Origin of the sequence: Aquabacterium sp. CECT 9606, assembly GCF_918741295.1 — a bacterium.
In the GTDB taxonomy this organism is placed as follows: domain Bacteria; phylum Pseudomonadota; class Gammaproteobacteria; order Burkholderiales; family Burkholderiaceae_C; genus Aquabacterium.
Genome location: NZ_CAKKNB010000001.1, coordinates 962,372 through 1,077,714, shown reverse-complemented (window position 1 = coordinate 1,077,714; position 115,343 = coordinate 962,372). Strand labels below are relative to the sequence as shown.

Annotated in this window: 105 protein-coding genes, 1 tRNA gene and 1 pseudogene (2 of these 107 running past the window's edge); 52 read left to right on the top strand and 55 right to left on the bottom strand. The window is 63.7% G+C overall.

Translation table 11 applies throughout. The features are described from left to right. Positions 1-254, bottom strand: partial view of an acetate--CoA ligase gene (acs, locus tag LQ232_RS05040; protein ID WP_230179270.1) — the beginning only. Its footprint begins 1,732 nt before the window's first position; only the first 254 of its 1,986 coding nucleotides appear in the window; its start codon is at positions 252-254; its stop codon lies beyond the left edge, outside the window. A 105-nt stretch (positions 255-359) separates the two neighbouring features. On the opposite strand from acs, the gene LQ232_RS05035 reads away from it, so the two are divergent. From LQ232_RS05035 to LQ232_RS05000, 8 genes are all read left to right on the top strand, one after another. Beyond that, complete coding sequence (locus tag LQ232_RS05035) at positions 360-962, top strand: TIGR00645 family protein (protein ID WP_230179269.1); 603 nt, start codon at positions 360-362, stop codon at positions 960-962. 177 nt (positions 963-1,139) lie between these two features. After that, positions 1,140-1,754, top strand: coding sequence for a PEP-CTERM sorting domain-containing protein (locus LQ232_RS05030; RefSeq protein WP_230179268.1), 615 nt, complete (start codon positions 1,140-1,142; stop codon positions 1,752-1,754). A 154-nt stretch (positions 1,755-1,908) separates the two neighbouring features. Then, positions 1,909-3,435, top strand: coding sequence for a fumarate hydratase (locus LQ232_RS05025; RefSeq protein WP_230179267.1), 1,527 nt, complete (start codon positions 1,909-1,911; stop codon positions 3,433-3,435). Positions 3,436-3,533: 98 nt separating this feature from the next. Beyond that, a complete protein-coding gene (locus LQ232_RS05020) occupies positions 3,534-6,227 on the top strand; it encodes a LuxR C-terminal-related transcriptional regulator (RefSeq protein ID WP_230179266.1) in 2,694 nt (897 codons plus the stop codon). 154 nt (positions 6,228-6,381) lie between these two features. Then, complete coding sequence (locus tag LQ232_RS05015; RefSeq protein WP_230179265.1) at positions 6,382-7,146, top strand: hypothetical protein; 765 nt, start codon at positions 6,382-6,384, stop codon at positions 7,144-7,146. Continuing rightward, positions 7,143-8,048: a c-type cytochrome gene (locus LQ232_RS05010; RefSeq protein ID WP_230179264.1), complete on the top strand. Its 906-nt coding sequence runs from the start codon at positions 7,143-7,145 to the stop codon at positions 8,046-8,048. The genes LQ232_RS05015 and LQ232_RS05010 overlap by 4 nt, the downstream gene beginning before the upstream one ends. A gap of 38 nt (positions 8,049-8,086) precedes the next feature. Continuing rightward, entirely contained in the window at positions 8,087-9,178 is a 1,092-nt protein-coding gene (locus tag LQ232_RS05005; RefSeq protein ID WP_230179263.1) for an MBL fold metallo-hydrolase, read from the top strand. A gap of 113 nt (positions 9,179-9,291) precedes the next feature. Next, the gene (locus tag LQ232_RS05000) at positions 9,292-10,419 is read left to right on the top strand and encodes a hypothetical protein (RefSeq protein WP_230179262.1); all 1,128 of its coding nucleotides are present in this window, start codon (positions 9,292-9,294) and stop codon (positions 10,417-10,419) included. Positions 10,420-10,508: 89 nt separating this feature from the next. On the opposite strand, the gene clpB is transcribed toward LQ232_RS05000, so the two are convergent. From clpB to LQ232_RS04955, 9 genes are all read right to left on the bottom strand, one after another. Further along, on the bottom strand, positions 10,509-13,103 hold the full coding sequence (clpB, locus tag LQ232_RS04995; RefSeq protein WP_230179261.1) for an ATP-dependent chaperone ClpB: 2,595 nt from the start codon (positions 13,101-13,103) through the stop codon (positions 10,509-10,511). Between the two features lie 104 nt (positions 13,104-13,207). Beyond that, on the bottom strand, positions 13,208-14,380 hold the full coding sequence (locus LQ232_RS04990; RefSeq protein WP_230179260.1) for a GGDEF domain-containing protein: 1,173 nt from the start codon (positions 14,378-14,380) through the stop codon (positions 13,208-13,210). Between the two features lie 111 nt (positions 14,381-14,491). Next, positions 14,492-14,860 carry a fluoride efflux transporter CrcB gene (gene crcB, locus LQ232_RS04985; protein WP_230179735.1) on the bottom strand — a complete coding sequence of 123 codons (369 nt, stop codon included), beginning with the start codon at positions 14,858-14,860 and terminating at the stop codon, positions 14,492-14,494. 8 nt (positions 14,861-14,868) lie between these two features. Further along, positions 14,869-15,360, bottom strand: coding sequence for a molybdenum cofactor biosynthesis protein MoaE (locus LQ232_RS04980; RefSeq protein WP_230179259.1), 492 nt, complete (start codon positions 15,358-15,360; stop codon positions 14,869-14,871). Continuing rightward, complete coding sequence (locus LQ232_RS04975) at positions 15,360-15,626, bottom strand: MoaD/ThiS family protein (RefSeq protein ID WP_230179258.1); 267 nt, start codon at positions 15,624-15,626, stop codon at positions 15,360-15,362. The genes LQ232_RS04980 and LQ232_RS04975 overlap by 1 nt, the downstream gene beginning before the upstream one ends. Before the next feature lie 10 nt (positions 15,627-15,636). Beyond that, on the bottom strand, positions 15,637-16,899 hold the full coding sequence (gene glp, locus LQ232_RS04970) for a gephyrin-like molybdotransferase Glp (protein WP_230179257.1): 1,263 nt from the start codon (positions 16,897-16,899) through the stop codon (positions 15,637-15,639). A gap of 9 nt (positions 16,900-16,908) precedes the next feature. After that, positions 16,909-18,330: a threonine synthase gene (gene thrC, locus LQ232_RS04965; protein WP_230179256.1), complete on the bottom strand. Its 1,422-nt coding sequence runs from the start codon at positions 18,328-18,330 to the stop codon at positions 16,909-16,911. Continuing rightward, a complete protein-coding gene (locus tag LQ232_RS04960) occupies positions 18,327-19,667 on the bottom strand; it encodes a homoserine dehydrogenase (RefSeq protein WP_230179255.1) in 1,341 nt (446 codons plus the stop codon). Before LQ232_RS04960 ends, thrC begins: the two co-directional genes overlap by 4 nt. A 50-nt stretch (positions 19,668-19,717) precedes the next feature. Then, positions 19,718-20,941, bottom strand: a complete 1,224-nt coding sequence (locus LQ232_RS04955) for a pyridoxal phosphate-dependent aminotransferase (RefSeq protein WP_230179254.1) — start codon at positions 20,939-20,941, stop codon at positions 19,718-19,720. An 83-nt stretch (positions 20,942-21,024) separates the two neighbouring features. On the opposite strand from LQ232_RS04955, the gene LQ232_RS04950 reads away from it, so the two are divergent. The 5 genes from LQ232_RS04950 (at position 21,025) to LQ232_RS04930 (ending at position 26,168) form a co-directional block, all read left to right on the top strand. Beyond that, positions 21,025-21,399 (top strand): Mth938-like domain-containing protein, encoded by a 375-nt coding sequence (locus tag LQ232_RS04950; RefSeq protein WP_230179253.1) that lies wholly within the window; start codon positions 21,025-21,027, stop codon positions 21,397-21,399. Between the two features lie 122 nt (positions 21,400-21,521). Next, positions 21,522-22,001 carry a peroxiredoxin gene (locus tag LQ232_RS04945; RefSeq protein WP_230179252.1) on the top strand — a complete coding sequence of 160 codons (480 nt, stop codon included), beginning with the start codon at positions 21,522-21,524 and terminating at the stop codon, positions 21,999-22,001. Positions 22,002-22,220: 219 nt separating this feature from the next. Continuing rightward, positions 22,221-23,987 carry a PhoH family protein gene (locus tag LQ232_RS04940; protein ID WP_230179251.1) on the top strand — a complete coding sequence of 589 codons (1,767 nt, stop codon included), beginning with the start codon at positions 22,221-22,223 and terminating at the stop codon, positions 23,985-23,987. 122 nt (positions 23,988-24,109) lie between these two features. Continuing rightward, the gene (gene yfcF, locus LQ232_RS04935; protein WP_230179250.1) at positions 24,110-24,739 is read left to right on the top strand and encodes a glutathione transferase; all 630 of its coding nucleotides are present in this window, start codon (positions 24,110-24,112) and stop codon (positions 24,737-24,739) included. 154 nt (positions 24,740-24,893) lie between these two features. Continuing rightward, entirely contained in the window at positions 24,894-26,168 is a 1,275-nt protein-coding gene (locus LQ232_RS04930; RefSeq protein WP_230179249.1) for a diguanylate cyclase, read from the top strand. 6 nt (positions 26,169-26,174) lie between these two features. On the opposite strand, the gene rlmD is transcribed toward LQ232_RS04930, so the two are convergent. The 4 genes from rlmD to surE are packed head-to-tail and all read right to left on the bottom strand — an operon-like array spanning position 26,175 to position 30,155. Then, entirely contained in the window at positions 26,175-27,569 is a 1,395-nt protein-coding gene (gene rlmD / locus LQ232_RS04925) for a 23S rRNA (uracil(1939)-C(5))-methyltransferase RlmD (RefSeq protein WP_230179248.1), read from the bottom strand. A gap of 12 nt (positions 27,570-27,581) precedes the next feature. After that, entirely contained in the window at positions 27,582-28,508 is a 927-nt protein-coding gene (locus LQ232_RS04920; RefSeq protein ID WP_230179247.1) for a peptidoglycan DD-metalloendopeptidase family protein, read from the bottom strand. Between the two features lie 46 nt (positions 28,509-28,554). Further along, positions 28,555-29,349: a protein-L-isoaspartate O-methyltransferase gene (pcm, locus tag LQ232_RS04915; RefSeq protein ID WP_230179734.1), complete on the bottom strand. Its 795-nt coding sequence runs from the start codon at positions 29,347-29,349 to the stop codon at positions 28,555-28,557. Between the two features lie 53 nt (positions 29,350-29,402). Next, positions 29,403-30,155 (bottom strand): 5'/3'-nucleotidase SurE, encoded by a 753-nt coding sequence (gene surE, locus LQ232_RS04910; protein WP_230179246.1) that lies wholly within the window; start codon positions 30,153-30,155, stop codon positions 29,403-29,405. 170 nt (positions 30,156-30,325) lie between these two features. Between surE and LQ232_RS04905 the strand changes: the two genes are divergently transcribed. After that, on the top strand, positions 30,326-31,051 hold the full coding sequence (locus LQ232_RS04905; protein ID WP_230179245.1) for a response regulator transcription factor: 726 nt from the start codon (positions 30,326-30,328) through the stop codon (positions 31,049-31,051). Positions 31,052-31,061: 10 nt separating this feature from the next. Then, the gene (locus LQ232_RS04900; RefSeq protein ID WP_230179244.1) at positions 31,062-33,389 is read left to right on the top strand and encodes a sensor histidine kinase; all 2,328 of its coding nucleotides are present in this window, start codon (positions 31,062-31,064) and stop codon (positions 33,387-33,389) included. A gap of 27 nt (positions 33,390-33,416) precedes the next feature. On the opposite strand, the gene LQ232_RS04895 is transcribed toward LQ232_RS04900, so the two are convergent. From LQ232_RS04895 to LQ232_RS04885, 3 genes are read right to left on the bottom strand one after another with little or no spacing between them, the layout of a single operon-like run. Further along, on the bottom strand, positions 33,417-34,607 hold the full coding sequence (locus tag LQ232_RS04895; protein ID WP_230179243.1) for an NnrS family protein: 1,191 nt from the start codon (positions 34,605-34,607) through the stop codon (positions 33,417-33,419). 11 nt (positions 34,608-34,618) lie between these two features. Further along, positions 34,619-36,427 (bottom strand): GspE/PulE family protein, encoded by a 1,809-nt coding sequence (locus LQ232_RS04890; protein WP_230179242.1) that lies wholly within the window; start codon positions 36,425-36,427, stop codon positions 34,619-34,621. Beyond that, the gene (locus LQ232_RS04885; RefSeq protein WP_230179241.1) at positions 36,424-37,098 is read right to left on the bottom strand and encodes a spermidine synthase; all 675 of its coding nucleotides are present in this window, start codon (positions 37,096-37,098) and stop codon (positions 36,424-36,426) included. The genes LQ232_RS04890 and LQ232_RS04885 overlap by 4 nt, the downstream gene beginning before the upstream one ends. Positions 37,099-37,324: 226 nt before the next feature. Between LQ232_RS04885 and LQ232_RS04880 the strand changes: the two genes are divergently transcribed. The 5 genes and pseudogenes from LQ232_RS04880 to LQ232_RS04860 all read left to right on the top strand — a co-directional run bounded on the left by LQ232_RS04880 (position 37,325) and on the right by LQ232_RS04860 (position 42,243). Next, positions 37,325-38,929: a carboxylesterase/lipase family protein gene (locus tag LQ232_RS04880; protein ID WP_230179240.1), complete on the top strand. Its 1,605-nt coding sequence runs from the start codon at positions 37,325-37,327 to the stop codon at positions 38,927-38,929. A gap of 7 nt (positions 38,930-38,936) precedes the next feature. Next, a complete protein-coding gene (locus LQ232_RS04875) occupies positions 38,937-39,467 on the top strand; it encodes a DNA-deoxyinosine glycosylase (RefSeq protein ID WP_230179239.1) in 531 nt (176 codons plus the stop codon). Between the two features lie 148 nt (positions 39,468-39,615). Further along, positions 39,616-40,599, top strand: a pseudogene (locus LQ232_RS04870) (purine nucleoside permease); the annotation flags it as partial. Further along, positions 40,576-41,616: a purine nucleoside permease gene (locus LQ232_RS04865; RefSeq protein WP_371820136.1), complete on the top strand. Its 1,041-nt coding sequence runs from the start codon at positions 40,576-40,578 to the stop codon at positions 41,614-41,616. The pseudogene LQ232_RS04870 and the gene LQ232_RS04865, both read left to right, overlap by 24 nt. 51 nt (positions 41,617-41,667) lie before the next feature. Then, a complete protein-coding gene (locus LQ232_RS04860) occupies positions 41,668-42,243 on the top strand; it encodes an MOSC domain-containing protein (protein WP_230179238.1) in 576 nt (191 codons plus the stop codon). Here the strand turns inward: LQ232_RS04860 and LQ232_RS04855 are convergent. Beyond that, a complete protein-coding gene (locus LQ232_RS04855; protein WP_230179237.1) occupies positions 42,230-42,973 on the bottom strand; it encodes an SDR family NAD(P)-dependent oxidoreductase in 744 nt (247 codons plus the stop codon). The two genes, LQ232_RS04860 and LQ232_RS04855, sit on opposite strands and share 14 nt — an antisense overlap. A gap of 77 nt (positions 42,974-43,050) precedes the next feature. Beyond that, positions 43,051-43,743: a hypothetical protein gene (locus LQ232_RS04850; protein ID WP_230179236.1), complete on the bottom strand. Its 693-nt coding sequence runs from the start codon at positions 43,741-43,743 to the stop codon at positions 43,051-43,053. Positions 43,744-43,936: 193 nt separating this feature from the next. On the opposite strand from LQ232_RS04850, the gene gshA reads away from it, so the two are divergent. Next, the gene (gshA, locus tag LQ232_RS04845; RefSeq protein ID WP_230179235.1) at positions 43,937-45,475 is read left to right on the top strand and encodes a glutamate--cysteine ligase; all 1,539 of its coding nucleotides are present in this window, start codon (positions 43,937-43,939) and stop codon (positions 45,473-45,475) included. Between the two features lie 13 nt (positions 45,476-45,488). Here the strand turns inward: gshA and LQ232_RS04840 are convergent, their stop codons facing one another. Together LQ232_RS04840 and LQ232_RS04835 are read right to left on the bottom strand one after the other, a co-directional pair. Next, positions 45,489-46,736, bottom strand: coding sequence for a DEAD/DEAH box helicase (locus LQ232_RS04840; RefSeq protein ID WP_230179234.1), 1,248 nt, complete (start codon positions 46,734-46,736; stop codon positions 45,489-45,491). 73 nt (positions 46,737-46,809) lie between these two features. Beyond that, entirely contained in the window at positions 46,810-47,130 is a 321-nt protein-coding gene (locus LQ232_RS04835) for a hypothetical protein (protein WP_230179233.1), read from the bottom strand. A 234-nt stretch (positions 47,131-47,364) separates the two neighbouring features. Here LQ232_RS04835 and LQ232_RS04830 point away from each other — a divergent pair, with 234 nt between their 5' ends. Further along, positions 47,365-48,318 carry a triacylglycerol lipase gene (locus tag LQ232_RS04830; protein WP_230179232.1) on the top strand — a complete coding sequence of 318 codons (954 nt, stop codon included), beginning with the start codon at positions 47,365-47,367 and terminating at the stop codon, positions 48,316-48,318. Positions 48,319-48,388: 70 nt separating this feature from the next. Then, positions 48,389-49,324: a lipase secretion chaperone gene (locus tag LQ232_RS04825; RefSeq protein WP_230179231.1), complete on the top strand. Its 936-nt coding sequence runs from the start codon at positions 48,389-48,391 to the stop codon at positions 49,322-49,324. Between the two features lie 9 nt (positions 49,325-49,333). On the opposite strand, the gene LQ232_RS04820 is transcribed toward LQ232_RS04825, so the two are convergent. From LQ232_RS04820 to LQ232_RS04800, 5 genes are all read right to left on the bottom strand, one after another. Then, positions 49,334-51,559, bottom strand: coding sequence for a helicase-related protein (locus tag LQ232_RS04820; RefSeq protein ID WP_230179230.1), 2,226 nt, complete (start codon positions 51,557-51,559; stop codon positions 49,334-49,336). A 72-nt stretch (positions 51,560-51,631) separates the two neighbouring features. Further along, positions 51,632-52,477, bottom strand: a complete 846-nt coding sequence (locus LQ232_RS04815) for a TatD family hydrolase (protein WP_230179229.1) — start codon at positions 52,475-52,477, stop codon at positions 51,632-51,634. Between the two features lie 4 nt (positions 52,478-52,481). Further along, entirely contained in the window at positions 52,482-54,425 is a 1,944-nt protein-coding gene (locus LQ232_RS04810; protein WP_230179228.1) for an LTA synthase family protein, read from the bottom strand. Between the two features lie 51 nt (positions 54,426-54,476). Continuing rightward, the gene (gene lolD, locus LQ232_RS04805; protein ID WP_371820101.1) at positions 54,477-55,160 is read right to left on the bottom strand and encodes a lipoprotein-releasing ABC transporter ATP-binding protein LolD; all 684 of its coding nucleotides are present in this window, start codon (positions 55,158-55,160) and stop codon (positions 54,477-54,479) included. A 4-nt stretch (positions 55,161-55,164) separates the two neighbouring features. Further along, positions 55,165-56,418, bottom strand: coding sequence for a lipoprotein-releasing ABC transporter permease subunit (locus tag LQ232_RS04800; RefSeq protein WP_230179226.1), 1,254 nt, complete (start codon positions 56,416-56,418; stop codon positions 55,165-55,167). A 34-nt stretch (positions 56,419-56,452) separates the two neighbouring features. Between LQ232_RS04800 and LQ232_RS04795 the strand changes: the two genes are divergently transcribed. Both LQ232_RS04795 and recJ read left to right on the top strand, forming a co-directional pair. Beyond that, positions 56,453-57,451: a hypothetical protein gene (locus tag LQ232_RS04795; RefSeq protein WP_230179225.1), complete on the top strand. Its 999-nt coding sequence runs from the start codon at positions 56,453-56,455 to the stop codon at positions 57,449-57,451. Positions 57,452-57,470: 19 nt separating this feature from the next. Next, positions 57,471-59,192 (top strand): single-stranded-DNA-specific exonuclease RecJ, encoded by a 1,722-nt coding sequence (recJ, locus tag LQ232_RS04790; RefSeq protein ID WP_230179224.1) that lies wholly within the window; start codon positions 57,471-57,473, stop codon positions 59,190-59,192. A gap of 17 nt (positions 59,193-59,209) precedes the next feature. On the opposite strand, the gene LQ232_RS04785 is transcribed toward recJ, so the two are convergent. The 3 genes from LQ232_RS04785 to flgA form a co-directional block, all read right to left on the bottom strand. After that, a complete protein-coding gene (locus LQ232_RS04785; RefSeq protein WP_230179223.1) occupies positions 59,210-59,587 on the bottom strand; it encodes a hypothetical protein in 378 nt (125 codons plus the stop codon). Positions 59,588-59,603: 16 nt separating this feature from the next. Then, positions 59,604-59,906, bottom strand: coding sequence for a flagellar biosynthesis anti-sigma factor FlgM (flgM, locus tag LQ232_RS04780; protein ID WP_230179222.1), 303 nt, complete (start codon positions 59,904-59,906; stop codon positions 59,604-59,606). A gap of 130 nt (positions 59,907-60,036) precedes the next feature. Beyond that, complete coding sequence (flgA, locus tag LQ232_RS04775; protein ID WP_230179221.1) at positions 60,037-60,870, bottom strand: flagellar basal body P-ring formation chaperone FlgA; 834 nt, start codon at positions 60,868-60,870, stop codon at positions 60,037-60,039. Positions 60,871-61,033: 163 nt separating this feature from the next. Between flgA and flgB the strand changes: the two genes are divergently transcribed. The 13 genes from flgB to LQ232_RS04710 are packed head-to-tail and all read left to right on the top strand — an operon-like array spanning position 61,034 to position 73,901. Beyond that, positions 61,034-61,471, top strand: coding sequence for a flagellar basal body rod protein FlgB (gene flgB / locus LQ232_RS04770; RefSeq protein WP_230179220.1), 438 nt, complete (start codon positions 61,034-61,036; stop codon positions 61,469-61,471). A gap of 17 nt (positions 61,472-61,488) precedes the next feature. Further along, the gene (gene flgC, locus LQ232_RS04765; RefSeq protein ID WP_230179219.1) at positions 61,489-61,902 is read left to right on the top strand and encodes a flagellar basal body rod protein FlgC; all 414 of its coding nucleotides are present in this window, start codon (positions 61,489-61,491) and stop codon (positions 61,900-61,902) included. An 18-nt stretch (positions 61,903-61,920) separates the two neighbouring features. Beyond that, complete coding sequence (locus tag LQ232_RS04760) at positions 61,921-62,601, top strand: flagellar hook assembly protein FlgD (RefSeq protein ID WP_230179218.1); 681 nt, start codon at positions 61,921-61,923, stop codon at positions 62,599-62,601. 33 nt (positions 62,602-62,634) lie between these two features. Further along, complete coding sequence (flgE, locus tag LQ232_RS04755; RefSeq protein ID WP_230179217.1) at positions 62,635-63,993, top strand: flagellar hook protein FlgE; 1,359 nt, start codon at positions 62,635-62,637, stop codon at positions 63,991-63,993. A 34-nt stretch (positions 63,994-64,027) separates the two neighbouring features. Beyond that, positions 64,028-64,759, top strand: coding sequence for a flagellar basal-body rod protein FlgF (gene flgF / locus LQ232_RS04750; protein WP_230179216.1), 732 nt, complete (start codon positions 64,028-64,030; stop codon positions 64,757-64,759). 36 nt (positions 64,760-64,795) lie between these two features. Beyond that, a complete protein-coding gene (gene flgG / locus LQ232_RS04745) occupies positions 64,796-65,578 on the top strand; it encodes a flagellar basal-body rod protein FlgG (RefSeq protein ID WP_230179215.1) in 783 nt (260 codons plus the stop codon). Further along, positions 65,578-66,273: a flagellar basal body L-ring protein FlgH gene (locus LQ232_RS04740; RefSeq protein ID WP_230179214.1), complete on the top strand. Its 696-nt coding sequence runs from the start codon at positions 65,578-65,580 to the stop codon at positions 66,271-66,273. Before flgG ends, LQ232_RS04740 begins: the two co-directional genes overlap by 1 nt. Before the next feature lie 42 nt (positions 66,274-66,315). Next, the gene (locus LQ232_RS04735; protein ID WP_230179213.1) at positions 66,316-67,446 is read left to right on the top strand and encodes a flagellar basal body P-ring protein FlgI; all 1,131 of its coding nucleotides are present in this window, start codon (positions 66,316-66,318) and stop codon (positions 67,444-67,446) included. After that, entirely contained in the window at positions 67,446-68,402 is a 957-nt protein-coding gene (gene flgJ / locus LQ232_RS04730; RefSeq protein ID WP_230179212.1) for a flagellar assembly peptidoglycan hydrolase FlgJ, read from the top strand. The genes LQ232_RS04735 and flgJ overlap by 1 nt, the downstream gene beginning before the upstream one ends. Before the next feature lie 23 nt (positions 68,403-68,425). Then, positions 68,426-70,375 carry a flagellar hook-associated protein FlgK gene (flgK, locus tag LQ232_RS04725; protein WP_230179211.1) on the top strand — a complete coding sequence of 650 codons (1,950 nt, stop codon included), beginning with the start codon at positions 68,426-68,428 and terminating at the stop codon, positions 70,373-70,375. Between the two features lie 11 nt (positions 70,376-70,386). Continuing rightward, a complete protein-coding gene (gene flgL / locus LQ232_RS04720) occupies positions 70,387-71,610 on the top strand; it encodes a flagellar hook-associated protein FlgL (RefSeq protein WP_230179210.1) in 1,224 nt (407 codons plus the stop codon). Between the two features lie 21 nt (positions 71,611-71,631). After that, complete coding sequence (locus LQ232_RS04715) at positions 71,632-72,840, top strand: EAL and HDOD domain-containing protein (protein WP_230179209.1); 1,209 nt, start codon at positions 71,632-71,634, stop codon at positions 72,838-72,840. Between the two features lie 11 nt (positions 72,841-72,851). After that, positions 72,852-73,901, top strand: coding sequence for a serine/threonine protein kinase (locus LQ232_RS04710; RefSeq protein WP_230179208.1), 1,050 nt, complete (start codon positions 72,852-72,854; stop codon positions 73,899-73,901). Positions 73,902-73,911: 10 nt separating this feature from the next. Here LQ232_RS04710 and LQ232_RS04705 read toward each other — a convergent pair whose 3' ends face one another. After that, positions 73,912-75,639, bottom strand: coding sequence for a diguanylate cyclase (locus tag LQ232_RS04705; RefSeq protein ID WP_230179207.1), 1,728 nt, complete (start codon positions 75,637-75,639; stop codon positions 73,912-73,914). 96 nt (positions 75,640-75,735) lie between these two features. On the opposite strand from LQ232_RS04705, the gene LQ232_RS04700 reads away from it, so the two are divergent. Beyond that, positions 75,736-76,653 carry a DHH family phosphoesterase gene (locus LQ232_RS04700; RefSeq protein ID WP_230179206.1) on the top strand — a complete coding sequence of 306 codons (918 nt, stop codon included), beginning with the start codon at positions 75,736-75,738 and terminating at the stop codon, positions 76,651-76,653. Between the two features lie 21 nt (positions 76,654-76,674). Here LQ232_RS04700 and LQ232_RS04695 read toward each other — a convergent pair whose 3' ends face one another. Both LQ232_RS04695 and LQ232_RS04690 read right to left on the bottom strand, forming a co-directional pair. Continuing rightward, on the bottom strand, positions 76,675-78,627 hold the full coding sequence (locus LQ232_RS04695) for a DUF2125 domain-containing protein (protein ID WP_230179205.1): 1,953 nt from the start codon (positions 78,625-78,627) through the stop codon (positions 76,675-76,677). A gap of 199 nt (positions 78,628-78,826) precedes the next feature. Then, the gene (locus LQ232_RS04690) at positions 78,827-80,158 is read right to left on the bottom strand and encodes an MFS transporter (protein WP_230179733.1); all 1,332 of its coding nucleotides are present in this window, start codon (positions 80,156-80,158) and stop codon (positions 78,827-78,829) included. Positions 80,159-80,318: 160 nt separating this feature from the next. Between LQ232_RS04690 and cyoA the strand changes: the two genes are divergently transcribed. From cyoA to LQ232_RS04650, 8 genes are all read left to right on the top strand, one after another. Beyond that, a complete protein-coding gene (gene cyoA, locus LQ232_RS04685) occupies positions 80,319-81,356 on the top strand; it encodes a ubiquinol oxidase subunit II (RefSeq protein ID WP_230179204.1) in 1,038 nt (345 codons plus the stop codon). A gap of 49 nt (positions 81,357-81,405) precedes the next feature. Then, entirely contained in the window at positions 81,406-83,409 is a 2,004-nt protein-coding gene (gene cyoB / locus LQ232_RS04680; RefSeq protein WP_230179203.1) for a cytochrome o ubiquinol oxidase subunit I, read from the top strand. Then, a complete protein-coding gene (cyoC, locus tag LQ232_RS04675; RefSeq protein WP_230179202.1) occupies positions 83,402-84,031 on the top strand; it encodes a cytochrome o ubiquinol oxidase subunit III in 630 nt (209 codons plus the stop codon). The genes cyoB and cyoC overlap by 8 nt, the downstream gene beginning before the upstream one ends. Next, positions 84,028-84,429: a cytochrome o ubiquinol oxidase subunit IV gene (gene cyoD, locus LQ232_RS04670; RefSeq protein ID WP_230179201.1), complete on the top strand. Its 402-nt coding sequence runs from the start codon at positions 84,028-84,030 to the stop codon at positions 84,427-84,429. Before cyoC ends, cyoD begins: the two co-directional genes overlap by 4 nt. Positions 84,430-84,449: 20 nt before the next feature. Then, positions 84,450-85,220, top strand: a complete 771-nt coding sequence (locus LQ232_RS04665; RefSeq protein ID WP_230179200.1) for an SURF1 family protein — start codon at positions 84,450-84,452, stop codon at positions 85,218-85,220. A gap of 19 nt (positions 85,221-85,239) precedes the next feature. Continuing rightward, entirely contained in the window at positions 85,240-86,592 is a 1,353-nt protein-coding gene (locus LQ232_RS04660; RefSeq protein ID WP_230179199.1) for an ATP-binding protein, read from the top strand. Beyond that, positions 86,576-87,118 (top strand): response regulator transcription factor, encoded by a 543-nt coding sequence (locus LQ232_RS04655; protein ID WP_230179198.1) that lies wholly within the window; start codon positions 86,576-86,578, stop codon positions 87,116-87,118. The genes LQ232_RS04660 and LQ232_RS04655 overlap by 17 nt, the downstream gene beginning before the upstream one ends. 75 nt (positions 87,119-87,193) lie before the next feature. Further along, positions 87,194-88,780 carry a glucan biosynthesis protein gene (locus LQ232_RS04650; protein ID WP_230179197.1) on the top strand — a complete coding sequence of 529 codons (1,587 nt, stop codon included), beginning with the start codon at positions 87,194-87,196 and terminating at the stop codon, positions 88,778-88,780. Here LQ232_RS04650 and LQ232_RS04645 read toward each other — a convergent pair. From LQ232_RS04645 to LQ232_RS04615, 7 genes are all read right to left on the bottom strand, one after another. Further along, a complete protein-coding gene (locus LQ232_RS04645; RefSeq protein ID WP_230179196.1) occupies positions 88,765-89,403 on the bottom strand; it encodes a PEP-CTERM sorting domain-containing protein in 639 nt (212 codons plus the stop codon). The genes LQ232_RS04650 and LQ232_RS04645 overlap by 16 nt on opposite strands. Positions 89,404-89,502: 99 nt before the next feature. After that, positions 89,503-90,246 carry an anti-sigma factor domain-containing protein gene (locus LQ232_RS04640; RefSeq protein ID WP_230179195.1) on the bottom strand — a complete coding sequence of 248 codons (744 nt, stop codon included), beginning with the start codon at positions 90,244-90,246 and terminating at the stop codon, positions 89,503-89,505. After that, the gene (locus LQ232_RS04635) at positions 90,243-90,815 is read right to left on the bottom strand and encodes a sigma-70 family RNA polymerase sigma factor (protein WP_230179194.1); all 573 of its coding nucleotides are present in this window, start codon (positions 90,813-90,815) and stop codon (positions 90,243-90,245) included. The genes LQ232_RS04640 and LQ232_RS04635 overlap by 4 nt, the downstream gene beginning before the upstream one ends. Before the next feature lie 31 nt (positions 90,816-90,846). Further along, positions 90,847-91,404, bottom strand: coding sequence for a DUF3455 domain-containing protein (locus LQ232_RS04630; RefSeq protein WP_230179732.1), 558 nt, complete (start codon positions 91,402-91,404; stop codon positions 90,847-90,849). Positions 91,405-91,543: 139 nt separating this feature from the next. Then, positions 91,544-92,797 (bottom strand): type II toxin-antitoxin system HipA family toxin, encoded by a 1,254-nt coding sequence (locus tag LQ232_RS04625; protein ID WP_230179193.1) that lies wholly within the window; start codon positions 92,795-92,797, stop codon positions 91,544-91,546. Further along, the gene (locus LQ232_RS04620) at positions 92,797-93,018 is read right to left on the bottom strand and encodes a transcriptional regulator (protein WP_371820100.1); all 222 of its coding nucleotides are present in this window, start codon (positions 93,016-93,018) and stop codon (positions 92,797-92,799) included. The genes LQ232_RS04625 and LQ232_RS04620 overlap by 1 nt, the downstream gene beginning before the upstream one ends. 138 nt (positions 93,019-93,156) lie before the next feature. Continuing rightward, a tRNA-Ile gene (locus LQ232_RS04615) sits at positions 93,157-93,233 on the bottom strand. A 92-nt stretch (positions 93,234-93,325) separates the two neighbouring features. Between LQ232_RS04615 and LQ232_RS04610 the strand changes: the two genes are divergently transcribed. Further along, positions 93,326-93,784, top strand: a complete 459-nt coding sequence (locus LQ232_RS04610) for a hypothetical protein (protein WP_230179191.1) — start codon at positions 93,326-93,328, stop codon at positions 93,782-93,784. Here LQ232_RS04610 and hrcA read toward each other — a convergent pair. Beyond that, entirely contained in the window at positions 93,762-94,775 is a 1,014-nt protein-coding gene (gene hrcA, locus LQ232_RS04605; protein WP_230179190.1) for a heat-inducible transcriptional repressor HrcA, read from the bottom strand. The genes LQ232_RS04610 and hrcA overlap by 23 nt on opposite strands. 104 nt (positions 94,776-94,879) lie before the next feature. On the opposite strand from hrcA, the gene LQ232_RS04600 reads away from it, so the two are divergent. The 3 genes from LQ232_RS04600 to rapZ are packed head-to-tail and all read left to right on the top strand — an operon-like array spanning position 94,880 to position 98,438. After that, positions 94,880-95,782: an NAD kinase gene (locus LQ232_RS04600; RefSeq protein ID WP_230179189.1), complete on the top strand. Its 903-nt coding sequence runs from the start codon at positions 94,880-94,882 to the stop codon at positions 95,780-95,782. Continuing rightward, positions 95,782-97,509: a DNA repair protein RecN gene (gene recN, locus LQ232_RS04595; protein WP_230179188.1), complete on the top strand. Its 1,728-nt coding sequence runs from the start codon at positions 95,782-95,784 to the stop codon at positions 97,507-97,509. The genes LQ232_RS04600 and recN overlap by 1 nt, the downstream gene beginning before the upstream one ends. Further along, entirely contained in the window at positions 97,506-98,438 is a 933-nt protein-coding gene (gene rapZ / locus LQ232_RS04590; protein ID WP_230179187.1) for an RNase adapter RapZ, read from the top strand. The genes recN and rapZ overlap by 4 nt, the downstream gene beginning before the upstream one ends. A gap of 25 nt (positions 98,439-98,463) precedes the next feature. On the opposite strand, the gene LQ232_RS04585 is transcribed toward rapZ, so the two are convergent. The 15 genes from LQ232_RS04585 to LQ232_RS04515 all read right to left on the bottom strand — a co-directional run bounded on the left by LQ232_RS04585 (position 98,464) and on the right by LQ232_RS04515 (position 114,695). Then, positions 98,464-99,387 (bottom strand): SDR family oxidoreductase, encoded by a 924-nt coding sequence (locus LQ232_RS04585; protein WP_371820099.1) that lies wholly within the window; start codon positions 99,385-99,387, stop codon positions 98,464-98,466. Positions 99,388-99,413: 26 nt separating this feature from the next. After that, complete coding sequence (locus LQ232_RS04580) at positions 99,414-100,442, bottom strand: NADP-dependent oxidoreductase (protein ID WP_230179186.1); 1,029 nt, start codon at positions 100,440-100,442, stop codon at positions 99,414-99,416. 21 nt (positions 100,443-100,463) lie between these two features. Next, positions 100,464-100,898, bottom strand: coding sequence for a PaaI family thioesterase (locus tag LQ232_RS04575; RefSeq protein WP_230179185.1), 435 nt, complete (start codon positions 100,896-100,898; stop codon positions 100,464-100,466). Between the two features lie 27 nt (positions 100,899-100,925). Then, a complete protein-coding gene (locus LQ232_RS04570) occupies positions 100,926-101,723 on the bottom strand; it encodes an SDR family oxidoreductase (protein ID WP_230179184.1) in 798 nt (265 codons plus the stop codon). Positions 101,724-101,749: 26 nt separating this feature from the next. Next, positions 101,750-102,031, bottom strand: coding sequence for a Dabb family protein (locus LQ232_RS04565; RefSeq protein ID WP_230179183.1), 282 nt, complete (start codon positions 102,029-102,031; stop codon positions 101,750-101,752). A 31-nt stretch (positions 102,032-102,062) separates the two neighbouring features. Next, positions 102,063-103,925 carry an acyl-CoA dehydrogenase gene (locus tag LQ232_RS04560; RefSeq protein ID WP_230179182.1) on the bottom strand — a complete coding sequence of 621 codons (1,863 nt, stop codon included), beginning with the start codon at positions 103,923-103,925 and terminating at the stop codon, positions 102,063-102,065. A gap of 32 nt (positions 103,926-103,957) precedes the next feature. Next, positions 103,958-104,740, bottom strand: a complete 783-nt coding sequence (locus LQ232_RS04555) for a crotonase/enoyl-CoA hydratase family protein (protein WP_230179181.1) — start codon at positions 104,738-104,740, stop codon at positions 103,958-103,960. A 113-nt stretch (positions 104,741-104,853) separates the two neighbouring features. Continuing rightward, the gene (locus LQ232_RS04550) at positions 104,854-106,959 is read right to left on the bottom strand and encodes a 3-hydroxyacyl-CoA dehydrogenase NAD-binding domain-containing protein (protein WP_230179180.1); all 2,106 of its coding nucleotides are present in this window, start codon (positions 106,957-106,959) and stop codon (positions 104,854-104,856) included. 113 nt (positions 106,960-107,072) lie between these two features. Beyond that, positions 107,073-107,777 (bottom strand): ABC transporter ATP-binding protein, encoded by a 705-nt coding sequence (locus LQ232_RS04545; protein ID WP_230179179.1) that lies wholly within the window; start codon positions 107,775-107,777, stop codon positions 107,073-107,075. 2 nt (positions 107,778-107,779) lie between these two features. Further along, positions 107,780-108,592 carry an ABC transporter ATP-binding protein gene (locus LQ232_RS04540; protein ID WP_230179178.1) on the bottom strand — a complete coding sequence of 271 codons (813 nt, stop codon included), beginning with the start codon at positions 108,590-108,592 and terminating at the stop codon, positions 107,780-107,782. 27 nt (positions 108,593-108,619) lie between these two features. Next, positions 108,620-109,915: a branched-chain amino acid ABC transporter permease gene (locus LQ232_RS04535; RefSeq protein WP_230179177.1), complete on the bottom strand. Its 1,296-nt coding sequence runs from the start codon at positions 109,913-109,915 to the stop codon at positions 108,620-108,622. Between the two features lie 6 nt (positions 109,916-109,921). After that, positions 109,922-110,947, bottom strand: a complete 1,026-nt coding sequence (locus LQ232_RS04530; RefSeq protein ID WP_230179176.1) for a branched-chain amino acid ABC transporter permease — start codon at positions 110,945-110,947, stop codon at positions 109,922-109,924. Positions 110,948-111,121: 174 nt separating this feature from the next. After that, on the bottom strand, positions 111,122-112,357 hold the full coding sequence (locus tag LQ232_RS04525; protein WP_230179175.1) for a branched-chain amino acid ABC transporter substrate-binding protein: 1,236 nt from the start codon (positions 112,355-112,357) through the stop codon (positions 111,122-111,124). Positions 112,358-112,523: 166 nt separating this feature from the next. Then, positions 112,524-114,155, bottom strand: a complete 1,632-nt coding sequence (locus LQ232_RS04520) for a 3-(methylthio)propionyl-CoA ligase (protein WP_230179174.1) — start codon at positions 114,153-114,155, stop codon at positions 112,524-112,526. 96 nt (positions 114,156-114,251) lie between these two features. Continuing rightward, entirely contained in the window at positions 114,252-114,695 is a 444-nt protein-coding gene (locus LQ232_RS04515; protein ID WP_230179173.1) for a thioesterase family protein, read from the bottom strand. Positions 114,696-114,779: 84 nt separating this feature from the next. Between LQ232_RS04515 and LQ232_RS04510 the strand changes: the two genes are divergently transcribed. Next, on the top strand, positions 114,780-115,343 hold the 5' portion of the coding sequence (locus LQ232_RS04510; protein ID WP_230179172.1) for a TetR/AcrR family transcriptional regulator. 78 nt of this gene lie beyond the right edge of the window; 564 of the gene's 642 nt are visible here — the first part of the coding sequence; it begins with the start codon at positions 114,780-114,782; the stop codon falls past the right edge of the window.

Sequence of the window (115,343 nt, the reverse complement as noted above, 5' to 3'; positions counted from 1 at the left end):
GAGACATTCAGCAGGCCGTCGTCAAACCATTTGTAGAACGGGGCCTGGCTGTCATCCAACGCCTGGGTGAAGGGTTTTTTCCAGGAGAGGAACTCGCGGGCCAATCGGGCCCAATAGCCGGCGTGGTCGGCATTGGCCTCGGCACACAGCTGGTCATAGGCCTGACGGCTACCAATGTGCGCGTTTTGGGCAAATGCGGGCGGCACCGGGTAGGGCGTGGGGATGGTGGAGGTGTTGTTGGATGCTGTCGTCATGGCATTGCTCCGAGGTGTCCACATTTATACGTGGAGACCTTACCAGAACAAAACCCTGCTTGGACCTCTAGAATTTGAGCCTCCGGACTATCCCTTAAGGCCTTCATGAGTCAGCCGCCAGATCAGAACAAAATGCGCCACCTGCCCAATTGGATCTTTGCCAGCCGCTGGCTGCAACTGCCGCTGTACCTGGGCTTGATTCTGGCGCAAGGCGTGTACGTGGTGCATTTCTGGGTGGAGCTGGTGCACCTGGTGCAGGCCGCTTTTGGCAACCAGGAGGCCCTGCAGATCATCTTTGCGGCCACTGGCCAGCATGCCGGCGCCGCGCCCACGCACCTGACCGAGACCACCATCATGCTGGTGGTGCTGGGCTTGATCGACGTGGTGATGATTTCCAACCTGTTGATCATGGTGATCATTGGCGGGTACGAGACTTTTGTGTCGCGCATGAACCTGGAAAACCACCCCGACCAGCCGGAATGGCTGAGCCACGTGAATGCATCGGTGCTGAAGGTGAAACTGGCCACGGCCATCATCGGGATTTCGTCCATCCACTTGCTCAAAACCTTCATCAATGCTGAAAACTATTCAGAAAAGGTTTTGATATCGCAAACGGTGATTCACATTGTGTTTTTGTTGTCGGCGCTGGCCATTGCTTACACCGACAGGTTGCTGAGTCATACCAATGGTGGCGACAAAACCCATTGACATCGGTTAACGCCAAGCGTATCGACATGTGAAACCCGAAACCAACAGTCCCCCGAGTGGGGGATTAGGCATGACCTAATTCATTGGTACAACGACGTCAGCGTGTCTAACGGGTGATAACCCTGCATGGACACCGGTTCTCCTCTTGACTAAAACCAACGTCGAAAGAAATCTGTCATGAAAAAAATGATTCAGGGTGTCGCCACCGCGACCTTCTTGCTGGCCAGCACCGGTTCCGCACTGGCTGCCACCTTCACACCCAGCTTTGCAGACTACGCATTCCCCGGCACCCAATTCACGGTTGACGCCCCCGCCAACACTTACTTCAACGCCCATTACGGCATCACGATCAGCAACGCCTACTTGTACAAGGACAGCCGCGACACGTTCGACGGCATTGGCATCGCCAACGGCACCGTGGCTGAAATTGGTTCGCCGCAAACCGGTCGCATCGATTTCTCGGAAAAAACCGACTACGTGACGTTTGACTACCTGGCCATCCAATCGACCACGTACCACGCCTACGCCACGGACAACACCGAAGTGGCCAGCTTTGCTGCCGCGCCCGGCACCGGCACGCAGACCCTGACGGCTGGCAGCAAATTGATTGCTTACCTGACCTTTGAGTCGACTGGCGGCTATGGCACGGTCAGCAGCCTGACTTACAACTTTGACGGCAAGACCGACGGCGTCAACAACGGCATCCCCACGGTGCCCGAGCCAGAAACCTACGCACTGCTGTTGGCTGGCCTGGCCACCGCAGGCATGTTGGTTCGCCGCCGCAAGGCCTGATTTTTCTGAGTCTGACGTTTCTCCAAGCGTCTGCCCAGCCCAAACACCCGCCGAGTGCGGGTGTTTTGCATTCGAGCGCCCACGCTTGCGGACCGGCGAGTCCTTGGCACAATGGCGGCCTGTCTCCCATCACCGTCCCCACCAGAGTCCCACCATGACGACCATTCACCACGACGATCTCGTTGAAAGCGTCGCAGCCGCCCTGCAGTACATCAGCTACTACCACCCGGCCGACTACATTGCCCACCTGGCCCGCGCCTATGAGCGCGAACAAAGCGCCGCCGCCAAGGATGCGATCGCCCAGATCCTGACCAACAGCCGCATGTGCGCCGAGGGCAAGCGCCCCATCTGCCAGGACACCGGCATCATCAACGTCTTCCTGAAGATCGGGATGGATGTGAAGTGGGAAGGCTTCGGCAAGGGCAGCATCGCCGACGCGGTCAACGCGGGCGTGCGCAAGGGCTACCTGAACCCTGACAACGTGCTGCGCGCCTCGGTGCTGGACGACCCCATCTTTGCCCGCAAGAACACCAAGGACAACACCCCCGCCGTGATCTTCATGGAGGTGGTGCCCGGCAACACGGTGGATGTGACCGTGGCCGCCAAGGGCGGTGGCTCCGAAAACAAAAGCAAGATGATCATGATGAACCCTGGCGACAACATCGTCGACTGGGTGCTCAAGACGGTGCCCACCATGGGCGCGGGCTGGTGCCCGCCAGGCATGCTGGGCCTGGGCGTGGGCGGCACGGCCGAGAAAGCCGTGTTGCTGGCCAAGGAATCGTTGATGGACGACATCGACATGCACGACCTGCTGGAGCGCGGCCCTAAGGACAAGCTGGAAGAGATGCGCATCGAGCTGTATGAAAAGGTCAACGCCCTGGGCATTGGCGCGCAAGGCCTGGGTGGCCTGACCACCGTGCTCGACGTCAAGATCAAGACCTACCCCACGCATGCGGCTTCCAAGCCTGTGGCCATGATCCCCAACTGCGCGGCCACGCGCCACGCGCACTTCGTGCTGGATGGCAGCGGCCCGTCATACCTGACGCCGCCCAGCCTGGACCTGTGGCCCAACGTGCACTGGGCGCCCGACTACAACAAGAGCAAGCGCGTTGACCTGAACACGCTGACCAAGGCAGAAGTGGCCTCCTGGAAGCCCGGCGACACCTTGCTGTTGAACGGCAAGATGCTGACTGGCCGCGATGCCGCGCACAAGCGCATCCAGGACATGCTGGCCAAGGGCGAATCGCTGCCAGTTGATTTCACCAACCGCGTGATCTATTACGTGGGCCCGGTTGATCCGGTGCGCGACGAGGCCGTGGGCCCCGCCGGCCCCACCACCGCCACACGCATGGACGGCTTCACCGACATGATGCTGGCCAAGACCGGCCTGATCGCCATGATCGGTAAGGCCGAACGGGGGCCCGTCGCCATCGAGTCGATCAAGAACCACAAGTCGGCTTACCTGATGGCCGTGGGCGGTGCTGCTTACCTCGTGTCCAAGGCCATCAAGACCGCCAAGGTCGTGGGCTTTGCCGACCTGGGCATGGAAGCCATCTACGAGTTCGACGTGACCGACATGCCGGTGACCGTGGCGGTGGATGCGGGCGGCACCAGCGCCCACATCACCGGCCCCAAGGAATGGCAGGCCAAGATCGCGAACATCCCGGTCAACGTGGCCTGAACAGGCCTTCAGACCGAGATACGCCAGGCGCCGTACAGCGTCCTGGCGCGATCTTTGCAGCATTCCCATGGTGATCCCTGACCTTGCCTTTTGTCAGCATGACCAGCCCCTCCACCACCGCCGGCTTGTTCGCTCAGACCAAGATCAGCCCGCCCCGTCCGCGGGCGGGACAAGTACCCCGCCACGCGATCGTATCGGCCTTGAGCGATGGCATTGGTCACCATCGGCTGGCCTTGCTGACCGCACCGGCCGGTTTTGGCAAGACGGCCGTGCTGACGCAGCTGCTGCAGAAACTACCCCCCGGCACTGGTTGGTGCTGGATCTCGGCCGATGCCGACGACGACCTGCCCCGCCTGCTGGCCTGCCTGACCGCCGCCCTTGACCCCTGGGACCTGCCTTGGCGGGTGGCTCCCGACACCTTGGCCGAGCAAGCGCGGCAAGGCCCACAAGGCTTGAGGCAAGTCGCCCGTGAAGTCGCGCAAGCCCTGATCAGCAGCGGCTTGGCACAGGGCTTGATCGTGATCGACGACACCCACCGCGTTCAGCAGGCAGCCGTGTTCGAATGGCTGGACGCCCTGTTGGAGTGCCTGCCACCCAACTGGACCCTGCTGCTGAGCAGCCGCGTCGAAGCGCCCGTGGCCATCGCGCGCTGGCGCGCCCAGGGCGATGTGCTGGAACTGCGCCAAAGCCACCTGCAATTCACCCCTGACGAGACCTCGCACCTGCTGCACAAGCTGGGGCGCAGCATGACGCCCGAGCAATTGCAGGCTTTGAGCCAACGAACCCAGGGCTGGGCCGCCGGCCTGAGCCTGTTGCTGCGTGGCGGCCCGCTTGGCATCAGCACGGCCAAGCCGGTGCAAGACCGGCACATGTTCGACTTCCTGGCCAGCGAAGTGTTGGAGGGGCTGGAGGCAGGCCTGCGCCAGTTCCTGCTGCGCTGCTCGGTCCTGCCCGAGCTGACAGTCGAACGTTGTGCCGTGGTGTCTGGTCAAGCCCACGCCCTGCAGCGGCTGGACGACATCGAACGCATGGGCCTGTTCGTCAATGTGCTGGACGAGGCCGAGCTGACCTTGCAACTGCACGATCTGTTCAGGGATTTCCTGGAAGACCGACTGCGCAAGGAAGCCGCCGACGAGTGGCCCCACCTGCTGCAAAAGGCCGCCGACACCGAACCCGATCCCGTGCGCAAGATGGGCTTCCTGATCAAGGCAGGAAACTGGGAAATGGCCGAGCGCACCTTGTTCGAGCTGGCCCCCACGGTTCTGGCCCGAGGGCACGCAGCGCAGGTGCAACGGCTGGTCGAGCAGTTCCCCGCCGCATGGCGCGAACACTCAGGCCCGCTCACGCATTTGCTGGGCCTGTGCGCCTGGGCCCGCTGGGACTTGGTGAACATGATCCAGGCCTTGACCCGCGCAGGCGAGCTGTACGACCAGCGGGGCAACGTACCCGCCGCCCAAGAAGCGCGCATGCTGCAGGTGCTGGGCCTGGCGGCCGGAGGGTCGGTGCTGCCCTCCTATGCCCTTTTGGAACAACTCAAGGCCCAGCCCTTGAGCCATGACGCCCAGGTGATCGCCGCCCAGGCCAGCAGTTGGCACGCGGTGGCCGCCAGCCGGTTTGACCACGTCCACATGCCCTTCACGCAGATGGTGGACCTGCTGCTGTCCGGCGCCAGCCCCATGCTGTGGCTGCAAAGCGTGCCGCTGACCACCTTCCTGGGTTTGCCCGGAACACGAGCACCGATGCAGCGCTACATCAATGGCGCCCTGCAGCATTGCCAGGGTGAAGACCCCACGCCATTGAGCGTGATGGCCCGCATCCTGCAGGCCGCGCTTGACCTGTGGGCGGGCGATCTGGCCTCGGCCACCCAGCGCCTGCAAACCGCCGAAGAAGACTGCCGCTGGCTGAACCAGCCGCCCAACCTCATGGGCTACTGGTCCCTCGTGCAGGCTTTGACCCAGGCGGTGCGGGGCCATGGTCCCGCCGCCTTGTCGGCCACCCAGACCCGACTGGCCTCGCTGGATGACGACCGCACCAGCGGGCGCAAGGCCACCTGGTTGAACCACTTTTACTTCACGCAAGTGCGGGTGGCCTGCATCCTGGAAGACCCAGCTGCTTTCGAGGCGGCGGTCGCGCTGATCCAGGCCAATCCCAAGGCCGATGAGCACGCGATCTTTTTGCGCGAGCGCGCCACCCTGCCCGCCCGCACGGCCGAGATGGCCCAACGCTGGGATGAAGCCGCTGCCCTGTACCAACAAGCGCTGACCGATGCCTTGGGCATCGACCTGTACGGCCAGGCCCTGGAAGCCCGGGTGCGCCTGGCGCATGCTTTGCTCATGAGCGGCCAAACCGCGGCCGCAGCCCAGGCCGCCCAACTGGGCATGGAGCAGGCCGCATCGCTGGGCCAGATGGGTGGCGCCTTGTTCGCTGGCCCCAAGGCGTTGCACGCCCTGGCCAATCACCCCTGGCACGACCATTTGACTTCGCCGCAGCAGCAAACCCTGCGGGATTGGGCACAACGGGTGCCGCAGCCCGCCCGGCCCGGCGCGATTGTCCTGGGCGAAGCCGTGGCGCAGCACCTTCAAGCCAACCTGCGTACCACCTGGCATGGCGTGCTAACCGCCCGAGAACTGGAAGTGCTGCACTACATGAGCGCGGGCCACAGCAACAAGCTGATCGCCCGCTCGCTGGACCTGAGCCCCCACACCATCAAGCGGCACGTCGCCAATATCCTGGACAAGCTGGGTGTCAGCTCCCGGGGCCAGGCCGTGGCTCGCCTGGGCGCCACACACTGACACCCCCCAAAGCGGGCACCCAAAGGTGTTGGCCCGTTTTTGAGCGGTCCATTGGCTCTTTTGGCCGATGTGCCTGCACCACGCAATTCGGACACTGGTGCCCTGCGATGACCACACCGGTTCATCCCTCGGCACACACACCAGGAGTCCACCCATGTCCGCCACCGTTCTCAACGCCACCATCCGGCCGATCACCTCGCGCCCCGCTGCCGCCAAAGCGCCTCGCTTCGACATCTACGCCGGCATCCACAAAGCCCTGCGCACGCTGATGACCGACACGCTTGGCCGACTCGGCCGCTGCGACCTCGATCACGAAACCGACTTGCACGACACACTCGACCGCACCTCACTGATGCTCACCTTGCTGGCCGGCCACATCGACAGCGAAAACCAGGTCATCCATGCCGCCATCGAGGCTCGCCGCCCTCAGGGCGCCCGCAAGACCAGCGACGACCACAACGATCACTTGCAAAGCATGGCCGACCTGGCCGACGACATCCAGGCCTTGCGCCAGGCGCACCCTGCCCAGCGCGCACCGCTGGCGCAAGCGCTGTACCGACACGTGGCCCTGTTCGTGGCCGAGAACCTGGAACACATGCACGTGGAAGAAACCACCAACAACGCCACGCTGTGGTCGCTGTTCACCGACGCGGAGATCGTCCAGCTGGAAGGCCAGATCGTGGGCCGGCTCAGCCCCGAGAAGCTGTCGGCCTACCTGCGTTGGATGGCGGTCAGCCTGTCCACGGCAGAGCTCACCGGCTTCCTGCAAGCCATGCGCCTGGGGGCTCCCGCCGAAGCCTTCGACGCCACCGTGTCGCTCATCCATGGCGAACTCGATGCCGTGCGCTGGCGCCGCCTGTCCACGGCCCTGGGCCTGGACTGCCCTGCCCCCCGCCAAAGTGTTGGAGGCGGGGCATGAAGCGCTGGATCAAACGCACCATGATCACGGCCGGTGTGTTGAGCACGCTGGCCGGAGCCACCCTGATGGCCGCCACCCACCAGGCCGACTTGACCATGCGCCGCCAACTCGATGTACCCGCCCGCGGCGTTGACTTGCGCAGTGACGCCACCAGCATCGAGCGTGGGCGCTACTTGTTCAACTCCCGCGGTTGTACCGATTGCCATGGCGCCAAGGGTGAAGGGCGCACCTTCATCAACGACGGCAAGGGCATGCTGGTGGCCGGGCCCAACATCAGCCCGGGCCCCGGCAGCGTGGTCCGCCATTACCAGCCGGAAGACTGGGACCGCACCATCCGCCACGGTGTCAAGCCCGACGGCCGCCCTTTGCTGATCATGCCGGCCGAAGACTACAGCCGACTCACCGACGACGACCTGGCCTCGCTGGTGGCCTACGTGCGCCAACTGGCCCCCGTCAGTGGCACGGAGGCCGTGATCCAGCTGCCACTGCCTGTCAAGGCCCTGTATGGCCTGGGCATGATCAAGGACGCCGCGGCCAACATCGACCACACCTTGCCGCCGCAACAACCGGTGCCTGAAGGCGTGACGGTGGAGCATGGCCGCTACGTGGCCAACATGTGCATCGGCTGCCATGGTGCCCACCTGTCGGGCGGCAAGATTCCCGGCACCCCGCCAGAATGGCCTGCCGCAGCCAACCTCACGCCAGGCGAAAGCAGCGCCATGCCCCGCTACCTGAGCGCCGACACCTTCGTGGCCATGCTGCGGACTGGCCAGCGCCCGGATGGCAGCGCGGTCAGCAAGGTCATGCCTTTCGAAGCACTCAAGCACCTGAGCGACACCGATGCCAAGGCGCTCTACACCTACCTGAAAACCATGCCAGCGCGACCTGCTGGAGAACGATGAGCATGGCACCTGCCTGAGATGGCGGCATGATGGCGGGCATGAAGAAGAACCCCCACTTCAACCCCGCCAAGAAGCACCACCGGCCGGACGGCTTCCAGAACAACTACATGTCGTTTCGGGGCAAGCGCTGGCATGAGCTGCTGCGCTGGAAATGGCGGGCCTGGCGGGCCGGCCACCCCCGCCCGCCCACCGAGCCCATTGCCATCGTGGCCCCCGACCTGGCTTTCATCCGGGCCAATGCGCAAGCGGGCCTGGCCATGCAGCCGGCAGCGACCTGGATCGGCCACATCACGGTGCTCGCGCAGATCGGTGGGCTGAACATCCTCACCGACCCGGTGTTTTCAGAGCGCTGCTCACCCGTGCAATGGTCCGGCCCCAAGCGCCACACACCGCCCGGCATGTCATTGGCCCAGTTGCCCCACATCGACGTGGTGCTGCTGTCGCACAACCACTATGACCACATGGACGAGGCCTCGCTGCTGTCCCTGTCGCGCCAAGCCGGTGGCAGCCCCTTGTTCATCACGCCGCTGGGCCACCAGCAATGGTTTGCCAGGCGCGGCATCCACCGCGTGCTCGAACTGGACTGGTGGGACACGCACGTGCTGGAGGCCACCGCCCAGTCCGCGCGCATGCCCGTGACCTTGACCCCTGCGCAGCATTGGTCGGCCCGCACCGCCACCGATGCCCTGCGCAGCCTGTGGGGCGGGTTCGCGGTGCTGTCGCCCGACTGCCACCTGTTCTTCGCTGGCGACACGGCTTATTCAAAGGATTTCGTCGACATCCGCCAGCACTTTGCGCGCGAGCACGCGCCTGATTGCGGCGGTGGTTTCGACCTAGCGCTGTTGCCCATCGGCGCTTACGAGCCGCGCTGGTTCATGAAGGACCAGCATGTCAACCCGGCCGAGTCGGTGCAGATCTTCCAGGATTTGGGCTGCAAGCGGGCCATGGCGGTGCATTGGGGCACGTTTCAATTGACGGATGAAGCGCTGGATGAGCCTCCGCGGGCTTTGCAGCAGGCCTTGAAGGCCCAAAACATCAATGGCCAGGATTTTCAGGTCCTGGCCATTGGTCAGACTTGGCGCCTGCCCAAACGGGCCTCCAAAAGGCTGCATGACAGCAAGGGCGAATAGGCTGGCAAGCTGCAGCAGGCTACTCATGGAAACGTCGATTGGCGTTGTGGATGTCCACTAGACTGCCAGCCGGGGGCTCGACTCCCGACTCATCATTCAAACAGGAAACCACCATGAACTTCTTGAAAGCAGGCTGCCTCGCGATAGCCATGTCCGTCTCTTCTGTTTCGGTGACACAGGCCTGGGCCCAGACCACCTGTCCGAGCAATACGATCAAATGGGGCGTGAACGCCAAGCCCACCAACATTGCCGCGATTGGCGACCTGTTGCAGACCCGGCATTTCTCCCAGGCCCGCATCGGCCTGTGGGGTTGGGACCCCACGAACGTCGCGCTGGTCCGCAACACCGTGAGTGCCTGGGCGGCCAAGGGCGTGAAGCCTCAAGTCATTCTCTACACGGGGTACTCGAGGGGCTATGCCAAGTCCGCGATCTGCAACGCCAACCTGAGCACCGTGGAGCAAGAGGCCTACAACACGACCAAGCAGGCGGTATCGCAGGTGCAAGACCTGGTCGAAGACTTCGAGTTGCAAAATGAAGTACCGCTGTACCCCAACATGCTGGTCTCTGGCACCACGGTGTACGGCACCCAGGTCAGTGACTGGAACACGCCTTGCAGCTACCTGCAGGCTGCGGTATTGCGCGGCATGACACATGCCATCGCCGACGAGAAAGCCCGCACAGGCCGCCCGCTGCGCGTCATCCTCGGCACGGTCAACCGCTTTTGGGGCTTCCTGAATTTCATGACGCAACAAGGCGTCAACTGGGATGTGACCGGCTACCACATCTACCCGCATGAAAATCATGCTTCGCTGACCCAGGATCCATGGTTTGGCCCGGGCGGCCCCATTGGCCAACTGGCACTGTTCAACAAGCCCATCACCATCAACGAGTTCAATTGTGGCGAGACCTACATTGCAGGCTTCGAGAACCAGGCAGGCCAGCCATTGACGGAAGCCTGCTTCAGAAGCGTGGCAAAGCATGCCCAGGAAATCGTCAACCACACCCAGGGCAACATCGAATCAGTGCTGTTTTATTCCTTGCAGGACGATCCATCCCAGGCGGTCTTGCATGAGCGTATGTTCGGACTGACATACGACCTCGACAACCCCAAGGTGAACCTGTTCATTGCGACGGCTTTCGCGGGGGGCACGCTGTCCCTGGCAGAGATGTACCAGGTGACGGGCCGCGATCTTTTGACCGGCGCACAAGTTACTGCCTGGCGCAATTGCGGCGCGTTCTGAGTTGCGTGTGGCCAGGCATCCCATGCCTGGCCTGCGCGGAGCGCGCATGACGGCCGGCTTCCGTAAGGGAGCCTTGACCATCAGGCCACTCAATGCACCACGCGCCCGAAGTGAAACCCACCCTCTTCGCTCACGTCCACCGGGATCACATCCTTCGGGCCAAACCTGCCTTGCAGGATCAGCTTGGCCACCGGGTTCTCGATCTGCTGCTGGATGGCCCGCTTCAAAGGCCGGGCACCAAAGGCCGGATCGAACCCCACCTTGGCCAACTCGGCCAGCGCCGCCTCCGACACGTCCAGCTTCATGTCCATCTTCTCCAGGCGTGACTCCAGGCCTTTGAGTTGGATCCGCGCGATGGACGCGATGTTGGCCCGGTCCAGTGCATGGAACACCACCACCTCGTCAATGCGGTTCAAGAACTCAGGACGGAAGTGCTGCTTGACCTCAACCCACACCGCATCCTTGATGTCGCTGGAGGGCTGACCGGCCATCTGCATGATCTGGTGCGACCCCAGGTTGGACGTCATCACGATCACCGTGTTCTTGAAGTCGACAGTGCGGCCTTGCCCATCGGTCAGGCGGCCATCGTCCAGCACTTGCAGCAGCACGTTGAACACATCGGGATGGGCCTTCTCGACCTCGTCCAGCAGCACCACGCTGTAGGGCTTGCGGCGCACGGCCTCGGTCAACGTGCCGCCTTCTTCGTAGCCCACGTAGCCGGGGGGCGCGCCGATCAAACGGCTCACCGAATGCTTCTCCATGAACTCGCTCATGTCGATGCGGATCAGGTGGTCCTCGCTGTCAAACAGGAAGCCGGCCAAGGCCTTGCACAACTCGGTCTTGCCCACGCCCGTGGGGCCCAGGAACAGGAAGGAACCATAAGGCCGATTCGGGTCGGACAGCCCCGCACGAGAGCGGCGGATGGCGTCGGACACCGCCACGATGGCCTCCTCCTGACCGACCACGCGGTCGTGCAACTTGTCTTCCATCGCCAGCAGCTTGTCGCGCTCGCCTTGCATCAGCTTGGACACGGGGATGCCGGTGGCGCGTGCCACGACCTCAGCGATCTCCTCAGCGCCCACCTGCGTGCGCAGCAAAGTCGGGCGTGTGCCGTCCTTGCCTTTGGCCGTCTCTTTGTCCTGTGCTTCCTTCAGGCGCTTTTCCAGCTCGGGCAGCTTGCCGTATTGCAGCTCGGCCACCTTGTTGAAATCGCCCTTGCGCTTGAACTCCTCGATCTGGAAGCGGATCTTGTCGATCTCTTCCTTGACGTTGGCCGAGCCCTGGGCCTGGGCCTTCTCGGCCTGCCAGATCTCTTCCATGTCCGCGACTTCACGCTCCAGTCTGACGATCTCTTCCTCGATCAGGCCCATGCGGCGCACAGAGGCCTCGTCCTTCTCACGACGCACGGCTTCACGCTCGATCTTGAGCTGGATGACGCGGCGGTCCAGCCGGTCCAAGGCCTCGGGCTTGGAGTCGATCTCGATCTTGATCTTGGCCGCGGCCTCGTCGATCAGGTCAATGGCCTTGTCAGGCAGGAAGCGGTCGGTGATGTAGCGGTTGGACAGCTCGGCCGCGGCCACGATGGCCGGGTCGGTGATCTCGACGCCATGGTGCACTTCGTACTTTTCTTGCAGGCCACGCAGGATGGCGATGGTGGCTTCCACGGTGGGCTCGCCCACGAGGATTTTCTGAAAGCGGCGTTCCAGCGCGGCGTCTTTCTCGATGTACTTGCGGTATTCGTCGAGTGTGGTCGCGCCAATGCAATGCAACTCGCCGCGCGCCAGGGCGGGCTTGAGCATGTTGCCTGCGTCCATGGCGCCTTCGGTCTTGCCCGCGCCCACCATGGTGTGCAACTCGTCGATGAAGATGATGGTTTGGCCTTCGTCCTTGGCGACCTCCTTCAGCACACCCTTCAGGCGCTCTTCGAAGTCGCCACGGTACTTGGCCCCGGCCAGCAGCAAGGCCATGTCCAGCACCAGCACGCGCTTGTTGCGCAGTGAATCGGGCACTTCGCCCGCCACAATGCGCTGCGCCAGACCTTCGACGATCGCCGTCTTGCCCACGCCGGGCTCGCCAATCAGCACAGGGTTGTTCTTGGATCGGCGTTGCAGCACCTGGATGGTTCGGCGGATTTCTTCGTCACGGCCGATGACCGGGTCGAGCTTGCCCTGGCGGGCGCGCTCGGTCAGGTCCAGAGTGTATTTCTTGAGTGACTCGCGCTGGCCTTCGGCTTCGGGGTTGTCCACCTTCTGGTCGCCGCGCACGGCCTGCACGGCCGCGTCCAGCGTCTTGCGGTTCAGGCCAAAGTCGCGCGCCACGGAGGCGGTGTCGCCCTTGTGGTCGGCCAGGGCCAGCAAGAACATCTCGCTGGCGATGTAGGGATCGCCGCGTTTGTGGGCTTCCTTCTCGGCGCCTTGGAGCAAGCTGACGGTTTCGCGGCCGGCCTGCACCTGTTCGCCACCTTGCACTTGGGGCAGTTTGGCCAGTTGCTTTTCAAGGGCTGTGGTCAGGCCGGGCACGTTGACGCTGGCGCGTTCGAGCAGCGCGCGCGGGCCATCGTCTTGCTGGATCATGGCCAGCAGCAAGTGCGCTGGCTCGATGTAGGGATTCTCGCGTGTGACGGCCAGGCTCTGGGCGTCCGTCAGCGCTTCCTGGAATTTGGTAGTGAGTTTGTCAAGTCGCATGGGGCAATCCTTTGGGGCCCGTCATGGCTGGGCCGATTGCTCATGCAGATGGGGCGCCCTGACCCCATTTCAAGGTCTGAACGCCAAGCCTACCTTGATGCACATCAACAATCGTTGTCGCCAAAGACCACGCGGTTGCGGCCATTTTGTTTGGCCTCGTACAGGCGCACATCGGCGCGCGACAGGTCTTCTTCCAGCGAGCTGTTGGGGCAGTGAAAACTCACCCCGATGCTGATCGTGACCCGGATCGGGCCGACGCGGGTTTCGCACGGGGTGGATTCGATGGCGTGGCGCAGGCGCTCGGCCACGCCATGGGCCTCCTGCATGGTGTGAACCGGTAGCAAGATGGTGAATTCTTCGCCGCCATAGCGGGCCAGCAAGGCGTCCTCACGCAGGCGCTCACGCACCACGTGGGTGATGTGCTTGAGCACATCGTCGCCGATCAAGTGGCCATAACGGTCGTTCACCGCCTTAAAGTAGTCAACATCCAGCATCAGCACCGCCACCAGGCTGGGTTGGTGCTCTTGCATGGCCAGCATGCGTTCGCCCAATTCACGCAGACCCCGGCGCGACAGTGCCCCAGTCAACTCATCGGACAAGGCGCGCGCGCGCAATTGCTGGTTCAAGCGGTCGTTGATGATGGCGAACACCACCGACGCCACCGCCAAGGGCAGCAAAGCGAAGCTGATGCCGCTGATGGGCAGCAACCACGCGGGGCTGTGCAGCCAGTGCGGCGGGTATGGCCCGGGCACGGTGAGCACATTGGTCAGGAAGAAAACCCAGTGCAGGGCAAAGCCACCGGCCACCACCAGCAAAGTCAATTCGCTGCCATTGACCCGCGCGCTGCGCAAGATCAACCAGCCTTGGTCGATCGCCATGCCCAGGCTCACCAGGGTGAAGCTCACAGCCAGCGCCAGTTCATAAGCCTCATCGCTGCCAAAGGCAAAGCCCCACAGGCCCGCCCCCACCGCCACGGTGGTGAAGGTGCCCAGCCAGGGCGGCGTGCGCCGCCCGTTCAATTGCCGGAAAGCCCAGGCCAGCAGGGTGACGCCCATCCCCGCAAAGCCAATGGCCGCTTTTGTGACCCAAGGGATCAAATCGATCGGGGCAAAGATGACTCCGCCCAATGCGGCCAGGCAAATGAAGGCACAGCGGTACAAGAACAGCGCATAGGAAACACGCGGCTGCTCGGTCTGGATGAGCGAGATGAGCCCCAGTCCCACCAAGGAACCGACACCCGCCACCGCGTAGCAACTGAAGATATCGACAGAGAACATTCGCCCAGCTTGAAAGCGTCAGATCAGACCATATCGGCAGTTTGAGCGCCGAGCTTCAATGCCAAATGGTGAAAAGCGGGCGAAATACCGGCCAGGACTTTCTGGGGCGCGTTAAGCGAGGAACCAGCGCATGGCACGCGCGCCCACCGCCGCGCACGCCAAGGCGCCCAGCACGTGGGCGGTGGTGTGGAATGCCGCCAGGTCAAAGCGCCCTTTTTCAAGCAACGAAAGCGATTCGGCTGAAAAAGTGGAAAACGTCGTCAAACCACCGAGGAATCCTGTCACCAGCAGCAAGCGCAAGGGCTCATTGGGGTAGCGTGCAAAGGCGACGAACGCCATCCCGGCCAGCAGGCCACCGATGGCATTCACCGCCAGCGTACCCAGCGGAAAACCCGCCCACACCGCGTTGAGCAGCAAGCCGGCGCCCCAGCGCAGCAAAGCCCCGAACACGGCACCCACCGCCACAGCAGCACCCAACATCCAGTTGCTCACGGCTGAATCCTCCAGCGCGCCAGCGCCTCGTCGTCACTGACCTTGGCCTCCACCCAGCGCGAACCCGTGGCGGAAATCTCTTTCTTCCAGAATGGGGCTTGGGTCTTGAGCCAGTCCATCAGGAACTCGCAGGCCAAAAACGCCTGCCCCCGGTGGCTGGAGGCCGTGACGACCAGGACGATCTGCTCGCCGACTGCCAGGCGCCCAACACGGTGGATGACGCGCACGCCACGCAGCTCAAAGCGGCGCTGCGCTTCGTCGATCATGGCCTCGATGGCCGATTCGGTCATGCCGGGGTAGTGCTCCAGCTCCAGACAGGCATCCGGGCCGGGGGCGGCATGGCGGTCGGCCGGCAACCACTCGCGCACGGTGCCCACGAAGCTCACCACGGCGCCAATTTGGGCATCCTGGCGGCGCAACCGGGCCACTTCATCGGTCAGGTTGAAGTCCGCGGTTTGCACCGAGACGCGCGCCACGGCCGTGCTCATCAGCCCCCCGTGACTGGCGGAAAGAACGCGACCTCGGCGCCCTCGGGCAGGGGCTCCTGAGGCGAGCACATGAGCTGGTTGCAAGCGGCCCGCAGCGGCAAGGAGGCGTCCAGTGCGAGGGCATGTTGGGCTGATCGGCCCATCAGCCACTGGCGCAACTCGCCCACGGTGGCTGGCACATCCACGGCGCCCGACGGCCACTGCAGATCTTCTCCTGGGCCCAGCAGCTCACGAACCTGGGCGAAGTAACGTACGGTGATCTTCATGGTCGCAGCCTCAGGCCTGGCATTGCACCGCAGGCGGGGCAAGCCAATCGGACAAGGACACGAAAGGCACCACATCGCCGCGCTGCACGGTTTGCCCCGGCGCCAGGTCCACCAGACCATCAGCCCACACGGCCGAGGTCAGCACGCCCGAGCCCTGGTGTGGGTACAGGCTGACGCCGCCGGCCGCATTGCGCCGCACCCGCACGAACTCGCGGCGCTTGTCCGCGCGGGGCCAATCAAAATCAGCGCGCAGCAAGGTGGGCGCAGGCCAACTCCAGGGCTCGCCGGCCAGCACGCCCAACACCGGCCGCACCAACAGCAAAAAGGTGACGAAACTGGCCGCTGGGTTGCCCGGCAGGCCCATGTACAGCGCGTGCGAGCCGTCCGAGCGGCGCAAGCGGCCAAACACGAAAGGTTTGCCGGGCTTGATGGCCAATTGCCAGAAATGGAGCTCGCCTTCGGCCTGCACGGCGGCCTTGAGGTGATCCTCCTCGCCCACCGACACGCCGCCGCTGGTCAGGATCAGGTCATGATCCTGCGCGGCCTGGCGCAGCTTGGCACGCGTGGTGGCCAGGTCATCGGGGATGATGCCCAAGTCGCTGCCCAGCGCTCCCGTGGCTTGAATCAAGCCGCGCAGCATGTGGCGGTTGGAGTTGTAAATGGCGCCGGGCGGCAGGGGCTGCCCCGGCATCACCAGCTCATTGCCCGTGGTCAGCACCGCCACGCGGGCTTGCTTGAACACTGTCAGGCTGGCCGCGCCCACTGAAGCGGCCACCCCCAAAGCGGCTGGCGACAACCGCAAACCGCGCGACAGCACCATGGCACCCTGGCCGATGTCTTCGCCCTGGCGGCGGATGTTCTGCCCGGGCTTGGGCGCGGTCAGGAAGCGCACCGCGCCAGCGTCGAGCTCGCATTGCTCCTGCATGACCACGGCATCGGCTCCCACTGGCACCGGGGCGCCCGTGAAAATGCGGGCGCAGGTGCCCGGGGCCAGTTCGGCCCCCAACTGCCCTGCCGCCACACGTTGCGACTGCGGCAAAGCCACGCCATCGCTGGCCACGTCCGCGCAACGCACGGCATAGCCGTCCATCGCGCTGTTGTCCAGCGGCGGCACGTTGACAGGAGACACCAGATCGCTGGCCAGCACACGGCCCAAGGCCTCGAAGCTGTCGATCACCTCGGTGGCCGGCCCTTCATGCGTCTGCAGGGCTTCGCGCAGCCCCCGCAACGCATCGTCCAGCGGCATCAGTGGTTTGGGCACGTGGGCGGCCATGGCGCAACCTCAGTCCTGGCAGTGGCGGGTGATGTAGTCCTTGACCATGTCCACGTCGGCCGGCACCACGGTGAAGCGCTTGGGGCGGTCTTCCAGGCCATCCAGCCCGGCGATCCAGTGCGGGCGCTCAGGTTGGCGGCCCGTGGCTTCAAAAATGGTCTCGGCGAACTTGGCGGGCAAGGCGGTTTCCAGCACCAGCATGGGCACGCCGGGTGTCAGATGCTCGCGCGCCACCTTCAGGCCGTCGGCCGTGTGGGTGTCGACCATCAGGCCAAAACGATCAAAGGTGTCCTTGATGGTGCGCAGGCGGTCGGCGTGCGTGCTCTTGCCTGACAAGAACCCGTATTGCGGCACGTGCTTGAATTCATCGGCGCTGACCTGGAAAGAGCCCTTCACTTCGACCTCGTCCTTGAACAAAGTCTTCACGCGCGAGCCATCGCGGTCCAGCAGGTCGAACACGAAGCGCTCGAAGTTGGACGCCTTGGAGATGTCCATCGATGGGCTGGACGTTTCATAAGTTTCCGCACCCTTGCGCACGCGGTAAGTGCCGGTCCGGAAGAACTCGTCGAGCACGTCGTTCTCATTGGTGGCCGCCACCAACTGGTGAACCGGCAGGCCCATCATGCGGGCCACGTGGCCCGCGCAGATGTTGCCAAAGTTGCCCGAAGGCACCGTGAAGCTGACCTTCTCGGTGTTCGATTTGGTAGCCTGGAAGTAGCCGGCAAAGTAGTACACCACCTGGGCCAGCAAGCGTGCCCAGTTGATGGAGTTAACCGTGCCGATCTTGTACTTGCGCTTGAACTCCAGGTCGTTGGACACCGCCTTGACGATGTCCTGGCAATCGTCGAACACGCCCTCCACAGCCAGGTTGTGGATGTTGGGGTCTTGCAGGCTGAACATCTGTGCCTGCTGGAAGGGGCTCATGCGGCCATGCGGTGACAGCATGAACACCCGCACGCCGTGCTTGCCACGCATGGCGTATTCGGCCGCGCTGCCCGTGTCGCCCGAGGTGGCGCCCAGGATGTTGAGTTGCTCGCCGCGGCGGCCCAGCTCGTATTCGAACAGGTTGCCCAGCAACTGCATGGCCATGTCCTTGAAGGCCAGCGTGGGGCCGTTGGACAGGGCCTCCAGATAGACACCGTCTTCCAGCTTCTTCAAGGGCACGATGGCGTCAAAGCCGTACACCGCCTTGGTGTAGGTCTTGGCGGCGATGGCCTTCAGATCGGAGGCCGGGATGTCATCGATGTACAGCGACAGGATCTCGAACGCCAGCTCGGCATAACTCAGTCCTCGCCACTTGCTCAGCGTGGCATCGTCGATCTTGGGGTAGGACGTGGGCAGGTAAAGGCCGCCATCGGGCGCCAGGCCCTCCAGCAAGATCTCTGAGAAGCCGCGCTGCGTCTGGTCGCCACGGGTGCTGATGTACTTCATGCCAACTCTTCCTTGCGCAGGCGCACGATGGGGGCCAGCACGGTGGGCAGGGCCTGCACCTGGGCCAGAGCCTGGTTCATGCGGCCTTCCTTGGTGTCGTGCGTCAGGATGATCAGGTCGGTCTGGTTGCCGCCTTCACCGCTCACCTCATCGGCCTCGCGCTGGATGACGGCGTCGATCGACACATCCTGCTCGGCCAGGATGCCGGTGATCTTGGCCAGCACGCCGGTCTGGTCGGCCACGCGCAGGCGCAGGTAGAAGGCCGTGACCACTTCTTCGATCGGCAGGATCGGCATGGCCGACAACTCGTCGGGCTGGAAAGCCAACGAAGGCACGCGCGCGGCGGGCGCGGCGTCCAGCAGGCGGGCGATGTCGACCAGGTCGGCCACCACGGCCGATGCCGTCGGCTCGGCACCGGCGCCCTTGCCGTAATACAGCGTGGTGCCCACGGCGTCGCCCTGCACCATCACGGCGTTCATGGCGCCTTCCACATTGGCGATCAGAGAGCGCATCGGCACCAGGGTGGGGTGCACGCGCAACTCGATGCCATTGGCCTGGCGGCGCGCGATGCCCAGCAGCTTGATGCGGTAGCCCATCTGCTCGGCGTACTTGATGTCGGTGGCCGACAGCTTGGTGATGCCTTCCACGTGGGCTTTGTCGAACTGCACGGGCACGCCAAAGGCGATGGCGCTCATCAGCGTGACCTTGTGTGCGGCATCCACGCCCTCGATGTCGAAAGTGGGATCGGCCTCGGCATAGCCCAGGCGTTGCGCTTCCTTCAGCACCACGTCAAAGTCCAGGCCCTTGTCGCGCATCTCGGAGAGGATGAAGTTGGTGGTGCCATTGATGATGCCGGCCACCCACTGGATCTGGTTGGCGGTCAGGCCTTCGCGCAGCGACTTGATGATGGGGATGCCACCGGCCACAGCCGCTTCAAAGGCCACGATCACGCCCTTGGCACGCGCGGCGGCAAAGATCTCGGTACCGTGCACAGCCAGCAAAGCCTTGTTGGCCGTGACCACGTGCTTGCCAGCGGCAATCGCTTCCAGCACCAGCGCCTTGGCCACGCCATAGCCACCGATCAGCTCTACCACCACGTCAATGTCCGGGTTGGCGATGATCTGGCGCGCGTCGCTCACCACCGTCACGCCATCACCCGCCACTTCACGGGCGCGCTCAATGTTCAGGTCGGCCACCATCGAAATCTCGATGCCACGGCCGGCGCGGCGGCGGATCTCGGCCTGGTTGCGGCGCAGCACGGCAAAAGTGCCGCCGCCCACGGTGCCGATGCCCAGCAGGCCAACTTGAACGGGTTTTTGCGAAGTGGAGGAGCTCATGGAATCTTTAGGGGTCTTGGTCGTCATTCGGATCGGAAAAGCGCCTCAGCTCAGGCGTGGCGCTTGCGGTAGTTCTCGAGGAAGCGTGCAATGCGCCCAATGGCTTCGGCCAGGTCATCGCTGTTGGGCAAGAACACGAGGCGGAAGTGGTCAGGGTGTTCCCAGTTGAAGCCGGTGCCCTGAACGATCAGCACTTTCTCTTCGGCCAGCAGCTCGTAGGCGAATTGCTGGTCATCGGCGATGGGGTAGATCTTGGCGTCCAGGCGCACGAACATGTACAGCGCCGCCTTGGGCTTGACCACGCTCACGCCAGGGATCTTGGACAGCAGCTCGTAAGCCAGGTCGCGTTGGCGGCACAAGCGGCCACCGGGGGCCACCAGTTCCTTGATGCTCTGGTGGCCACCCAGTGCGGTCTGGATCGCCAACTGGCCCGGCGTGTTGGCGCACAGACGCATCGAGGCCAGCATGTTCAGGCCCTCGATGTAGTCGGCAGCATGCTTCTTCTCGCCCGACACCACCATCCAGCCGGCGCGGTAGCCGCAGGAGCGGTAGTTCTTGCTCAAACCATTGAAGGTCAGGAAGAACACGTCGTCGGCCAGCGAGGCGATGCTGGTGTGGGTGTGGCCATCGAACAGCGTCTTGTCGTAGATCTCGTCGGCAAACACCATCAACTGGTGCTCACGGGCGATGTCGACGATACCCTGCAGGATGCTGTCGGGGTAGAGCGCGCCGGTCGGGTTGTTCGGGTTGATGACGACGATGGCTTTCGTGCGCGGCGTGATCTTGGCCCTGATGTCGTCCAGATCGGGGTACCACTCGTTGGCCTCGTCGCACAGGTAATGCACGGGCTTGCCGCTGGACAGCGCTACAGCCGCCGTGTACAGCGGGTAGTCGGGCGCGGGGATCAGCACCTCGTCGCCATCGTTCAGCAAGGCATTGAAGGCCATCACGATCAGCTCGGAGGCGCCATTGCCCAGGTACACGTCGTCCACCGCCACGCCCGAGATATTTTTCTCCTGGCAGTAGTGCACGATGGCCTTGCGCGGCGCGAACAGGCCCTTGGAATCGGTGTACCCGGCCGCGTTGGGCAGGTTGCGGATCATGTCCTGCACGATCTCGTCGGGCGGCTCCAGCCCGAATACAGCCAGGTTGCCGATGTTCAGCTTGATGATCTTGTGCCCATCCTCTTCCATCTGCCGGGCTTTTTCCAGGACCGGCCCACGGATGTCATAACAGACGCTGGCGAGCTTGCTGGACTTGGTGATCGGCTTCAAAACGAGGGTCTCCGGAACGGGAATGCGCGGTCGCAGGGGCAAAGAAATAGAATTTAACCACACCCCCCTCACTTTGCGCCCCCATGAAACTCCAAGCCGACCGCCCTGAAGGCGTCAATGTCATCAATGCCTACACCCGCCAGTCGGTGTCCATCAATGGCCAGGAGCACCTGAGCAGCGTGTTGGTGCCGCCCAGCGGCGCGCCGGTTTCCTGGCAGGCAAACAGTGTGGGGGAGCTGACCGAGGCGGATTTCGAGCAAATCCTGCAGATGGACCCCGAATTGGTGGTGCTGGGCAGCGGCCCCACCCTGAAATTCGCCTCGCCAGCCCTGATGAAGGCCCTGATGAGAAAGCGCATCGGGGTGGAGACCATGGACACCCCGGCGGCGTGCCGCACTTACAACATCCTGGTGGGCGAAGGGCGTCGCGTGGTCGCCGCCCTGCTGGTTCACCCCTGAAAACGCCCTTGAAAAGCGCATTGGGGGCCCAAATTTTGGGGAGATCCCCCCGCGCCTTGGGGGTCGACCCATAAGCACTTTATAATCTCGGGTTATTCACGCAGGCTGATCAATAGTAGAACATGACACCCGCCCTCAACAAACCTTTGCCAGAATTCGAAGCTGTCGCCACGGGTGGAGTCAAATTCACCCCCCAGGCCTTCGTCGGTCAAACCGTGGTGCTGTACTTCTATCCCAAGGATCACACCCCCGGTTGCACCACCGAAGCCATGCAATTCCGCGACAAGCACAAGGAATTCATCAAGGCTGGCGCCATCGTGTTTGGTGTCTCCCGGGACAACCTCGCTTCGCACGACAAGTTCAAGGAAAACCTTGAATTGCCCTACGAACTCATTGCCGACACTGAAGAAAAGCTTTGCCACATGTTTGGTGTGGTCAAGAACAAGATCATGTACGGCAAGAAGGTCAAGGGCATCGAGCGCAGCACCTTCCTGATCGATGCCAGCGGCATCCTTCGCGAAGAATGGCGCGGCATCAAGGTGGCCGACCACGTCGACGCCGTGCTCAAGGCCGTCAAGGACCTGAACAAAGAAGCGGCCTGATTCACAAAGCGTGACAAAGAGGCGTGTTGCACGCCTCCGACACGACCACGTGCCGGGCATGGAGTGTGCATAATCAAGCCATGCTTCTGAGCTTGTACCGACTCAGCCCCCTTTGTGAACCCCGAATGGCAAGCCCTGCTTGCCTGCAAGATCAGCGTGAGGCCGCACAGTGTTCTGTGCGGCCTTTTTGTTTGTGCCCACCCGAGGAACGGAAACACCATGCCCCTGCCCAAGCCGCCTGCCAAACGAGCTGACATGCTGAGCACTGACGACTACACGTCACAGCCCAAACCTGCCAAAACCAGTGCCCGCAGCAGCACTCGCGCCACCCCTGCCAAACCAGCCCGCGCGCCGGTGCTGGAACTGGTCGGCAAAGAGCCTTTGAACACGCCGGCTTTCCAGCAAACGGTCAATGACCTGAACCCGCCTGCCCGCACGGTGCCGACCATGCCCAAACGCACGGCCCCCGAGCCGGTCGTCGCCGAGAAGATCAGCGATGGCAGCCCTTCCTTCCCGATGCGAAGCACCCCGGCCTCCGCCTCCAACCCTTCGCTGAGCGGCACGCGCCGTCGCAAGGGCGCCGCCGGCCCCGCCAAGCTCTTCGTGCTGGACACCAACGTGCTGCTGCACGATCCGATGTCGCTGTTCCGCTTTGACGAGCACGATGTCTACCTGCCGATGATCACGCTCGAAGAGCTGGATGGGCACAAGAAGGGCATGACCGAAGTGGCGCGCAACGCCCGCCAGGTCAGCCGCGACCTGGACGCACTGGCCGCCGACATGGGCCGGGCCCAGTCCGATCCATCCGTCGGCATCGAGCTGTCCAAGACCGGCCACAAGGATGCGCGCGGCAAGCTGTACTTCCAGACCATGAACCTGGACGCGCAACTGCCCATCGGCCTGCCCCAAGGCAAGGCCGACAACCAGATCCTTGGTGTGGTGCAAGCCTTGCGCACGCAGCAGCCTGATCGCGATGTGGCGCTGGTGTCCAAGGACATCAACATGCGCATCAAGGCGCGCGCGCTGGGCTTGCCGGCCGAGGACTACTTCAACGACAAGACGCTGGAAGACGGCGACCTGCTGTACACCGGCGTGCTGCCCCTGCCCACCGATTTCTGGGAGCGCCACGCCAAGGGCATTGAAAGCTGGCAGCAAGGCGGCATCACCTTCTACCGCATCAGCGGCCCAATGGTGCCGGTGCTGTTGATCAACCAGTTCGTCTACCTGGAAACCCCCGGCGCCACCCCCTGGTACGGCAAGGTCACCGAGATCACGGGCAAATCGGCCGTGCTCAAAACGGTGAAGGACTTCAGCCACCAGAAGCACTCGATCTGGGGCGTGGCCGCGCGCAACCGCGAGCAGAACTTCGCGCTGAACCTGCTGATGGACCCCGAATGCGACTTCGTGACGCTGACGGGTTCGGCCGGCACCGGCAAGACCCTGATGACTCTGGCCGCCGCCCTGAGCCAGGTGTTGGACGACCGCCGCTACACCGAGATCATCGTGACCCGCGTGACGGTGCCGGTGGGCGAGGACATCGGCTTCCTGCCTGGCACGGAAGAAGAAAAGATGTCGCCCTGGATGGGCGCGCTGGACGACAACCTGGAAGTGCTGGCCAGAGGCGGCGACAACACCGCTGGCGAGTGGGGCCGGGCGGCCGCCAATGATCTGGTGCGCAGCAAGATCAAGATCAAGAGCATGAACTTCATGCGGGGCCGCACCTTCCTGAACAAGATCGTCATCATCGACGAGGCGCAAAACCTCACGCCCAAGCAGATGAAGACCTTGATCACGCGGGCGGGCCCCGGCACCAAGATTGTCTGCCTGGGCAACCTGGCGCAGATCGACACGCCCTACCTGACCGAAGGCAGTTCGGGCCTGACCTACGCCGTGGACAAGTTCAAGGGCTGGCCTCACAGTGGCCATGTCACCCTGGCACGCGGCGAGCGCTCGCGCCTGGCAGACTTTGCCTCCGAGGTGCTCTGAGACCCAGCTCCAATGGCTGAGTGATCCATGAAAAAAGGCCGGGCGGCAACGTCCGGCCTTTTGCTTTGCAGGCGTCAAAACTTGGGGGTATGCTTTTTCTGACATCAACCCGGGAGGCTTTCATGAGTTCCAACCTCACGCTGTTCGTGGACAGCCGATTCTTCAGCCCCTACGCCCTGTTTGCCTTCGTGGCATTGAGCGAGAAAAAGCTCTCGTTCGACATCGAGAAGATCGACCTCGTCAATAACGCCCACCACAGCAGCGGCTACCAGCAGCTGTCGCTCACAGGCCGTGTGCCAACCCTGCGCCATGGCGATTTTTCGGTGTCCGAATCGTCGGCCATCATCGAATACCTGGAGGATGCCTTCCCGGCGCCGCACCACCTGGCCGTGCTGCCAGCCTCCCTGCGAGACCGGGCCAGGGCGCGTCAGCTGCAGGCCTGGCTGCGCAGCGACCTGGCGCCGCTGCGCGAGGACCGCCCCACCACCGTCATCTTCCAGCAACCCAGTGCCCTGCCCTTGTCCCCATCGGGGCAGGCAGCCGCGCAGCAATTGATCGCCGCGGCCTCGTCGCTGGTCAATGAGAAAGCCGATGACCTGTTCGGGGCCTGGTCCATCGCGGACACCGAATTGGCCTTGATGCTGAACAGGCTGGTGGTCAACCAGGACCCGGTGCCCCCCAAACTCAAAGCCTATGTGGCAAGGCAGTGGCAACGCCCCTCGGTGCAGGCCTGGCTCCAGCAACAGGGGTGATGAGGGCGCCCCCTCCCCATGAACAAGGGGCTCCCACCCTGCAATAGTGCTCATTTCGCAGGTGCAACCCTGACAGAACCGCTGTAAAGGTATTTCAAAATGGAAAACATGGGGCCTCGGACAAGCAGAGGCCCTTGTTGACCAAGCCCTTGCCTTGAAATACCTGCCCGAATTCACCCTCGCCGATCTGCACAGCGCCCAGGCTCATTATCTGATTGCGTGGGCAGTACTCATCTCGGCCGTCGTGGTCTGTGTGACCGCCATGATCCGCTGCAACTCCCTGTGGTTGCACCGCTGGCTGAGCCTGGGCTGGCTGAGCGATTTCCTGTTCACCCAAGACCCCAAGCAAAAGACCATCGGGCTTCGCTATCTGGTGGGCGTGGTCAATTGCACGACAGGCTTGGTGGCCTTGAACTACGGGGTCAGCATCGGTGTGATCGACGCCGATGGCTGCCGACAACTGACCGCCGCGGCCGTGCTGGTCATGGCGGTGTTTTACGGCCTGCTGCGCACGGGGTGGAACCAGAAGCTGGCCAATCCGTCCATGTCAGAAGCGCAGATGGCCTCGGCCATTGCCTTTCTGGGTTGGGGCTACTTGATCGGTGGCCCGGGCGCCCCTGTCGCCTTGATGCTGCTGTTCATCATCCTGATGTTCGGCATGTTCACCGCCACCTCCCGCCAACTCATCCGCTCCAGCGTGCTGGCCGGGGTCGTGTTTGGTGCCGCCTTCATCATGACCGGGGTTCGCGAATCGGGCTCGCCCACACTTGTGCGGATGCAGATGGTGTATTTCGGCGTGTTGGTGATCATGCTGGTGAGCGTGTGCCTGCTGGTCAACGAAATGGCCCGCCTGCGCGCGCGCCTGACCCAACGCAAAACGGACCTGACCGCCGCGCTGGCACAAATCAAGGAACTGGCCATTCGCGATGAGCTGACCGGCTTGTTCAACCGGCGCCACATGGTGAGCGTGCTGAATGCCGAAGGGCAGCGCACCGACCGCAGCCAGGGGCGTTTTTGCCTTTGCCTGATCGATGTGGACCACTTCAAAGCCATCAATGACGAATGGGGCCATGGCACCGGCGACGAGGTGCTGCGCTCCCTGTCCAATGTGATCGCCGCGGGCTTGCGCGAAACCGACGTGGTGGCACGTTGGGGCGGCGAAGAGTTCCTGGTGCTGTTCACCGAAACCGATTGCGAAGACGCCACTGTGGTGATCGAGCGCATCAGGTTGATGCTGAGCGACACGATGGTGTGCCCGGCATTGCCGGACCTGCGGGTGACATTCTCGGCAGGATTGACCACCTACCAGGTGGACGAATCCATCGTGGCCACCATCGAACGGGCCGACCAGGCCCTGTACCAGGCCAAGGCCACCGGCCGCAACCGCACGGAGCGGCACACCTTCTGCGGCGGCGATTACCTGGCCTGAGGCCGGTCAGCCTTCGTCTTTTTCAAAGACCGCCATGCTTTCGACGTGCGCGGTGTGCGGGAACATGTTCACCGCCCCCGCAGACACGCAGCGGTAACCGCCCAGGTGCACCAGCAAGCCAGCATCTCGTGCCAGGGTGGCCGGGTTGCAACTGACGTAGACGATGCGCTTGGGCGCCACCCAGCCAGGCGCGAGGCTCGGATCCTGGTGCAGATCAGCCACCGCCTTGGCCAAGGCAAAAGCACCTTCGCGCGGCGGGTCGACCAGCCACTTGTCGGCGTGGCCATAGCTGGCCAGCTCGGCCGGCGTCAGCTCGAAAAGATTGCGGGCGACAAAGCTGGTGCGCTCGGCATGGCCGTTGAGCAGGGCGTTCTCGCGTGAGCGGGCCACCAGTTGCTCGCTGCCTTCGATGCCCAACACTTCACGCGCCTGCGTGGCCAAGGGCAAGGTGAAATTGCCCAGCCCGCAGAACCAGTCGATCACACGCTCATCAGGCTGCACCTGCAACAGGCGCAGCGCCCGGCCCACCAGCACCTGGTTGATGGCGTGGTTGACCTGGGTGAAATCGGTGGGCTTGAACGGCATCGTGACGCCGAACTCGGGCAGCGCGTAATCCAGGCCAGGCTGGCTGTCGTCCAGCGGCTTGACGGTCTCAGGCCCTTTGGATTGCAGCCACCAGGCGATCGGAAAACGCCCGCCATCGTGCGCACTTTGCGTGACGGCGAAGTCGCGCAACAGCTTGATGTCCTTGGGGCTCAAGGCTTCCAGGTGGCGCAGCACCAGGGCCGTGACATGCGAGCCCACGGCCACCTCGATCTGCGGCACGCGGTCGCAGTGGTCCATCGCACCGATCAGCTCGCGCAAGGGCAGTAACAAGCGGGACACGTGCGGTGGCAGGATCTCGCAGGATTTGATGTCGGCCACATAGCGCGACTTGCGCTCGTGGAAGCCCACCAGCACCGTGCCTTTCTTCACCACATGGCGCACGGACAGGCGTGCACGGTAGCGGTAGCCCCAGGCCGGGCCTTCAATGGGGCGAAGCAAGGTTTCAGGTTTGACCTTGCCCAGGTGCCAGAGGTTGTCCTCCAGCACGCGCTGCTTGACGGCCACTTGCGCGCCCGCGTGGAAGTGCTGCATCTTGCAGCCGCCGCACATGCCGAAGTGAACGCATTGGGGCACCACGCGCTGCGAGCTCTCGTGGCGCATGTCGGTCATCGACCCCTGCTCCCAATTGTTCTTGCGGCGCGAGACATTGGCCCGCACTTCTTCGCCCGGCAAGGCGCCTTCGATGAACACCACCTTGCCATCGGCGCGGTGGGCCACGCCCTGGGCTTCCAGGTCCAGGGATTCGACCTTCAGCCATTCATCAGAAGGGCGAAGGGACACTTGAGCTTCAGACATCAAACAGAACGATCAACGGGTGGGCAACTGACGCGCCGGGTCAACGGGCTTGCCTTGTTTGCGGATTTCAAAGTGCAGTTGCACGCGATCGGCATCGGTCGAGCCCATCTCGGCGATCTTCTGGCCCTTGCGCACCGCCTGGTCTTCCTTGACCAGCAAGGTCTGGTTGTGCGCATAGGCGGTCAGGTATTCGGCGTTGTGCTTGATGATGACCAGGTTGCCATAGCCACGCAGGCCGGAGCCGGCATAGACCACGCGGCCATCGGCCGAGGCGAACACCGGATCGCCGGCCTTGCCACCGATGACCAACCCTTTGCGCTTGCCTTCTTCAAAGCCACCCAGCAGGGGGCCATTGGCGGGCCACTGCCAATTGGGCTCATCCGCCTCACGGGGGTCTTTGGCGACCGGATCCTTGGGCGGCTCAGTGCTTGAGGCGGCCTGGCTGGCCGGGGCCGTGGCACCGGAAGCCGACGACGCACCAGGCTTGACACCCGAGGCGGCGGCCGACGCAGGCGCCTTCGGATCAATGGCCCGCGCCTGGATGTTGGGCGAGGCAATGGGTTTGGTGGACGACGCCCCGCTGGCGTTTGCATTGGCGCTGGCGGTCGCGTCGGGCGGCACCACGCGCAAGACTTGGCCCACTTCGATCAAATTGGGGTTGTCCAGGTTGTTCCAGGCGGCCAGATCGCGCCAATTTTGGCCCGTTTCCAGGCTGACCCGGATCAGGGTGTCGTTGGGTTTGACTGTGTAGTAACCCGGCTTGCCGGCGTTTTCGGCACCGGGCAGCACGCGGGCGGGCGCATTGCTGCCAGAAGCTGCATTGCCGTTGGATCGGCTGCGGTCTTCGACCGGCGCGCGCTGGTGGTGCGTGGCGCAACCCACCAGGGACAACACGACAGCAGCGCTGGCCAACAAGCGGTGATTAAAAATGATTTGCATGTGAGGAAGACTCAAAGCGGGCCGCGTGTCAGCCACGGGCAAGGCATCAGGTGATGCCGGATTTTAAGGGGACGAACAGAACCGCCCCGGAAGAAGTCTGCTGAAGCCGACCATCCAGGTGGCGATCGACCACGGTCAGCACTTGCCCTAGGCCTCGGCCGTCGTCCATGGGCGCCACCAGGCGGCCTCCTGGGGCCAACTGGTCCAGCCAGGCCTGCGGGAGGCTGCGCCCGCCTGCCGCCGCGATGATCGTGTCATAGGGCGCGGAGGGGGCATGGCCCAGCATGCCGTCACCATACACCAGTCTGACATCAGGAGAACCGGGCAATTGGCGCCGCACGGCGTCCAGGTTGTGGCGGGCCTTAAGGTGCAGATCGCGCAGTCGTTCGATGGAAATCACCTGGCGGGCCAGATCGGCCAGCAAAGCGGCCTGGTAGCCGCAACCTGTGCCGATTTCAAGGCACATGCCCAAGGGGCGCGTGGCATCCGCCCCCAGTCCGGGCCGGGCGCACAGCAAGGCGATCATGGCGCCCACCACCGAGGGTTTGGAGATGGTCTGGCCCAACCCGATGGGCAGACTGGTGTCTTCATAGGCCTGGTTGACCAGGGCCGTGTCGACGAACAGGTGGCGCGGCACGCGGGCAAAAGCCGCCAGCACACGCGGGTTCTGCAAGCCATCGGCTTTCAGGCGGTCCACCATGCGCATGCGCACATGGACCGAATCCAGGCCCAGGCCTTGAGGGGCCATGATGGCCTTGCGATCACGCTCGGCAGCCTGCAAAGGCGCCTGCGGCCGCAGCAACAGGTTGTCGCGGCTGGCCGCGGGGCGCCCGGAGCCCATCTGGTCCAGACGCAATGGGAACCGGCTGGCTTTGCGATCAGGCGCTTTGTTGCTCACTGCTGCTGGCCCACCCAGGTCTGCCATTGCGGCAGGGCGGCATGGTGCGTCATGTCCACCTGCAGAGGGGTGATCGACACGAAACCCTGCCGGGTGGCTTCAAAATCAGTGCCCTCGCCCACATCGCGGGCCTCGCCCGCCGGCCCGATCCAGTAGATGGGCTCGCCCCGGGGATTGGTCTGCGCAATGGCGGGGAAACTGGCGTGGCGGCGGCCCAGGCGCGTGGTGCGCCAAGGGGCGGACTCGGCCTTGGCATCGGCAGGAATGTTCACATTCAGCAGGAAATGGCCCTGGGCTGGTGGCTTGGCCAGCACGGCTTCCACCACACGGCGGGCCACGCGGGCGGCCACATCCAGGTGAGCCCAGCCCTTGTCGGTCAGTGAAAACGCGATGGACGGGATGCCGAACAGGTAGCCCTCAGTGGCCGCCGCGACGGTGCCCGAATACAGCGTGTCGTCGCCCATGTTGGCGCCGTTGTTGATGCCCGACAGGACCAGGTCGGGCTTGGCGATCAGGCCCGAGGTCAAGGCCAGGTGGACGCTGTCGGAAGGGGTGCCGGTGACAAAGCGAAAGCCGTTGGCAGCCGTGTGGACGGTCAGAGGCTGGTGCAAAGTCAGGGAATTGGAGGTGCCACTGGCGTTGCGCTCAGGGGCGAATACGTCAATGGTGCCCAGACCCTGGCAGGCATCGACCAGCGCCTGGAGGCCGGGGGCCAGGTAGCCGTCGTCGTTGGCGATCAATATGTGCATGTTGCCAATTGTAGGAGTGAGGACCACCCATCTCAGTGTTGGAACGATGCGATTTCGAATGACGGCATGTGAAGACATGCGGATAATCGAAGATTGTTCGCCCCGAGTGGTCTGGGGTGCAGATCAACCCCGGCTTGTCGCCTTTGGCAGCAAGCTTCGGGAGGGGCTCCATGGCTGTCAAGGTTCTGATTCTCGAAGACAACCCGGTCGCCCGGGGCTTTTTGTGCCGCGTGGTGCGCGAAAGCTTCAGCGACATCAGCAGCATCGCCGAGGCGGGTGATCTGGAAGCCGCCCGGCGCCTGCTGGGCCACAAGGCCGGCGGCCGCGCTGCCGCCTGTGACGACCCTTATCAATTGATCATGGTCGACCTGGAGTTGCCCGATGGCAGCGGACTGGAGCTGCTGACCGAGCTGGCCAATTACCCGGCCACCCGCATCGTGACCACGCTGTACTCCGACGACGAGCACTTGTTTCCTGCCTTGCAATGCGGTGCCGATGGCTACCTGCTGAAGGAAGACCGCTTCGAAGTCCTGGTGGAAGAGTTGCAAAAGATCGTGCGGGGGCAACCGCCCCTGTCACCGGCCATTGCCCGCCGCCTGCTGACGCATTTCCGCACGGGCGATGGCCTGCTGTCTGCCCATGCGCCGGCCGCCCCCGCCGCCGCGCCAGTGAGTGCCCCGGCCCCCTTGGCACCACTTGACCACGAAAGGCTGACGCCGCGCGAAAGCGAAGTGCTTACCTACCTCAGCAAGGGCTTCACCATCAAGGAAATTGCCGCCTTGATGGGCATCAAGTGGTTCACGGTGAATGACCACATCAAATCCATCTACAAAAAACTGAACGTGTCCAGCCGCGCCGAGGCGGCGGTGCTGGCCAGCAAGCAAGGCCTGGTCTGAGTGTCGCGCCATGTCGGCCATGGACACTTCGCCGCCGCGCACCGCGCCTGATCTGCTGATCGGGGACTCGGGCTACATCCCCACGCTGGACGAGGTGCTGCAAGGCTCGCACGACCTGCCGCGCTGGATTGGCTGGCGTCTGCGCATGCTGGTGGGCGCGGTGGTGATGGGCTTTGTGCTGGTGCTGCTGGTGGGCCAATGGCTGTCCAGCCAACCCCGGCTGCCCGTGAGCTTGCGGGCCACCGCGGAAGGCACGGTCCGCTTGCATTCGGTGGACAACCCGGCCATGCAGCGGCTGGAAGGGCACATCCTGGAAGGCTTGCGCAGCGAGGTGGTGCAGCCGCATGGCAGCACGCAGGTGCTGGAAACACCCATCGAGATGCTGGCCTTGCAACGGTCGGGGCGCTGGATCAGTGATGCCGAGCAACGCCAGCACTTCGTCGATCTGCACCTGGGCGTGGCGCGACTGCTCGCGGCCTTGCCGCCGGACAACAAGGTGATGCTCTTGCAGCTGGCCAACGCGCCAGACGAGCCCGTGCTGATCACCCCACGCGGCTGGTCAGGCTTGAGCCCCCTGTTCTGGCTGCTGTCGGCGCTGGCCCTGACGCTTTTCGCCGTGGGCGCGGTGGTGGTGCTGGCCGGACCACAACTGCGCAACCTGGCCTACTTCGCCCTCGCCTTGAGCCAGGCGGGGCAGTTGATGTTCATCGCGGTGGAGACCAACCTGGACCTGTTCCTGCCGGAATGGTTCATGACTCTGGACATGCGCGCCCGCGGTGGCCTGGACCTGATCACGGCGGCCGCCATGATCCAGGTGGCCGTGCTGCATCCCCGTCGTCTGAAAGGCTGGCCCTACTTCATGGCCCTGGGTTGGGCCGCCGCCGCGGGCCTGGGCCTGACGGCGATGACCCTGGACCACCCGAGCAGCTGGTTGTGGCTGCACACCGGTTGCGTGGTCATGATCGCGGCCGCGATCATGCTGATGGGAGCCGCTTACCGCGCCTCGCCACACCCATTCACGCTGGTCTTGCAGCGCTTTTCGATCATCACGCTGGCCACCTGGGTGTTGCTGAGCGTGGCCGTGGCCCGGGGTGGTGCGCGGCCCGACATGTTGCTCAACATCACCACCTTTGGCGTGATGACCTGGCACGTCTTCTTCGCCTCCGAATTGTTGCTAGCGCCCTACCTGTCGCGCTCCAAACAAATCTTGCAAGAGTTCTCGCTGCTGGCCGCCTCCAGCACCGTCGCGGCATCATTGGATTTGCTGTTCGTGGCGGTGTTTTCGCTGGGCCAGTTCACGTCGATGACCTTGTCGCTGTTCCTGTCCTTCGGGGTGTACATGTCGGTGCGGCGTTGGTTGATGACCCGGCTGCCCGGCCGCGATCCGATCACCATGGAGCGGCTGTTCGAGCGGCTGTACCGCATGGCGCGCGAGCTGGAGCGCCGGCCGGCCAAGACGGACGATTTGCTGGCCCGCCTGATGCGCGAGCTGTTCGACCCGCTGGAAGTCACCGTGGCGCGCGGCGAGGTGTTCGCGTCTGAATTGCGCGGCAATGGCTCGGTGATGCTGGTGCGGCTGCCCTCTTTGCGCCTCAACCGCGAAACGCCCTCGAAGCACGCCCTGGTGCTGAAGCATTCGAACAAGGGCCGGCGGCTGTTCACCTCGGAGGACGCCCGCCTGGCCGACCGGATCATTGACCAGCTGCACCGCGTGCTGAGCTTTGACCAGGCCGTGGAGCAAGGCCGCAGTGAAGAGCGCGTGCGCATTGCGCAAGACTTGCACGATGACATCGGCGCCCGCTTGCTGACCCTGATGTACCAGGCGCCCAATGCCCACATCGAGGAATACATCCGCCACACGCTGCAGGATTTGAAGACGCTGACGCGCGGGCTGGCCGCCCAAAGCCATGGCCTGAGTGAAGCGGCGGGCGAATGGAAACGCGATCTGCACCAACGCTTGGGCTTTGCGCAGTGCGAGCTGACCTGGCAGATGACACAGGACTGCGACGTAACGCTGTCGATGGGCCAATGGTCGGCGCTGACCCGCATCCTGCGCGAGTTGGTCAACAACACGATCAGCCACGCCAAAGCCTCGAAGGTGGTGGTGAACCTGGTGCTGGCCAACGATCACTTGTCACTGACCGTGACCGACAACGGCGTGGGCCGCGCGCCCGAGACCTGGTCCCATGGACTGGGACTGGGCGGTGTGCGCAAGCGCGTCAAGCAGTTGGGCGGCACGGTGCGCTGGAGCGAGGCCGAGCCCAAGGGCGTTTGTTGCGAAGTGGTGGTGGAAAACTTCTCGGCCACGGCGGGGCCCTCGGCAGACAGCGAGCTGTGAGCCAGCCAGGCCCATCAGCCCTTGTGCTCAGCCCGGCTTGCCATCCAGGCGCGGCCTGGTGAGCACCGGCCAGTAACGCACGGCATACAGGCCAAAGCCCAAGGACCACAGTGCGCCCGACAACAGCACGGCGTGGACCAACTGCTCAGGTAAAACCAAGGGAACGAAGACACGCACCACGGCGGCCAGCAGCACCAGCACGTAGCAACAGACCTCGGCGCGATCGGCTTTGAGCGGACGACCCGTGTGGCCGCGTGCCGTGCGCGTCATCATGCCCATGACAAGGCCGCCGATGGCGCCCACCGTGAGCGCATGGGTGGCCACCGATGGCTGCACCCACCCCGGCACGGCCAGGCCTCGCAGCAAGAGGTGCGCCGGTATCCACAGGTAGGCAAGGTGCAACACCCAGACGATCGGCGTGCGCCATGTTTTGGCGGGTTGCCATAGCGCCCAACGGGCCAGGTGAACCAGCGCGCCCAGGCCCAGGACGACGGTCAAAGCAGCGCCATGCCATTGCAGCCCATCGCACACGAACAAGGCCAATACCGAGCCCAGCGCGAGCTTCTCGACCAAAGGATGACGGGTCGCTTGGGCACCGGGCACACCGTTGTTGGTGAACATGGGCACAACGCGACCGGCCATCACGACCATGATGAAAAGAACCACGTCCAGCGCCAACTGGATGCCCACCCAGGCGGGCAATTGCACCACGCCCAGTTGGGCCAGGTGGAACATGCCCACGGCCACCGACATCAGCAACAAGAGGCCGATGAAGAAGTAGTTGCGGCGATTGCCCGCAGCGATGAAAGGGATGGCCAGCGCGATCGCTGAAGCCAGTGGGAACGCGACGTTGGCCACGGCCGCCGCCCAAGCGAAAGGAGTGAGCACCAGCACGCGGGCGGCCATCCACAACGCCGCGAGCGCGGCCAGCGAAAAGCCTGTGGGCGTGGGCCGGTTGCTCCAATTGCGGCCCGCGGTGAAGAGAAAACCCACCACCACCGCGAGCGTGAAACCAAACAGCATTTCGTGTGCATGCCACATGGGGCCCGACAGGTACGGCTTGCCCAACCAGCCAGCGAACTGCAAGGCCCACAAGGCGATCGACAGCGCGGCAAAGGCACTGGCCAAGAGGTAGAAAGGCCGAAAGCCGAGTTGCCACAAGGCAAAGCTCGGTGAGGCGGGCGCAGACCCGCGAGGTTGGGTCTTGGTGAAGCCCATCACAGAAAGGCCTAGCCTTCCCACTGCGGCGTGTTGCGCAGGATCTCATCCAGCGTGGTCACCCCTTCGGACACTTTCATGACGCCCGACAAGCGCAAGGGACGCAAGCCCTCTTGCGCCGCCGCCTGGCGCAGCTTGGCCATGTCCACCGAAGGGTTCATGGCGGCACGCAGGGCCTCGGTGATGGGCAGCAGCTCGTACAGGCCCACGCGGCCCTTGAAGCCGGTCATGCGGCACTCCAGGCACCCCACCGGCTGGTAGGGCCGCAAGGTGCCGTTCATGCGCCAGGGCTTGATGGCCGTGGCCAGCGTGTCGGCCGACATGGCCTCGTCGGGCTTCTTGCACGCAGGGCACAAGGTGCGAACCAGGCGCTGCGCCAGCACGCCGATCACGGTGGCGCTGATCAGGTAAGGCGCCACGCCAATGTCGGTCAGGCGCGTGATGGCCGAAACGGCATCGTTGGTGTGCAGGGTCGAGAACACCAGGTGGCCGGTCAAGGCGGCCTGGATGGCCATCTCGGCGGTTTCCAGGTCGCGGATTTCGCCGACCATGATGATGTCCGGATCCTGACGCATCAGGGCGCGCAGGCCATCGGCAAAGTTCAGGTCGATGTTGGACTGCACCTGCGTCTGGTTGAAAGACGCCTCGATCATTTCGATCGGGTCTTCAATCGTGCAAACGTTGACGTCGTCGGTGGCGATGCGCTTGAGCGTGGAGTACAGGGTGGTCGTCTTGCCCGAGCCCGTGGGGCCCGTCACCAGGATGATCCCGTGCGGGCGCGAAACCAGGCCTTCCCAGGTCGCTTGTTCGCTGGGTGCAAAGCCCAGGGCCTCCAGCGACTTGACGGTGTTGTCGGGGTCAAAAATCCGCATCACCAGCTTTTCGCCAAAGGCAGTGGGCATGGTGGACAAACGCATTTCGATTTCGTCGCCCGCCGGGTTGCGGGTCTTGATGCGGCCGTCCAGCGGGCGGCGCTTTTCAACGACGTCCATGCGGCCCAGCAGCTTGATCCGCGCCGTCATGGCCTGCATCACCGACAGCGGCACCTGGTAGACCGTGTGCAGCACGCCGTCGATGCGGAAACGGATGGCGCCCATCTCGCGGCGCGGCTCCAGGTGGATGTCGGAGGCGCGCTGGTCAAAGGCGTATTGCCACAACCAATCAACAACCTGGATGATGCCCTGGTCGTTGGCGTCGAGCTGGCGGTTGGTCTTGCCCAGCTCGACCAACTGCTCGAAGTTGTGGGCCACGCTGTCGCCCGTCTTCTTGTTGGCGTCACGGACCGATTTGGCCAGGGTGTAGAACTCGGTGCGGTAGCGCTGCAGATCAAGCGGGCTGGACACCACCAGGCGCACGTTCTTCTTGGTGTGCGACAGGATTTCGTCGATCCAGGCCACGTCCAGCGGCTCGCTGGTGGCGATGGTGATCTCGTTCAGGCCCACCTGCACCGGCAAGCATTTGCGCCGCTCGGCATAGTTGATGGACATGACCTCGGCCACGCGGGCCACGTCCACTTTCAGGGGATCGATGCGCAGGTAACCCAGGCCCAGGTGCTTGGCCAGCCATTCGGTCAGGGCCTCCAGTTCAAGCACGTGGTCGTTATCGGCCCGCTTCAAGCCCATGGCACCCAGGCGCACCAGCGGGTGCTGGGCGCTGTCGCCCGCGGCGAACCGCTGGGCCACGCGCTCGCCTTCCTTGACGGTGATGATGCCGTCCTCGGTCAACCAGGCCAACAGCCACTTCCAGTCCAGCGGCCCCTTGTGCGTGAGGGAGCGCTTCTTGGCGGGCTTGGCGGGTGCGGACGGGCTTGACGTGGTCATGTCGTCGGTCGGGGGGTGAAAGTGGACAAAAGCTTGAGCCATTTTCCCGCTGGCAGCTCAAATCTGTTTTGTAAAGTTTCAGCCCGTTCCGCCAGTATTTCTCGGCTTGGGAGGTCAAACCCCTTCCAGGCCAGCACGATGGTGTTGCCTTCGCGGGTGGGTTTGAGCATGGCCGTGCGGCCGGGGCCAAAGGCAGCGGCGATGCGGGCCGAACTGGTGGCAAAGCTGGCATCGCGGCCAAAGAGGTTCACGCTCATCACCCCGCCATCGTCCAGCAGGCGCCAGCAATCGCGGTAAAAAGCCTCGTCGTCCAGCACGGGGCTGGCGGCTTCCTGGTCGTACAGGTCCACGCACAAGACATCGGCGCTGGCGATGTGATCGGCGTTGGCCACGTACTTGGCAGCGTCAAGCTGGAGCACGTTCAGGCGCTCGTCGTTGTCGGGCAGGTTGAACCAGTTGCGGCACACACCGATCACGGTGGGGTTGATCTCGACCGCCGTAGTGCTGGCCACTCTCAACACCGCATGGCAATGCTTGGTGATGGCGGCGGCGCCCAGTCCCAGTTGCACGCAACGCGTGTCGGGCAAGGCGAACAGGTCGCGCAGCAGCAGCCAGGACATCATGCGCTGGATGTACTCCAGCTCCAGCTTGAGCGGTTTGCTGACGCGCATGGCGCCCTGGATCCAGGGCGTGTCCAGGTGAAGGCATCTCACACCACGGGATTCCGACAGGGTGGCTTCGGGAAGTTTAAGTTTGCGCTTCACAAGTCGATAAGTTGAAACAGTCAAGAGCGTGGCCGTCAGTGTCGCACGGGGTGTCACCCCAGGGAGATGCGAACACCAGGGCCGCCAGGTAGACAGGTTTGGCTGCGTCCACTTTTGTCATAAGGGATCATTCATGCGACTGACATCAACTCTGGGCCGAAGCATTTCGGCCTTGGCACTGGCCTTTGGCGCCAGCACCTTGGCCCAAGCGGCCGACCCCATCCTCCACACCGACCAAGGCCAGGCAAGGGGGATTGCCAGCAACGGCGTATCTCGCTTCTTGGGACTGCCTTTCGCGGCGCCGCCCGTGGGCGATCTGCGCTGGAAAGCACCCCAGGCCCCAGCAGCCTGGCCCGGCGTCCGCGATGCCACGCAGTTCGCCAACGTCTGTCCGCAGGAGCCCAGCGCATTTTCAGGGCGATCAGAAACCGAAGACTGCCTCTACCTGAATGTCTACCGGCCTGACAACAGCAATGGCCAAGCACTGCCTGTGATGGTGTGGATCCACGGCGGCGGCTATGTGCTGGGTGCCGGCTCTTACTATGACGGCGCGCCGCTGGCCCGCCAGGCCAAGGCCGTGGTCGTGACCGTGAATTACCGCCTGGGCGTGTTCGGCTTCATGGCCCTGCCCGGCTTGCAGGCCGAAAGCGCCGCCGCCAACTACGGCATCCAGGACCAGCAAGCCGCCTTGCGCTGGGTCAAGCAACATGCCAGCCGACTGGGAGGCGATCCCAACCGCGTCACCGTCTTCGGGCAGTCTGCCGGCGGCAACAGCGCCTGCGTGCACGTGGTCTCGCCAGGGTCTGCCGGGCTGTTCAATGGGGCCATCTCTGAAAGCGGCCCCTGCGTGCTGCTGCGCAATGTGCCTCTGGCGCAGATACGCGACCAGTCCGAAGTGTTGGCCCAGTCCCTGGGCTGCCCGGGCGATGCCAACCAAGTGGCGTGCATGCGCCAGAAAAGCACGGTGGCTTTGATGAACGCCACCCCGCCCGACCTGGACATCATCTACAACAAGCCAGCCTGGGTGCCTGCCATTGACGGTGTGGTCTTGCCAGACGCGGCGGACAAGCTGATCCAGTCAGGTCGCATCAACAAAGTGCCGGTGATGTTCGGTGGCAACCACGACGAGGGCCGCCTGTTCGTGGCGCTGACCTTCCACCTTGGGCAACAACGGGGCGTGACAGCCGCCGACCACAGCCTGGCGATGCGCGGCATGGTCGGCCCGGCCTTGGCACCCTTGTTCACCGATGTGCTGTACTCGGCCGCCCGCTACGGATCGCTCGACAAGGCACTGGCAGCGGCGGTGACCGACAACTTCTACGCCTGCAGTTCACTTGGCGACGTCAAGAGCTTGTCCAGCTTCACCAAAACCTTTGCTTTCGAGTTCAACGATCCGAATGCCCCGGGTGCCGCGCCAGATCCCTACTTCGCGTGGAACGCCTACCACTCGGCGGAGCTGGCCTACATCTTCCAGGGCGAAACGCCTTCGCCACTGTTCACCCCGGCGCAGCAAACCCTGGCCGATCAGATGGTGAAATACTGGGCCAACTTCGCGGCCAAGGGTGACCCCAACGGATCCGGCTTGCCGCATTGGAGCCGCTTCAACAAGCTCGGAACACCGGTTCAAAACTTGGCACCGGGCGCCGTGACCACCATGGGCTTGGGTCAATTCGAGCGCGATCACCAATGCGGGGTCTGGGCCACCGTGCACGCCTTGAGGAGATTGAACGCGCTATAACCGGGTGATGAGCGTTTCATCACTCCGGGCCCTGCCCACCTTGCAGGGCCTGCCCCCAGTCATCACGGCCGACACGCGGCTCGTGGTTCTGGGGAGCTTCCCCAGCGTGGCCTCTCTGGCCAGCCAGCAGTACTATGCGCACCCCCGCAATCAGTTCTGGCCCATCCTGTCCAGCCTTTGGGGGCTGACCGGCGATGATGACCTGCGCCATCAGCCCTATGAACGCCGCCTGGACGCTGCGCGCGCCCACGGCCTGGGCATCTGGGATGTCTACGCCCATTGCCAACGGCAAGGCAGCCTGGACAGCGCGATCCAGCAGCCGCAGCTCAATGCATCGCACCGCCTGAGGGAATGGGCGCCGGGCTTGCGCGCGGTCGCGCACAACGGTGGCGAATCGGCACGGCACATGCGCATCACCCAGGCCTTGGGATTACCGGTCATCAAACTGCCATCGACCAGCCCTGCGCACGCTGCGTGGTCGTTCGAGCGCAAGCTGGCGGCCTGGCGTGCGGTGTTCGAGGAGTTCGGTATCGGGTGACTACTTAACTTAATGGCCCGGTTCATGCTGGAGACAATGGGCTCGCACCACGCCGCATGGTGCCCAGCATCCAACCAGGAGGTTCCGCATGAACATCACTTCAAATGGCTGGGCAGTTGCATGGCTGCGCCGCATGAGCATGGCCCTGATGACGGCCCTGGCCTTGGTGCACACCGTGCCAGCCCAAGCCGCCCATCCGCATGGCGCGCGCCCGGTCAAGGTCCTCATCATCAGCATGTTCGGCCCGGAGGGCCAAGGCTGGGTGGAGCACTACAAGCTCACCGAAGAGGTGAAGGTGCCGGGCTTGTCGCCCGACTACCCCACCGTGCATTGCAACGATGACGATATCTGCCAGATCACCACGGGCATGGGCCACGCCAATGTGGCGGCCTCCATCACCGCGCTGGTGTTCAGCCAGCGTTTCGACCTGCGCCACGCCTACTTTCTGATGGCGGGCATCGCGGGCATTGATCCCTCGCAAGGCACCTTGGGCACAGCCACCTGGGCCCGCTACCTGGTCGACTATGGGATCGCCTGGGAGATCGACGCGCGCGATGTGCCCACCTCCTGGCCCTCGGGCTACACGGGCATCAACACCAAAAGCCCGTTTGAGAAACCGCCATTGGACTACCGCAACGAAGTCTTCCAACTGGATGAAGATCTGCTGCAAAAAGCCTTGGCGCTGAGCAGCGGTGTGGTTCTGGAGGACAGCGACACCGCCCGTGCCTACCGCGCGAACTGGCCCACGGCCCCGGCCAACCAGCCGCCCAAAGTGGTGCAATGCGACACCGCCGCGGGCGACACCTGGTGGCACGGCGCCATCCTGGAGCAACGCGCGCAGGATTGGACCAAGCTGTTGACCGATGGCAAGGGCACCTATTGCACCACGCAGCAGGAAGACAACGCCACCTACGAAGCCCTGAAACGAGGTGCCGCCGCGGGCTTGCTCGACATCAAGCGCGTAGCGGTGTTGCGCACGGCCTCCAACTTCGACCGGCCTTATCCCGGCCAGACGGCCTACGACTCGCTGGTCAACTCCATCTCGGGCGGCTTCGTGCCGTCCATCCACAACCTGGTGAAAGCCGGTTCGCCCTTGGTCGACGACATCGTGTCTTCTTGGCCAACCTGGAAGGCCTGGAAAACCCATGCAAGGACCGGTGGCAAAGCCCACCATCCCTTCTGGGCCTTGCCCCGTTTGAAGCTGCCTGTGAAGGTGCTCGTGATCAGCATGTTCGGGCCCGAAGCGCAACCCTGGATCGATGCTTACAAGCTCAAGATCGACATCACCGTGCCGGGCCTGTCACCCGACTACCCGGCCGTGCATTGCAACTTGCACGGCCTGTGCAACCTGACCACCGGCATGGGCTATGCGAACGCGGGCGCCTCGGTCACCGCCCTGATGCACAGCGGCAAGTTCGACTTCAGCCAGACCTACATCGTGATTGCCGGCATCGCGGGCATCAACCCCGAGCTGGGCACGGTGGGGTCGGCCGCCTGGGCCCGCTGGGTGGTGGACTATGGCCTGGCCTGGGAGTTGGATCCGCGCGAGATGCCCGCTGGCTGGGACACCGGCTACTTCGGCATCAACACCAAAGGGCCCAACGAGAAGCCGCCGCTGGACTACCGAACCGAGGTCTTTCACCTGAATGACGCGCTCGTGGACAAGGCGTATGCCTTGAGCCAGAAAGCCAAGCTGCTGGACAGCCCCGAGGCCATCGCCTTTCGCGCCAAGTTCCCCAGTGGCCCAGCCAGGCAGCCGCCCAAGGTGATCCAGTGCGACACCATGTCGGGCAACACCTGGTTTGCCGGCACACGCCTGGGCCAGCGCGCCACCCAATGGACACAGCTCATGACCGATGGCGCCGGCCGCTATTGCACCACCCAGCAGGAAGACAACGCCACGCTGGAGGCCCTCAAGCGGGTTGATGCCCTGGGCCTGATCGATTTCCAGCGCGTGGCCATCCTGCGCACCGGGGCCGACTTTGACCGGCCTTACCCCGGTCAGCTGGACGTGGATGGCCTGCTCAAGTACGCCGAGCAAGGTGGTTTCGTGCCAGCCACCCAGAACCTGGTCAACGCCGGACGGCCGCTGGTGGACGCCATCCTGGGTAACTGGCGACAGTGGAAGCGGGGCGTGCCCACACGTTGACGCGGGCCCCCATGCGGTAGCCTGTTCGCCTTGCTTTCAGGATTCTGCCCAGTGACCTCGCTCAGCCCGCCTGACCCCAGCAACCTCCACCACCTGGTCCGGCAATTCCCCCGGCCAGGTCGGCTGGACCGCATCATCCTGCGGCCCGAGCGGCGCGCACCCACCGTGTGTGTTGACAGCGTGCAGGTGCTGATGGACCGGGGGCTGGCGGGCGACCGGGCCAGCGACCGAAAGCCCTCCGCCGCTGGCGGTGGCAAACGCCAGGTCACCCTGATCCAGGCCGAGCATCTGCCCGTGATCGCCGCCTTCATGGGCGTGGAGAAGGTGGATCCAATGCTGCTCCGGCGCAACCTGGTGGTGTCCGGTCTGAACCTGCTGGCGGCCCGCGCCTTGTTCAAGAACGAGCCCATGGTGCTGTGCATCGGCGACCAGGTCGCGCTTGAAATCACGGGCCCGTGCGAGCCCTGTTCGCGGATGGAAGCATTGCTGGGCCCAGGCGGCTACAACGCCATGCGCGGGCATGGGGGCATGAACGCCCGCGTGATCGCCGAGGGGGTGGTGCGCGTGGGGGATGCCATCACTTGCCGCCCCGCCACGGGCAGCATCCCGCAACTCAAGCTTTGGTGATCCGCAAGCCCGCGTCCACCAACAAAACTTCGCCCGTGGTCTTGGCCGCGCCCGCGCCCAGCCACCAAGCGGCATCGGCCACGTCTTCAGGGCTGAGCACGCTTTCCAGGGCGGCCCGGGCCTTGTAGCCAGCCACCGACGCAGCGTAACGTTCTTCGCCCAGCCCGTTTTGCAACCAAGGCGTTTCAACCAGGCCAGGCGCCACGCCATTGACGCGGATCTCCGGCCCCAGCGCGCGCGCCAACCCCACCGTCATCGCGTTCAGAGCACCCTTGGACGCCATGTAGGCGATGGACGAGCCCACGCCCATCATCGAGGCCACCGAAGAAATGTTGACGATGCCCGCGCCCGGGTTCTTCTTCAGCAAAGGTGCCAGGGCCCTGATCATTTGGTACGCGCCGACCACGTTCACGCTGTAGATGCGGTGAAAGTCTTCAGCCTCCAGCCCGTCCAGGTCTTTCAGGCCCACGAACTTGGTGGTGCCCGCGTTGTTGACCAGCACATCGGCCCGGCCAAAGCGGGCCTCGACCTCGGCCGCCAGGCGCACGCAGTCTTCATTGACCGCCACGTCGGCCTTGACGACCAGCACCTCGGCGCCCAGTGAACGGCATTCGGCCGCCACGGCCTCGGCGGGCGCCGGATCGCGCGAGAAATTGACCACCACGTTCCAGCCATGGCGGGCGTACAAGCGCGCGGTGGACGCGCCAATGCCGGACGATGAGCCGGTCACGACACAGACTTTTTTGCCCAAGGTGATCTTTCGTGGCGACCGCCATGCGCGGCCAGCGAAGATCTTATGCCAGCCGATCAGCGGTCGGAAGTGGCGCGCCCGATGACCCGGAAAGCCGGCGCCAGGCGCACTTGCAGGGCATGGACCAAGCCGTGCCAGGACCCGCGCCGCGCCTGTTGCGACAGGGCCCGGGCCTTCTCGCCCCAAGTGTGTGAGTTGGACACCTCGATGCCGGTCATGGCCCCGGTCCACTCGCAACTCTTGACGGTGTGCCAATCACGCCCCAGGCGCACCACGCCGTCCCTGTCCATCAGCACCACCATCGAGCCGTCGATCAGGGGTGCCGTCAAGCGGGCAAAGGCCGGCGAGCGGATCAGGGCGCCCGCCTGCTCGTCGGACAAGCCTTTGAGCAAATCGCCCAGCAGGCGCGCCAGCTCAGAGGTGTCACTGAAAGCGGGGTTTTGCGGCGCCAGGTGGGCAATGCTGCCGTTGTGCATCAACATCAGGCCGGGCCTGACGGTGTAGGGATGCGCCATGTCGTGGTTCACATCGCCGTAGGTGGCCTTGCGCAAGTGAATGCAGGCTTCCACGTGCGCGGGAAGCCGGCGGTTGTACTCCACCAACTCATCGAACGCCAAACCGCGCGCCCAGACCACTTCGCCGTTCTGGACGAAGAAACCACCCCAGCCATGGAAATTGCGTTCCCAGGCGTTCTTCAGAAAATCAGCACAAATCGTGCGCCCGGCGGGCTTCTTGATGATGAGGCACATTGGTGTTCGAAAAGCAGATCGGCCATGCAGCAACAACTATGGAACCAAACGAGCACGCCGACACCGTAAAGTACGCGACTTTTCTCGCCTTTACCAGAATATTTAGGCAGAACCATATGCTGCGAGCGCATCGCCAGCAGGGTTTGGCCAACTCTGGTACCTTCGCGTCCAACACGATTTAGGAGACCTGCGCGTGACCAGCCTTGATGAACGCTTGCGCCTGCTCTCGCCCGAGCGCTTGAAAGGCATCCGACGCGGCATCGAGAAGGAGAGCCTGCGCGTTCACCCCGATGGCCGCCTGGCCTTGACCCCCCACCCGGCCGCCCTGGGCTCGGCCCTGGCCAGCCCCAGCATCACCACCGATTTCAGCGAATCACAGATCGAACTGGTCACCGGCGCCCACCGCAGTGCGCCAGCGGCCATCGCCGAGCTGACGCAGATCCACCAGTTTGTCTACCGCACCTTGGCGCAAGCGGGCGATGAACAGCTGTGGGTCAGCAGCATGCCCAGCATCCTGCCCGACGACGGCGGCATCCCCATCGGGCGCTATGGCACCTCCAATGTCGGCCAGGCCAAGAGCGTCTACCGCATCGGGCTGGCCAACCGCTACGGCCCGCGCATGCAGACCATCTCGGGCATCCACTACAACTGGTCGCTGCCGGGCATGTCGAACGAAGACTACTTCGCGCTGATCCGCAATTTCCGGCGCCAGTCGTTCTTGCTGCTCCTGCTGTTCGGGGCCTCGCCTGCCGTGTGCCCCAGCTTTGTGGCCGGCCAGCAGCATGGCCTGGACACCCTGAGCGACCGCACCCTGTACCTGCCTTATGCCACCTCGCTGCGCATGGGCCGGCTGGGCTACCAGAGCGATGCGCAGTCCTCGCTGTCGGTCAGCTACAACGGTCTGGATGGCTATGGTGCCTCTTTGCAGGACGCGCTCACGCGCAGCTACCCGCCTTACCAGGCCATTGGCATCCAGGGGCCGCAAGGCGACTATCGCCAGCTGTCGACCACCCTGCTGCAGATCGAGAACGAGTTCTACGGCACCATCCGACCCAAGCGCGTGATCTTTCCCGGTGAGCGGCCCTTGCACGCCCTGCGAGAACGCGGCGTTGAATACGTCGAGGTGCGCTGCATGGATCTGAACCCTTTCCTGCCTGTCGGCATCGACGACAGCACCGCGCGCTTTCTGGACACTTTCCTGCTGCACTGCCTGCTGCTGGACAGCCCGCCCGACACCCCCGCCGAGATCGCCGAGCTGGCGCGCAACCAGCACCGCACGGCCTCGCGGGGTCGCGAGCCCGGCCTCACGCTGGAACGCCAAGGCCAGGAGGTGCTGTTGACCGATTGGGCACGCGACATCATCGGGCAATGCGAACCCATCGCCCAGGCGCTGGACGCGGCCCAAGGCGGCACGAGCTACCTGCAAGCCTGGCAATCGGCGCTGGAAGCGCTGAACCGGCCCGAGACCTTGCCCTCCGCCCGCGTGCTGGCCGCCTTGGTGAACGAGCACGACAAGGCCTACGTGGATTTTGTCAGGGCCCAATCCGCGCAAGCGCAACGCGTCCTGCTGGACGCACCGTGGGATGCCGAGCAGCAAGCACGTTTTGAGAACATGGCGCGCGAATCGATCCAGGAGCAAGCCCGCATCGAAGCCGCGGACACCATGCCCTTCGAGATCTACCGGCGCGAGTACCTGGCCACCAAGCGCCTGGGCGTGACGCTGGCAGACTGAGCGAGGGCTTGGCTCAGGTGGACGAGCCGGTGCGTGCCAAAGCGGCGGCGCGCAGCTTGTCTTTCTTGCTGGGGCGCTTGCCCTTGATGCCGCCGTTCACATCGGCCACAGGCAAGGCCGCCTCAACCGGCTCAAAGCCGGGTATCTGCTCGCGCAGGACCCGCACACCCTGGCGCTTTTCAATCAACCTGAAATGCGCTTCGGCATCGGCGGTGACAAAGCTGATGGCCACCCCGCTTTGCCCGGCCCGGCCGGTGCGGCCAATGCGGTGCGTGTAGTCCACCGCTGAACGCGGCAAGTCGTAGTTCACCACGGCCGGCAAGCGCGCCACGTCAATGCCGCGCGCCGCCACGTCGGTGGCCACCACCACCTGCAGCCGCGAGGCCTTGAAGTCCGACAGGACCTGGGTGCGCGCGCCTTGGCTGAGCTCGCCGTGGAACGCCTGGGCATGGATGCCCGCCAGCCCCAGTTTGTGCGAGACCAGCTCGGTCGCGTACTTGGTGGCCACAAACACCAACACCCGCGACCAGCCTTGTTCCTTGATCAGGTAGCGCAACAAAGGCGTGCGCTTGGCGGTGTCGACCTCGATGGCCCGTTGCAGGATGTCGGGCTGCTCTTGTGGCTGAGCCTCGACCTGGATGCGGACCGGGTCGCGCAGCAGTTGATCGGCCAGGCTCTGCACCGCCGGCGGGAAGGTGGCCGAGAAGAACAGGTTCTGGCGACGCGGTGGCAATTCCTCCAGCACCCGGGCCAACTCTTCGGCAAAGCCCAGGTCCAGCAGGCGGTCGGCTTCATCCAGCACCAGGGTATTGACTTCGCCAAGCTTGAGGGCGTTGTGCTCGACCAGGTCCAGCAAGCGGCCCGGCGTGGCCACCACGATGTCGGCGCCACCGCGCAAGCCCATCATCTGCGGGTTGATTGAAACGCCGCCGAACAGCACGGCAATCTTCAAGGGCTCGGGCAGGTATTGGGCCAGGTTGCGGAAGGTGTCGCCCACCTGGGCCGCCAACTCCCGGGTCGGCACCAGGATGAGGGCGTGCGTGCGACGGGGGCGGTCGCGGCGCCCTTGCGCCAAATGCTCAAGGATGGGCAGGGCGAAGGCCGCGGTCTTGCCCGAGCCGGTTTGCGCACAACCCAGCACATCCACACCACGCAAGGCGACAGGGATGGCCTCGGCCTGGATGGCCGTGGGCTCAAGATAAGCCCGTTCGCGGGTGGCGCGAACCAGGGCTGGGGACAAACCTAAAGACTCGAATGACATGAATGGCCGTGCCGTTTGCTGGATACACCGAGGTTACCCGAGCAACGCGGCCGTCCGGCCATGTTTCACCAGGTCATTGGGCCGCGGGAGGCGGCATGTCCTGCTTGGCACCGTCAGGCATGGGCATGTCAGGCTTGGCCATGTCAGGCTTGGGCGCGTTCTTGTGCATGGGCTTGTGGTGGCGTTTGGCCTTGGACTTGGTGCCGGCCGCCGTTGGCTCGGCCGAGTTGATGGCGGCGTCCTGCTTTTCCTTCAACTCCTGGGCATGGCGTTCCACCTCTGCCACCTTGTCCTGATCGGTGTTGACCACGATTTCCCGGCCAGCGGGCTCGGCTTGGGCGAACACCGCGGCAGACGACAGCAAGGTGATGAGGGCAAGGGAAAGTTTCTTCATGGGGGCCTCTTTTGTAGTGGGGAAAAGCCATGGTGCGGCGGGCCTGTGCTGCATGGAGCCGGACGCCGCCCTGGCCGCTGGTAGGACATGTCTGACATCAAGCCCCCTGACCCCCGTCATTTCGGGGTAGGAACAACCCGGAAATTCAAGGGTTACCACCCGCGGCACGTTCATCGTTTCGCGAGACATTGATCACACAGTTCAACCTCCAATAACGACCCAAGGAACAAGGCCATGAAATCGATGTTCTCCATGCGTGCTGTTTGCGCCGCCATTGCCGTTGCTGGCGCCGCGATGATCGCCGTCCCCGCCGCACAAGCTGCCACCACCACCGGTTCGCAGACCAAGTACCCCATCGTGCTGGTTCACGGCTTCATCGGATTCGACAACATCCTGGGTATCCAGTATTTCTACAACATCCCCAACAGCCTGCGCAAAGACGGCGCCACCGTCTATGTGGCTTCGGTGAACCCTTCGCAGACCACCGAGTTCCGTGGTGAAGAACTGGTGCGCCAGCTCCAGCAATGGGCCGCCGCTGACGGCGTCAAGAAGTTCAACCTGATCGGTCACAGCCATGGCGGCCCCACCGTGCGTTACGCCGCGGGCACCGTGCCTTCAATCGTTGCCAGCGTGACCACCGTCGCCGGCACCCACTTCGGCAGCAAGGTCGCTGACGACATCCTGGCCGGCACCACACCTGACGGCACCTTCGACAAGGCCGCCACCGCGGGTCTGCAACTGATTGGCTGGCTGACGGGCAACGGCACCTACAAGCAAGCCGACCTGCTGACCGCCCTGGGTGCCCTGAGCGCCCCTGGTGCTGCGGCCTTCAACACCAAGTTCCCCGCAGGTGCCCCCACCAGCGATTGCGGCCAAGGCCCTGAAGTGGCCAGCGTCAATGGCAACAGCATCCGTTGGTATTCGATCTCCGGCACAGCAGTCAAGACGAATGGCTGGGACATCTCCGACGCCATCCTGTCTTACACCGGCGGCTACTTCAAGGGCGAAGCCAACGACGGTCTGGTCGGCCGCTGCTCCAGCCATTGGGGCAAGGTCATCAAGGACGACTACCACTGGAACCACCTGGACGAAATCAACCAGGTCCTGGGCACCATCGGCAAGGGCGATCCTGATCCCGTCGCCTTCTACAAGCAGCAAGCCAGCCGCCTGAAGGCCCTGTCTCTGTAAATTCCTCCGGATTCAAGCAGGGGCCAATTTCAATCGAAGTTGGCCCTTTTTCCATTCAGCGGGGTGTTCAATGCAAACACGCAAAACTTGCGTCGCGGGCATGGCCGCGATCGTGGTGGGCGGCGCGGCCTGGCTGCTCTGGCAACAGGGTGTCGACAAGCCAGAAGCCGTCTCGACAGCAACGCATGCAGAAGGTGAAAGCACCTGGCGAATCGCCGATGCGGGTCGCGCCTTTGGCCTGGGCATGGCCAAACCAGCGCCAATTGCGCGCACGCCCGACGAGGTGCGCCGGCGCTTGTTCAAAGAGGGTTCGTTCGCAGGTACCGAGGCCGCCGGCAGCTGGTGTGTGACCGACAAGAAGCTCAAACCCTGCGGCGAGTTGCGCAGCCGTTTCGAGTATTACGTGCTGGGCCTGGGTGAAGTCACCATCGAAGAAATTCGCGGACTGATCCAGGACGAAGCCCAACGCGCGAATGGCGTCCAACTGGCTGGTGAGATCATGGCCGTCTGGGACAAATACTGGCAGGTCCGCACCTACGACTGGCGCAACAAGTTCGTCCAGTCCGACCGGGCCACCTGGATGCCCGTGTTTGAAGAGCAGCGCTCGGTGCGGCGCCAGGTGCTGGGCGCTCCATGGGCCGAGGCGTTCTTCAAAGACGACGAGAAACACTTCCAGGATTACTACGCCCAGCTGGAGTCAGGGCAAGCGCCACCGCCCGATCCCGGTGAGCCCGTGCCACAGATGGCACCGGGCAAGGACCCGGCTGCCGTGCGCGCCGAACGCGTGGCCCGCTATGGCGAGGCCGCTGCCGATCGCCTGGCCAAGGCCGACGAGGAATGGGCCCAATGGGAAGCACGCCTCGGTGGCGCGCAGCGTGAGTGGGAGCGCTTGCAAAAGGCGGCCAACCTGTCGGACGCCCAACGCAAAGCCGAGATCGTCAGCTATGTGAAATCCAACTTCTCGCCCGACGAGCAAATGCGCGTGCAGGCCCTGCTGCGCATCTGAGCGTGGCCATCAAGGCCGGCGCGGCCTGCCCCGCGTCTGCCACAAGGGCTTCTTGCCTTTGAGGTGGCGCTCAATGCCATCGTTGAGGCGGCTGCGCAGATCGGCCACCCGCCCCACGTGCCCATAGACATTGGGAAAGCGCAGGTCCAGCCACAGCCACAGGGTGCAGGACCGCAGGGCTTGCTCCATGCGTTCCAGGCGGCTGTGCTCATCCACCTCTTCCAGGAACCAGGGGCTGCCCGCCTCGCCGCTGAGAGCGTGGTAGTGCGTCCAGTTCAGGAACTCCTGCACCTGTGATTCGGTGCGGGTGTCCACCGGCGCCTGGGCGTAGATGAAGCGTTCGCGCAATGACAGCTTGCCGGCGGTGCGGTCAAGCTGCTCGGCCAGGTCCAGCATCTGCTCCAGCTCAGCCACGGCGAAGTGCGCATCGTCCAGCTCCAGTTGCTCCATGAAGATGCCCAGCACATCGCGCAGGCGGTCTTTCTTCAGCCGCGTGGCGATGGTCTCCACGTGCCACCAGTTGGGGGCCACGGGCGCCTTGAAATCAACGGGGGCCTTGGGTTGCTTGGGCAGCAGGTCGCGCAGCATGCGCAAGGCGGTGGGCTCAGCCTCTTTGAGCACCCCCACAAAGCCTTCGTCGTGCATGCCGAAGCGCCCTGCCCGGCCGGCGATCTGGTGCACCTCAGACACGCTGAGCGGTCGGTCGGTCTGGCCGTCGTACTTGACCATGGTGCTGAACAGCACACGCCGGATCGGCAGGTTCAGGCCCATGCCGATGGCATCCGTGGCCACCAACACGTGCGACTCGCCTTGGGCAAAGCGCTCGGCTTCGCGGCGGCGCACTTCCGGCGGCAAGGCGCCGTAGATCACCGACACGGTCTTGCCATTGGCGGCAATCTGGTCGCGCAGCATCAACACCTCGCGGCGGCTGAAGGCCACCACGGCATCGCCCTTCTTGAGCGCGTTGATCGACAAGGGCGCGGGCAGCAATTGCACGTGTTGCTTGCGCTCGAAGTGCTTGACCTCGCAGTCTTCGCCGCACAGGCGCAGCAGGTTCTGGATGGCGGGCACGGCGTAGGCCGAACAGATGATGATGACTTCGTCGGCCGGCACGGCCACGATGGCCTGCGTCCAGGCCCAACCACGGAAGGCGTCGAAGATCATCTGCGCTTCGTCGATGACAGCGACCTCGATGGGCTCGTTGGTGCCCACCATTTCAATGGTGCTGGACACCACGGCGGCGCCTTCGGCCGGCACGCTTTCCTCGCCAGTCAACAATGAGCAAGCCACACCGCGCCCTTGCAAGCGGTCACGGCCTTCCAAGGCCAGCAAGCGCAAAGGCGCCAGGTAAGCGCCCTTGCTGGCCTTGGCCAGTCGCTCGAAGGCCGCGTGGGTCTTGCCGCTGTTCGGCGGGCCCACGTACAAGGTGACCTTGCGCTGCAGATGGCGGGCCTTCTGGAAGGTGTCGGGGTAGCCCTCGAAGGCGAGCTGGTCGTTCAGGTCGTCCAGGGTGTCCAGCTCGGCCTCGTGGTGCTCCCAGCGCTCCAGGGCACGGGTGCACGCTGCCTTGAGGGCGTCGAAGGGTTGAGGCGTGCCGCATTCGGCCTGCAGGCGCGGCAGCAACGAGGCCATCTGGCGCGGGTTGCTCACCTTGGCCCGGGCCAGCAGCGCTTGCAAGTGGGCCACCAGCTCCGCGGCATGCGCGTAGGCCGGAGGCGTGCCCAGGCTCTTGATCAAAGCGGGCTTGTCGCCGGTGCGGTAAAAATCCCAGATCGGCTCGGCATCGATGGGCTCCTTGAAGGACACCACCACCTTCCAGTCCTGGCCGGGCAAGGGCACGGTCTGGCTGATCAGCCGATCCCAATCCTGGCCACGACGGAACAGCCCCAATGCCTCCAGTGCCGCGGCCCGGTCCAGCATGACCGTGCGCACTTCCCGGCCTCCGCCAATGGCATCCAGGTGCCGCAAGGCATGGTCCATCAGCTCGGGCGCGATCCAGCGGCTGGGCCGCGCGCCAGACACGGCCTTTTGCAGCAGGATCAAGCCCCGGCCATCCAGGTAGTCCTCGAAATTCGGGGTGTTCTCGGGGATGAAATCGGCTGGTTTGACCACCTGGGGCAGGTTGAAGGCCGCCTGGCGGATGCGGCCGATCTGCTCAGCGTTCAGGTGCGGGGGGACACGGCTGGCGTGGCGGGGATTGGGCAGGCTGCGGGGATCGGGCGAGGTGACGGACATGGAGGCGGTGCGTGTCCCCGGCAAGGGGGAGGGAGGATGGCGAGGTCGCCAGGTAAAGGCGCTATTGTCCGCTCAGGCGCGGATCAGTGCTTGAAGGCGCGGCAAGGCCTGGAGTGCGTTGGCCGCGGTGATGTCGCAGGTCTGCGCCAGCGACCAGCCGCGCAGCTCGGCCAGGGTCTGCGCGATGCGGGGCAACTCGGCCGGCTCGTTGCGGCTGTCGCGGCCTTGGGCGCGGTCTTTCTCTTGCACATACAGCCAGTGCGGCGGGATGTCAGGGGCGTCGGTTTCCAGCACGATGGCCTCGGCCGGCACGTCGGCGGCCAGGCGCCTGATCTGCAGGGCCCGGTCAAAGGTCATGACCCCGCCAAAACCCAGTTTGAAGCCCAGGTCGATGAACGCTTGGGCCTGTTGCGCACTCCCATTGAAGGCGTGGGCAATGCCACCGGGCACCACTTTGCCCTGCTGTCTGAGGCGGCGCAGGTGCTTGAGCACGTCATCGGCACTGCGGCGCACGTGCACGATCACGGGCAGCCCGAACTCCACGGCCAACGCCAATTGCGCGGCGTAGACGCGGTCTTGCAGAGCGTTGCCGGCAGGGTCTTTCAGGTCGTCGACAAAGTGGTCCTGGCCGATCTCGCCGATGGCCACCAGGCGGGGATCATCACGATGCCGTTGCAACGCCGCTCGCAGCAGGTCGATGGCGTCATCGCCAGCTTCTTTCACGAACAAGGGGTGGGTGCCCAACGCATAAGTGCCACCGCATTGCTCGGCGGCTTGCCGCGCGGCCTCAAAGGTGGCAGGCATGACAGCCGGCACCACGATCATCCCCACGCCCGCTTGAGATGCCCGCTCGATCACGGCCTGGCGGTCGCGGTCGAACTCCGGGGCATCAAGGTGGCAATGGGTGTCGATCCACATGGTGCTATTGTCCGCCGGGTTTCTCCATCTTCAAGGCGCCTTCCTTGAAAGCCCGCGAGGCGGTCTGGTAATAGGCGATCGCCTCGTTCATCAGACGCTCGTCCACCGTGGTGGGCGTGGTGGCCAAAGTGGTCGGGTCCACCTTGTAGGCCATCACTTTGCGCTTGGGCAGCAACACCGTCAGCACATCGCCGCGCAGGTAGCCCAGCTCCTGGTAGTTGCTGATGAAAGCCCGGTTGGGGTTCTCGTTTTCCGCCTCGAAGAAGGGCCGGCCAAAAAAGTGGTCGTCACCCCCCTTGCCCATCATTTCAACAATGGTGGGCGCCAGGTCCAACTGGCTCACGGTGTTCTTGTAGACGCTGGGCGGCACCATGCCTGGGGCGTAGAAGATCAATGGGATGTGGTATCCGTCCACCGGCAACTTGCTCTTGCCGGCCACCGAAGCGCAGTGATCCGCGATGATGATGAACAGCGTGTCTTTGAACCAGGGCTGACTGCGCGCATCGTCGATGAACTTGCCGATGGCGTAGTCGGTGTACTTGACCGCGCCGTCGCGCCCGCCCGGTGACTTGACGTCGATGCGGCCATCCGGGTAGGTGTAGGGCCGGTGGTTGGACGTGGTCATGATGTGGGCGAAGAAGGGCTTGTCGGCCTTGGCTTCGGCCGTCAACGTCTTGATGGCGTGGTTGAACAAAACCTCGTCGGCCACGCCCCAAACGTTTTCGAACACCACGTCGGCCTTGGGGATGTCGGTGCGGTCGATCACCTTGTATCCGTTGGCATCAAAGTAGGCGTTCATGTTGTCGAAGTAACCGTAGCCGCCGTAGAAGAAATACGACTCGACGTTCTGCGGCTTGAGGATCTCGCCCAGCGTGGCCAGGTGTTCGTTGTTGGGGCGGCGCACGATGGCCTGGCCAGGCACGGGCGGTGTGCCCAGCGACAGCGACTCCAGGCCCCGCACCGTGCGGGTGCCGGTGGCGTACATGTGCTCAAACATCATCCCCTCACGTGCCAGGGCATCCAGCCGGGGCGTGAGGTGCTTGGTCGATCCGTAGGTGTCCATGAACGCGGCCGACAGGCTTTCGACCGAGATCAGCACCACGTTCTTGGGCCGGCGCGTGAAAGGCAAAGGGTCGTCCGCCGGGTCTTCGCCCAAGGGCGGGTGAATGGCTTCGCTCAAGGGCTGGCGCTCCACGTCCATGCCCTTGAGGATGGCGTCGGCCTGGGCCTGCGGCATGGTGCGGTAGAACTTGTCGTAGTCCAGCTCATTGCGGCGCATGGCCGCGGCCAGCGTGAACAAGCCATTGCCCGACAACTCGTCAGCGTAGGCGTTGCCCAGGCCTTGCATCTGGTCCACGTTCGTCAGCAACAGGCTGCATGTGGGCAGCACGATGGCGGCCAGCCCCAGAGCCACACGTTGCCCCCCTGAAAACACATGCTCATTGGCACGCTTCAAGAACGAGTGCAAGAAGAAGCTCAGCAGCGCTGCCAGCGACGCCAGGCCCAACATGATCGCCGGGATGGGGTAGGACTGGCGGATGTTGCCGATCACTTCCTGGGTGTAGATCAGGTAATCCACCGCGATGAAGTTGAAGCGGGTGGAAAACTCAACCCAGAAGGTGACTTCGGACGCCGCTGCGATCAACATCACCAGCAGCGCGAACCAGACCCACACCGTGCGCAGCACCCTGTGCCAGCGCTGACCACGCCAGCCGTTGGGCAGCAAGGCCTCGTAGGCGCACACCGGCGCCACGGCGATCGCGGCCACGGCCATGTCGAACATCAAGCCCTTGGCAAAGATGCCAGGCCACAGCGCGAAGGGCACGGAGGCCGTACCCACCGACAAGGCCAGCCCCAGGCGCAGCGCGGTGAACACCCCCATCCACACCAGCACGATCAGCAAAGGCAATCTGGCGGGCGCCAGCACGGAAGATCTGGAATGAAGCATGTGAAGAACTTCTTTGTAGAAACGGAGTGAGCCGAGGTAATGCTGGCGAGCTCAGGCTGCCAGGCGCCCCTGGACCAGGCGCAAATAGCGGTCGCAACGGTGCGCCAGGCTGTCGTCGTGGGTGACCATGACGAAAGCGGTGCCCTGCTCCTTGGCCACCTGCAGCATCAGATCGAAGACACCATCGGCGGTTCCACGGTCAAGGTTGCCGGTGGGTTCGTCGGCCAGCACACAAGCCGGTTGGCTGACCAGGGCACGGGCCACGGCCACGCGCTGGCGCTCGCCACCCGACAACTCGGAGGGGCGGTGCTCGCCGCGCGATGACAAGCCCACGCGGGCCAGCATCGCCATGGCTTGCTTGCGCGCCTCGGGCACCGACAAGCGCCGGATCAACAGTGGCATGGCCACGTTGTCCACGGCCGAGAACTCGGGCAGCAAATGGTGGAACTGGTAGATGAAGCCCAGGTGCTGGTTGCGCCAGCCCCCTTGCTCGGCTGCGTTAAGCTTGGAAAAGTCGCGGCCCATCAGTTGCACGCGGCCCGACGTGGGCGCCTCCAGGCCACCCAACAGGTGCAGCAGCGTGCTCTTGCCCGATCCCGAGGCCCCCACGATGGACAGGATCTCGCCACGCGAGATGGTCAGGTCCACGCCCTGCAACACGGTCACGTCCAGCGGGCCTTCGGTGAAGCGTTTGGTCAGGCCTTGCGCGTGAAGGATCAAATCTGGCGACAGCATGGGCTCATTCATAACGCAAGGCCTCGGCGGGCTGAACTCGGCTGGCGCGCCAGCTGGGGTAAATCGTGGCCAGGAAAGACAGCACCAGCGAGATCACGGCAATCGGCACGATGTCGGCCGCCTGAGGATCGCTGGGCATGCGGCTGATCAGGTAGATGCTGCCGGGCAGGAAATGCACGCCCAGCAGGTGCTCGATGAACTGCACGATGGCGCCCACGTTGAAGGCCACCAACAGGCCCAGGCCCAAACCACCCAGCGTGCCCAGGATGCCCGACAAGGCGCCCTGCACCATGAAGATGCCCATGATGGAGCCTGGCGTGGCGCCCAAGGTGCGCAAGATGGCGATGTCGGCGCGCTTGTCGGTCACCGTCATCACCAGGGTCGAGACCAGGTTGAACGCGGCCACGGCCACGATCAAGGTCAGGATGATGAACATCATGCGTTTCTCGACCTGCACGGCGTCGAACCAATTGCGGTTGGTGCGCGTCCAGTCGTTCACCACCACATCGCTGCCCAGCGACACGGCCAATTCACCAGCCACCACGCGCGCGTCTTGCGCATCCTTGAGCTTGAGCTGCAAGGCGGTGAGCCCACCGGTGCGGAACAGCTTGGCCGCATCGTCGGCGTGCATCAGCACCATGCCATTGTCGTATTCATAGTGGCCAGCACTGAAGGTGCCCACCACGGTGACTTGCTTGATGCGCGGCACCACACCCGCGGGCGTGACCTGGCCGCTCGGCGCCACCAAGGTGATGGGATCGCCCACACGCACGTCCAGGCTGTTGGCCAATTCAGAACCGATCACCACCCCCCAACTGCCCGGTGTGAGCAAGGCCATGGTGGATTTCATCTGCGCCGCCAAGGGCGTCACCGAAATTTCCTCTTCGGGCACGATGCCGCGCACCATGGTGCCGCGCATGTTCTCGCCCCGCGCGATCAGGGCCTGGGCCGGCACGAAAGGCGCGGCCCCTATCACCTGCGGATTCTGGCGGGCCCGGGCGGCCAGTGCCTTCCAGTCGGCCAGTGAACCGCCATGCGCGTCGTAGATCTCGACGTGGGCGATCACGGACAGCATGCGGTCGCGCACTTCCTTCTGGAAGCCGTTCATCACCGACAGGACGATGATGAGGGCCGCCACCCCCAGGGCAATGCCCAGGACGGACACACCTGAGATGAAAGAGATAAAGCCGTTGCGGCGGGCACCTCGGCCGGCGCGGGTGTAGCGCCAACCAACTCGCCATTCATAGGGAAGGTTCATGGTGCGCGAAGTGTACTCACTTGATAATCCCCGGATGCCCGCCCCGACCCCCTCTTTGCATTTGATCCTGCCTTTCGCGGCCAGCCTGTCTGAACCGTGCCAGCAGGCCCTGCCCCGGCTGGACGATGCGCAGCGCTTGCCCCACTTGCACCAGCTTTTGGCGCGGCTGGGCCAATCCACGCGCCTGGACGGCGAAGAATATGCCTTGTCCATGCCCCACGAGCGTGTTCTGGCGCAATCTTTGGGCTGGGGCGATCTGGCCGACGGCACCCTGCCCTGGGCGGCCTGGCAGGCCAAGGCCAGCGGCATTGACACGGCGGGCCAGGCCTGGGGCCTCTTGAGCCCCTGCCACTGGCTGATGGGCCGCGAAACCCTGACCCTGCTTGACCCCGATGAACTGCGCCTGACCGAGGTCGAGGCCCGTGTCTTTCTGGAAGTGCTGCGCCCCTGGTTCGAAGAAGAAGGCTGGACCCTGGTCTACGGCACCCCCACCCGCTGGTACGCCGCCCACCCCTCGCTGGCCAGCCTGCCCACCGCCTCGCTGGACCGGGTCATTGGCCGCAATCCCGATGTCTGGATGCCCGACCACCCGCAAGCGCGCCTCATCAAGCGCTTGCAAAACGAAGTGCAGATGTTGATGTACGAGCACCCGCTCAACGCGCCGCGCGAAGCGTCTGGCCAGTTGACCGTCAATTCTTTCTGGCTGAGTGGCACCGGGCCACTGCCAGATCAAACCACGCCGCCACAACCTTCAGGCACGCAATTGGTGACTGATTTGCGAGCCCCTTTGCTGGCCAGCAACCTGGCCGACTGGATCGCCACCTGGCAAACACTGGATGCCACCGTCTTCAAAAACGCCTGCGCCGCCCTGGACGCTGGCCAGACCCTTGAACTGACACTGTGCGGCGAGCGCAGCGCCATCACCCTCGGCCAGCCAGCAGCCCCTTCTTTCTCGCAGCGCCTGCTCAGCAGTGCTCAGCGCTGGCTGGGCCGCACCGGCCCCCTGCCTTCGGCCCTGCTCCCCACCCTTTGAACCGGCCCCATCCCGCCCCATGAAAATCACCGCCCGAGACATCCCCGCCCGCACCACCTGGGCGCTTGAGCAGGCCGGCGTGCATCCTTTGCTGGCGCGCCTGTTCGCTTCGCGCGGCGTGCGCCATGTCGATGAGCTGGATGACGCCCCCGCCAAACTGCTGTCCCCCAGCGAGCTGAAGGGGGCCCTGGAAGCCGCCCGCCTGCTGGCCGACGCCATTGAGCAAAACCATCACATCTGCATCGTGGCCGACTACGACTGCGATGGCGCCACCGCCTGCGCCGTCGGCCTGCGCGGCCTGAAGATGCTGGGCGCCCAGCCCGGCCAGGTCAGCTTCGTGGTGCCCGACCGCGCATTGCATGGCTACGGCCTCACGCCGCCCATTGTCGAAATGGTGCACGCCAAGCAGGCCAAGGTGCTGATGACCGTGGACAACGGCATGGCCAGCCACGAAGCGGTGGACCGCGCGCATGCCCTGGGCATCCAGGTGGTCATCACCGACCACCACTTGCCCGTGGTCAACGCCGATGGCCAGGTCAGCCTGCCCCTGGCCGACGTGATCGTGAACCCCAACCAGCCCGACTGCCCCTTTGCCAGCAAGGCACTGGTGGGCGTGGGCGTGATGTTCTACGTGCTGCTGGCCCTGCGTGCCGAACGCCGCCAGCGCGGCGCCTTCGATGCCGCCAACCAGCCGCGCATCGACAGCCTGCTGGACCTGGTGGCCCTGGGCACCGTGGCCGACGTGGGCCGGCTGGACGCCAACAACCGGCGCCTGGTCAGCCTGGGCCTCAAGCGCATCCGCTCGGGCCGCATGCAGCCTGGCATCGCGGCGCTGTTCGTTGCGGCCGGGCGCGATCCTGCCAAAGCCTCCAGCCAGGACTTCGGCTTTGCCTTGGGCCCGCGTGTGAACGCCGCAGGCCGCCTGGCCGAAATGGGCCTGGGCATCGAATGCCTGCTGACCGACGACGTGGGCCGTGCGCAAGAACTGGCACAGCAGCTTGACGCCATCAACCGTGAACGCCGCGAGTTGGAAACCGGCATGCGCGAGCAGGCCGAGGCGCTGCTCGAATCATTGATGCCCGAAGATGAGCCGCCGCCCGCCATCGCCATCTTCGATCCGGAATTTCATGAAGGCGTGGTGGGCATCGTGGCCTCGCGCCTGAAAGACCGCCAGCACCGCCCCACTTTTGTGTTCGCATTGGGGCAAGACGGCCTGCTCAAAGGCTCCGGGCGCTCGATCCCCGGCTTCCATTTGCGCGATGCGCTCGACCTCGTCAGCAAGCGCCACCCGGGCTTGTTGAAGAAATTCGGCGGCCATGCCATGGCCGCCGGCTGCACCATCCTGGAAGAAGATTTCGACACCTTCGAGCAGGCCATCATGCTGGTCGCCCACGAAGGCCTGGACCCCAGCCTGCTGGCGCGCCAGATCAGCACCGATGGCCCGCTGGACACGCAGTGGTTCACGCCAGAAACAGCATCAGCGCTGGAGCAAACGGTGTGGGGGCCGGGCTTTGACGCGCCCGTGTTCAGCGACGCGGTCGAGGTGATCGGCCAGCGTTTGGTCGGTACCCGCCACATGAAACTGAGCTTGCGGGTGCAAGGTCAGGTGCGCGATGGCATCTGGTTTGGCCGCACCGAACCCTTGCCCGACAAAGTGCACCTGGCGTTTCGCATCGGCCTGGACGAATACCAGGGACGCCAACGCGTTCAGATCATGGTGGAAGGTTTGGCGGACGCCTGACGGCGAGCCAGTGGCGCTCAGGCGCGGTAGGCGTTCACGGCCATCTGGCCGGATTTGGGCGCCAGCGCCGAATAGGTGGCCGAGGCTTCCTGGGGCAAGAGCATGCTCAAAGTGCGCTCGATGGAATGAGCGGCGCGCCTGACGGTGGATTGCTGCCCCATGACGCGCGCTTGCGCCAGCAGCAGTTGATGACGCAATTGCGGCGTCAGTGAATTTGGCCCCGCATGGCGAAAAGCCGCCATCGCTTCGGCCAGTGAACGGTGCAAATCCTGGCTACACGACTCGATCGCCTGGGCGTCTTGCGACACCAAAGCTTCGTCCAACACCCCCAACTGCGCCTCGATGGCGGCAATGTGGGGCGTCAGATCCAGCAGGGGCGGTTGAACAGCGGCCATGATCGAAAAGCCTCGATCAGTGCTGGCGTTCGAGCAGTTCGCGCGAATTGGCGATCAGCTTGTCCGCGATGGCCTCGGGGTCCACTTTGTAGGAACCGTCGTCGATCGATTGCTTCACTTTCGAGACTTTGTTGGCATCGAAAGTGGGATCCGCTCCTGATAAGAGATTGGATGCCGCGTTGGACAGTGTTACCTTGGCGCTCTCGCTCACGCCGCCATCCAGGCTGGCCGTTTTACCGGCCGTCTTGGTGCTGGCGGTGGCTTCTGTCTTGGCACTGGTGCCGTTGACAGCTTTGTCTGAAGGGTTGCCGATTTTCATGATGTACTCCTTACTCTCGGTGTGAACCGAGTGGTCACATCCGGGATATCGACCCGGCCGCCACCGACTTTAACGCCAAAGGCCAAAACCCCCGCAATCCAGGGGGGTGGGCCTGCAAATTGACCGAATTTCACAAGAAGATCTCCACCTGGCGGGCCCCGACGGGCTCCCCACAGACCACGCGGCCACCTTCAAGCCGGATCTTGGCGCATTGCCCCTCGTCACCCGCCGTGAGCGCCGTGCCTTCGGAGCCGACCAAAAATCCGGGGCCCTTGACTGTCAAACGCACAGGATCACCGGCGGCGAACCAGCGGCGGGCCTTCACATCCTCCTGACGCAGGCTTTGGCCGGCTGACAGCTGGCGCACCACGGTGCGACCCACCACGTCTTGCGCGCGCAGCACCGCGGGCGAGGCATGCGAAGCCAGATCGACTTCCGCCATGCGCAAGTCTTCCATCGCCAAGGGCGTGCCCGGGCGCACCGTGCCCACGGCCACCAACGCCTGTCCCCAGACCTTCACGGACACGGGCCAGTAAACATTCCAACGCACCGCGCCCTGCTCGCAACGCAAACCGACGCGGGTGTTGCCCCACAGGCGCATGCCAGCCGGCACATAGGCCTTGACCTTGTCGCAAGGCGCCAGCTTGAGGCGTGGGTCCAGTTGGCCCAGAACAACTTCGACGCGCCAAGGCGCGCCGCTCTTTGAAGTGTCGGCCTGGGGCAAAGCCTGGTCGTGTAACAAGCTCTGCACATACGCCTGCAGCACACCCGACTCGCCAACCGGCGACGCCTGCGCGTGGGCCGAAGGTGACAACAGCACCGCGCCCCCGCACAAGAGCAACCACACCAGGGCGCTCAGCAAGGCCGCCCAAATTTGAAATGGCTCGAAACCCAGGTCATGCAGCAGGCCCGGCGCAGGGGCCGAGGGGCTGGTCGATGAGGGGGTATTGGGGTTCGTGTCCATGCCTGCCACTGTACGAAGCCCCGCAGCGCGGAGAAGTCTGAAATGAGGCCCGAAAGGCCGCTTATTCCGGCTCATGTTTCGGCCCCAGACGTTCACCATCCCCTACAAGCTGCGCCAAATCCCGTTGTTCTTGGCAAAGCGCTCACAGGCCGGAGGGCTTGCCATGCTGAACAGATTGACCGACACCCTTAACTTCCAGGCTGATGCCCTGGCGCTGCGCTCGGAGCGCCAGCGCCTGATCGCCAGCAACATCGCGAACGCCGACACCCCGGGCTACCAGGCACGGGACTTCGACTTCGCCAGCGCCTTGCGCAACGCCACGGGGCAGGCCTCGTCGGGCGCCTCATCGCTGTCGCCGGCCAAGCTGCAACTGGCCACGGCCAGTGCCGGCCACCTGGGTCGCGGCGGTGCCCCCGCCGGCAGCAAGGAAGCCACCGACATGAACTACGCCACACCCGCCCAGACCAACCTGGACAGCAACACCGTCGACATGGACCGCGAGCGTGCCACCTTCGCCGACAACACGGTTCGTTATGAAGCCACCTTGCGCTTCATCAACAGCCAGGTCAAGACGCTCAACACGGCCATCACCGGCCAGTGACCCAGGAGTAATCAGCCATGTCGATGTTCAGCATTTTCAACGTCTCGGGCAGCGCGGTCAGCGCGCAAGCCCAGCGGCTCAACGTGGTGGCCTCCAACCTGGCCAACGCCGACACGGTGGCCGGCCCCGACCGCTCACCCTACAAGGCCCGCCAGGTGGTGTTCACCACCACGCCCATGGGCAACGAGGTGGGCACGGCCGGTGTCACGGTGAGCAACATCACCGAAGACAACACCCCCGGCCGCCGTGTGCTTGACCCCAAGCACCCGCAAGCCGATGCCGATGGCTACGTGACCTACAGCAACGTGAACGCGGTGGAAGAGATGGTCAACATGATCTCGGCCTCGCGCTCGTACCAGAACAACATCGAAGTGATGAACACCGCCAAGAGCCTGCTGATGAAGACGCTGCAGCTCGGTCAAGGCACCTGATTTACCTAAGGACATGACATGAGCACCGTATCTTCAACCGGCAATTCCGTTCTCGACAAGATCAACGGCACCAAGGCCGCTGCCAGCGACAAGACGACCGAGGCCTCGGACCGTTTCCTGAAGCTGCTGGTCACGCAGATGCAGAACCAGGACCCCCTGAACCCAATGGACAACGCGCAGGTCACCAGCCAGATGGCCCAGATCAGCACGGTGACCGGCATCGAAAAACTCAACACCACCATGGGCGGTGTGACCGATGGCTTCAGCCAGATGCAGGTGCTGCAAGGCGCCAGCCTGGTGGGCCATCAGGTGCTGATCGAGGGCAACCAGCTGGTCGCTGGCACCGTCAAGGCCGAGGACGGCACCACCAGCACCGTGGCCGCAGGCGCCTTCGACCTGAGCGGCAGCGCGGCCACCGTCAACATCGATGTGATCAACGCCGCAGGCAAGGTGGTCGACACCATCAGCCAGGGCTCGCAGACGGCCGGCCTGCACAGCTTCCAGTGGACGGTGCCCAGCACCATGTCCAGCGAAGGGCTGACCTTCAAGGTGTCGGCCAAGAACGGCAGCACCGCGGTCAGCAACACCAGTTTGATGAACGACCAGGTCGATGCCATCAGCAACAGCAACGGTACCTTGAACCTGGAGCTGCGCAACAGCGGCACCACGGCCTACAACAAGATCAAAGTCGTCGTTTAATTTTTCAAAGCAGTACCCCGAAAGGACAACACCATGGGCTTCCAACAAGGTCTCTCCGGTCTGAATGTATCGGCTCGCAATCTGGAGGTGATTGGCAACAACGTGGCCAACACCAGCACCTATGGTGCCAAGGCCTCGCGGGCCGAGTTCTCTGACATGTACGCGGCGGCACTGAATGGCTCCGGCACCAGCGCAGTCGGCATTGGCGCCACCGTGGCGGCCGTGGCCCAGCAATTCACGCAGGGCAACATCAGCACCACCGACAACCCCATGGACCTGGCCATCAACGGCAATGGTTTTTTCCAGGTGCAAGACGGTCGCAACCAGACTTTGTTCACCCGCAACGGCCAGTTCAAGATCGACCGCGACGGCTTCATCGTCAACAACGCGCAGCACAAGCTGCTGGGCTACCAGGCCGACCTGACGGGCAACATCACCAACACCAGTGACCTGGTGCCCATCCAGCTGACCACGGGCGGCATTGCCCCCAAGCAGACGGACAAGACCGCGATCGAAATGAACTTCAAGTCCACCGACTCGATCAAGAGCGTTGGCATCGATTTCACCGACAACACCACCTACAACTTCACGACGTCGCAGACCATGTACGACGTGAAGGGCCAATCGGTGGGCATGGCCTACTACTTCCAGAAGGTGGGCGACAACACCTGGGACATGTACGTGACGGCCAACGGCACGTCCATCCAGACCGACGGTGCCGGCGCACCAGCCAAGGCCGCCACACTGACCTTCCCGACCTCGGGCGGCACGCCAACCGATCTGTCCAATGGCAGCCCGGTCCCCGGCGACCCTGGCACGATCACGACCTACGATGCCAGCGGCAACCCAGTGGCCACCTCGTCGACCGGCAGTTTCACGCTGCCCGACATCCCCAAAGTCAACGTCACCAATGCCAGCGCGGTGCCGCCCATCGCGCAGACCGAAATCATCAGTGGCGTCACCATGGACCTGTCCAAGTCCACGGAGTACGGGGGCAACTTCTCGGTGACCAACTTGTCGCAAACCGGCTATGCACCGGGTGACCTGTCCAGCATCGCGGTGGACAGCTCGGGCGTGATCCTGGCGCGTTATTCCAATGGCCAATCCAAACCTGCAGGCCAATTGGTGACCGCCAGCTTCCGCAACCCGCAAGGCCTGCAACCGCAAGGCAGCAACGAATGGTCCGCCACCTACGCCTCCAACGCCCCCGTCACCGGCGCGCCAGGCACGGGCAACCTGGGCTTGCTGCAATCGGGCGCGCTGGAAGAATCCAACGTGGACCTGACCGGCGAGCTGGTCAACATGATGGTGGCGCAGCGCATGTACCAGGCCAACGCGCAGACCATCAAGACCGAAGACCAGGTTCTGCAGACCCTGGTGAACCTGCGTTGATGCACCGCCCCGCCAGCAGTAACCGGAGCACATCATGGATCGGATGATTTATGTCGGCATGGCCGGCGCCAAGATGGACATGCAGCGCCAGGATGTGCTGGCCAACAACCTGGCCAACATCAGCACCACCGGCTTTCGGGCCGAGCTGCAAGCCATTCGTGCCGTGCCGGTGCGCGGCGATGGTGCCACTACGCGCGTCTACTCACTCGAGACCACGGTGGGCTACGACGACTCGCAAGGCCCCATCACGACCACGGGGCGCCCGCTGGACGTGGCCCTGCAAGGCAAATCCATGCTGGCCGTGAGCGCGCTGGACGGCACCGAGGCCTACACGCGCTTCGGGTCGCTGACGGTGAACAACGAAGGCGTGCTGATGACCCAGAGCGGCCTGCCCGTGCTGGGCGACGGCGGCCCCATCACCATCCCGCAGAACGCCCAGGCCAGCATCGCGCCCGATGGCACGGTCAGCGCCAAAGAGGCCAGCGGCAAGATCACCGGGATCGGCAAGCTCAAGCTGGTCACCCCGGAAACCAAGCTGACGCGGGGCGAGGATGGCCTGTTCCGCGACGCGGACGGGGCCGAACTGCCAGTCGATGCCAACGCCCGCGTGCAAGACGGGGCCCTGGAGGGCTCGAACGTCAACCCCATCGAGACCATGATCAGCATGATCGCGGCCGCCCGCCAGTTCGAAGCTCAAATGAAGTTGATCCAGACCTCCGAGAGCAATGAAAAAGCGGCATCCCAATTGTTGTCGGGCAACGCCTGATCTGTTTACCTGGCTTGACGCCTGAGGAGTAGCACCATGATGCGATCACTGTGGATCTCGAAATCGGGGATGGAAGCCCAGCAAACCCAGCTGGACCACATCTCTCACAACCTGGCCAACAGCGGCACCAATGGCTACAAGCGTTCGCACGCGGTGTTTGAAGACCTGATGTACCAGAACCTGCGCCAAAGCGGGGCCAACAGCTCGGAGCAGACGCAACTGCCCACCGGCCTGCAAGTGGGGCTGGGCGTGCGCCCGGTGGCCACCTCGCGCCAGTTCTCGCAAGGCAGCCTGCAGCAGACCACCAACTACCTGGACGTGGCCATCAAGGGCAACGGTTTCTTCCCCGTCACCATGCCGGACGGCACCACGGGCTACACCCGCGATGGCTCCTTCCAGCTGGACAACCAAGGCCAGCTGGTCACCAACAACGGCTACCAGATCCAGCCCGGCATCACGGTGCCTGCCAACGCCACCTCGGTGACCATCGCCCCGGATGGCACGGTCACCGCGGCCATCTCGGGCCAGAACACCGCGCAGACCCTGGGCCAGATCCAGCTGACCAATTTCATCAACCCAGCCGGCCTGGAGCCACGTGGCGAGAACCTCTACACCGAGACACCCGCCTCCGGCACGCCACAGACCGCCAACCCCGGCACCGACAGCACGGGCACACTGGCCCAAGGCTTCGTGGAAACCTCCAACGTCAACGTGGTGGAAGAACTCGTCACGATGATCCAGACCCAACGCGCCTACGAACTCAACTCCAAGGCCATTCAGACTTCGGACCAGATGCTGCAACGTCTGGCGCAACTGTGATGAACACCCTCCGCCGCCGCGCCAGCCTGGCGCTCATCGCCGCCGCCTGCAGTCTGCTGGGCGCCTGCTCTGTTCTGCCCACCACCGCCAAGGTCGATGTGCTGGAGCCCACCCAGGCTCGCCCGGCCGTCCCGGTGGTGCCCGAGATTGCCAACGGCTCACTGTTCCAGAGCGCCGGCTACCGGCCCTTGTTCGAAACCCACCGCGCCCGCCTGGTTGGCGACATCGTGAACGTCACCATCGTCGAGAAGATCGCGGCCAAGCAGGAGTCGACCAGCAGCATCGAGAAGACGGGCGACGCCTCGGCGTCGGTGTCGGCCGTGCCCCTCCTGAGGGCCGAGCAACTGGCCAAATTGCGCCTGAGCGCAAGCGGCACCTCGTCCAACACCTTTGATGGCAAAGGCACGACCGAGAGCTCCCACAACTTCGTGGGCACCATCACGGCCACGGTGATCGAGGTGCTGCCCAACGGCCACCTGGTCATCTCGGGCGAGAAGCAGATCGGCGTGAACAAAAACGTGGAATTGTTGCGTTTTTCGGGCCAGATTGACCCCACGACCATCCAGCCGGGCAACACCGTGGCCTCCACCCAGGTGGCCAATGTGCGCATCGAACAAAGAGGCCGCGGCGCCCAGGCCGACGCCCAGGGAATAGGCTGGCTTGCACACTTCTTTTTGAGCATTCTGCCGATCTAAAGAACTCCAAAATGAGGCCGAACCTTCCCGGAATCTGGCCTCATGAATACTTCAGAACGACTCCTCAAACTGCTGATTGGCCTGGCCTTCCTGGCCGCCTCCGCAGCCGTGTGGTGGCCCGTTGAGGCCCAAGCGGCCCGGCTGAAAGAGATCGCCAGCGTTCAAGGCGTGCGCGCCAACCAGTTGATGGGCTACGGCCTGGTGGTGGGCCTGGACGGCACCGGCGACCAGACCACCCAGACCCCCTTCACGGCCCAAAGCCTGAACTCCATGCTCCAGCAGATGGGCATCACCGTGCCCGCTGGCGTGGCCATGCAGGTCAAGAACGTGGCCGCCGTGCTGGTCACCGCCACCCTGCCCCCCTTTGCCCAACCCGGGCAGGCCATTGACGTCAATGTGTCTTCGCTGGGCAATGCCAAGTCACTGCGCGGCGGCACGCTGGTCACCACCCCCTTGAAAGGCGCCGACGGCCAGATCTACGGCCTGGCCCAAGGCAACCTGATCATCGCCGGTGCTGGCGCCTCGCAAGGCGGTGCCAAGGTCCAGGTCAACCACCTCAGCGCCGGCCGCATCCCCAACGGCGCCACGGTGGAACGCAGCGTGCCCACGCCCTGGTTGCAAAGCAGCGTGGTCCAGCTGGACGTGCAGGCCGACGACTTCAACACCGCCCGAGACATCGCAGACACCATCAACAAGGCCAAAGGGGCTGGCACCGCCGAGGCCATCAACGGCCGCACCGTCAGCGTGAAGCTGCCCGCCCAGTCCGGCGAGCGCGTGGCCTTCATGGCCGACATCGAGAACCTGTCCATCGACCGCGCCACGCCGTCCGCCCGCATCGTCATCAACGCCCGCACCGGCTCGGTGGTGGTGAATCAGGCCGTGACCATTGGCCCCTGCGCCATCGCCCACGGCAACCTGTCGGTCACCATCAGCTCCACCCCGGTCGTCAGCCAGCCCAATGCCCTGTCGCAAGGCCAGACGGTCGTCAGCGAAAAGGCCGACATCAAGATCAACCAGGAACCCGGCGCGCTGATCCAGCTGCCGGCTGGTACCAAATTGACCGATGTGGTCAAGGCGCTCAACACCCTGGGCGCCAACCCGCAGGACCTGCTGGCCATCCTGCAAGCCATGAAGGCGGCCGGCGCGCTCCAAGCGGAGCTGGAGGTCATCTGATGAGCCTGACACCTTTTCCCTCATCCTCCGGCAACAGCCTGAGCCTGGACACGCGCTCGCTCGACAAGCTGAAATACGCTTCCGGCACCGACCAAAAAAGCGCGATCAAGGACACCGCCAAGCAGCTGGAAAGCCTGTTCATGCAGGAGCTCATGAAAAGCATGCGCTCCACCACCATGAACAGCGGCATGCTTGAAAACTCGGGCACCGAGATGGGCACCAACATGCTGGACAGCCAGCGCGCCCAGCAGATGAGCGGCCTGCCGGGCGGCCTGAGCGACATGATCATCAAGCAGCTTCAACGCCAGCTGGGCGGCACCGACGCCTCGGCCGACACGTCCACCAGCCCATTCAAAGGCCTGGGCGACCTGTCGATGAACAAGTTGACCATGCCCGCCAGCCCCAGCGCGACGGCCGCCACGGCCGCCATCGCCCCTGCTTCGGCCGCGGGCAGCGCCTCGGCCGCCAGCACGCGCAAGCTGAGCAATTCCGAGCAGTTCGTCCGCGAGCACCAGGCCGCCGCCAAGGCCGCCGAAGCCGCCACGGGCATCCCCGCCAACCACATCCTGGGCCAGGCCGCGCTGGAATCCGGCTGGGGCAAGCACCAGCCCAAGATGGCCGATGGCACCACCAGCCACAACCTGTTCGGCATCAAGGCCAACTCCAGCTGGACCGGCAAGGTGGCCGAGGTCACCACCACCGAATACATTGGTGGTGTGGCCCGCAAGGTCACGGCCAAATTCCGTGCTTATGACTCCTACGAAGACGCCTTCAAGGACCATGCCCAGCTTCTGAGCAAGAGCCCACGCTACAGTCAAACCGTGGCTCAGGCCGACACCGCGCAAGGCTTTGCAAAAGGCCTGCAGAAGGCCGGCTACGCCACGGACCCTGCTTACGCCGACAAGCTCACCAAGGTCATCAACACCACGCTGCGCCTGCAACGTTCGGTGACGTGATCGACTGACGGAGAAGTACCACCATGGGTTCAGGACTGCTCACACTCGGCACACGGGCCATGTTCGCCAACCAGGCGAAGCTGGACACGATCGCCCACAACATCAGCAATGCCAGCACCGAAGGCTATTCGCGCCAGGAAGTGCAATTGTCGACCGAAGGCGGGCGCTACACGGGTGCGGGCTTCTATGGCCGCGGCGTCAAGATCGACACGGTGACCCGCGCCTCCGACTCTCTGCTGGCCCGCGATTACAACAACAACCTGTCCGTCGCCTCGGGCGACCAGATGCGGCTGGACAAGCTCACCCAATTGGAGAAAGTCCTGTCCACCGGCGAGTCCGGCATTGGTTTTGCCGCGGGCCAAATGCTGAACGCCTTTGTCGATGTGGCCAACCAGCCGCAAGACCTGTCCGCCCGCCAAGTGGTTTTGTCCAAGGCCTCTGAACTGGCCAGCCGCCTTAGCAACGCGGGCGTCCAGCTGAACGACCTGCAGAGCGGCACCTTGTCCGACATCAAGACGACCGTGACCGAGATCAACTCTCTGGCCGCGCGCATCGCCGACATGAACCAGAAGATCGCCTCGGTCACCGGCCAGGGCCACGAGCCCAACGACCTGATGGACCAGCGCGACCTGCTGGTCAAGAACCTGTCCGAGAAGGTCCAGGTGTCCACCGTGCCGGCCGACGATGGCTCGATCAGCGTGTTCATCGGGGGTGGCCAGCAACTGGTGCTCAGCAACCAGGCCTCCACGCTGGGCGTGCAAGCCGACCAATACGACGCCACCCAAGGCCGCATCACCATTGGCTCGGGCAACAACCAGCACACCCTGGACGAAAGCCTGCTCACCGGCGGCACGCTGGCCGGCCTGCTGAAAGTTCAGAACGACGATATCCCCGCTGCCCGCAACCTGCTGGGACAGATGGCCTCGGCCTTGAGCTGGCGCGTCAACCAGCAGCAGTCTTTCGGCCTGGACCTGGGCACGCCCGCTGCGGCCGGCGCTGCCATTTTTGACGTGGGCTCGCCCCAGGTCCTGCCGTCCAAAAAGAACACCTCGTCCACGACCAACCCGCCCGTCACCATGACGGTGGTCGATGCCCGTGAACTGCAAGCCAGCGATTACAGCCTGTTCGAAGACCCCACCACGCCGGGCAGCTACCGGCTGACCCGCCTGAGCGACAACACCGTCACCTCGGTGGCCGATGGCGACGTGGTCGACGGATTCCGCATCAACATCGACGCGGCGACCATCGCCAGTGGCGACAAGTTCATGCTGCGCCCCGTCGGCAACGCCGCTTTGAACATGAAGCGGGTGCTGGACAAGCCCACGGGCATCGCCGCGGCATCTCCGGTGAATGGCACCGTGGGCACCGCCAACACCGGCACAGCCACCGTCGCCTCACTGCGCATCACCGCCACACCGACCACGCCTTACGACGCGGTCACCGTGGCCTTCACTGGCGCCTCCGGCTCGGGTCAGGATTATGAAATCCGCGACTCCGGCGGCGCTGTGCTGGCCTCGGGCACCTGGACACCCGGATCACCCATCGAGTACAACGGCTTCGAGTTGAACCTCAACGGCGTGCCCAAGAATGGCGACACCATCGGCGTGGCCCCCACCCTGTACCCCTCCTCCAACAATGGCAATGCCCTGTCCCTGCTGGCGTTGCGCGATGAAGACATCGTGGGCCGGGTGAATCAGGGTGCCGGTGGCACCGCCCCCGGCGCCACCATCACCAATGCTTACTCGCAGGTCATTGGCAGCATTGGCGTGCGGGTGCAAGATGCCAAGACATCGGCCACCATTTCAGCCACACTGGCATCCAATTCGCAAGAATTGTTGACCAACAAGACCGGCGTCAACCTCGACGAGGAAGCTGCCCGGCTCATCCAGTTCCAGCAGGGCTACCAGGCCGCGGCCAAGATCCTGCAAGTGGCGCAGTCGGTGTTCGACACGCTGCTCAGCATCAGCCGATAAGGAGTCTCGTCATGCGCATCAGCACTGCCTACAGCTTCGACTCGTCGATCGACAACCTGCAAAAGCGCCAGACCGAAATGTCGCAATCGCAGATGCAGCTGACCTCGGGCAAGAAGGTCAACGTGGCCAGCGACGACCCCATCGCCGCCGCGCGCGCCGAGCGGGCCCTGGCCAGCATCTCGCGCGAAGACGCCAACCAGCGCTCGCTGGACGCCAGCCGCAACGTCATGCAATTGAGCGAATCGGCGATCGGCGATGCCGTCAGCCTGCTGCAAACCGCCCGCGAATCCATGATCGCGGCCGGCAACGGCAGCTACTCCGACAAGGAACGCCAGGCCCTGGCCCTCAAGCTCAAGGACATCCGCGCGCAGATGCTCACCATCGCCAACCGCTCAGACGGCAGCAACGGCTTCGTGTTTGGTGGGCAGGGCTCGGCCACCCCCCCCTTCCTGGACACCACCACAGGCGTGCAGTTCGTGGGCCAAGGCGGCCAGGTGCAGGCCGCGGCTGGTGAAACCCTGAACCTCACCGTCGATGGCGATCAGACCTGGCTGAAGGCTAAAACAGGCAACGGCGTCTACAAGACCAACCCGGTCAGCACCAACACGGGCGCGGGCTGGATCACCGCCGGCTCGGTCACCTCCCCCAGCGCCTTGCCCTACCCGGCCGATCCCAGCATCACACCGCCGCAGTACGCCGTCAACTTCACGGTCAACGCGGGCATGACCACCTACAGCGTCACCAAGGACGGCGGTGGCACCACCTTGACGGACGTGCCCTACGTCAGCGGCAAGGCCATCGTGATCGACGGCATGTCGTTCGCGGTGAGTGGCCAGCCTGCCGATACCGACAGCTTCACCATTGACCAGGCCACCAACGACCTGAGCGTGTTCGACGCCCTGGACTCGGCCATCAACTCGCTCACCACCAGCAACCTGGGCAGCGGCCAGGTCATGCAGGCGGTGAACCAGGGCCTGAGCAACCTGGACAGCATCCTCAGCAACGTCAGCGCCGCACGCTCGGCGGTCGGCGAAAGCCTGAACCGCATGGACAGCATCGAAGGCCGCATCACGGCCTCCAAGTTGGCCGCCGAAACCGAGCGATCCAATGCCGAAGACCTGGACATGGTCTCGGCCATCTCCAAATTCCAGAACCAGCAGACTGGTTATGAAGCCGCCTTGAAAAGTTATGCGATGGTGCAAAAATTATCGCTGTTCCAATACATCAATGGCTGACCCACAAGGGACTCACTGCCCATGACTGACCACCCCATTCTTGGCCAGATCGCCCTGGCTTATTGCCCGGTCATCGACCGCAACCGCAGCGTCACCGCCACGCGCTTGACGGTGTTCCCCCTCAACCAGAGCGCCGGCCTCGACTCCGCCTCGCTGCTGTCGGCGGTGGGCGAAGCCTGGCCGGTGGGTGGCCCCCAGATCTGGTTGAACGTTCTGAGCGAAGGCCTGCTGCACGATCTGATCGCCGCGCAACCGGCCACGCACATCCTGGTGGAGATCCCCTCCTTCATGGCCTGCGAGCCCGAGAGCGTTGCCCCCATTTGCACGCTGCACGCCAACGGCAACCTCTTGCTGCTCAAAGGCCGCCCCTTGCGTGAACTGCCGCGCGAAGTGCTGCCTTGCTTCAAGTACTCCATCATCGATTACGACGATGACCGCCGCATCGATCCTCACACCGGCGTCAGCAACAGCAGCCCTGAAGGCGTGATCCGCACCATCGGGCATGTGCAGTCCGGCATCCGCACGGTCGAGGCGATGGAAAACGCCTTCCGCCGTGGTGCCACCGCCGTGCTGGGCTGGCCCATCGACGATGCCATCGAGGTTTCCACCCGCCCCACCGACCAGCCCGCGCTGCAAGTCATCGTGCTGCTCATCGACCAGGTCCACAAGCAGGCCGACATCGAAGACCTGGAAAAAACACTCAAACGCGATCCGCCGCTGGCCTACAAGCTGATGCGCTTCATCAACTCGCCCGCCTTTGGTCTATCGGTCGAGATCAGCTCCTTCCGCCACGCCATCATGATCCTGGGCTACCAGCGCCTCAAGCGTTGGCTGGCGCTGCTGCTGGCCACCGCCAGCAAGGATCCCAACATGCGCCCGGTGATGTTCGCCGCGGTGCGCCGGGGCCTCTTGATGGAAGAACTCTCGCGCGGCAGCGGCGACAACGAGCTGAGCAACGAGCTGTTCATCTGCGGGGTGTTCTCGCTGCTGGACCGCATGTTCCGCCAGCCTTTCAGCGAACTGCTCAAAACCATCCCGGTGCCCGAGCGGGTTTACCAGGTGCTGGTTGACGGCGCCGGCCCCTACGCGCCCTACCTCAATGTGGTCAAGGCCATGGAGGGCCAAACCCTGGCCGAAATCCGCGAAGCGGCCGATGGCCTGATGATGAGCTTTGGCGACATCAACAGCGCCATGCTGCGTGCCATGAGTGCGGGCTCGCAGCTCGACTGACACAATGGGGGATGAGCTCCTCGGACACCCCTTACGCCAACCTCACCCCTGACGCGGTCCTGCACGCCCTGCAAGCCATGGGCGTTTTCAGCGACGGCCGCCTGCTGCAACTCAACTCTTACGAAAACCGCGTCTTCCAGATCGGACTGGAAGATGCCGGCTACGTCATCGCCAAGTTCTACCGCGCGGGCCGCTGGACCGATGCCCAGATCCTGGAAGAGCACGCCTTCGCGCAAGAGTTGCTGGACGCCGAGGTGCCCGCCGTGGCGCCCTTGCCCCTGATCGCCGACCTGGAAGTCGACCCCACCGTGCGCTGCCTGGGTCAGCCCGCCACCTTGGGCTTGCTGGGCGACATCCGCCTGGCCGTGACGCCCCGCAAGGGCGGCCGCTCGCCCGAGCTGGAAGACCCCGCCGTGCTGGAGCGCCTGGGCCGCTTCCTGGCCCGCCTGCACACCGTGGGCGCCGCCAAGAAGTTCAAGCACCGCACCACCTTGAGCGTGGAGACCACCGGCCGCGCCGCGCGCGACTGGCTGGTCCAGCACAAGGTGGTCACCGACGACCAGCGCGCGGTGTGGCTGTCGGTCGCTGACCAGGCGCTCGACCTGGCCCAGGCCGCCTTCGACCGCATCGACGGACTGCGTTTGCGCCGCCTGCATGGCGACTGCCACGTGGGCAACGTGCTGTGGACGCCCGAAGGCCCGCACTTTGTCGACCTGGACGACGCCTGCATGGGCCCCGCCGTGCAAGACCTGTGGATGTTGCTCAGCGGCGACCACCAGGAGCGCCAGCAACAACTGCATTCACTGCTGTCGGGCTATGAGTCCTTCGCCGATTTTGACTGGCGCGAACTGACGCTGATCGAGCCGCTGCGCACCCTGCGCATCATCCACCACAGTGCTTGGCTGGCCCGGCGCTGGGCCGATCCGGCCTTCCCCGCGGCATTTGCCTGGTTTGGCACCTCGGCCTACTGGAGCGAGCAATCGCAATTGTTGCGCCAGCAAATCGAGCTCATGCAAGACAGCCAGCAAGGCCGCCCCATGGCAGATGAAGAGGACTGGTGAAAGCTCCGGTTCAACTGGCCAGGACCGTGCGGTTGCGGCCAGCACGTTTGGCACGGTAAAGCGCCTGGTCCGCACGCTCGATGGTGTCGGCCACTTCCTCGTCGAAGCGCTGCTCCGCCAATCCGGCCGAGAAGCGGATGTGCAAGTCGGGGTGAGCCGGACACATCAGCTTGCTGTTGATCACGTCTCGCACCCGCTCCATCATCGCATCGGCCTGGCCCACCCTGCACTCGGTCAGCATCAGCAAAAACTCCTCACCGCCCCAGCGTGCGATCACGTCCGACTCGCGGAGCTCACGTTGCACGGTGTGGGCAAAGTTTCGCAGCACTTCGTCGCCCGCGCCATGCCCGTGCGTGTCGTTGACGCGCTTGAAGTGGTCGATGTCCAGGATGCCGATGCAAAACACCCTTCCCCCCCGGTCGCTGAACTTCTTCTGCAACGCCAGGGTCTCCGCCATGTGCCGGCGGTTGAACAGGCCGGTCAATTCATCGCGCGTGGCCAGGGTCTGGATGCGCTCCACCGCGATGGCCAGCTCGTCCTTGCGCGCCCGCAGGCGTGACCGCAGGTCGCTGAGCTGCCCGGCCAACAAAGAGATCGTGGGCAAGGTGGTGCAGGCAAACAGAAAGTGGATCAATTCCTGGCGCACCGGGTATCGGCCTGGCTCAAGGGTGTTCATGGCCAGCATGGTCAAGCCCTGCGCCACCAAGGCAAAGAAGGCCGCCAGCCTGGCTTGTGAGGCGGTCAAGTTGAACAGCCCGAAAACCAGCGCCAGCGCCAGCAACATCAAGCTCGCGCCACGCGACTCTCCCAAGATGGCATACGCCCCCACCACGCAGGTGATGGCCACCATGATCTGGGGCAAGGTCAAGGATGGGTCGGCAAAACGCAGGTTGAACCCGCTGCGCAGCAAGACGTAGAACAGCAGGCAACTGCCCATCATGTAGGCACCCAGAACCCAACCAGCAGTCTCGTTCACCGCCCCCACGCTGACCGAGTAAGCCAGCACCACCGTGCAGATCACGAAGTTCACCGCCGCCACCGTGTAGCGCTGGATGCGCAGGCGCTGCTTGGGATCGCGGGAGAACACCAGGTGCATCAGGAACTGCAGAAAACCGGTGGTTTCCTCTTCATCGTTGCGGGTGAACTGCGACAAGGTCACGCCGATCACGGCCAGAAGCATGAAGCGCAGCAACTCTTGTGCGACGTCATACGTGTGAGGGTGTGCATAAAGCAACCACACCATGGCCGAGCCCATGGCCACGATCGCATAAGCACTGAGCATCCTGACCTGCAAAGGCCGCAGGTAGCGAAACCCATAGAGCAGCAAGGGGGCCAGGGTCAAGAGCATCAGGTCGCGCGCTGCCCCACCCATGGTGTACACCCAAGCCGCGTACGAGATCGCCATCACCATCTGCGGCATGGTCAGTGATGCGTCCCGAAAGCGCAGATTCATGTTGCTGCGCAGCATGGCGTAGAAGGTCAGCATGGTCAGGCCGATCGCCCCGCTGATGGCCAACACCGGTCTTGTCGGCAAATAGCCATGAGCAGCCACCCAGTTCATCAACAGGCACACCAGCAGGTAGACCAGCCCACCCCCCAGGCAGCGCAAAATGCGCACGCGCTGCTTCCAGTTGTCGCCGAGCAGCCAGACGCCCCAAGTGCCCGTGTTGATCCTGGCGTGATCAGAATCGGGGCGGGCAGAAGGCTGCATGGCCATGGATGATGAGGTCGTGTCCATTCAGTTGATTTCGTCACGTGAACGCCGCACTTGAGCGCCCCTGTCACAAACTAGCCCTTAGCATCGGTGCATTGCACTCACCTGGCCTGCCTCACCATGATCAACGGACTCCTCACCAGCCTTGCCATCCGGCCCGACCCCAGCGAGGCCAATCCCCTGGTGATTTACCACGACAAATGCGCTGACGGTTTTGCCGCGGCCCTGGCCGCGTGGCTGTTCTTTGAAGGCCGCGGCGAGTACCTGGGGGTGGCGCACGGCAAGGTTCAGCAAGTGTCTGATTTGCCAGCGCTGGAAGGCCGCCCGGTCTACATCCTGGATTTTTCGTTCTCGGCCGAAATCCTGCAGGGCATCGACGATGTCGCCTCCAAGCTGGTCATGCTCGACCACCACAAAAGCGCGGCCGACAAATTGGGCACGTTCAAGTGCCGCTGTGGCATCGTGCATTTCGACATGACGCAGTCAGGCGCCAAGCTGGCATGGCAGTTCTTCCAGCGCGAGCAGGCCATCCCCGATTTGGTCCGCTTCGTGGAAGACCGTGACATCTGGACCTGGCAATACCCCGAGAGCGCCGCCTTCCTGGCAGCGCTTGACATGGAGCCCTTCGAGTTTCCGCGCTGGGCGGAGATCGCGGCATTCACGCCCGAGCAAAACGCCGCTTTCCGCGAACGCGGCGGCGCCATGAACGAGAAGTTCATGAGCCTGTGCCACGACATCGCCCGCAACGCCATGCCGATCAGCTTCAATGGTGAAAGCGGCCTGATGGTCAACTGCCCCGGTGCTTTCAGCAGCGAGGTGGGCGACCTGCTGGCCACCCAATGCGGCACTTACGCCCTGCTGTGGAACTTCAGCAAGGACGGCATCGTCAAGGTCAGTCTGCGCTCTGTGCGCCCCTACAACGTCATCCCGCTGGCCGAATCCATGGGCGGTGGCGGACACGCGCAGGCTTGTGGTTTCAAGATGGGCGTGGAGCGGCTGCCGGAATTGTTGACCGGCTCCTTTCAGAGCCAGCCTTGAGGCCCCACCGGTGGCCTGGGTTCAGTGGCATTGGCCGAAGCCGTCGATCGTGCCACTGCAGTAAATAAAGTTGTTCTGCACACCCATGCCTTCGCCGGTGCGGCCATACAGCGCCAGCATCTTGAAGCCAGATGCCGCCACGGTGATGCCGTTGCCAGGATTAACCAGCGGAATGGAGACCGATCGGGCTGCGGCCGAGAAATCGACATCGCCGATCCGGGAATGCGATTGATCGCCGCAGTCGCGGTCTGAACAGAAAGACGCTGAATCCAGACCGGTGTAGCCCCGGGCAAAAGTCCAGCTGGCGTTGTAGGTGGTCGAGGCCCCCGTGGCCAAGGCCAGTGTGCGCAGGCTACTCACGGAGCTGTCTGTGAGGGTGGGCCATGGGAAAGCCTGAATCCGGTCTGACAAGGGCGGCACACCCATCATGTCGACCTCGAATTCACTTCGGCCATCCAGCACCATCGCGCTTGAGCAGTTGGCATCGTTGTAGAGCGCGACCTTGACGGTGCGGCCACCGCGGTAGAAGTTGGTGATGGCGGTGTCGCCACCGGTGCCAGAAGGCAATTGGATTTGGGTGTCGTTACTGCTGCGAAGCCCGCCACTCCCATCGGTTGGATCACTCAGCAGGTTGCTGGAAGAATCGCGCCAGAGCGACAAGCGCTGCGGCGAGCCCGCGTAGCGCTTGTAGTAAGCCAGCAGCACCTCGGCACCGTTCGAATCCTTCTGGGTCACCTTCGCGCATTGCAGGCCCGTGATGGCCTGGATGTCGAACTGGAAGGCGCGTGAATACTCCGTGAAGGCCACAGCGCCAGTGCTGTCAAACGTTTGCGTGCGCTGCAAAGCCGCATTGGCGTGGATGCCGATCGGATTCACATCACCCTTGAATTTCCAGGTCGATCCTTCGCGAACCACGGCCATCTCTTCGCCGATGGATTGCAAACTGCCATCCTGAAGCTTCAACACAAAGGAAACGCGGCAGACCGGATCGGTGCCCGACAGATCGCAGCGGCCAAGCGTCGGGCTCACGAATGAAACGCCAAAGCCCGGCCCTTCATTGCTGGTGCCGATGAAATCGCACATCAGCGTGCCCACGTCGGCCGAGCCCTGGGCAGGATTGGGCCCGTCAAAGCTCATGCTTGCGGTGGTGGCGAGCAGCCCTGGCAAGTTGGCGCGGCAGGCCGTGTCGTTCACCATGGCCAGCGACATGTTCTGGAACAGTGTTTCGATGCCCGTCAGCGAGACGTTGGCGGCATGGCTGTCGACCGTCAAGGCGCCTTGAGGGGCCAAGCCCGCTTCCAGGTAGAGGTTGCCCGTGCCCAGGCGGGGTGTGATCTGCACGAAGGGGGCATTGGCTTCGCCGGTCGTGACACCGACAGAGTCCAAGACGCGGTCGTAGCCGGTGCGGGTGCCCGCACTCAAATCACCACTGATGAAATCGAAGTTGGGCGACACGCCAGCATCGGCCAGGATGCCCGCCAATCCCGTGCGCAACGTGGACTGGGCAGCCGCCATGCTGGAGGCGTCCAGGGAGGTGCCCGGGCCACTCATCAGGTCTTCAGGCGACTCCCCCGTGGCCAGCAGCACGGCGGCCGTGGTCAAGGGCGTCACATTGGCCACGCCCGCGCCTTGCGATACGGAGTACACGCAACGGTAGTTGTCACCCACGTGGCCACACGCTTCGATGCGGTAGGGGCCAGTGCCCGTCAGGGCCACGCCGGTGAACACACCTGCGGCGTCCACGCCCACTTGTGAGCTGACCACCTGGCCGTCCGAGTCCAGGATGCGCACCTGGGCGTCGGTCATTGGCGCACCCACGGCCACTGTGCCCGACAAGGTGTTGCCGCTGGCCGATGGGCCAGTGGCGGGGTCCGATGAGCCGCCACCTCCACACGCTGCCAACAAACCCAATCCCGCGAACGAGACCGCCACCAGCAGGCGCTGACGATTTTGCCTAATCACTGATCCAGCCATGGGGCTACCCTCATTGTGTGAACGCCCGAATTGGCCGAACTCCTGGGATATCGGTCAGCGCAAGGGGAACACAAGGCCTGAGGACCCTGCAACAGGGAATCGGTCACACAGTTGGGTCTGCGGCCCTGAAATGAAAAACCGGGCACGAGACCCGGTTTTTTTCATGGCTGGTCATGCCAGCCAGGGCAGCGTCAATCGATCACGCCACCAGCGCGCGGTTGAGGCGCAAAGCCACCAGCGTGCAACCAGCACCCGACAGCAGGTACAGGCTCAGGTAGCCCAGCCCGAAGTGGGCCGACAGGCCCAGGGCCACCAGCGGCGCGAAGGCAGCCCCCACCAACCAGGCGAAGTCAGAGGTGAGCGCAGCGCCTGCGTAACGGTACTTGGTCGAGAAGTTGGAGGTCACGGCACCGGCGGCCTGGCCATACGACAGGCCCAGCAAGGCGAAGCCCAGCAGGATGAACAGGTTTTGCGCCGAGGCATCGCCATTGAGCAAGGTGGGCGCAAAGCCGCTGAGCACCGCAATGAAGCTGGCGCACAGACCCAGGGTCTGGCGGCGGCCGATGCGGTCGGCGATCAAGCCCGAGGCGATCATGCCCACCACCGCGATGCCGGCACCAATGAGCTGAACGAACAGCACGTCGTTGATGGATTGCGTGTTGCCCAAGGCGATCCACGACAGCGGGAACACCGTCACGATGTGGAACAGCGCGAAGCTGGCCAGCGCCGCGAAGGCGCCGATGAAGATGTTGTGCCCTTGCGTGCTCAGCAACTCGCCCACGCGGGTGGGCTCCAGCTCACGCTCTTCCAGGAGCTGCGTGTATTCCTCGGTCACCACCAGGCGCAGACGGGCGAACAGCGCCACCACGTTGATCGCGAAGGCCACGTAGAAGGTGTAGCGCCAGCCCCAATCCAGGAAATCGACCTCTTGCAGGTTGCCATGCAGGAACAGGAACAAACCGCTGGCAATGGCGAAGCCGATGGGTGCGCCCAATTGGCCCAGCATGGCGTACCAGCCACGGCGGTTTTCAGGCGCATTCAGCGCGAGCAGCGATGGCAAGCCGTCCCAGGATCCACCCAGGGCAATGCCTTGCACAAAGCGAAAAATCGACAGCAGGATGATGGACTGGAAGCCCAAAGTGGCATACCCGGGCAAAAAGGCCATGCCCGCCGTGGAAAAGCCCAACAGGAAAAGCGCCATGGTCAGCTTGGTGCTGCGACCCCAGCGACGCTGGATCGCCATGAACAAGGCTGTGCCAAACGGCCGTGCGATGAAGGCGAACGAAAAGATCACGAACGCCCAAAGGATGCCATCCAGTTGGTTGGCGAAGGGGAAGAACACCTTGGGGAACACCAGCACCGAGGCGATGCCGTAGACGAAAAAGTCGAAGTATTCGGACGCACGGCCAATGACCACGCCAATGGCGATCTCGCCAGGCGCGATCTCGGAATGGCCGGCCGTGATGACCCTGGCGTCGCGCTCCAGGTTGTTCGAGGAGGGCTCTGGGTAAGTCTGATCGATGCTGGACATCATGCGTACTCGTGATTCGAATTTGATTTTTCAAGCGGACACCCCGAGGTTCTCACCTCTGAGGGATTGCCGCCATAGGACAAAACGCCCAATACCCAAGACAAGTCAATAGGGGTAGATTCTGCCGCTTCTGCGGTCACGCGCTCAACCTCGTCTGGCAATGCTTTCCCTCAAGAACCTTCGCGGACCCCTCCTGCTCCTCGCCACCGCCTTTTTGGGTGGTTGCAAAGCGGTGGTGATGAACCCTTCTGGCGACGTGGCCGTGCAGCAGCGCGACCTGATCGTCGTCTCCACGGTGCTGATGTTGCTGATCATCGTGCCGGTCATCATCTTGACCCTGGTGTTCGCATGGCGTTATCGGCAATCCAACACGCAAGCCGAGTACAAGCCCGACTGGGACCACTCCACCCACCTGGAACTGGTCATCTGGGCTGCCCCGCTGCTGATCATCATCGCCCTGGGCGCCGTGACCTGGATCAGCACCCACACGCTGGACCCCTACCGCCCCCTGCAGCGCGTGGCCGCGGGCAAGCCCGTGGCCAAGGATGTCAAGCCCCTGGTGGTTGAAGTCGTGGCCCTGGACTGGAAATGGCTGTTCTTCTACCCTGAGCAAGGCATTGCCACGGTGAACGAGTTGGCCGCACCGGTCGACCGCCCGATCCACTTCAAGATCACCGCCTCCACCGTGATGAACTCCTTCTTCGTTCCGGCGCTGGCAGGCCAGATCTACGCCATGCCCGGCATGGAAACACAGTTGCACGCCGTGATCAATCAACCCGGCGAGTACAAGGGCATTTCGGCCAACTACAGTGGCGCGGGCTTTTCCGGCATGCACTTCAAGTTCCACGGCCTCACGGCTGGTGATTTCGACAAGTGGGTGCAGACCAACAAGACGAGCGGCGGAACGCTCAGCCGCGAAGACTACCTGGCCCTTGAAAAGCCCAGCGAACGCGAGCCCGTGCGCCGCTACGCTTCCGTGGCCCCCGGCCTGTACGACGCCATCCTGAACCGCTGCGTTGAAAGCAACCGCATGTGCATGAAGGACATGATGGCCGTTGACGCACGTGGTGGCCAAGGCAAGCCCGGCACCTTCAATGTGGTGTCATCAAGCCAGTCCAACCGCACCTATGTCGGTGCCCTGTGCACGACCACGAACCTGACTGGCGCCACGCCCGCTCCAGCCGCCACGCCGCTGTAACGCTGTCAACAAGCGCGCCGCCCCCTTACCTTTGCCACCCGGACCCACGATGTTCGACCACCTTGACCTAACGAAGCTCATCTTCGGCCGCCTCAGTTGGGAGGCGATTCCCTTCCACGAGCCCATCTTGCTGGCGACCTTCATCGCCGTGATGATCGGTGGTGCCGTGGTACTGGGCGCCCTGACCTACTTCAAGCTGTGGGGCTACCTCTGGAAAGAATGGTTCACCAGCATCGACCACAAAAAAATCGGGATCATGTACATCATCCTGGGCCTGGTCATGCTGCTGCGGGGCTTTGCCGACGCGCTGATGATGCGCGCCCAGCAGGCCATCGCCTTCGGTGACAACGCCGGATTCCTGCCCCCGCACCACTACGACCAGATCTTCACCGCCCACGGCGTGATCATGATCTTCTTCGTGGCGATGCCTTTGGTGACGGGCCTGATGAACTTCGTGGTGCCGCTGCAGATCGGCGCCCGCGACGTGGCCTTCCCCTTCCTGAACAACTTCAGCTTCTGGATGACCGCCAGCGGCGCCGCCCTGGTGATGGCCTCGCTGTTCGTTGGCGAATTTGCCCGCACCGGCTGGCTGGCCTACCCACCGCTGTCCGGCATCCTGTACAGCCCGGATGTGGGGGTTGATTACTACATCTGGTCATTGCAGATAGCGGGGGTCGGGACCTTGCTATCGGGCATCAACCTGCTGGTCACCATCGTGAAGATGCGCGCGCCTGGCATGACCTTGATGAAGATGCCCGTCTTCACCTGGACCTCGCTGTGCACCAACGTGCTGATCGTGGCCGCCTTCCCGGTGCTGACCGCCGTGCTGGGACTGCTGTCGCTCGACCGTTACGCCGGCACCAATTTCTTCACGAACGATTTCGGCGGCAACGCCATGATGTACGTGAACCTGATCTGGATCTGGGGCCACCCCGAGGTCTACATCCTGGTGCTGCCCGTGTTCGGCGTCTTCTCTGAAGTCGTGTCCACCTTCAGCGGCAAGAAGCTGTTTGGCTACGCCTCGATGGTCTACGCCACGGTCGTGATCACGATCCTGTCCTACCTGGTGTGGTTGCACCACTTCTTCACCATGGGCTCCGGCGCCAGCGTGAACAGCTTCTTCGGCATCACCACGATGATCATCTCGATCCCGACCGGCGCCAAGATCTTCAACTGGCTGTTCACGATGTACAAGGGGCGCATCCGCTTCGAAGTGCCCATGCTGTGGACCATCGGCTTCATGGTCACCTTCGTGATCGGCGGCATGACCGGCGTGATGCTGGCGGTGCCCCCAGCTGACTTCGTGCTGCACAACAGCCTGTTCCTGATCGCCCACTTCCACAACGTGATCATTGGTGGTGTGCTGTTCGGCCTCATGGCCGGCATCACCTACTGGTTCCCCAAGGCCTTTGGCTACAAGCTCGATCCGTTCTGGGGCAAGTGCTCGTTCTGGTTCTGGCTGTCCGGCTTCTGGTTCGCCTTCACGCCGCTGTACATCCTGGGCTTCATGGGCGTGACCCGCCGCACCAGCCACTTCGAAGACCCTTCCCTGCAGATCTGGTTCCAGATCGCGGCCTTCGGTGCCGTGCTGATCGCCATCGGCATCGCCTGCTTCCTGATCCAGCTGGTCGTCAGCTTCATGAAGCGCGAAGAACTGCGCGACCACACGGGTGATCCGTGGAACGGCCGCACGCTGGAGTGGTCGACCTCGTCGCCCCCGCCCAACTACAACTTCGCCTTCACGCCCCGCATCCATGACAACGATGCATGGTGGGACATGAAGAAGCGTGGCTACGAGCGTCCCCTGGGCGGCTTCCTGCCCATCCACATGCCCAAGAACACGGGCGCTGGCATCATCCTGGCTGGCATGAGCACCGCCTTCGGCTTCACGATGATCTGGCAGATGTGGCTGCCCGCCGCCCTGTCCTTCCTCACCCTCGTGGTCGTGGCCATTGCCCACACCTTCAACTACAAGCGCGATTACTACATCCCTGTGGATGACGTGATCCGCACCGAGGCCGAACGCACACACCTGCTGAGCAGCCATGTCTAATACCGCCACACTCTCCCCCAACGCCCGGGAGCCCATCAGCTTCCACGTGGCCGAAGAGCACCACGCCGAAAACGGCACGCTGCTCGGCTTCTGGCTGTACCTGATGAGCGACTGCCTCATCTTCGCCTGCCTGTTCGCCGTCTATGGCGTGCTGGGCCGCAGCTACGCCGCTGGCCCTTCGGGCGCCGACCTGTTCGACCTGCCGCTGGTGGCATTGAACACGTCCATGCTGCTGCTGTCGTCCATCACCTATGGCTTCGCCATGCTGGAGATGAACAAGAAGCACGTGCGCGCCACGCTGGTCTGGCTGGGCATCACCGGCCTGTTCGGCGCCGCCTTCCTGGGGCTGGAGCTGTACGAGTTCGCGCACCTGATCCACGAAGGCGCCGGCCCGCAACGCAGTGCCTTCCTGTCGTCCTTCTTCACACTGGTGGGCACCCACGGCCTGCACGTCACCTTCGGCATCATCTGGTTGGTGGTGCTGATGGTGCAGGTGGGCAAGCTGGGCCTGACCAACGAGAACAAGCGCCGCCTGATGTGCCTGTCCATGTTCTGGCACTTTCTGGACGTGGTCTGGATCGGCGTCTTCACCTTCGTGTACCTGATGGGAGTGCTGCCATGAGCGCGCATACCGAGACCGCTGGGCACGGCGCCCACCACCATGATGATCACCACGGCCACGACGATGGCAACCATGGCTCCCTGAGGGACTACACCATCGGCTTCGTGCTGTCGGTCATCCTGACGGCCATTCCTTTCTGGCTGGTCATGGGCAAGGTGTTCAACAATTCGAGCACCACGGCCCTGGTCGTGCTGGGCTTTGCGGCCGTGCAGATCGTGGTCCACATGATCTATTTCCTGCACATGAACACGCGCTCCGAAGGTGGCTGGAACATGCTGGCCCTCATCTTCACGATCGTGCTGGTGGTGATCACGCTGAGCGGGTCCTTGTGGGTGATGTTCCACATGAACGCCAACATGATGCCGATGTCAGTCCACGAGATGAAGAACATGCCTTGAGGCCCTTGGACCACACCGCCATGGGTGACGCAGACACTCAGCGGCGTGGTCCGCGCTCAAGAACCTGGCTGACCGCCTTGGCGGTCATCGCCGCCCTGGTGTTCACCGGCTTTGCCGCGCTGGGTACCTGGCAAGTCAAGCGCCTGTTCTGGAAGCTTGACCTGATCGAGAAAGTCGACCAGCGTGTGAACGCGCCAGCGGTGGCCGCACCCGGGCCAGCCCAATGGCCGCAGCTCACTGCGGCCAACGACGAGTACCGCCACGTGCGGGTCACCGGCACCTTCTTGCACGAGCACGAAACGTTGGTTCAGGCCGTCACGGCCTTGGGCAGTGGCTTCTGGGTCATGACCCCGCTCAAGTTGGCGGACGGCACCGTGCTGCTGGTCAACCGGGGCTTCGTCCCACCTGAGCGCCGCGCCCGCGCCACCCGCCAGGCCAGAGAAGCCCCTTCAAACACCACCGTCATCGGCTTGCTGCGCATGAGCGAGCCGCCTGGCGCTTTTCTTCGCCACAACGACCCGGCCGCCCAACGCTGGTATTCGCGCGATGTGCAGGCCATCGCCGCTGCGCAGGGCTTGGGCACGGTCGCGCCTTATTTTGTGGATGCACAAGCCACCCCGGCTCAGGAATGGCCGGTGGGCGGGTTGACGGTGATCGCCTTCCAGAACAACCACCTGGTGTACGCGGTCACCTGGTTTGCCCTGGCCTTGATGGTCTTGGGGGCTGCCTGGTATGTCTGGCGCGACGAGCAAAGATTGCGACAACGCCAAACCGATCAAAATGCGGACTAGTTCGACGACGAAAGCACCGATGTCCCGCCAGACCGAACCGCCGGTGATCGACGGAAGCCCTCCACCGGCCGCGGCCAAGGTGCGGGGCGTCAACCATGCCACCGGGCTGAAGAACATGCAGTTGCTGATCCAGCTGCGCTGGATCGCGGTCGTGGGGCAGATTGTCACCATCGCCGTAGCGCATTTCGCCTATGGCATCAAGCTGCCCCTCAACCACATGTTGACGGTGCTGGCCTGCCTGATGGCCTTCAACGTGGCCAGCCAGTTGCATTGGCGAGCCCACCGCGAGGTCACCAATGGCGAGCTGTTTTTCGCGCTGCTGCTCGATGTCAGCATGCTGACCTTTCAGCTTTACCTCAGCGGCGGCGCCACCAACCCTTTTGCCTTTCTCTACCTCCTGCAGCTGACATTGGCCGCCCTGTTGCTGGAGGCCTGGTCCACGTGGACCATCTTCGCCATCACCGCCACCTGCTTTGCCGGCCTGGCTTTGTTCGGCGTGCCCTTGTCATTCCCGCCGGACCAGAACCGGGGACTGTTCAACCCCTACATGCAAGGCATGCTGATCTGCTTTGCGCTCAACGCCGCGCTGCTGGTGATCTTCATCACGCGCATCAGCCTCAACTTGCGCAAACGCGATGCGCGCCTGGCGAACCTGCGGCAACGCGCGGCCGAAGAAGAGCACATCGTGCGCATGGGCCTGTTGGCCTCTGGTGCCGCGCATGAACTGGGCACCCCCTTGGCCACGCTGGCCGTCATCCTGGGCGATTGGGCGCGCCTGCCCTCCTTCACATCCGACCCCGAGCTGCTGCAGGAAGTCGACGAAATGCAAGCCCAGGTTCAGCGCTGCAAGGCCATCGTGAGTGGCATCTTGCTGTCAGCGGGCGAAGCGCGAGGCGAGTCGTCAGAAAAAACCACCGTGTGCACCTTCATGGACGAACTGGTGGACGAGTGGCGCTCAACGCGGCCTGCCAACGCTTTTGTCTACGACAACCGGTTTGGCCAGGATCTGACCATGGTGTCCGACTCGGCCTTGAAGCAGACCATCTGCAATGTGCTGGACAATGCGCTGGAGGCCTCGCCCCACCTGAAGCTGGAAGTCACGCGCGATACCGACACATTGACCGTCACCGTCACGGACAATGGCCCCGGTTTCGGCCCCGCCATGCTGGCCAACTTCGGCAAGCCCTACCAGTCCAGCAAAGGGCGCCCTGGCCGGGGCCTGGGCTTGTTCCTGGCCGTGAATGTGGCCCGCACGCTCGGGGGCAGCCTCACCGCGCGCAACCGGGCCGGGGGTGGCGCAGTCGTGACCCTGAGCCTGCCCTTGTCCGCCATCACTTTTGAGGAAGACGAAGCCCATGGAAGAAGCAGCTGAGCGCGTGCTGCTCATCGTTGAAGACGACGCGGCATTTGCCCGAACGCTCGGCCGTTCGTTCGAACGGCGTGGCTATGAAGTCATGCTCGCGGCCAGCCTGGAAGGGATGACAGAGCTGCTGCAACAGCGCTCGCCAGGCTATGCCGTCGTGGACCTGAAGCTCAACAGCGAAGCCTCCGGCCTGGCCTGCGTGCAGAAGCTCAACGCGCACGATCCTGACATGCTGATCGTGGTCCTGACCGGCTTCGCCAGCATCGCGACGGCGGTCGAGGCCATCAAACTGGGCGCCTGCCACTACCTGGCCAAGCCCTCCAACACGGACGACATTGAAGCCGCCTTCGGCCGCGCCGAGGGCGACACCGAGGTCAGCTTGACCAACCGCTCCACCTCGATCAAGACGCTGGAGTGGGAGCGCATCCACGAGATCCTGGCGGAAACCGGTTTCAACATCTCCGAGACCGCGCGCCGCCTGGGCATGCACCGGCGCACGCTGGCGCGCAAGCTGGGCAAGCAGCAGGTCAAGTAAGGCCGAGAAACACCGTGTTTCATGCGGCTGGCCTGATTGGATAGCATAGGGCTTGCACCAAGGAGGCCCTAGCGCATGCAACGACGTCACTTCATCCAGACCGCCGCAGCCCTTGCCACCGCCGGCATCTCCATGCCGAACCTGATGGCGGCCGAGCGGGCAGGCGCGGTCAGCAAACTCGGCAAACCCCAGGCCTTCAGCTATGCGTGGCTCAAAGGGCAAGCCAGCATGATGGCCGGCCAGGCCTGGCGTCCGCCCGCAGCCCGTGTGCCCGATGAGCTCACCCAACTGGACTGGGACCAGTACCAATCGATCGGCTACCACGATCAACATGCCTTGTGGGCGCAGCAAAAGCGGCGCTTCGAGGTGAAGTTCTTCCACCTGGGACGCGGCTTCACCGCGCCGGTGCACATGCATGAGGTGATCGATGGCCAGGCGCAAGAGCTGGCCTACGACCCCAGCATGTTCGACTACGGCAAAAGCGGCGTGCAGGGCTCTCGCCTGCCCAAAGACCTGGGCTTCGCGGGCTTTCGGGTCAACTTCCACACCGATTGGAAGCGCGACGTGGCGGCCTTCCTGGGCGCCAGCTACTTCCGCGCCGTGGGGGGCGAAGGGCAATACGGCCTGTCCACCCGCGGCCTGGCCATCGACTGCGGCGCCGAGCGCCCTGAAGAATTCCCGGTGTTCACCTCATATTGGCTGGAGCGCCCCGCCCCCAACTCTTCCGTGCTCACGGTTTATGGCCTGCTCGACTCGCCCAGCGTGGCGGGCGCTTACCGCTTCGACATCCATCCTGGCGAGATGATGGTCATGGATGTGGACGCGGCCTTGTATCCCCGCAAGCCGATCGAGCGCCTGGGCATCGCACCTTTGACCAGCATGTTCCAGCATGGCGAGAACGATCACCGCATGGCCAACGATTGGCGCGCCGAGATCCACGACTCCGATGGCTTGGCCATGTGGCGCGGCAACGGTGAATGGATCTGGCGCCCGGTCACGAATCCGGCGGGGCTGCGATTCAGCTCTTACGCAGACGAGAACCCCCGTGGCTTCGGCTTGCTGCAACGCGATCGCCAGTTCGACCATTACCAGGATGACGGGGTGTTCTATGAACGCCGCCCCAGCTTGTGGGTGGAGCCCAAGGCGGGTTGGGGCAAGGGCGCAGTGCAGTTGGTGGAGCTGCCCACCGACGACGAGACCAACGACAACATCGTCGCCTTCTGGAACCCTGAGGCCAAGTTGCAGCCAGGGCAGGAACGCCTGTTCAGCTACCGCCTGCATTGGGGCGCCAAGCCGCCTGCGCAACCACCCGCTGCCCAGGTGGTGGCCACGCGCACCGGCATCGGCGGCGTGGTCGGCCAAAAGCGAAAGTATTTTTCGTGGCGCTTCGTGGTGGACTTTGCCGGGGGCGACCTGCCCATGCTGCGCGAAGGCGCGAAGGTGGAGCCCGTGATCACCGTGTCACGGGGCCAGGTGGAGATCACTTCGGCTCGGCCGCTGAGCTCGATCAACGGCTACCGCGCCATGTTCGACCTGCGCCCCCTTGATGACAGCACGGCCCCGGTGGAATTGCGCCTTTACCTCAGCTACAACGGCCAGCCCATGAGCGAGACCTGGCTGTACCAATGGACGCCACCGCCGGCGGCTCAGCGCCGGCTTTGACGCCTGGTCATGACCCCGGCTACGCACAAGCCCGCCAGCAGCAAGGCATAGGCTTGGGGTTCGGGCACCGCCACGGCCACGTTGGTGAACACGAAGCTCTCATCGTTGTAGTTGTAGTCGGCTCCAGGGAAAGGCAAATCCTCGAAACCGACGTAGATGCCGGAGGGAATGCTGCCGAACACGGGCGACGTCGCGGTATACAGCGCGGAATAGACGTGGTTGTGGGCCGTCTCGCCAACAGCGTCATAGGCGGCATTGAGGCTCGGATCGGAATAGACCTGGGCGCCCAGCGTCAGGTTCTTCATGACCAAGGTCAAGGTGTCACCGGCGTTGACCGACCCGAGATTGAAGCTCTGCCCCACGACCGAAGTGTGGTTGTTCAACCCAAAACCAGCGCTGGTCTGCACGCCATTGACCAGCAAACCCATCTCGTTTTCATAAGATGCCTCGGCGCCGCCCACGAAGTAGGCCATGACGTCACCCGTGGTTGCTGCGGTGAAGGAATAGGTTGCAGTGTTGTAGGTACCGGCGTTGGCATAGGGAATCACGTCGGCGGCGTTTGCTTGGGTGGCCATTGCGGCCACCAGGGCCGCGCCCATCAGGACGGACTTGGTCATGTTCATTGGGGAAGACTCCTTGGGTTGATTTTTAATGACCTATGAAAATAGGACATGGCACTCTAGCCCAAAAATAACGCCAAGGGAATAACGATGGCCGGTGTATTACAACGCCACAGTGCGGCCCACATACAAGATGGGGCCGGTAGGCCGCCCGATGGGCGAGCCGTTTTCCGGCTCCAGGGTGATCTCGAACAACTGTTGAGCGCCCACCCCAGGCAGCCGCGACACAGGCAACTCCAACGGCTGGCCCGCCTTCACCAAACCCAATGAGGTGGGGCCGGCAGCGCCCTGCGGCTTCGTCCAGAACTGCAGCGAACGACCCGCGGGCACCACACCTGCCTGGCCCATGGGCAGCAAGCGCACCGTGCCGCCAGCATGCACCTCAACCACCCAGCCTGCGCTGTGATCCTGGGGGTTTTGCAGCACGGCCAGGTAGCGGGCACCTGGCTCTTGGCCCGGCAGGCCCGCGCCTCGGTTCACCAGCAACACCGCCATCACCAGACAGATGGCGAGCGCCAAACCACTGACACCCTGCCACAAGCCCAAGCGCTGCCACCAAGGGGCGCGGCTCGTGGTGCTTTCAGTGCGGGCAGGCCGGGGCATGGCGGCGGCCATGGCGCCCAGCGTGGCGTCGATGCGTTGCCACAGTTGCGCACGCGGGGCCAAAGGCGCGGCCTGGGCGCTCAAGCTCAACAACTGGTCTTGCCAGGCATAGACCTCGGCCTGCAAAGAAGGGTCTTGCGCCAAAGCGGCTTGGAACGCCGCCTTGTCTTCTTCACTCAAGGTGCCCAACACGTACTCGCCCGTGGTGGCAACCCGACTTTCAGGGTCCTGAAGGTTGATCACGCCATGCACTCCCTCAGGCTGTTCAGGCTGCGGCGAATCCATGACTTCACCGTGCCCAAGGGGGTCTGCAACCGCTCGGCAATCTGCTCATGGGTGTAGCCGTCTACAAAAGCGTGCACCACGCAAGCCCTTCTCGCCTCATCCAGGCGCTGCAGGCAGCGCTCCAGGCTGTCGCTGTCCAGGCCACGCTCGCTGGCCGTGTCTTGCACCGCCTGCTGCTGGTCCGACAACTCGGTCAGGTCGACCGGGTCAAACGCCTGCATGCGGCCCGGATGGCGCACCTCTTTGAGCGCGCGGTGGCGCACCACCGTGTACAGCCAACCTCGCGCCGAACCCAGCTCAGGCCGGTAGGTGGAGGCGTCTTGCCAGATTTGCAGGAAGGCGTCGTGCAACACATCTTCAGCCAGCTCGCGGTCTCGCACGATGCGCAAGGCCACGCCGAGCAGCCAGCGCGCCTCGCGCTCGTACAAGGCCCGCATGGCGAACCGCTCGCCACGCGCGCAAGCGAGCAAGGCGGCTTCATAGTCAAAGGGTGTGGTGTCGGCGGTCAGCATGCATTCAATGTACATGCCACACCGGCACCACTGTTTTTGACCAAACTCAAGCGGCTTTCCAGAAGATGTAGTCGGCCTGGTACTTCACCACTTCTTTGCGGCCCACGGCGGTGCCGTCACACACACTGGCTGGCGCCACACCACCTTGCGTGGCCACGCGCTGCACATAGGTGATGCCGCTCATGGCGCCCGAACCCATGGCCGGGTTGGCTTTCACGAGCTGCGAGGGGATGTTGCCCATGCCTGCGGGCGCCACGGCCACTTGGGTGCCGGTGATCTTGGATCCGTCCAGCGCGGCCCAGGTGGCGGGAGGACCAAAGTAGGTGCCCAGCTTGGCGCCACCGCGGCTCATCAGGTCGGCTTGCGGCCCGACGAACACCCAGGCAAAGGCGCCCGGCGCATCGGCCTTGGCGCGGCATTCGTAGGTGATCTCGCCCACGCCCACGGTTTGCAAGGCAACCTGGTTGCCGGTGGGCACCTTGACGGCGTCTGGCAGGCCATCCTGGCTGAAAGGCTTGTCCATGGCCATGGACGACATGCTGGAGCATGCGGACAGAAAGGCAACACAGGCCAGGGCCAGGGTGGTGGTGGAACGGATGTGCATGCTCATGAGAAAGCTCCTTCACGAATCGTGGGTTTTGATGGGTGTGGCCGAGGCTCACACCAGGTACTGGCCACGAAGGAGGCTTTTGGATGCAGGGGGTTTGGAAATAAATTCAAAGCACTGAAGCAGCACCTTGTGATCACACCGCCAGACGCAAGGCAGCCCTCTTGGTGGTGGAGACCACCAACCTGTGCAGGCGGTCCGCCAATGCTTTTGCACCAAGCGACAACGCAGGCTGGACCTCATCGACGGCCTCGGCCATCGCCAAAGGCAGGCGCTCCGCGACCTCTTTGGCGATCTTTTGAACAAACCTCGGCTGCATGCCCAACTGCTCGGCCAAAGCCGGGATGTGGTCTCGTGTCATCGCCCCAGGTTGCGTCTCTCCGCCTATGGCGAAAGCGAAATCCTGGGAAAGGCCTGGATAAAGCCGGGTACACATCAGGTCATAAAACGGTGTCAGCCTCACGCCTTGGCCCGGCAATCGGTAGATGGACAGGTTCTTGGCATGGCTGTCATTGTTGCCAACGTAGAGGTTGAAAAAGATCCAGGCGACCAGGTTGCGCAGATCAACCGCTGGCTGCGTGCTGTACTGGCGGATCAACTCGGTGCACCGTGCAATGCCCGGGCCCCCTTCCTTCTCATACTTCCTCTCGGACACGGTGCCCGCGAGTTGGCACAGGTCGTACTGGATCAGTCGGCCAAGTGACCCATCAGGCTGTGCAACCCTGTCAAAGCGGCGAACAACGCACGATTGGGTCAGCGGCTCGTAGAAAACCTCAGCGGTGGGTAAACCACATTTGGCGGCAGCCCGCATGATGATGGTCTCGTTCGCCGCAGAGTGCCAAACCTTGGCCAGGCGTTTGATGTCGGGCTTCAGGATGTGCGTTGAAGGCGATGTGCCCAGGGGCAAGCGCGGCACCTCGTCTTCAAAGATGGCCAGGCTGGTCTTGTCTTGCGCCCCTGCCAGAGAAATGCGCGCATGCCCCCTCTTGAGGTCGATCGCCGATGCTGACTTTTTGCCCAGGAGGGCGGCCATGGCTTCCCAGGTGGTGGCCTCATAGCTCGCGGGCTGAGGCGTTTGCCCCCCCGGCAAGATGACAAATCCCCCCGTTGTATCGCCCGCCACTTCCAACAGCATCGAGAACAAGGTTGATGCTTTCTTTTGCTCGGCAATGTAGTGGCGCAACTCGCCTTCGGGCAACAGGTTTTCAAAGAATGCCTGCACCGCCGGAGAGGCATGCCTGCCTGCCTGCAGCGCAATGGCTGCCACGGGAACCGCTTGGCTGCGTGCCAACCATGAAGCCGAGTACTCGAATGCCAGCGGAGATGCATCTTGGACCGAGCCCACGAGCTCGTTACCCGCGTAGACATCGAGGAAATCAGGCCGGGCCATCACAGGCCCTTGGCCGTTTTGGGCCTCACCACAACTTCCAGCCCCAGCAGGTCCAGCACATCGAGTACCTTCTGAAGTTGCAGAGTGGGCTTGCCACTTTCGAGTTCAACGATGAAGCGATTGCCCGTGTTGCCCATGCCCGCGATGTCCAGCTGCGTGAGCGCTTGGCGCTTGCGCTGGTCGCGGACAAATGTGCCCAGCTCTTTGGAAGAGCGGATCACCAAGTCAGAACTTGAATGATTACCTAACGGTAATTTTTCATCATTCAAACCCATCATTGGCCCCAGAAGTTACCTTGAGGTAATTTTCCCTGCATAGACGACTTTGGTCAATGGAAAATTACTGAACGGTAACCTGAATGGTAGGCCGTGTTGGACTTGAACCAACGACCAAAGGATTATGAGTCCTCTGCTCTAACCAACTGAGCTAACGGCCCCCGGCCTTGAAACGCAAGGGAGCGGCGATTGTAAGGGCACGCCGCTTGCCACCTTCCCTTCAGGAACCCCACCCCTTTTGAAGGAGACGATCATGGCCCAAAGCAGCATCCTAGGCACCGAACAAGCCCCTCGCCATGCCATCGGCCGCGACGCCGACGTGCTGGGCCCCAGCGACAGCTCTGACAGCGGCTCTGACATCCAGGGCGAACTGCACCTGGAGACCGACGACTTCGAGACCCTGTCGGCCGCGATTTCCGGCGCGGGCAACACCGACCTGCAATCCGACTCGGACGCCGGCGGCACCGGCGAGCGCGGCTCGGCCGTGCCCGAACACATCCATGAAGGCGCCGACATCGCGCCAGACCGGGTGATCCTGTCGGGCGAAGAAGCACTGGAGACCGATCCAGAGCTGGTATCGATCGACGACCCCGAGGCCGTGGACCTGGACAACCTGGTCGCCGACGAAGAGTATTCCGAGGAAGACGAGACCGACGAGGAAGGCGACGCCCTCGCCGACCCGGCGCTCGCTACTTCTGGCTCAGCGCGTTAGACACCATCCGCGAGGTGATGTCCACGATCTCGATCATGCGGTCGTAGGCCATGCGCGTGGGCCCGATCACGCCCAGGGTGCCCACGATCTGGCCGTTGATCTCGTACGGGGCCGAGACCACCGACAGCTCCTCGAAAGGCACCACCATGCTCTCGCCGCCAATGTAGATGCGCACGCCCTCGGCCCGGCTGGAGCCTTCCAGCAGGCGCATCAATTGTGTCTTCTGCTCGAACAGGTCAAACAGGCGCCGCAGCGATCCCAGGTCGTTCGAAAAATCCTGCACCGTCAGCAGATTGCGCTCGCCCGACACCACCAGTTGGTCGGTGCTTTCTTCCAGGGCATCGCTGCCGGCCTGCACGGCGGCCTGCATCAGGCTGGCAATGTCGCCGCGCAATTGGTCGACCTCCGACTTCAGGCGGTTGCGCATTTCCTCGATCGACAGGCCGGAGTAATGCGTGTTGAGGATGTTGCTGGCCTCGACCAATTCAGACTGGGTGTAATCCTGGGCCGTGAACAGCACGCGGTTTTGCACGTCGCCGTCGGGGGCCACCAGGATGACCAGCACGCGCTTGTCGCCCAGGCGCAAAAATTCAATGTGCCGGAAAACCGAGGCCTTGCGCGGCGAGGTGACCACGCCCACGAACTGGGAGAGGCTGGACAGCATCTGCGCCGCGTTGGCGATCACGCGCTGGGGCTGGTCGGGCTGCAGTTGCTCGCGCTGGTGCTCGGCGTTGAACTCGTAAGGACGCGCCGTGAGCATCGTGTCCACGAACAGGCGGTAACCCCGCGCCGTGGGCACGCGCCCGGCCGAGGTGTGCGGGCTGACGATCAGGCCCAACTCTTCCAGGTCGGCCATCACATTGCGGATGGTGGCAGCGGACAAGTCCAGCCCGGCCGCCCGCGACAAGGTGCGCGAGCCCACGGGCTGCCCGTCGGCGATGTAGCGCTCGACCAGGGCTTTCAACAGTATCTTGGCACGGTCATCCAGCATGGTTTTGATTCTAGGCGCTGGCGGGCACAAGCCGTCACAAATCCTGGCCTGGGGGGCAAAACCACCCCTCGTTCAGGGCGGTGCCATGTGGTGTAATTCCGGTCATGCCCAGCCCTCAGCCTTGCCGTTTTCGCCACGCCGCCCTGGTCGGTAAATACCAGGCCCGCGGCATCCGCACGGTGTTGGAAGATGTGGCCGCCATCCTGGTCCGAGCGGGGCTTGAAGTTTCGCTGGAGATGGAAACCGCGCTCAACACCGGCATCACCGACTACGGTTCGCTCAGCCTCAAACAGATCGGCAAAACCTGCGACGTGGCCGTGGTGGTGGGTGGCGATGGCACCATGCTGGCGATCGCCCGCGAGCTGTCGCGCTTTGACATCCCCCTGATCGGCATCAACCAAGGGCGCCTGGGCTTCATCACCGACATCCAGCACAAGGACATGGACACCGCCCTGCCTCAGATCCTGACCGGGCACTATGAAGAAGAACACCGCGCCATGCTGGAGGGCGCTGTGCTGCGCCCCAACCGCGATGGCGGGTTGGAAACCATCTACGAAGGTTTCGCCATCAATGAAGTGGTGGTCAGCCGTGGCGCCACCGCGAGCATGGTCGAGCTGCGCGCCGAGGTCGATGGTCAGTTCGTGGCCAACTACCGCGCCGACGGCCTGATCGTGGCCTCGCCCACCGGCTCGTCCGCATACGCCTTGTCCGCAGGTGGCCCCTTGCTGCACCCGGCCCTGGGAGGTTGGGTGATGGTGCCGATCGCCTCGCACACCTTGTCGAACCGGCCCATCGTGATCCCCGACACTGGCGTGATTACCATCGAGATCGTGGCGGCCAAGGACGCCAGCATGAACTTCGACATGCAAAGCCTGGCCAGCCTGCTGCACGGCGACCGCATCACCGTGCGCCGCTCGGCCCACCGGGTGCGCTTTTTGCACCCCAAGGGCTGGAACTATTACGCCACCCTGCGCCGCAAACTGCGCTGGAACGAAGGAGTTGCCTGATGTTGCGCCGCCTGACCCTGCGCGATTTCGTGATCGTCACGGCCCTGGAAGTTGACCTGCGCACAGGCTTCACGGCGCTCACCGGCGAAACCGGCGCGGGCAAGTCCATCCTGATTGACGCCCTGCAACTGGCTTTGGGCAGCCGGGGTGACGCGGGCGTGGTGCGCGAAGGCGCCGTCCGAGCCGACATCACTGCCGAGTTCGAACCGCACGCTGCGCTGGCCGAACGCCTGGCACCCTGGCTGCACGATGCAGGTTTTGATTCTGCCGAACCAGGCGCGGCTTTGCTGCTGCGCCGCGTGGTCGATGCCCAGGGCAAAAGCCGGGCGTGGATCAATGGCAGCCCGGCCACTGTCACGCAATTGCGCGAGCTGGGCGAGAACCTGGTCGACATCCATGGCCAGCATGCCTGGCAAAGCCTGACCCGCGCCGACTCCGTTCGCGCCTTGGTCGACACGCAAGCCGGGGTGGACACCGCCGCCTTGCAACAGTCGTGGGCAGCACGCCGTGAAGCGCAACGCCGCCTGGACGACGCCAAGAGCCGGCAAGCCGACCTGGACCGCGAACGCGAGCGCCTGCAATGGCAGATCGCCGAGCTTGACAAGCTCAAGCCGCAAGCCGGAGAGTGGGACGAGCTCAACACCGAGCACCAGCGCCTGGGCCACGGCCAGGCCATCCTGGACGCCGCCCAGGTGGCTTTGAGCGCCATCTCCGAGGACGACACCAACGCCGGCTCGCTGACCTCGCGCGCCATCGACGCGCTCGACAGCGTGGCCCAGGTCGATCCGAATCTGGCCAGCGCCCTGGAGGTGCTGCGCAGCGCCCAGGCCCAACTGGAAGACGCCGCTCACAGCCTCAACGGCGCCCTGCGCCACACCGAGCTTGACCCGGGTCGCCTGGGCGAATTGGACAGCCGCATCGCCAGCTGGATGAGCCTGGCGCGCCGCTTCCGCCGCCTGCCGCAAGACCTGCCCGAATTGCTGCAAAACTGGCGCGACGAGCTGGCCGCCCTGGATGCCGCCGCCGACCTCGAAACCCTGGATCGCCAAGCCGCCGAGGCCCACCAAGCCTGGCGGGCCGTGGCCAAGACCGTGTCCCAGCAACGTGCCAAGGCCGCGCCCGCGCTGGCCCAAGCCGTCACCGCCGCCATGCAGGACCTGGGCATGTCGGGCGGCCGCTTTGAAGTGGCCTTGCCCAAGCAGGACGAGCCCCAAGCCTTTGGCCTGGAGTCGGTCGAATTTCTGGTGGCCGGCCATGCGGGCAGCACGCCCCGCCCTTTGGGCAAGGTCGCCTCGGGTGGCGAGTTGTCGCGCCTGGCCCTGGCCATTGCCGTGACCACCTCGCAACGCGCCGACGATGGCTCGCAATCGGGCACGCTGATCTTCGACGAAATCGATTCGGGCGTGGGCGGTGCCGTGGCCGACACGGTGGGCCAACTCATGCAACGCCTGGGTGGTAGCCAGCAGGTCCTGGCCGTGACCCACCTGGCGCAGGTCGCGGCCTGCGCGCACCAGCACCTGGTCGTCTCCAAGGCCTTGAGCCAAGGCACCACCACCAGCGACATCCGCGAAGTGACGGGCGAAGACCGCGTGCGTGAAGTGGCCCGCATGCTGGGCGGCACTGTCACCGACACCAGCCGCGCCCATGCCCAGGTCATGGTGGACACCGCCCACGCCACGCCTGAACAGGCCGGCGCCAGCAAGCGCCGGCGCAAGGAAGCCGCATGAGCCTGGACGTCGTCTTCCTGACCGGCATCTCGGGCTCGGGCAAGTCCGTGGCCATCAATGCCTTGGAAGACGCCGGCTACTTTTGCGTGGACAACCTGCCGCCCGAGTTGCTGCGCGGCCTGATCACCCTGGAGTTGGCCCGCCCCGAGCCCCAGCGCCGCCGCGTGGCCGTGGCCGTGGACGTGCGCAGCGCGCAGTCCTTACCCAGCTTGATGCCCATCCTGGCCGAGTTGAAGGCCGAAGGCGTGCGCGTGAAGTCGGTGTTTCTGGATGCCAGCACCGATGCCCTGGTGCGGCGCTTTTCCGAGACACGCCGACCCCACCCTTTGCTGCAGGCCAATCAGCCCACGCGCCCCTTTGTCGGCATCCCGCCCATGCCCGACCAGATGGACGAACAACTGGCCTACCAGGACCAGGCGCTGATCGACACCATCAACCTTGAGCGCGAGCTGCTGGAGCCTCTGCGCGAGGTGTCCGCCGTGATCGACACCTCACTGCTGCGGCCCGCGCAATTGCGCACCTGGGTGCGCAATGTGGTGCAGGCCGAGCCTTCTCGCCTGACCCTGGTGTTCGAGTCCTTCGCCTATAAACAGGGCGTGCCCATGGACGCTGACTTCGTGTTCGACGTGCGCATGCTGCCCAACCCGTATTACCTGAAAGAGCTGCGCCCCTTGACGGGCCGTGACCAACCGGTGATCGACTACCTGCGCCAGCAGCCCGAGGCGGCCGAAATGATCGACCAGATCGAGACCTTCCTGCTGCGCTGGCTGCCCACGCTGGAAGGCGATCAGCGCAGCTACGTGACGGTGGCCCTGGGCTGCACTGGCGGGCAACACCGCTCGGTGTATTGCGTTGAGCAATTGGTCGAGCGCTTCGTGAAGCGGGGCGTGGCCCTCGCACGCCACCGCGAACAGGACGCGCGCGGATAGCAACGCATCCTGCTGCTGACCGGCATCAGCCGCCCATCGCTTCGCGCAGTGCCTTGCGCAGGCTTTCGCCCAACTCCGGTTTGCCCGCGAAGGGATCGGTCGGGTTGCGCGCCTGCACCACGTCTTCCAGACGCGTCTGCACCATGCCCAGCGCCTGCGGGTGGCTGTAGACATAGAACTGGTTCTGCTCCACCGCGTTGAACACCAGCTGCGCCACATCGGTGGCCGACACGCGGCCCGACGTGACCGCCTTGGTGCTCATGGCCTGCGCGATCATCTGGCTGGGCGTGGGCTTGCCGCCGCTGCGCAACTCGGCCGGGCGGTTGCGGTGTGACTGGTGGATGCCGGTGGGCACGAAGTACGGGCACAGCACCGAAGCGTGCACCTGGTCGGTGACCAAGGCCAGGTCCTGGTACAAAGTCTCGGTCAGGCTGACCACCGCGTGCTTGCTGACGTTGTAGGCGCCCATGTTGGGCGAGTTCAGCAAACCCGCCATCGAGGCCACGTTCACGATGTGCCCCTGCCAGGCCCGGTCCTTGCGGGCCGCCTCCAGCATCAAGGGCGTGAACACGCGCACGCCATGGATCACACCCCAGAGGTTCACCCCCAGCACCCACTCCCAGTCGCTGGTCGTGTGCTCCCAGATCAGGCCGCCGTGGGCCACACCGGCGTTGTTGATGACCAGATGGGGCACGCCGAAGTTCTCCAGGCAGATCGTGCCCAGGGCTTCAACGTCGGCCGCGCGCGAGACGTCTCCACGCAGGGCAACCACCTTGGCACCCAGGCCCGTCAACTCGGCCTTGGCAGCGTCCAACGCATCTTGCTGCACATCGGCGATGACCAGGTTCAGCCCTTTGCTGGCGCCGAGCCGGGCCAGCTCCAGGCCAAAGCCACTGCCGGCGCCGGTGATGACCGCGGTTTGCCCGGCTTTCAGATTCATGATCGACATGGTGTTGTGTCCTTCACTCACAGTGTTCAAACCAGCTTGACCAGCTGCTTGCCAAAGTTCTTGCCCTTGAGCAAGCCCAGGAAGGCCTCGGGGGCGCTGGCAATGCCCTGCGCGACAGACTCGCGGAACTTCATCTTGCCGGTGGCCACCATGGCGCCCAACTCCTTCATGGCATCGGGCCACACCTCGGGGTGCTCACTCACGATGAAGCCTTCGACTTTCAGCCGCGACACCAGGATCATCGCAGGGTTGGCCAGGGGCATGGGCTGGCCGTCGTAGCCGGCGATCATCCCGCACATGGCGATGCGGCCAAAGGCGTTCATGCGGGCCATCACGGCATCCAGGATGGCGCCACCCACGTTCTCGAAGTAGCCATCGATGCCATCGGGCGTGGCCTCTTTCAAGGCCTTGTACAGGCTGCGCGAATCGGGGTGCGCCTTGTAGTCGATGCAGGCATCGAAGCCCAGCTCATCGACCACGTATCGGCACTTGTCGGCCCCGCCGGCAAAGCCCACCACACGGCAACCGCGCGCCTTGGCCAATTGCCCCACGACACTGCCCACCGCGCCGCTGGCCGCACTGACCGCCACGGTCTCGCCCGCCTTGGGGTTGATGATCTTCACCAGGCCATACCAGCCAGTGACGCCCGGCATGCCCACCGAGCCCAGGTAGGCCGACAGCGGGATGTGGGTGGTGTCCACCTTGTGGATGGCGCCGCGCACATTGGCATCGACCACCGCGTACTCTTGCCAGCCGCCCATGCCCAGCACCTGGTCGCCCACGGCGAACTTGGGGTGCTTGCTGGCAATCACTTCGCCCACCGTCCCGCCAATCATCACCGTGTTCAAGGGTTGGGGTTCGGCGTAGCTCTTGCTCTCATTCATGCGGCCACGCATGTACGGGTCGAGCGAAAGATAGTGGTGCTTGACAACCAACTGGCCGTCGCTCAGCTCGGCCTGCGAAGGCACCGGGGTTTCGACCAGTTTGAAGTTGTCGGCGGTGGCTTCGCCTTGTGGACGAGAGGCCAACAGAATCTGACGGTTGAGGGTGCTCATGATGGTTGTGTCTCCTCGGGTTCAGGCTGGGCGCACCTGCCGACCCGACACGGGCAAGGCACGCAAGAATTTGAAAGTGGCCGTGGCATGGGCGCACAACTCACCGGCCTCGTTGAGAACGCGGCCTTCGCAAAACGACATCTTGGCCGTGGCGTGCAATACCGAGCCTTGGGCCCGCAAGGTGCCCAAGCCAGGCCGCATGAAGCTGGTCTTCATCTCCAGCGTGACCAGGCCTGGGCCACCATTGGGCAGGTGCAGGTTCAAGCTGCGCGCGGCGTGGGCCATGGCCACGTCCAGCAAGGTCATCAGCACCCCACCGTGGGCCACGCCAAACGAATTGGTGTGCACGTCATCTTTCAACACCAGCGTCAGTTCTGACTGCCCACTGTCGTAGCGCTGCATCTTGCAACCCAGGTGCTCGACAAAGGGGATGTGCGCCGCGAAGGGGATGCTCATGGCCACGTTTGAAAGCGCAGGGAGCGGTCAGCCGCCAATCAGGGCGCTGACACCGCCATCGACGGGCAAGGTCTGCCCGGTGATGTGCTTGCCCGCGTCGCTGGCAAACAGCAGCGTGGCACCTTTCAGATCCTCGTCGTCACCAATGCGCATCAGCGGTGCGCCCTTGGCGATGTTTTCCTCGCCCGCCATGCTCAGCAGGCCAGCCGTCATCTTGCTGGGGAAAAAGCCCGGCGCGATGGCATTGACGTTGATGCCCAGGTGGCCCCACTCGCAAGCCAGCGCGCGCGTGAAGTTCACCACCGCACCCTTGCTGGTGTTGTACGCGATGGTCTGCATGAAAGGCGGGTTGCCGCCCAGGCCCGCGATGGACGCCACATTGATGATGCGGCCGCTCTTGCGCGGGATCATGCTGCGTTTGCCGATGGCCTGCGACAGCAGAAAGTAGCCCCGCACGTTCAGGTTCATGACCTTGTCCCACGCTTCCAGCGGATGCTCTTGCGCGGGGGCGCCCCAGGAGGCTCCGGCGTTGTTGATCAGGATGTCAACATGGCCGAGCTGGGCCAGGGCTTCATCGGCCAGGCGGTTGATGTCCTCGGGCTTGCCGGCATCGGCCGCGATGAAGCTGGCCTCGATGCCCGCGGCCTTCAAGGCCGCGACGGCTTCTTCAAGGTCAGCCGCCTTGCGCGAGCTGACCAGCACCTTGGCGCCGGCTTCGCCCAAGGCGTGCGCCATCTGCAGGCCCAGGCCACGCGAGCCGCCGGTGATGAGCGCGGTGCGGCCAGTCAGGTCAAAGAGTTGCTGAACTTTGCGAGGGGTGGTCATGGAGATTCCTTCCTGTGATGAAGCGCTCAGCAGAAATAGTCGAGCACGTGGCGCGTGGCCGCCATCTCGCGGATCTGGGCGACAACGCCCTGGTGGTGCGGATGGGGCTGGTAGGCGGCCAAGGCCGCGGCGTCTTCAAAGGTCGAGATCAACACCACGTCGGCGTTGGCCTCCAGCCCTTCGGTCTTGATGCCCACGTCGAACTCATGCATGCCAGGCACCAGGCCTTTGCAGCTGTCGAGCAAGGCCTTGACCTTGGGGGCGTCTTCGGGGCGCTTGAGCGTGAAGATCACAATGTGTCGAATCATCTTGGTCATCCTTGAATGAGGTGGATGCTTGTCAGAACCAGTCGGGCTGGGCTTGCGCACAGGTCATGTCACGGCGCGCGACCACGCCCAACCAGGCGTCGATCTTGGGCAGCTCGAAACTGAAGAAGTAGTCACAGGCGGCCAGCTTGCCACGCAGGAAGCCTTCGCCCAGCGGGCTTTGAGTGGCCAAAGCGGCCTTGGCGGCGATGGCCAGCTCCAGCCAGATCCACGCCAGCACCGTGTGGCCGAAGCCTTGCAGGTAGGGCGTTGCGTTGGCCAGGGCTTCTTCCGGCACGCCGGTGGACCACGCGGCCTTGGTGGTGGCGCCTACCTTTTGCAGCGCCTGCGCCAGCGCATTGCTGTGCTCCGCCAAGCCATCGATCTGGCCCGCCTTCTGGATGGTCTGGCTGATGCGCTCGGCCAGCACGCTCAAGGCCTTGCCGCCATTCATCACCACCTTGCGGCCCAGCAGGTCCAGGCCCTGGATGCCGTGGGTGCCTTCGTGGATCATGTTCAGGCGGTTGTCTCGCCAATACTGTTCGACCGGGAAATCGCGCGTGTAGCCATAACCGCCCAGGATCTGGATGGCCAGGCTGTTGGCCTCTTGCGCCCATTCGCTGGGCCAGCTCTTGGCGATGGGCGTCAGCAGTTCCAACAGCAGGCCAGCGTGCTCAGCTTCTGCGGGCGTGCCGGTGTATTCCTCATCGACCAATCGTGCGCAGAACAGACCCAGGGCCAGGCCACCTTCGGCGATGGCCTTCTGCTGCAACAGCATGCGCTTCACATCGGTGTGTTCGATGATCGAAATCTGCGGCGCAGTGTGGTCCTTGCCGCCCGCGCCCATGCGCCGGCCTTGCGGACGTTGCAGGGCATATTCCAGCGAGGCCTCGTAGCCTGCGTAGCCCAGCATGGTCGCGCCCAGGCCCACGCTGATGCGCGCCTCGTTCATCAAGGTGAACATGCACTTGAGGCCTTCGCCCTGCTTGCCGATCAGATAACCCACCGCGCCCGACTGGCCGTTCACGGGGAACTTTCCCTCGCCAAAATTCAGCAAGGTGTTGACCGTGCCGCGGTAGCCCAGCTTGTGGTTCAGGCCTGCCAGCGCCACGTCATTGCGCTGATCGGTGATGGTGCCATCTTGCTTGACCAGCTTGCGCGGCACGATGAACAGCGAGATGCCCTTCACGCCCGGAATGGTCTTGCCATCTTCACCCGGGATCTTGGCCAGCACCAGGTGCACGATGTTCTCGCCCATCTCGTGCTCGCCGCCCGAGATCCACATTTTGTTGCCCGTGAGTCGATAACGCGGACCCAGCGCATCCTGCGCCCAGTCGATGCCGCTGCCATCGCCCTTCACATCGGGCACGGCCTTGGTCAGGATGTCCGACAGGCTGGAGCCGGCTTGCGGCTCGCTCAAACACATGGTGCCGAAGGTGCGGCCTTCGAAGCCTCCCTTGGCGAACACGTCGATCTGCAAAGGCGTGCCGTGCGCCAGGATGGTGTTGGCATTGCCGCGCGTGAGCATGGGGTAGGCCGCGAGCGAGACGCTGGCCTTGTAGAAAAAACTCATTGAGGCGATCTCAACCACGGTGGGCAACTGCATGCCGCCGATCTCGACATCCTTGCTCGCGCCCATCAGGCCCGCGTCGTTGAAGGCCTGCAGGGCGATCGGCGTTTCCTTGGGCAGGTGCACCTTGATGCCGTCGAACTCGGGCTCCTGCACATCGGTCAGGCGGTTGTGTGGGGCGAACTGCTCATTGGCGAGCTTCTCGCTCAGGTCCAGCACCGCGCCGAAGGTCTCGCGGTTGTGATCGGTGTGGCGCTCGCGCTGGGTCAGGTCTTCGGCGTGAAGCCAGTCATGCAGCAGGAAGTCGATGGTGGCGCGGTGGGTCATGTGAGTCTCTTGAATGCGTGGTCTGGCTTAGATCAGCGGCCTTGGAACACCGCATCGCGGCGTTCGATGAAGGACCGGATGCCTTCGGCAGCGTCTTCGCTTTGCATCACCGGCAGCAGGTCTTTGAACAAATGCTTGGCGGCTTCCGCCTCGCCTTCTTTCCAGGCCAGGCGCGTGGACTTGAGCACGTTCTGCACACCCAGCGGCGCGGCCTTGGCGATCTGCTCGGCAATCTCGCGGGCCTTGGCCAGCTGCTGGCCCGCTGGCACCACTTCCTGCACCAGGCCCAAGCGGTGCGACTCGGGCGCGTACCAATAATCGCCCGTCAGCAGATAGCGCTGCGCATTAGCCCATCCCATCTGCTGCGGCAGGCGCAAGGTCGCGCCACCACACGGGAAGATGCCGCGCTTGACTTCCAGCATCGCAAAGCGCGTGTCCTCGGCCGCCACGCGCACCTCGGTGTTGAGCATGATCTCGACGCCCCAGGTGAAGCAGTTGCCCTGCACCGCCATCACCACCGGTTTGCTGTGGCGCGGGCCTTGCAGCCCGAAGGGGTCGATCTCGCCTTCGCCAATCTCGAAGCCTTTGCCGTTGCCGAAGATGGGCGCGAACTTGTCCAGCTCGACGCCTGAGGTGAAGTGCTTGCCCTCGGCATGCAGCAGCGCCACGCGCAGGTCCGGGTTGCGGCTCAGTTCGCCATAGGCTTTGGCAATGTCGCTGTACATCTCGGGCGACAGCGCGTTGTGCTTCTCCGGGCGGTTGATGCGGATCTCCAGAACCTGCCCGTTCTGCGTGGTTTCAATGAATGAAGACATGCTGACCTCGGATTAAAAAATCAACAGACGGCCGAAAAAAAAGGGCCACAGCTTCAACAGTGCTGCAGACCCCTTTTGATTCAGTCAACCGTCTTGGTCGCCAGGCTTGTGGATCAAGCCTGGCCGGTGAAGTTCTTGCCCTCGGCCGCCAGCTTGGCCAGCAGCGGTGCGGGCTCCCAGAAGGCCGCGTCGTCATGCGGGTTCTGCTGGAAGGCCTTCATCTTTTCAATCACTGCGGGCAGACCGATCATGTCGGCGTACAGCATCGGGCCACCACGGTAAATGGGGAAGCCATAACCGGTCAGGTAGACCATGTCCAGGTCGGAGGCGCGGTTGGCGATGCCCTCTTCCAGGATCTTGGCGCCTTCGTTGGTCAAGGACAGCACCAGGCGGCTGACGATCTCTTCATCACTGATCTCGCGAGGGGTGATGCCGTTGTCCTGGCGGAACTTGTCGAGGATGGCCAGCACTTCGGTCGAAGGCACAGGCTCACGCTTGCCGACTTCGTAGTCGTACCAGCCCTTGCCGGCCTTCTGGCCAAAGCGGCCCACTTCGCAAATCAGGTCGGCCACCTTGCTGTAGCGCATGTTGGGCTTCTCCACGTAGCGGCGCTTGCGGATGGCCCAGCCGATGTCGTTGCCGGCCAGGTCGCCCACGCGGAAGGGGCCCATGGCCATGCCGAACTTCTCGGCGGCCTTGTCGACCTGCTCGGGCGTGGCGCCCTCTTCGATCAGGAAGCCGGCCTGGCGGGTGTATTGCTCGAACATGCGGTTGCCGATGAAGCCATCGCACACGCCCGACACCACGGCCACCTTCTTGATCTTCTTGGCCACGGCCATCACGGTGGCCATCACGTCCTTGGCGGTGTGCTTGCTGCGCACCACTTCCAGCAGACGCATCACATTGGCCGGGCTGAAGAAATGCAGGCCCACAACGTCGCTCGGGCGCTTGGTCACTTCAGCGATCTTGTCCACGTCCAGCGTGGAAGTGTTGGAGGCCAGGATCGCGCCCGGCTTCATCACCTCGTCCAGCTTGGCAAAGACTTGCGATTTCACGCCCAAATCTTCGAACACGGCTTCGATCACCATGTCGGCCTGGGCGATGTCGTCGTAGCTCAGGGTGGTGCTGAGCAGGGCCATGCGCTGCTCATACTTGGCTTGTGCCAGCTTGCCCTTGGACACCTGCGCTTCATAGTTCTTGCGGATGATGCCCAGGCCGCGGTCAATGGCCTCCTGCTTCATCTCCAGCATGACGACGGGCACACCCGCGTTCAGGAAGCACATGGCGATGCCACCACCCATCGTGCCAGCGCCGATCACGGCCACCTGCTTGATGTCACGCAAAGGGGTGTCGGCAGGCACGTCGGGGATCTTGCTGGCGGCGCGCTCGCCGAAGAAGGCGTGGCGCAGAGCGCGGGCTTGGTCGCTGTTCAACAGCCTTTCAAAAACGTCGCGCTCGAACTTGATGCCAGCATCCAGATCGGTCAGGCTGACTGAAGCCTCAACGCAATCCACGCAACGTTGCGGCGCTTCCAGATTGCGGCGCGTCTTGGCCAGGGCGGCACGCGTCTTGGTGAACAGTTCGGGATCTGCAGGGGCGGACACCTTGTGGTCACGCACCGAAGGCAGCGGACGCGCGGCGGCGATCTGCTTGGCGAAGATCTTGGCACCGGCCAGCAGGTCGCCATCGACCAGCTGGCTGAACAGTTTCTGGCCTGGGGCCAGGATGAGCTTCTCGCTGAGCACCGACACACCAGTGGTGATCATTTCAAGCGCAGCTTCCACACCCAGCACGCGCGGCAGTCGCTGCGTGCCGCCGGCGCCTGGCACCAGGCCGATGTTCACCTCGGGCAAGGCCACCTGCGTGCCGGAAGCCGCCACACGGTAGTGGCAACCCAGCGCCAACTCCAGCCCACCACCCATGACCACGCCATGGATGGCGGCCACGACGGGCTTGGTCGATTGCTCGACCGCGGCAATGGTGACGTGGAGATCAGGCGCGGCTGAAGCCGCGGGCGATCCGAACTCACGGATGTCGGCACCACCGCAAAAGACTTTGCCCGAACCAGTGATGACCACCGCTTGCACGGAGGCATCGGCCTGAGCCTTGTTGATGCCATCGACGATGCCGGCGCGCGTGCTCTGGCCCAGGCCATTGACGGGTGGGTTTTCCAGCGTGATGACGGCGATGCCGTCGGCGACTTGGTAGGAGGTGCTCATGCCAATCTCACTCGTGTGGGGAATCTGAAAAGAACCATTGTAAGAATAGCTGCATTAACCCTTGCAGCAACACTGCAACGATCCCCAGAAGATCAGGGTAAACACTTAAACCCTCACACTTCCAACCACTCGCGGCGAACATTGCTGTCGGCCTTCAGCTCTTCAGGCGTGCCCTGAAAAACCACCTCGCCATGGCCCATCACGTAACAGCGCTGAGAAATGTCCAGTGCAATCGTGAGCTTCTGCTCCACCAGCAACACGGCCAAGCCGCGCCGCTTGAGCTCCTTCAAATACTCACCGACCAGCTCCACGATCTTGGGCGCCAGGCCTTCGGTCGGCTCGTCGATCATGATCAGATCAGGATCGCCCATCAAGGTGCGGCACAGTGTCAGCATCTGCTGCTCACCGCCCGACAAGACGCCGGCCTCGGTGTGCTGGCGCTCTTTCAGGCGCGGGAACATCTGGTACATGTCGTCCAGCGACCAGCGCCCGTTTTTCTTGCCACCGCGGCCAGGCTGCTGGCCCAGCAGCAGGTTCTGCTCCACCGTCAATTTCGGGAACACATCGCGGCTTTCGGGCACATAACCCAGCCCGCGCCGGGCGATGTCGTAGGTCTTGTGGCCGAGGATGTCGGTGCCATTCCAGGACACCTTGCCCTCGCCCTGCACCAAGCCCATCACGGCCTTGATGGTGGTTGAGCGGCCCGAACCATTGCGGCCCAGCAGGGCCACGATTTCACCAGAGTTCACCTCCAGGTCAACGCCATGGAGGATGTGGCTTTTGCCGTAGAACGCGTGCAGCTTCTGAATGGACAGCATGGTCAGACTCCGGCCTCAAGGGTTTGCTGGTCGGCCAGGGCCGAGCCCAGGTAGGCCTCGCGCACCCGCTCGTTGCCGCGGACTTTTTCGGGCGTGTCAAAGGCGATCACCTCGCCATACACCAGCACCGCGATGCGGTCAGCCAAGCCGAACACCACGCCCATGTCGTGCTCCACCGTCAGCAGCGTCTTGCCCACCGTCACCTCGCGGATCAGGTTCACGAAATTGGCGGTCTCGGACTTGCTCATGCCCGCCGTGGGTTCGTCCAGCAAGATGACCCTGCCGCCGCCCGCGATCGTCACGCCGATCTCCAACGCGCGCTGTTCGGCATAGGTCAGGGACGACACCATGACATGGCGTTTTCGCTGCAGGCGGATCATGCCCAGCACCTCTTCGGCACGCGCATTCGCCGCGTCCAGCTTGGACAAAAAGCGCCAGAAGGCATAGCCCTCGCCCATGGACCACAACACAGCGCATCGGATGTTCTCGAACACACTGAGGCGCGGGAACAGGTTGGACACCTGGAAACTGCGGGCCAGACCACGGCGGTTGACGTCGTAAGGCGTGCGGCCATCGATGCGCTCGCCATTGAGCAGGATCTCGCCGCTGGAAGGTGCCATGCGTCCGCTGATCAGGTTGAACAGGGTTGACTTGCCAGCGCCGTTGGGGCCAATCAAGGCCACGCGCTCGCCTTGCTTCACCTGCAGCTGCGCGCCGCGGATGATTTCGGTCTTGCCAAAGGATTTGCGCACATCGCGCAGCTCGAGGGCAAAGCCGCTCGACGACGCGCCTGAGAAGGTTTGGGGAGTACTCATCGCTGGGGCTGCTTCAGGTTCGTGGGTTCAGAGCGCTTCACGGCGGCGTGTTTCAGCCTCGATGTCGTCTTGCACCGCGCTCCAGCGGGCGGCAAACTGGCGACGAGCCACTTCAAACAGACCCGCGCCAACCAAAGTGAGCAGGCCCGCGCCCATCCAGGCCGTCGGGCTGTCGGTGTTGATCTCGACTTTCCAGTAGGTCATGGCGGGCCCCAGCGCCTCGTTGAGCTTGCGGTGGTAAACCATCTCGATCATCACCGAGATGCCCACCAGCGCCGTGAAGGCCGTGCTGAACAAAGCCAGGTAAGCCCACCACAGGCGCCGCATCATGCCGAAGGCTGCCACACGCACGTTCATCATCAACAGCGAGGCAAAGCCACCCGGCGCGTACATCACCATGGCCAGGAAGCCCACGCCCAGGTAAAGCAGCCAGGCCTTGGTCATCTCGTGCAGCAACACCTCGGCCAACACCATCAGCACAGCGCCGATGATGGGCCCGAAGAAGAACAGCGCACCACCGATGAAGGTGAACAGCAGGTAGGCGCCCGAGCGCTCGGCGCTCATCACTTCAGCCGTCACGATCTCGTTGTTCAGCGCCGCCAAGCCCCCCGCGATACCTGCGAAGAAACCCGCCACCATGAATGAGATGTAGCGCACGCGCTGGGTGTCGTAGCCGATGAACTCGACACGCTCGGGGTTGTCACGCACGGCATTGAGCATGCGGCCCAGCGGCGTCTGCGTGAAGGCGAACATCAACACGGTCGACACGAAGCAATAGACCGCGATCAGGTAGTACACCTGGATCTGCGGGCCGAAGGTGATGCCCATCACCGCGTCGCCAATGACCCGGTTGCTCGAGATGCCCCCCTCGCCGCCGAAGAACTCGGGCAGCATTAAAGACATCGAGAACACCAGTGCGCCGATGCCCAGCGTGATCATGGCGAAGGTGGTGCCCGACTTCTTGGTGGTGACCGCGCCGAACAGCGCCGCCACCAGCAGGCCCGACACGCCGCCCACCATGGGGATCAGGCTGACCGGGATGGGCAGGCTGCCCGCCGAGGCAAAGTTCAGCGCATGGATGGCCCCGAAAGCCCCCAGCCCCGAGTACACCGCGTGCCCGAAGCTGAGCATCCCGCCCTGCCCCAACAGCATGTTGTACGAGAGGCAGACGATGATGCCGATGCCCATCTGCGACAACATCGTCATCGACAGGCTGCTGGTCCACAGCAAGGGGGCCACCAGCAAGACCAGCGCGAACAGGGTCCACACGATCCAGCGGCCGAGGTTGTAAGGTTTGAAGCGGTAAACGGTGTGGGATGACATGGCGGCTTACTCCTCGCGCGTGCCCAGCAGGCCCTTGGGCCTGAAGATCAGGATGAGCACCAGCAGGAGGTACGGGAGGATCGGCGCCATCTGCGACACCGAAATCTTGAGGAGAGGATAGGCCCAGTGGTCAAAGCTCACGGGGTTGCCCATGTTCTGCATCACCGACGCAATGGACACATCCACCACCACCGCGAAGGTCTGCATCAAGCCGATCAGGATGGACGCCAGGAAGGCGCCCGCCAGCGAGCCCATGCCGCCGACCACCACCACCACGAAGATGATGGCGCCCAGCGAAGCCGCCATGTTGGGTTCGGTCACGAAAGCATTGCCGCCGATCACGCCAGCCAGGCCGGCCAGCGCGCAGCCACTGCCAAACACGCCCATCATCACGCGGGGCACGTTGTGGCCCAGCGCTTGCGCCATGTCCGGGTGCGTGAGTGCTGCCTGGATGATGAGGCCAACGCGGGTGCGGGTCAGCAACAGCCACAGCGAGCCCAGCATGAACAGGGCCACGATGGCCATGAAGCCCCGGTACAGCGGGAACTGAGTGCAGGAGTTGCCGGACCCTGGCGCGCAGATCGCCGCATCACCTGCGCCCCACAGCCAGGCCAGACCCTGTCCCTGCACATTGGCCACGGTAAAAAGCGGGCCACTCAGCAGTTCCGGCACCCGGTAGTCAACGTTGGAGGGGCCGAAGTACAGGCGCACCACTTCAACGATCACGTAAGACAGGCCAAAGGTGATCAGCAGTTCGGGCACATGCCCATAAGCGTGCACCTTGCGCAGGCAGTAGCGCTCGAAGGCCGCGCCCAGCAAGCCCACCAGGATGGGCGACAGGATCAGCGCAGGGAAGAAGCCGACGTATCCCGTGATCTCGTAGGCGAAGTAAGCACCCAGCATGTAGAAGCTGGCGTGGGCGAAATTCAAAACGCCCATCATGCTGAAAATAAGCGTCAGCCCGGAGCTGAGCATGAAGAGCAGCAGGCCGTAGCTGAGACCACTCAAGAAAAAGACAACGAAAGTTTCCATGACAGAGCGACCGTGGGCGCTGAAATCGGTCAGCCGTTAGGCTGACGAGGGGCCCCTGCCGCGGTGACCGCGGACAGGGAGGCGCTCATTGGCGTTGATCGGATCGCCACGCCAAGCGTTCCGCCGTACTGCTACTGCAAGGTGCGGCAGCGCCCGGTCAGGCGCTACCCGGCATCACGAAGGACGCTTCATCTGGCAAGACGTGGGCGTGCTGGCCACATAGGCGTCGTAGGACTTGACCGGGGCGAAGGTCAGCCCCGTCTTCTCGACGTCGTAGGCGTTCTTGGCGTCCACCTTCTGCCATCTGGCGATGAACAAAGGCTGCTGGAGCTGGTGGTCGGCCTTGCGCATTTCAACCGGGCCGTTGAAGCTGGTGAACTTCATGCCTTCCATCGCGGCGGCCACCTTGACCGGGTCGGTGGACTTGGCCTTGGCAATGCCTTCGGCCAGGAGCACCATGGCCGAGTAGCTGCCTGCCGAGTAGAAGTCGTCGTTGAAACGCTTCTTGAACTCGGCCAGCATCTTGCCGTACTCGCCGCCCATGTTGTAGTGGCCATAACCGACCTGGTAGACGCGACCTTCAACTGCTGGACCAAGCGCCGTGGGCGTGCCGCCGAAGTTGGCGTAGTAGGTGTAGAACTTGGCGTTCAGGCCCGCATCGTTGGCGGCCTTGACCAGCAGCGCCAGGTCGGAACCCCAGTTGCCGGTGATCACCGTGTCAGCGCCAGAGGCCTTGATCTTGGCCACATAAGGCGAGAAATCGCGCACCTGTGCCAGGGGGTGCAGGTCATCCCCCACGATCTGGATGTCCGGGCGCTTGCGGGCCAGGTTGGCCTTGGCAAACTTGGACACCTGCTGGCCGTGCGCGTAGTTCTGGTTGATCAGGTAGACCTTCTTGATGTCGGTCTGGTCCTTCATGAAGGTGGTCAGCGCTTCCATCTTCATGGAGGTGTCGGCATCGAAGCGGAAGTGCCAGTAGCTGCACTTGCTGTTGGTCATGTCAGGATCCACCGCCGCGTAATTCAGGTAGACCACTTCCTTGCCTGGATTGCGCTCGTTGTGCTTGTTGACAGCATCCATCAAGGCCAGGCCGGCGCCCGAACCCAGGCCTTGCACCACATAGCGCACCCCTTGGTCAACGGCCGACTTCAAGGCATTAAGCGTTTCAGCGGGGCTGAGCTTGTTGTCGATGCTGACGATCTCGAACTTCACACCAGCCGGGTTGTTCGCGTTGAGCTTCTCGGCGATGAACTGGTAGGTCTTGAGCTGGTTCTGGCCCACGCTGGCCATCAAACCCGACAAGGGGTCAATCCATGCGACTTTGACCGTCTCACCTTTTTGCGCCATGGCAGCGCTGGCGCTCAGAGAGGCTGCCACGAAAATACTCAATGCTCGGCGTTGAAAGTTCATTGCTGTTTCCTCGGTGGGGTATCGACCAGATACAGAGATTACCCCCCCTAACCCGGGGGGTCATTCAGGGATGACCCGGTATCTCCTGCATTTTCGGACCGTGTCCACCCTGCCTCGGCCAAGAAAAAAGCGCCCCTCAGGGCGCTCGTGGATGATCTGAAAAGGATCACACCGTGGGCAGTTGGTGATCCTTGAACTGCTCGCGCAACTTCAACTTGTAGATCTTGCCCGTGGCGGTGTGGGGGATCTCATCGGTGAAGACCACGTCGTCGGGCGTCTGCCACTTGGGGATCTTGCCGTCGTAGAAGGCCAAGATCTCTTCGCGCGTCACTTCAGCGCCAGGCTTTTTCACCACGACCAGCAAGGGGCGCTCATCCCATTTGGGGTGGCAGGCCGCAATGGCTGCCGCCTCGTGGATGGCCGGGTGGCCCATGGCCACGTTCTCCAGGTCGATGGAACTGATCCATTCGCCGCCCGACTTGATCACGTCCTTCGAGCGGTCGGTGATCTGCATGTAGCCGTCGGCATCGATGGTGGCCACGTCGCCCGTGGGGAACCAGCCACCGTGCAAGGGCGACTTGTCGACCTTGAAATAGCTGTTGATGATCCAGTGGCCGCGCACTTCCAGGTCGCCGGGCGTCTTGCCGTCCCAGGGCAGGGTCTTGCCTTCGGCATCGACGATGCGCATGTCCACGCCATAAATGCCCTTGCCCTGCTTTTCGAGGATGCGCTGCTTGGCATCCTTGGGCAGGTCGGCGTGCTTGGCCTTGAGGCGGCTGAGCGTGCCCAGCGGCGACATCTCGGTCATGCCCCAGGCGTGGATCACCTCGACACCGAAGTCATCCTGCAGCGTCTTGATCATGGTGGGTGGGCAGGCTGCGCCGCCGATCACGGTGCTCTTGAAGGTGCTGAACTTCAGGTTGTTGGTCTTGGCGTGGTTGATCAGGCCCAGCCAGATGGTGGGCACACCGGCGCTGAAGGTGACCTTTTCGGTCTCGAACAGGTTGAACAGCGAGGCGCCATCGAGGTGGTGGCCCGGCAGCACCAGCTTGCAGCCGATCAGGGCTGCCGTGTAAGGCAGGCCCCAGGCGTTGACGTGGAACATGGGCACCACGGGCAGCACGGTGTCCTTGGAGGCCACGTTCATGGCATCGGGCAGGGCCGCGGCGTAAGCGTGCAGCACGGTGGAGCGGTGCGAGTACAGCGCGCCCTTGGGGTTGCCAGTCGTGCCCGAGGTGTAGCACAGGCTGGCCGCCGTGTTCTCGTCGAAGTCAGGCCACTGGTAGTTGCCATCCTCCGCGGCCAGCAACTCTTCGTAGCACAGCAGGTTGGGAATCGACGATTCCTTGGGCATGTGCTCGCGCGAGGTCATCACCACCACGTGCTTGACGGTGGGCAGCATGGCGGCCAGCTTGTCGACCAGCGGGAAGATGTTCAGGTCAACGAACAGGACCTTGTCCTCGGCGTCGTTGATGATCCAGGCCACCTGCTGCGGGAACAGGCGTGGGTTGATGGTGTGGCAGACCAGCTCGGAGCCCGAGACCCCGTAATAGATCTCGACGTGGCGATAGCCATTCCAGGCCAGGGTACCGACGCGGTCGCCGGCCTGCAGACCCAGGCGGGCCAAGGCTTGGGCCAGCTTGCGCGCGCGCACATCCACCTCAGTCCAGGTGGTGCGGTGCATGTCGCCTTCGACACGCTTGGAGACGATCTCGACATCCCCGTTGTGACGCGAGGCGTGCGTCAACAGCGACGAGATCGTCAAGGGCATGTGCATCATTTGGCCCATCAGGCTCATTGGCGGCTCCAGAAATGTGAGGTCAGGAAATTCAGACAATGATCATAGTCAAATTTTGCCTGCTTACCAACTGGGTGTTTTCGCTTGATTTGCTGATCAACTTTCTGCCACTTGCAGCTTCTGAACCGCCTGCGCGAACGCCGCTGGCAAGCTGGTGGGACGGCGTGTGGCGCGGTCCACGTACACGTGCACGAAATGCCCGCTGGCCGCCGAGAAGGGCTGGCCTTCGTCGAACAAGCCGATTTCGTACCGCACGCTGCTGCTGCCAATCTTGGTCACTCGGATGCCGGCCTCGACGTTGCGTGGGAAGGCCAAGGGCGCAAAATAATTGCAATGGGTCTCCACCACCAGGCCGATCACACCACCGTCGTGGATGTCCAGCACGCCGGCTTCGATCAGATAGCGGTTTACCGCCGAATCGAAATAGCTGTAGTAAGTGACGTTGTTGACATGCCCGTAGATGTCGTTGTCCATCCAGCGGGTCGAGATGGTGTCAAAGTGCGCGTAAGCACTGCGGGGTTGGGGTTGAGCGCGTTCCATGCAAATGATTATTAACGCTACATTACTGACCAGTCGGTCAGTTACCCACTCCAGCCCTTGTCTGCCATCAAAAAATCCTGCCCTGTGACCTCGCTGATCCAATCGGTCGGCCCAGGTCGCCAGCGCCGCAAGGCGGCCCGGCCGCAAGAGCTGCTGGAAGCCGCCCTGACGCTGTTTGTCGAAAAAGGCTTTGCCGCCACGCGCACTGAAGAAGTGGCCCGCCTGGCCGGGGTGTCCAAGGGCACTTTGTACCTGTATTACCCCAGCAAGGAAGAGCTGTTCAAGGCCGTCGTGCGCACCCACCTGGTCGAAGTCATCGCTGAGGGCAGCGGCATCGTCGAGCAGTTTGAAGGCCCCACTTCCGAACTGCTCCACCTGCTGGCCCACACCTGGTGGTCGCGCGTGGGAGACTCTAAAGCGTCCGGGATCATGCTCGTCATCATCACCGAGGCCAACAACTTCCCCGACCTGATCCAGTTCTACATGGACGAAGTGGTGGCCCCCGCGCACGCCATGCTGACCAGAGCCGTGCAACGCGGCATGGACCGTGGCGAGTTCCGCGACATGGACGTGAGCGCCGTGGTTCACGCCTTGATCGCGCCCGTGCATTTCCTGGTGCTTTACCGGCACTGCTCAGCAGCTTGCTCC

Coding starts and splice junctions, on each gene's coding strand:
- LQ232_RS05035 (WP_230179269.1), top strand. CDS start 360: ATGAGTCAGCCGCCAGATCAGAACAAAATGCGCCACCTGCCCAATTGG.
- LQ232_RS05030 (WP_230179268.1), top strand. CDS start 1,140: ATGAAAAAAATGATTCAGGGTGTCGCCACCGCGACCTTCTTGCTGGCC.
- LQ232_RS05025 (WP_230179267.1), top strand. CDS start 1,909: ATGACGACCATTCACCACGACGATCTCGTTGAAAGCGTCGCAGCCGCC.
- LQ232_RS05020 (WP_230179266.1), top strand. CDS start 3,534: ATGACCAGCCCCTCCACCACCGCCGGCTTGTTCGCTCAGACCAAGATC.
- LQ232_RS05015 (WP_230179265.1), top strand. CDS start 6,382: ATGTCCGCCACCGTTCTCAACGCCACCATCCGGCCGATCACCTCGCGC.
- LQ232_RS05010 (WP_230179264.1), top strand. CDS start 7,143: ATGAAGCGCTGGATCAAACGCACCATGATCACGGCCGGTGTGTTGAGC.
- LQ232_RS05005 (WP_230179263.1), top strand. CDS start 8,087: ATGAAGAAGAACCCCCACTTCAACCCCGCCAAGAAGCACCACCGGCCG.
- LQ232_RS05000 (WP_230179262.1), top strand. CDS start 9,292: ATGAACTTCTTGAAAGCAGGCTGCCTCGCGATAGCCATGTCCGTCTCT.
- clpB (WP_230179261.1), bottom strand. CDS start 13,103: ATGCGACTTGACAAACTCACTACCAAATTCCAGGAAGCGCTGACGGAC.
- LQ232_RS04990 (WP_230179260.1), bottom strand. CDS start 14,380: ATGTTCTCTGTCGATATCTTCAGTTGCTACGCGGTGGCGGGTGTCGGT.
- crcB (WP_230179735.1), bottom strand. CDS start 14,860: ATGTTGGGTGCTGCTGTGGCGGTGGGTGCCGTGTTCGGGGCTTTGCTG.
- LQ232_RS04980 (WP_230179259.1), bottom strand. CDS start 15,360: ATGAGCACGGCCGTGGCGCGCGTCTCGGTGCAAACCGCGGACTTCAAC.
- LQ232_RS04975 (WP_230179258.1), bottom strand. CDS start 15,626: ATGAAGATCACCGTACGTTACTTCGCCCAGGTTCGTGAGCTGCTGGGC.
- glp (WP_230179257.1), bottom strand. CDS start 16,899: ATGGCCGCCCACGTGCCCAAACCACTGATGCCGCTGGACGATGCGTTG.
- thrC (WP_230179256.1), bottom strand. CDS start 18,330: ATGAAGTACATCAGCACCCGTGGCGACCAGACGCAGCGCGGCTTCTCA.
- LQ232_RS04960 (WP_230179255.1), bottom strand. CDS start 19,667: ATGAGCTCCTCCACTTCGCAAAAACCCGTTCAAGTTGGCCTGCTGGGC.
- LQ232_RS04950 (WP_230179253.1), top strand. CDS start 21,025: ATGAAACTCCAAGCCGACCGCCCTGAAGGCGTCAATGTCATCAATGCC.
- LQ232_RS04945 (WP_230179252.1), top strand. CDS start 21,522: ATGACACCCGCCCTCAACAAACCTTTGCCAGAATTCGAAGCTGTCGCC.
- LQ232_RS04940 (WP_230179251.1), top strand. CDS start 22,221: ATGCCCCTGCCCAAGCCGCCTGCCAAACGAGCTGACATGCTGAGCACT.
- yfcF (WP_230179250.1), top strand. CDS start 24,110: ATGAGTTCCAACCTCACGCTGTTCGTGGACAGCCGATTCTTCAGCCCC.
- rlmD (WP_230179248.1), bottom strand. CDS start 27,569: ATGTCTGAAGCTCAAGTGTCCCTTCGCCCTTCTGATGAATGGCTGAAG.
- LQ232_RS04920 (WP_230179247.1), bottom strand. CDS start 28,508: ATGCAAATCATTTTTAATCACCGCTTGTTGGCCAGCGCTGCTGTCGTG.
- pcm (WP_230179734.1), bottom strand. CDS start 29,349: ATGGGCTCCGGGCGCCCCGCGGCCAGCCGCGACAACCTGTTGCTGCGG.
- surE (WP_230179246.1), bottom strand. CDS start 30,155: ATGCACATATTGATCGCCAACGACGACGGCTACCTGGCCCCCGGCCTC.
- LQ232_RS04905 (WP_230179245.1), top strand. CDS start 30,326: ATGGCTGTCAAGGTTCTGATTCTCGAAGACAACCCGGTCGCCCGGGGC.
- LQ232_RS04900 (WP_230179244.1), top strand. CDS start 31,062: ATGTCGGCCATGGACACTTCGCCGCCGCGCACCGCGCCTGATCTGCTG.
- LQ232_RS04895 (WP_230179243.1), bottom strand. CDS start 34,607: ATGGGCTTCACCAAGACCCAACCTCGCGGGTCTGCGCCCGCCTCACCG.
- LQ232_RS04890 (WP_230179242.1), bottom strand. CDS start 36,427: ATGACCACGTCAAGCCCGTCCGCACCCGCCAAGCCCGCCAAGAAGCGC.
- LQ232_RS04885 (WP_230179241.1), bottom strand. CDS start 37,098: ATGCGCGTCAGCAAACCGCTCAAGCTGGAGCTGGAGTACATCCAGCGC.
- LQ232_RS04880 (WP_230179240.1), top strand. CDS start 37,325: ATGCGACTGACATCAACTCTGGGCCGAAGCATTTCGGCCTTGGCACTG.
- LQ232_RS04875 (WP_230179239.1), top strand. CDS start 38,937: ATGAGCGTTTCATCACTCCGGGCCCTGCCCACCTTGCAGGGCCTGCCC.
- LQ232_RS04850 (WP_230179236.1), bottom strand. CDS start 43,743: ATGTGCCTCATCATCAAGAAGCCCGCCGGGCGCACGATTTGTGCTGAT.
- LQ232_RS04840 (WP_230179234.1), bottom strand. CDS start 46,736: ATGTCATTCGAGTCTTTAGGTTTGTCCCCAGCCCTGGTTCGCGCCACC.
- LQ232_RS04835 (WP_230179233.1), bottom strand. CDS start 47,130: ATGAAGAAACTTTCCCTTGCCCTCATCACCTTGCTGTCGTCTGCCGCG.
- LQ232_RS04830 (WP_230179232.1), top strand. CDS start 47,365: ATGAAATCGATGTTCTCCATGCGTGCTGTTTGCGCCGCCATTGCCGTT.
- LQ232_RS04825 (WP_230179231.1), top strand. CDS start 48,389: ATGCAAACACGCAAAACTTGCGTCGCGGGCATGGCCGCGATCGTGGTG.
- LQ232_RS04820 (WP_230179230.1), bottom strand. CDS start 51,559: ATGTCCGTCACCTCGCCCGATCCCCGCAGCCTGCCCAATCCCCGCCAC.
- LQ232_RS04815 (WP_230179229.1), bottom strand. CDS start 52,477: ATGTGGATCGACACCCATTGCCACCTTGATGCCCCGGAGTTCGACCGC.
- LQ232_RS04810 (WP_230179228.1), bottom strand. CDS start 54,425: ATGCTTCATTCCAGATCTTCCGTGCTGGCGCCCGCCAGATTGCCTTTG.
- lolD (WP_371820101.1), bottom strand. CDS start 55,160: ATGCTGTCGCCAGATTTGATCCTTCACGCGCAAGGCCTGACCAAACGC.
- LQ232_RS04800 (WP_230179226.1), bottom strand. CDS start 56,418: ATGAACCTTCCCTATGAATGGCGAGTTGGTTGGCGCTACACCCGCGCC.
- LQ232_RS04795 (WP_230179225.1), top strand. CDS start 56,453: ATGCCCGCCCCGACCCCCTCTTTGCATTTGATCCTGCCTTTCGCGGCC.
- recJ (WP_230179224.1), top strand. CDS start 57,471: ATGAAAATCACCGCCCGAGACATCCCCGCCCGCACCACCTGGGCGCTT.
- LQ232_RS04785 (WP_230179223.1), bottom strand. CDS start 59,587: ATGGCCGCTGTTCAACCGCCCCTGCTGGATCTGACGCCCCACATTGCC.
- flgM (WP_230179222.1), bottom strand. CDS start 59,906: ATGAAAATCGGCAACCCTTCAGACAAAGCTGTCAACGGCACCAGTGCC.
- flgA (WP_230179221.1), bottom strand. CDS start 60,870: ATGGACACGAACCCCAATACCCCCTCATCGACCAGCCCCTCGGCCCCT.
- flgB (WP_230179220.1), top strand. CDS start 61,034: ATGCTGAACAGATTGACCGACACCCTTAACTTCCAGGCTGATGCCCTG.
- flgC (WP_230179219.1), top strand. CDS start 61,489: ATGTCGATGTTCAGCATTTTCAACGTCTCGGGCAGCGCGGTCAGCGCG.
- LQ232_RS04760 (WP_230179218.1), top strand. CDS start 61,921: ATGAGCACCGTATCTTCAACCGGCAATTCCGTTCTCGACAAGATCAAC.
- flgE (WP_230179217.1), top strand. CDS start 62,635: ATGGGCTTCCAACAAGGTCTCTCCGGTCTGAATGTATCGGCTCGCAAT.
- flgF (WP_230179216.1), top strand. CDS start 64,028: ATGGATCGGATGATTTATGTCGGCATGGCCGGCGCCAAGATGGACATG.
- flgG (WP_230179215.1), top strand. CDS start 64,796: ATGATGCGATCACTGTGGATCTCGAAATCGGGGATGGAAGCCCAGCAA.
- LQ232_RS04740 (WP_230179214.1), top strand. CDS start 65,578: ATGAACACCCTCCGCCGCCGCGCCAGCCTGGCGCTCATCGCCGCCGCC.
- LQ232_RS04735 (WP_230179213.1), top strand. CDS start 66,316: ATGAATACTTCAGAACGACTCCTCAAACTGCTGATTGGCCTGGCCTTC.
- flgJ (WP_230179212.1), top strand. CDS start 67,446: ATGAGCCTGACACCTTTTCCCTCATCCTCCGGCAACAGCCTGAGCCTG.
- flgK (WP_230179211.1), top strand. CDS start 68,426: ATGGGTTCAGGACTGCTCACACTCGGCACACGGGCCATGTTCGCCAAC.
- flgL (WP_230179210.1), top strand. CDS start 70,387: ATGCGCATCAGCACTGCCTACAGCTTCGACTCGTCGATCGACAACCTG.
- LQ232_RS04715 (WP_230179209.1), top strand. CDS start 71,632: ATGACTGACCACCCCATTCTTGGCCAGATCGCCCTGGCTTATTGCCCG.
- LQ232_RS04710 (WP_230179208.1), top strand. CDS start 72,852: ATGAGCTCCTCGGACACCCCTTACGCCAACCTCACCCCTGACGCGGTC.
- LQ232_RS04705 (WP_230179207.1), bottom strand. CDS start 75,639: ATGGACACGACCTCATCATCCATGGCCATGCAGCCTTCTGCCCGCCCC.
- LQ232_RS04700 (WP_230179206.1), top strand. CDS start 75,736: ATGATCAACGGACTCCTCACCAGCCTTGCCATCCGGCCCGACCCCAGC.
- LQ232_RS04695 (WP_230179205.1), bottom strand. CDS start 78,627: ATGGCTGGATCAGTGATTAGGCAAAATCGTCAGCGCCTGCTGGTGGCG.
- LQ232_RS04690 (WP_230179733.1), bottom strand. CDS start 80,158: ATGTCCAGCATCGATCAGACTTACCCAGAGCCCTCCTCGAACAACCTG.
- cyoA (WP_230179204.1), top strand. CDS start 80,319: ATGCTTTCCCTCAAGAACCTTCGCGGACCCCTCCTGCTCCTCGCCACC.
- cyoB (WP_230179203.1), top strand. CDS start 81,406: ATGTTCGACCACCTTGACCTAACGAAGCTCATCTTCGGCCGCCTCAGT.
- cyoC (WP_230179202.1), top strand. CDS start 83,402: ATGTCTAATACCGCCACACTCTCCCCCAACGCCCGGGAGCCCATCAGC.
- cyoD (WP_230179201.1), top strand. CDS start 84,028: ATGAGCGCGCATACCGAGACCGCTGGGCACGGCGCCCACCACCATGAT.
- LQ232_RS04665 (WP_230179200.1), top strand. CDS start 84,450: ATGGGTGACGCAGACACTCAGCGGCGTGGTCCGCGCTCAAGAACCTGG.
- LQ232_RS04660 (WP_230179199.1), top strand. CDS start 85,240: ATGTCCCGCCAGACCGAACCGCCGGTGATCGACGGAAGCCCTCCACCG.
- LQ232_RS04655 (WP_230179198.1), top strand. CDS start 86,576: ATGGAAGAAGCAGCTGAGCGCGTGCTGCTCATCGTTGAAGACGACGCG.
- LQ232_RS04650 (WP_230179197.1), top strand. CDS start 87,194: ATGCAACGACGTCACTTCATCCAGACCGCCGCAGCCCTTGCCACCGCC.
- LQ232_RS04645 (WP_230179196.1), bottom strand. CDS start 89,403: ATGAACATGACCAAGTCCGTCCTGATGGGCGCGGCCCTGGTGGCCGCA.
- LQ232_RS04635 (WP_230179194.1), bottom strand. CDS start 90,815: ATGTACATTGAATGCATGCTGACCGCCGACACCACACCCTTTGACTAT.
- LQ232_RS04630 (WP_230179732.1), bottom strand. CDS start 91,404: ATGCACATCCGTTCCACCACCACCCTGGCCCTGGCCTGTGTTGCCTTT.
- LQ232_RS04625 (WP_230179193.1), bottom strand. CDS start 92,797: ATGGCCCGGCCTGATTTCCTCGATGTCTACGCGGGTAACGAGCTCGTG.
- LQ232_RS04610 (WP_230179191.1), top strand. CDS start 93,326: ATGGCCCAAAGCAGCATCCTAGGCACCGAACAAGCCCCTCGCCATGCC.
- hrcA (WP_230179190.1), bottom strand. CDS start 94,775: ATGCTGGATGACCGTGCCAAGATACTGTTGAAAGCCCTGGTCGAGCGC.
- LQ232_RS04600 (WP_230179189.1), top strand. CDS start 94,880: ATGCCCAGCCCTCAGCCTTGCCGTTTTCGCCACGCCGCCCTGGTCGGT.
- recN (WP_230179188.1), top strand. CDS start 95,782: ATGTTGCGCCGCCTGACCCTGCGCGATTTCGTGATCGTCACGGCCCTG.
- rapZ (WP_230179187.1), top strand. CDS start 97,506: ATGAGCCTGGACGTCGTCTTCCTGACCGGCATCTCGGGCTCGGGCAAG.
- LQ232_RS04585 (WP_371820099.1), bottom strand. CDS start 99,387: ATGTCGATCATGAATCTGAAAGCCGGGCAAACCGCGGTCATCACCGGC.
- LQ232_RS04580 (WP_230179186.1), bottom strand. CDS start 100,442: ATGAGCACCCTCAACCGTCAGATTCTGTTGGCCTCTCGTCCACAAGGC.
- LQ232_RS04575 (WP_230179185.1), bottom strand. CDS start 100,898: ATGAGCATCCCCTTCGCGGCGCACATCCCCTTTGTCGAGCACCTGGGT.
- LQ232_RS04570 (WP_230179184.1), bottom strand. CDS start 101,723: ATGACCACCCCTCGCAAAGTTCAGCAACTCTTTGACCTGACTGGCCGC.
- LQ232_RS04565 (WP_230179183.1), bottom strand. CDS start 102,031: ATGATTCGACACATTGTGATCTTCACGCTCAAGCGCCCCGAAGACGCC.
- LQ232_RS04560 (WP_230179182.1), bottom strand. CDS start 103,925: ATGACCCACCGCGCCACCATCGACTTCCTGCTGCATGACTGGCTTCAC.
- LQ232_RS04555 (WP_230179181.1), bottom strand. CDS start 104,740: ATGTCTTCATTCATTGAAACCACGCAGAACGGGCAGGTTCTGGAGATC.
- LQ232_RS04550 (WP_230179180.1), bottom strand. CDS start 106,959: ATGAGCACCTCCTACCAAGTCGCCGACGGCATCGCCGTCATCACGCTG.
- LQ232_RS04545 (WP_230179179.1), bottom strand. CDS start 107,777: ATGCTGTCCATTCAGAAGCTGCACGCGTTCTACGGCAAAAGCCACATC.
- LQ232_RS04540 (WP_230179178.1), bottom strand. CDS start 108,592: ATGAGTACTCCCCAAACCTTCTCAGGCGCGTCGTCGAGCGGCTTTGCC.
- LQ232_RS04535 (WP_230179177.1), bottom strand. CDS start 109,915: ATGTCATCCCACACCGTTTACCGCTTCAAACCTTACAACCTCGGCCGC.
- LQ232_RS04530 (WP_230179176.1), bottom strand. CDS start 110,947: ATGGAAACTTTCGTTGTCTTTTTCTTGAGTGGTCTCAGCTACGGCCTG.
- LQ232_RS04525 (WP_230179175.1), bottom strand. CDS start 112,357: ATGAACTTTCAACGCCGAGCATTGAGTATTTTCGTGGCAGCCTCTCTG.
- LQ232_RS04520 (WP_230179174.1), bottom strand. CDS start 114,155: ATGAGCCTGATGGGCCAAATGATGCACATGCCCTTGACGATCTCGTCG.
- LQ232_RS04515 (WP_230179173.1), bottom strand. CDS start 114,695: ATGGAACGCGCTCAACCCCAACCCCGCAGTGCTTACGCGCACTTTGAC.